The organism is Microbacterium sp. (assembly GCF_036823965.1).
Taxonomy (GTDB): Bacteria; Actinomycetota; Actinomycetes; order Actinomycetales; family Microbacteriaceae; genus Microbacterium.
The window spans coordinates 675,430-789,005 of sequence record NZ_DAITBE010000001.1 but is presented as its reverse complement, the minus strand read 5'-3'; the positions used below and the strand labels follow the sequence as shown (position 1 = coordinate 789,005).

The 113,576-nt window shown below is 68.5% G+C and carries 107 protein-coding genes and 2 tRNA genes (2 of these 109 only partly in view); 70 read left to right on the top strand and 39 right to left on the bottom strand.

Features of this window, described 5'->3' with window-relative positions; translation table 11 throughout:
* The 44 genes from V7Z82_RS03835 to V7Z82_RS03620 all read left to right on the top strand — a co-directional run.
* A protein-coding gene (locus V7Z82_RS03835; protein WP_334148139.1) for a CAP domain-containing protein crosses the window boundary here: on the top strand, positions 1-348 show its final stretch. The gene continues 513 nt to the left of window position 1, outside the view; only the last 348 of its 861 coding nucleotides appear in the window; the start codon falls outside the window, past its left edge; it ends in the stop codon at positions 346-348.
* A gap of 85 nt (positions 349-433) precedes the next feature.
* Entirely contained in the window at positions 434-1,774 is a 1,341-nt protein-coding gene (locus V7Z82_RS03830; protein ID WP_442927582.1) for a replication-associated recombination protein A, read from the top strand.
* 167 nt (positions 1,775-1,941) lie between these two features.
* On the top strand, positions 1,942-2,571 hold the full coding sequence (gene rpsD, locus V7Z82_RS03825; protein WP_282217100.1) for a 30S ribosomal protein S4: 630 nt from the start codon (positions 1,942-1,944) through the stop codon (positions 2,569-2,571).
* A 116-nt stretch (positions 2,572-2,687) separates the two neighbouring features.
* Positions 2,688-2,876, top strand: coding sequence for a hypothetical protein (locus V7Z82_RS03820; RefSeq protein ID WP_334148132.1), 189 nt, complete (start codon positions 2,688-2,690; stop codon positions 2,874-2,876).
* Positions 2,877-2,928: 52 nt separating this feature from the next.
* A complete protein-coding gene (gene alaS, locus V7Z82_RS03815; protein WP_334148130.1) occupies positions 2,929-5,589 on the top strand; it encodes an alanine--tRNA ligase in 2,661 nt (886 codons plus the stop codon).
* Complete coding sequence (gene ruvX / locus V7Z82_RS03810) at positions 5,586-6,059, top strand: Holliday junction resolvase RuvX (protein ID WP_334148129.1); 474 nt, start codon at positions 5,586-5,588, stop codon at positions 6,057-6,059. The genes alaS and ruvX overlap by 4 nt, the downstream gene beginning before the upstream one ends.
* A 2-nt stretch (positions 6,060-6,061) precedes the next feature.
* Positions 6,062-7,546, top strand: a complete 1,485-nt coding sequence (gene mltG / locus V7Z82_RS03805) for an endolytic transglycosylase MltG (protein ID WP_334148127.1) — start codon at positions 6,062-6,064, stop codon at positions 7,544-7,546.
* Positions 7,547-7,550: 4 nt separating this feature from the next.
* Positions 7,551-8,363, top strand: coding sequence for a shikimate dehydrogenase (locus tag V7Z82_RS03800; protein ID WP_334148125.1), 813 nt, complete (start codon positions 7,551-7,553; stop codon positions 8,361-8,363).
* A gap of 65 nt (positions 8,364-8,428) precedes the next feature.
* The gene (aroC, locus tag V7Z82_RS03795) at positions 8,429-9,658 is read left to right on the top strand and encodes a chorismate synthase (RefSeq protein WP_334148123.1); all 1,230 of its coding nucleotides are present in this window, start codon (positions 8,429-8,431) and stop codon (positions 9,656-9,658) included.
* The gene (locus V7Z82_RS03790) at positions 9,642-10,163 is read left to right on the top strand and encodes a shikimate kinase (protein WP_334148121.1); all 522 of its coding nucleotides are present in this window, start codon (positions 9,642-9,644) and stop codon (positions 10,161-10,163) included. Before aroC ends, V7Z82_RS03790 begins: the two co-directional genes overlap by 17 nt.
* On the top strand, positions 10,160-11,248 hold the full coding sequence (gene aroB / locus V7Z82_RS03785; RefSeq protein WP_334148119.1) for a 3-dehydroquinate synthase: 1,089 nt from the start codon (positions 10,160-10,162) through the stop codon (positions 11,246-11,248). Before V7Z82_RS03790 ends, aroB begins: the two co-directional genes overlap by 4 nt.
* Positions 11,245-11,682 carry a type II 3-dehydroquinate dehydratase gene (gene aroQ / locus V7Z82_RS03780; RefSeq protein WP_334148117.1) on the top strand — a complete coding sequence of 146 codons (438 nt, stop codon included), beginning with the start codon at positions 11,245-11,247 and terminating at the stop codon, positions 11,680-11,682. The genes aroB and aroQ overlap by 4 nt, the downstream gene beginning before the upstream one ends.
* Positions 11,683-11,757: 75 nt before the next feature.
* Entirely contained in the window at positions 11,758-12,318 is a 561-nt protein-coding gene (gene efp, locus V7Z82_RS03775) for an elongation factor P (protein WP_334148115.1), read from the top strand.
* Between the two features lie 3 nt (positions 12,319-12,321).
* Complete coding sequence (gene nusB, locus V7Z82_RS03770) at positions 12,322-12,732, top strand: transcription antitermination factor NusB (RefSeq protein WP_334148113.1); 411 nt, start codon at positions 12,322-12,324, stop codon at positions 12,730-12,732.
* A 55-nt stretch (positions 12,733-12,787) separates the two neighbouring features.
* The gene (locus tag V7Z82_RS03765; protein WP_334148111.1) at positions 12,788-16,078 is read left to right on the top strand and encodes a DEAD/DEAH box helicase; all 3,291 of its coding nucleotides are present in this window, start codon (positions 12,788-12,790) and stop codon (positions 16,076-16,078) included.
* Between the two features lie 110 nt (positions 16,079-16,188).
* Positions 16,189-17,772, top strand: coding sequence for a Rieske 2Fe-2S domain-containing protein (locus V7Z82_RS03760; RefSeq protein ID WP_334148109.1), 1,584 nt, complete (start codon positions 16,189-16,191; stop codon positions 17,770-17,772).
* Positions 17,773-17,861: 89 nt separating this feature from the next.
* Positions 17,862-18,392, top strand: a complete 531-nt coding sequence (gene pyrR / locus V7Z82_RS03755) for a bifunctional pyr operon transcriptional regulator/uracil phosphoribosyltransferase PyrR (protein WP_045280257.1) — start codon at positions 17,862-17,864, stop codon at positions 18,390-18,392.
* Complete coding sequence (locus tag V7Z82_RS03750) at positions 18,389-19,354, top strand: aspartate carbamoyltransferase catalytic subunit (RefSeq protein WP_334148106.1); 966 nt, start codon at positions 18,389-18,391, stop codon at positions 19,352-19,354. Before pyrR ends, V7Z82_RS03750 begins: the two co-directional genes overlap by 4 nt.
* Positions 19,351-20,655 carry a dihydroorotase gene (locus tag V7Z82_RS03745; protein WP_334148104.1) on the top strand — a complete coding sequence of 435 codons (1,305 nt, stop codon included), beginning with the start codon at positions 19,351-19,353 and terminating at the stop codon, positions 20,653-20,655. Before V7Z82_RS03750 ends, V7Z82_RS03745 begins: the two co-directional genes overlap by 4 nt.
* Positions 20,652-21,179 carry a PH-like domain-containing protein gene (locus V7Z82_RS03740; RefSeq protein ID WP_334148100.1) on the top strand — a complete coding sequence of 176 codons (528 nt, stop codon included), beginning with the start codon at positions 20,652-20,654 and terminating at the stop codon, positions 21,177-21,179. The genes V7Z82_RS03745 and V7Z82_RS03740 overlap by 4 nt, the downstream gene beginning before the upstream one ends.
* Positions 21,176-22,321 (top strand): glutamine-hydrolyzing carbamoyl-phosphate synthase small subunit, encoded by a 1,146-nt coding sequence (gene carA / locus V7Z82_RS03735; protein ID WP_334148098.1) that lies wholly within the window; start codon positions 21,176-21,178, stop codon positions 22,319-22,321. The genes V7Z82_RS03740 and carA overlap by 4 nt, the downstream gene beginning before the upstream one ends.
* Positions 22,321-25,608: a carbamoyl-phosphate synthase large subunit gene (gene carB, locus V7Z82_RS03730; protein WP_334148096.1), complete on the top strand. Its 3,288-nt coding sequence runs from the start codon at positions 22,321-22,323 to the stop codon at positions 25,606-25,608. Before carA ends, carB begins: the two co-directional genes overlap by 1 nt.
* Positions 25,605-26,447: an orotidine-5'-phosphate decarboxylase gene (gene pyrF / locus V7Z82_RS03725; protein WP_334148094.1), complete on the top strand. Its 843-nt coding sequence runs from the start codon at positions 25,605-25,607 to the stop codon at positions 26,445-26,447. The genes carB and pyrF overlap by 4 nt, the downstream gene beginning before the upstream one ends.
* Entirely contained in the window at positions 26,440-27,348 is a 909-nt protein-coding gene (gene gmk / locus V7Z82_RS03720) for a guanylate kinase (RefSeq protein WP_334148092.1), read from the top strand. The genes pyrF and gmk overlap by 8 nt, the downstream gene beginning before the upstream one ends.
* A 120-nt stretch (positions 27,349-27,468) precedes the next feature.
* Positions 27,469-27,726: a DNA-directed RNA polymerase subunit omega gene (gene rpoZ / locus V7Z82_RS03715; protein ID WP_045280265.1), complete on the top strand. Its 258-nt coding sequence runs from the start codon at positions 27,469-27,471 to the stop codon at positions 27,724-27,726.
* Positions 27,727-27,817: 91 nt separating this feature from the next.
* Positions 27,818-29,011 carry a methionine adenosyltransferase gene (metK, locus tag V7Z82_RS03710; protein ID WP_334148088.1) on the top strand — a complete coding sequence of 398 codons (1,194 nt, stop codon included), beginning with the start codon at positions 27,818-27,820 and terminating at the stop codon, positions 29,009-29,011.
* A gap of 16 nt (positions 29,012-29,027) precedes the next feature.
* On the top strand, positions 29,028-30,986 hold the full coding sequence (locus tag V7Z82_RS03705) for a primosomal protein N' (protein ID WP_334148086.1): 1,959 nt from the start codon (positions 29,028-29,030) through the stop codon (positions 30,984-30,986).
* Between the two features lie 15 nt (positions 30,987-31,001).
* A complete protein-coding gene (gene fmt / locus V7Z82_RS03700; protein WP_334148084.1) occupies positions 31,002-31,922 on the top strand; it encodes a methionyl-tRNA formyltransferase in 921 nt (306 codons plus the stop codon).
* On the top strand, positions 31,919-33,409 hold the full coding sequence (locus V7Z82_RS03695; RefSeq protein WP_334148082.1) for an RsmB/NOP family class I SAM-dependent RNA methyltransferase: 1,491 nt from the start codon (positions 31,919-31,921) through the stop codon (positions 33,407-33,409). Before fmt ends, V7Z82_RS03695 begins: the two co-directional genes overlap by 4 nt.
* Before the next feature lie 4 nt (positions 33,410-33,413).
* Positions 33,414-34,094 carry a ribulose-phosphate 3-epimerase gene (gene rpe, locus V7Z82_RS03690; RefSeq protein WP_334148080.1) on the top strand — a complete coding sequence of 227 codons (681 nt, stop codon included), beginning with the start codon at positions 33,414-33,416 and terminating at the stop codon, positions 34,092-34,094.
* Complete coding sequence (locus tag V7Z82_RS03685; protein ID WP_045280269.1) at positions 34,091-34,354, top strand: phosphoribosyl-ATP diphosphatase; 264 nt, start codon at positions 34,091-34,093, stop codon at positions 34,352-34,354. Before rpe ends, V7Z82_RS03685 begins: the two co-directional genes overlap by 4 nt.
* Positions 34,355-34,392: 38 nt before the next feature.
* Complete coding sequence (gene hisG, locus V7Z82_RS03680) at positions 34,393-35,235, top strand: ATP phosphoribosyltransferase (protein ID WP_334148078.1); 843 nt, start codon at positions 34,393-34,395, stop codon at positions 35,233-35,235.
* Positions 35,235-35,996, top strand: coding sequence for an imidazole glycerol phosphate synthase subunit HisF (gene hisF / locus V7Z82_RS03675; protein WP_334148076.1), 762 nt, complete (start codon positions 35,235-35,237; stop codon positions 35,994-35,996). Before hisG ends, hisF begins: the two co-directional genes overlap by 1 nt.
* Entirely contained in the window at positions 35,993-36,352 is a 360-nt protein-coding gene (hisI, locus tag V7Z82_RS03670; RefSeq protein WP_334148073.1) for a phosphoribosyl-AMP cyclohydrolase, read from the top strand. Before hisF ends, hisI begins: the two co-directional genes overlap by 4 nt.
* Positions 36,349-36,939 (top strand): Trp biosynthesis-associated membrane protein, encoded by a 591-nt coding sequence (locus V7Z82_RS03665; protein ID WP_334148071.1) that lies wholly within the window; start codon positions 36,349-36,351, stop codon positions 36,937-36,939. The genes hisI and V7Z82_RS03665 overlap by 4 nt, the downstream gene beginning before the upstream one ends.
* 48 nt (positions 36,940-36,987) lie before the next feature.
* Positions 36,988-37,233 carry a DUF6704 family protein gene (locus tag V7Z82_RS03660; protein WP_334148069.1) on the top strand — a complete coding sequence of 82 codons (246 nt, stop codon included), beginning with the start codon at positions 36,988-36,990 and terminating at the stop codon, positions 37,231-37,233.
* 2 nt (positions 37,234-37,235) lie between these two features.
* The gene (gene trpC / locus V7Z82_RS03655; protein ID WP_334148340.1) at positions 37,236-38,006 is read left to right on the top strand and encodes an indole-3-glycerol phosphate synthase TrpC; all 771 of its coding nucleotides are present in this window, start codon (positions 37,236-37,238) and stop codon (positions 38,004-38,006) included.
* A gap of 23 nt (positions 38,007-38,029) precedes the next feature.
* Complete coding sequence (gene trpB / locus V7Z82_RS03650) at positions 38,030-39,298, top strand: tryptophan synthase subunit beta (protein ID WP_442927581.1); 1,269 nt, start codon at positions 38,030-38,032, stop codon at positions 39,296-39,298.
* Positions 39,295-40,098: a tryptophan synthase subunit alpha gene (gene trpA / locus V7Z82_RS03645; RefSeq protein ID WP_334148064.1), complete on the top strand. Its 804-nt coding sequence runs from the start codon at positions 39,295-39,297 to the stop codon at positions 40,096-40,098. The genes trpB and trpA overlap by 4 nt, the downstream gene beginning before the upstream one ends.
* 10 nt (positions 40,099-40,108) lie before the next feature.
* A complete protein-coding gene (gene lgt / locus V7Z82_RS03640; RefSeq protein WP_334148062.1) occupies positions 40,109-41,149 on the top strand; it encodes a prolipoprotein diacylglyceryl transferase in 1,041 nt (346 codons plus the stop codon).
* 140 nt (positions 41,150-41,289) lie between these two features.
* Positions 41,290-45,813 (top strand): glutamate synthase large subunit, encoded by a 4,524-nt coding sequence (gltB, locus tag V7Z82_RS03635; RefSeq protein WP_334148338.1) that lies wholly within the window; start codon positions 41,290-41,292, stop codon positions 45,811-45,813.
* Positions 45,806-47,272, top strand: coding sequence for a glutamate synthase subunit beta (locus V7Z82_RS03630; RefSeq protein ID WP_334148060.1), 1,467 nt, complete (start codon positions 45,806-45,808; stop codon positions 47,270-47,272). The genes gltB and V7Z82_RS03630 overlap by 8 nt, the downstream gene beginning before the upstream one ends.
* A gap of 59 nt (positions 47,273-47,331) precedes the next feature.
* Positions 47,332-48,783: a pyruvate kinase gene (gene pyk / locus V7Z82_RS03625; protein ID WP_334148057.1), complete on the top strand. Its 1,452-nt coding sequence runs from the start codon at positions 47,332-47,334 to the stop codon at positions 48,781-48,783.
* Between the two features lie 77 nt (positions 48,784-48,860).
* Positions 48,861-49,526, top strand: coding sequence for an esterase/lipase family protein (locus V7Z82_RS03620; RefSeq protein WP_334148055.1), 666 nt, complete (start codon positions 48,861-48,863; stop codon positions 49,524-49,526).
* Here the strand turns inward: V7Z82_RS03620 and V7Z82_RS03615 are convergent.
* Both V7Z82_RS03615 and V7Z82_RS03610 read right to left on the bottom strand, forming a co-directional pair.
* A complete protein-coding gene (locus tag V7Z82_RS03615) occupies positions 49,523-50,776 on the bottom strand; it encodes an alpha/beta fold hydrolase (protein ID WP_334148053.1) in 1,254 nt (417 codons plus the stop codon). The genes V7Z82_RS03620 and V7Z82_RS03615 overlap by 4 nt on opposite strands.
* Before the next feature lie 171 nt (positions 50,777-50,947).
* Positions 50,948-51,030 (bottom strand) — tRNA-Leu (locus V7Z82_RS03610).
* A gap of 101 nt (positions 51,031-51,131) precedes the next feature.
* Here V7Z82_RS03610 and V7Z82_RS03605 point away from each other — a divergent pair.
* Positions 51,132-51,752 (top strand): ANTAR domain-containing response regulator, encoded by a 621-nt coding sequence (locus V7Z82_RS03605; RefSeq protein ID WP_042536652.1) that lies wholly within the window; start codon positions 51,132-51,134, stop codon positions 51,750-51,752.
* A gap of 3 nt (positions 51,753-51,755) precedes the next feature.
* Complete coding sequence (locus V7Z82_RS03600) at positions 51,756-52,319, top strand: GNAT family N-acetyltransferase (protein ID WP_334148044.1); 564 nt, start codon at positions 51,756-51,758, stop codon at positions 52,317-52,319.
* On the opposite strand, the gene V7Z82_RS03595 is transcribed toward V7Z82_RS03600, so the two are convergent.
* Complete coding sequence (locus tag V7Z82_RS03595; protein ID WP_334148042.1) at positions 52,294-52,722, bottom strand: hotdog fold thioesterase; 429 nt, start codon at positions 52,720-52,722, stop codon at positions 52,294-52,296. The two genes, V7Z82_RS03600 and V7Z82_RS03595, sit on opposite strands and share 26 nt — an antisense overlap.
* Before the next feature lie 45 nt (positions 52,723-52,767).
* Between V7Z82_RS03595 and polA the strand changes: the two genes are divergently transcribed.
* The 7 genes from polA (at position 52,768) to V7Z82_RS03560 (ending at position 62,089) form a co-directional block, all read left to right on the top strand.
* Complete coding sequence (gene polA / locus V7Z82_RS03590; RefSeq protein ID WP_334148040.1) at positions 52,768-55,401, top strand: DNA polymerase I; 2,634 nt, start codon at positions 52,768-52,770, stop codon at positions 55,399-55,401.
* A 93-nt stretch (positions 55,402-55,494) separates the two neighbouring features.
* On the top strand, positions 55,495-57,171 hold the full coding sequence (locus V7Z82_RS03585) for a DUF885 domain-containing protein (protein WP_334148037.1): 1,677 nt from the start codon (positions 55,495-55,497) through the stop codon (positions 57,169-57,171).
* A 53-nt stretch (positions 57,172-57,224) separates the two neighbouring features.
* Positions 57,225-58,259, top strand: coding sequence for an LLM class flavin-dependent oxidoreductase (locus V7Z82_RS03580; protein WP_334148035.1), 1,035 nt, complete (start codon positions 57,225-57,227; stop codon positions 58,257-58,259).
* Between the two features lie 49 nt (positions 58,260-58,308).
* On the top strand, positions 58,309-59,661 hold the full coding sequence (locus V7Z82_RS03575) for an MFS transporter (protein ID WP_334148033.1): 1,353 nt from the start codon (positions 58,309-58,311) through the stop codon (positions 59,659-59,661).
* 37 nt (positions 59,662-59,698) lie between these two features.
* Positions 59,699-60,454 (top strand): SGNH/GDSL hydrolase family protein, encoded by a 756-nt coding sequence (locus V7Z82_RS03570; RefSeq protein WP_334148031.1) that lies wholly within the window; start codon positions 59,699-59,701, stop codon positions 60,452-60,454.
* 22 nt (positions 60,455-60,476) lie between these two features.
* The gene (locus V7Z82_RS03565) at positions 60,477-61,223 is read left to right on the top strand and encodes a formylglycine-generating enzyme family protein (protein WP_334148029.1); all 747 of its coding nucleotides are present in this window, start codon (positions 60,477-60,479) and stop codon (positions 61,221-61,223) included.
* Between the two features lie 53 nt (positions 61,224-61,276).
* Positions 61,277-62,089 (top strand): arginase family protein, encoded by an 813-nt coding sequence (locus V7Z82_RS03560; protein ID WP_334148026.1) that lies wholly within the window; start codon positions 61,277-61,279, stop codon positions 62,087-62,089.
* Here the strand turns inward: V7Z82_RS03560 and V7Z82_RS03555 are convergent, their stop codons facing one another.
* The 3 genes from V7Z82_RS03555 to V7Z82_RS03545 form a co-directional block, all read right to left on the bottom strand.
* Positions 62,090-63,421, bottom strand: a complete 1,332-nt coding sequence (locus V7Z82_RS03555) for an MFS transporter (RefSeq protein WP_334148024.1) — start codon at positions 63,419-63,421, stop codon at positions 62,090-62,092.
* Positions 63,422-63,539: 118 nt separating this feature from the next.
* Entirely contained in the window at positions 63,540-64,016 is a 477-nt protein-coding gene (locus tag V7Z82_RS03550) for a hypothetical protein (protein WP_334148022.1), read from the bottom strand.
* 99 nt (positions 64,017-64,115) lie between these two features.
* Positions 64,116-65,447: an MFS transporter gene (locus tag V7Z82_RS03545; RefSeq protein ID WP_334148020.1), complete on the bottom strand. Its 1,332-nt coding sequence runs from the start codon at positions 65,445-65,447 to the stop codon at positions 64,116-64,118.
* Between the two features lie 87 nt (positions 65,448-65,534).
* Here V7Z82_RS03545 and V7Z82_RS03540 point away from each other — a divergent pair, with 87 nt between their 5' ends.
* The gene (locus tag V7Z82_RS03540) at positions 65,535-66,029 is read left to right on the top strand and encodes a winged helix-turn-helix transcriptional regulator (protein WP_334148018.1); all 495 of its coding nucleotides are present in this window, start codon (positions 65,535-65,537) and stop codon (positions 66,027-66,029) included.
* Positions 66,030-66,248: 219 nt separating this feature from the next.
* Complete coding sequence (locus tag V7Z82_RS03535; protein WP_334148016.1) at positions 66,249-67,094, top strand: class I SAM-dependent methyltransferase; 846 nt, start codon at positions 66,249-66,251, stop codon at positions 67,092-67,094.
* Between the two features lie 4 nt (positions 67,095-67,098).
* On the opposite strand, the gene V7Z82_RS03530 is transcribed toward V7Z82_RS03535, so the two are convergent.
* The 5 genes from V7Z82_RS03530 to V7Z82_RS03510 all read right to left on the bottom strand — a co-directional run bounded on the left by V7Z82_RS03530 (position 67,099) and on the right by V7Z82_RS03510 (position 71,351).
* A complete protein-coding gene (locus V7Z82_RS03530; RefSeq protein WP_334148014.1) occupies positions 67,099-67,386 on the bottom strand; it encodes a hypothetical protein in 288 nt (95 codons plus the stop codon).
* 92 nt (positions 67,387-67,478) lie between these two features.
* On the bottom strand, positions 67,479-68,048 hold the full coding sequence (locus V7Z82_RS03525) for a hypothetical protein (RefSeq protein ID WP_334148010.1): 570 nt from the start codon (positions 68,046-68,048) through the stop codon (positions 67,479-67,481).
* Positions 68,049-68,142: 94 nt separating this feature from the next.
* Entirely contained in the window at positions 68,143-70,503 is a 2,361-nt protein-coding gene (locus tag V7Z82_RS03520) for an excinuclease ABC subunit UvrA (RefSeq protein ID WP_334148008.1), read from the bottom strand.
* A gap of 30 nt (positions 70,504-70,533) precedes the next feature.
* The gene (locus tag V7Z82_RS03515) at positions 70,534-70,944 is read right to left on the bottom strand and encodes a VOC family protein (RefSeq protein WP_334148006.1); all 411 of its coding nucleotides are present in this window, start codon (positions 70,942-70,944) and stop codon (positions 70,534-70,536) included.
* Between the two features lie 5 nt (positions 70,945-70,949).
* Positions 70,950-71,351: a helix-turn-helix transcriptional regulator gene (locus tag V7Z82_RS03510; protein WP_334148336.1), complete on the bottom strand. Its 402-nt coding sequence runs from the start codon at positions 71,349-71,351 to the stop codon at positions 70,950-70,952.
* Positions 71,352-71,526: 175 nt separating this feature from the next.
* Between V7Z82_RS03510 and V7Z82_RS03505 the strand changes: the two genes are divergently transcribed.
* Positions 71,527-72,123, top strand: a complete 597-nt coding sequence (locus V7Z82_RS03505) for an HdeD family acid-resistance protein (protein WP_334148004.1) — start codon at positions 71,527-71,529, stop codon at positions 72,121-72,123.
* A 75-nt stretch (positions 72,124-72,198) separates the two neighbouring features.
* On the opposite strand, the gene V7Z82_RS03500 is transcribed toward V7Z82_RS03505, so the two are convergent.
* A complete protein-coding gene (locus tag V7Z82_RS03500; RefSeq protein ID WP_334148001.1) occupies positions 72,199-72,963 on the bottom strand; it encodes an SDR family oxidoreductase in 765 nt (254 codons plus the stop codon).
* Positions 72,964-73,084: 121 nt separating this feature from the next.
* Between V7Z82_RS03500 and V7Z82_RS03495 the strand changes: the two genes are divergently transcribed.
* From V7Z82_RS03495 to V7Z82_RS03480, 4 genes are all read left to right on the top strand, one after another.
* The gene (locus V7Z82_RS03495; RefSeq protein WP_334147998.1) at positions 73,085-73,558 is read left to right on the top strand and encodes an NfeD family protein; all 474 of its coding nucleotides are present in this window, start codon (positions 73,085-73,087) and stop codon (positions 73,556-73,558) included.
* Positions 73,559-73,567: 9 nt separating this feature from the next.
* On the top strand, positions 73,568-74,497 hold the full coding sequence (locus V7Z82_RS03490) for an SPFH domain-containing protein (RefSeq protein ID WP_045280301.1): 930 nt from the start codon (positions 73,568-73,570) through the stop codon (positions 74,495-74,497).
* The gene (locus V7Z82_RS03485; protein WP_334147996.1) at positions 74,494-75,288 is read left to right on the top strand and encodes a glycerophosphodiester phosphodiesterase family protein; all 795 of its coding nucleotides are present in this window, start codon (positions 74,494-74,496) and stop codon (positions 75,286-75,288) included. Before V7Z82_RS03490 ends, V7Z82_RS03485 begins: the two co-directional genes overlap by 4 nt.
* A 105-nt stretch (positions 75,289-75,393) precedes the next feature.
* Positions 75,394-75,777 (top strand): RNA polymerase-binding protein RbpA, encoded by a 384-nt coding sequence (locus tag V7Z82_RS03480; RefSeq protein ID WP_045280303.1) that lies wholly within the window; start codon positions 75,394-75,396, stop codon positions 75,775-75,777.
* Positions 75,778-75,856: 79 nt separating this feature from the next.
* Here V7Z82_RS03480 and V7Z82_RS03475 read toward each other — a convergent pair whose 3' ends face one another.
* From V7Z82_RS03475 to V7Z82_RS03425, 11 genes are all read right to left on the bottom strand, one after another.
* A complete protein-coding gene (locus V7Z82_RS03475) occupies positions 75,857-76,657 on the bottom strand; it encodes an NAD(P)H-dependent oxidoreductase (protein WP_334147992.1) in 801 nt (266 codons plus the stop codon).
* Positions 76,654-77,271: a TetR/AcrR family transcriptional regulator gene (locus V7Z82_RS03470; protein ID WP_334147990.1), complete on the bottom strand. Its 618-nt coding sequence runs from the start codon at positions 77,269-77,271 to the stop codon at positions 76,654-76,656. The genes V7Z82_RS03475 and V7Z82_RS03470 overlap by 4 nt, the downstream gene beginning before the upstream one ends.
* An 86-nt stretch (positions 77,272-77,357) precedes the next feature.
* A complete protein-coding gene (lnt, locus tag V7Z82_RS03465) occupies positions 77,358-78,881 on the bottom strand; it encodes an apolipoprotein N-acyltransferase (protein ID WP_334147988.1) in 1,524 nt (507 codons plus the stop codon).
* Between the two features lie 11 nt (positions 78,882-78,892).
* Positions 78,893-81,367 carry a DEAD/DEAH box helicase gene (locus V7Z82_RS03460; RefSeq protein ID WP_334147986.1) on the bottom strand — a complete coding sequence of 825 codons (2,475 nt, stop codon included), beginning with the start codon at positions 81,365-81,367 and terminating at the stop codon, positions 78,893-78,895.
* Positions 81,364-82,122, bottom strand: a complete 759-nt coding sequence (tatC, locus tag V7Z82_RS03455; RefSeq protein ID WP_334148334.1) for a twin-arginine translocase subunit TatC — start codon at positions 82,120-82,122, stop codon at positions 81,364-81,366. The genes V7Z82_RS03460 and tatC overlap by 4 nt, the downstream gene beginning before the upstream one ends.
* Before the next feature lie 57 nt (positions 82,123-82,179).
* Positions 82,180-82,416, bottom strand: coding sequence for a twin-arginine translocase TatA/TatE family subunit (gene tatA / locus V7Z82_RS03450; RefSeq protein WP_045280307.1), 237 nt, complete (start codon positions 82,414-82,416; stop codon positions 82,180-82,182).
* A gap of 44 nt (positions 82,417-82,460) precedes the next feature.
* Positions 82,461-83,444: a helix-turn-helix transcriptional regulator gene (locus tag V7Z82_RS03445; RefSeq protein WP_334147983.1), complete on the bottom strand. Its 984-nt coding sequence runs from the start codon at positions 83,442-83,444 to the stop codon at positions 82,461-82,463.
* Positions 83,441-84,433: a helix-turn-helix transcriptional regulator gene (locus V7Z82_RS03440; RefSeq protein ID WP_334147981.1), complete on the bottom strand. Its 993-nt coding sequence runs from the start codon at positions 84,431-84,433 to the stop codon at positions 83,441-83,443. Before V7Z82_RS03440 ends, V7Z82_RS03445 begins: the two co-directional genes overlap by 4 nt.
* On the bottom strand, positions 84,433-85,347 hold the full coding sequence (locus tag V7Z82_RS03435) for a hypothetical protein (protein ID WP_334147979.1): 915 nt from the start codon (positions 85,345-85,347) through the stop codon (positions 84,433-84,435). The genes V7Z82_RS03440 and V7Z82_RS03435 overlap by 1 nt, the downstream gene beginning before the upstream one ends.
* Positions 85,348-85,357: 10 nt before the next feature.
* The gene (locus V7Z82_RS03430) at positions 85,358-86,413 is read right to left on the bottom strand and encodes a tRNA (adenine-N1)-methyltransferase (protein WP_334147977.1); all 1,056 of its coding nucleotides are present in this window, start codon (positions 86,411-86,413) and stop codon (positions 85,358-85,360) included.
* Positions 86,410-87,102, bottom strand: a complete 693-nt coding sequence (locus V7Z82_RS03425; protein ID WP_334147975.1) for an HAD family hydrolase — start codon at positions 87,100-87,102, stop codon at positions 86,410-86,412. Before V7Z82_RS03425 ends, V7Z82_RS03430 begins: the two co-directional genes overlap by 4 nt.
* 81 nt (positions 87,103-87,183) lie before the next feature.
* Here V7Z82_RS03425 and V7Z82_RS03420 point away from each other — a divergent pair, with 81 nt between their 5' ends.
* Positions 87,184-88,038 (top strand): PAC2 family protein, encoded by an 855-nt coding sequence (locus V7Z82_RS03420; protein WP_334147973.1) that lies wholly within the window; start codon positions 87,184-87,186, stop codon positions 88,036-88,038.
* A gap of 34 nt (positions 88,039-88,072) precedes the next feature.
* Here the strand turns inward: V7Z82_RS03420 and V7Z82_RS03415 are convergent, their stop codons facing one another.
* Both V7Z82_RS03415 and V7Z82_RS03410 read right to left on the bottom strand, forming a co-directional pair.
* Positions 88,073-88,897, bottom strand: coding sequence for an undecaprenyl-diphosphate phosphatase (locus tag V7Z82_RS03415; protein WP_334147971.1), 825 nt, complete (start codon positions 88,895-88,897; stop codon positions 88,073-88,075).
* 51 nt (positions 88,898-88,948) lie between these two features.
* Positions 88,949-90,244 (bottom strand): M20/M25/M40 family metallo-hydrolase, encoded by a 1,296-nt coding sequence (locus V7Z82_RS03410; RefSeq protein ID WP_334147968.1) that lies wholly within the window; start codon positions 90,242-90,244, stop codon positions 88,949-88,951.
* Positions 90,245-90,355: 111 nt separating this feature from the next.
* Here V7Z82_RS03410 and V7Z82_RS03405 point away from each other — a divergent pair.
* Positions 90,356-90,438, top strand: a tRNA-Leu gene (locus tag V7Z82_RS03405).
* Here V7Z82_RS03405 and V7Z82_RS03400 read toward each other — a convergent pair.
* Positions 90,420-91,490 carry a bifunctional glycosyltransferase family 2/GtrA family protein gene (locus tag V7Z82_RS03400; protein WP_334147967.1) on the bottom strand — a complete coding sequence of 357 codons (1,071 nt, stop codon included), beginning with the start codon at positions 91,488-91,490 and terminating at the stop codon, positions 90,420-90,422. The two genes, V7Z82_RS03405 and V7Z82_RS03400, sit on opposite strands and share 19 nt — an antisense overlap.
* A complete protein-coding gene (locus V7Z82_RS03395) occupies positions 91,487-92,458 on the bottom strand; it encodes a phosphodiester glycosidase family protein (protein ID WP_334147965.1) in 972 nt (323 codons plus the stop codon). The genes V7Z82_RS03400 and V7Z82_RS03395 overlap by 4 nt, the downstream gene beginning before the upstream one ends.
* A gap of 184 nt (positions 92,459-92,642) precedes the next feature.
* On the opposite strand from V7Z82_RS03395, the gene V7Z82_RS03390 reads away from it, so the two are divergent.
* From V7Z82_RS03390 to V7Z82_RS03380, 3 genes are read left to right on the top strand one after another with little or no spacing between them, the layout of a single operon-like run.
* On the top strand, positions 92,643-93,227 hold the full coding sequence (locus V7Z82_RS03390) for a DUF4956 domain-containing protein (RefSeq protein ID WP_334147963.1): 585 nt from the start codon (positions 92,643-92,645) through the stop codon (positions 93,225-93,227).
* On the top strand, positions 93,224-93,985 hold the full coding sequence (locus tag V7Z82_RS03385) for a polyphosphate polymerase domain-containing protein (RefSeq protein WP_334147962.1): 762 nt from the start codon (positions 93,224-93,226) through the stop codon (positions 93,983-93,985). Before V7Z82_RS03390 ends, V7Z82_RS03385 begins: the two co-directional genes overlap by 4 nt.
* An 18-nt stretch (positions 93,986-94,003) precedes the next feature.
* Complete coding sequence (locus tag V7Z82_RS03380; RefSeq protein ID WP_334147961.1) at positions 94,004-95,758, top strand: carbohydrate-binding domain-containing protein; 1,755 nt, start codon at positions 94,004-94,006, stop codon at positions 95,756-95,758.
* A gap of 42 nt (positions 95,759-95,800) precedes the next feature.
* Here V7Z82_RS03380 and V7Z82_RS03375 read toward each other — a convergent pair whose 3' ends face one another.
* Entirely contained in the window at positions 95,801-96,898 is a 1,098-nt protein-coding gene (locus V7Z82_RS03375) for a VIT1/CCC1 transporter family protein (protein ID WP_334147960.1), read from the bottom strand.
* Between the two features lie 255 nt (positions 96,899-97,153).
* On the bottom strand, positions 97,154-98,896 hold the full coding sequence (locus V7Z82_RS03370; RefSeq protein ID WP_334147958.1) for a DEAD/DEAH box helicase: 1,743 nt from the start codon (positions 98,894-98,896) through the stop codon (positions 97,154-97,156).
* A gap of 147 nt (positions 98,897-99,043) precedes the next feature.
* On the opposite strand from V7Z82_RS03370, the gene V7Z82_RS03365 reads away from it, so the two are divergent.
* A complete protein-coding gene (locus V7Z82_RS03365; RefSeq protein WP_334147956.1) occupies positions 99,044-99,871 on the top strand; it encodes an SGNH/GDSL hydrolase family protein in 828 nt (275 codons plus the stop codon).
* Positions 99,872-99,903: 32 nt separating this feature from the next.
* On the opposite strand, the gene V7Z82_RS03360 is transcribed toward V7Z82_RS03365, so the two are convergent.
* Complete coding sequence (locus tag V7Z82_RS03360; protein ID WP_334147954.1) at positions 99,904-100,713, bottom strand: TrmH family RNA methyltransferase; 810 nt, start codon at positions 100,711-100,713, stop codon at positions 99,904-99,906.
* A 94-nt stretch (positions 100,714-100,807) separates the two neighbouring features.
* Between V7Z82_RS03360 and V7Z82_RS03355 the strand changes: the two genes are divergently transcribed.
* On the top strand, positions 100,808-101,647 hold the full coding sequence (locus tag V7Z82_RS03355; RefSeq protein WP_334147953.1) for a Sir2 family NAD-dependent protein deacetylase: 840 nt from the start codon (positions 100,808-100,810) through the stop codon (positions 101,645-101,647).
* Positions 101,644-102,231 carry a histidine phosphatase family protein gene (locus V7Z82_RS03350; RefSeq protein WP_334147952.1) on the top strand — a complete coding sequence of 196 codons (588 nt, stop codon included), beginning with the start codon at positions 101,644-101,646 and terminating at the stop codon, positions 102,229-102,231. The genes V7Z82_RS03355 and V7Z82_RS03350 overlap by 4 nt, the downstream gene beginning before the upstream one ends.
* Before the next feature lie 29 nt (positions 102,232-102,260).
* Here V7Z82_RS03350 and V7Z82_RS03345 read toward each other — a convergent pair whose 3' ends face one another.
* From V7Z82_RS03345 to V7Z82_RS03325, 5 genes are read right to left on the bottom strand one after another with little or no spacing between them, the layout of a single operon-like run.
* Positions 102,261-103,067 (bottom strand): HpcH/HpaI aldolase/citrate lyase family protein, encoded by an 807-nt coding sequence (locus V7Z82_RS03345; protein ID WP_334147951.1) that lies wholly within the window; start codon positions 103,065-103,067, stop codon positions 102,261-102,263.
* A complete protein-coding gene (locus V7Z82_RS03340) occupies positions 103,064-103,555 on the bottom strand; it encodes a MaoC family dehydratase (RefSeq protein ID WP_334147950.1) in 492 nt (163 codons plus the stop codon). The genes V7Z82_RS03345 and V7Z82_RS03340 overlap by 4 nt, the downstream gene beginning before the upstream one ends.
* 9 nt (positions 103,556-103,564) lie before the next feature.
* Positions 103,565-104,716, bottom strand: coding sequence for an acyl-CoA dehydrogenase family protein (locus V7Z82_RS03335; protein WP_334147949.1), 1,152 nt, complete (start codon positions 104,714-104,716; stop codon positions 103,565-103,567).
* Positions 104,713-106,668, bottom strand: coding sequence for an acetyl/propionyl/methylcrotonyl-CoA carboxylase subunit alpha (locus V7Z82_RS03330; protein WP_334147948.1), 1,956 nt, complete (start codon positions 106,666-106,668; stop codon positions 104,713-104,715). The genes V7Z82_RS03335 and V7Z82_RS03330 overlap by 4 nt, the downstream gene beginning before the upstream one ends.
* Positions 106,669-106,674: 6 nt before the next feature.
* On the bottom strand, positions 106,675-108,228 hold the full coding sequence (locus V7Z82_RS03325; protein WP_334147947.1) for a carboxyl transferase domain-containing protein: 1,554 nt from the start codon (positions 108,226-108,228) through the stop codon (positions 106,675-106,677).
* 113 nt (positions 108,229-108,341) lie between these two features.
* Here V7Z82_RS03325 and V7Z82_RS03320 point away from each other — a divergent pair, with 113 nt between their 5' ends.
* Complete coding sequence (locus V7Z82_RS03320; protein WP_334147945.1) at positions 108,342-108,932, top strand: TetR/AcrR family transcriptional regulator; 591 nt, start codon at positions 108,342-108,344, stop codon at positions 108,930-108,932.
* Between the two features lie 23 nt (positions 108,933-108,955).
* Here the strand turns inward: V7Z82_RS03320 and V7Z82_RS03315 are convergent, their stop codons facing one another.
* From V7Z82_RS03315 to pdhA, 3 genes are read right to left on the bottom strand one after another with little or no spacing between them, the layout of a single operon-like run.
* Entirely contained in the window at positions 108,956-110,332 is a 1,377-nt protein-coding gene (locus V7Z82_RS03315; protein WP_334147944.1) for a dihydrolipoamide acetyltransferase family protein, read from the bottom strand.
* Positions 110,329-111,339 carry an alpha-ketoacid dehydrogenase subunit beta gene (locus tag V7Z82_RS03310; RefSeq protein ID WP_334147943.1) on the bottom strand — a complete coding sequence of 337 codons (1,011 nt, stop codon included), beginning with the start codon at positions 111,337-111,339 and terminating at the stop codon, positions 110,329-110,331. Before V7Z82_RS03310 ends, V7Z82_RS03315 begins: the two co-directional genes overlap by 4 nt.
* Positions 111,340-111,341: 2 nt before the next feature.
* On the bottom strand, positions 111,342-112,457 hold the full coding sequence (gene pdhA / locus V7Z82_RS03305; RefSeq protein ID WP_334148331.1) for a pyruvate dehydrogenase (acetyl-transferring) E1 component subunit alpha: 1,116 nt from the start codon (positions 112,455-112,457) through the stop codon (positions 111,342-111,344).
* A gap of 170 nt (positions 112,458-112,627) precedes the next feature.
* Between pdhA and V7Z82_RS03300 the strand changes: the two genes are divergently transcribed.
* The gene (locus V7Z82_RS03300) at positions 112,628-113,101 is read left to right on the top strand and encodes an Lrp/AsnC family transcriptional regulator (protein ID WP_045280329.1); all 474 of its coding nucleotides are present in this window, start codon (positions 112,628-112,630) and stop codon (positions 113,099-113,101) included.
* On the opposite strand, the gene V7Z82_RS03295 is transcribed toward V7Z82_RS03300, so the two are convergent.
* Positions 113,073-113,576, bottom strand: the 3' portion of a protein-coding gene (locus tag V7Z82_RS03295; RefSeq protein ID WP_334147941.1) for an alpha/beta fold hydrolase. 396 nt of this gene lie beyond the right edge of the window; the window shows 504 of its 900 coding nt (coding positions 397-900); the start codon falls outside the window, past its right edge; the stop codon is at positions 113,073-113,075. The two genes, V7Z82_RS03300 and V7Z82_RS03295, sit on opposite strands and share 29 nt — an antisense overlap.

The window sequence follows — 113,576 nt, the reverse complement described above, 5'->3', positions numbered from 1 at the left end:
ATCACCGGCGGCGGCACCACAGGGCAGGGCCTTCGACTGGAGGCCCTGGCGGTGCAGCAGCGGGCGGGGAAGACCATCTGCCTGCAGGCGCACGTGCAGAACCTCGGATGGATGACGCCGGTCTGCACGCAGGGCGCAGGTACCGAGGCAGTGGTCGGAACGACCGGTCGCGGGCTCCGGATGGAGGCGCTGCGGGTGTGGAGTCCGGACAACACGGTGTCCGGACGCGGGCATGTGTCGAACATCGGCTGGCAGGCACGCATGGTGTCGGCCACGCCGAGTGCCCAGATCTCCATCGGCACCACCGGCCAGTCCAGACAGCTCGAGTTCGCCGACCTCTTCCAGTGACGGCCATGTCGCCCGCCCCGAGTAGCCTTGACGGGTGACCCCTTCCGCGCCGCTGCTCTCCGGGCAGACGCCCCTCGCCGTGCGCATGCGCCCGGTGTCGCTCGACGAGGTCGCCGGGCAGCGGCACCTGCTGCGGGCCGGGTCGCCGATCGTGGCCCTCGCCGATCCCGACGCCAAGTCCCCTGGGGCGGTCTCGATCATCCTGTGGGGTCCTCCGGGCACGGGGAAGACCACGCTCGCACAGGCGATCGCCCGCTCGTCCGGGCGGCGTTTCGTCGAGCTCTCCGCGATCACGGCCGGCGTGAAGGACGTTCGCGAGGTCATGCAGGAGGCCATCACGCAGCGCGACCTCTACGGTCAGACGACGATCCTGTTCCTCGACGAGATCCACCGGTTCACGAAGGCGCAGCAGGACGCACTGCTGCCCGGCGTCGAGAACGGCTGGGTGATCCTGATCGCGGCGACCACCGAGAACCCGTCGTTCTCGGTGATCTCGCCGCTGCTGTCCCGGTCGCTGCTGCTCACGCTGCAGGCGCTGACCGATGACGACATCGGCCTGCTCGTCGATCGCGCGGTGGACGACCCTCGCGGGCTCAACGGCGTCGTGACCCTGAGCGTCGAGGCCCGGTCCTCGCTCATCAGACTCGCCTCGGGAGATGCACGACGCGCACTGACCGGTCTCGAGGCCGGTGCGGCGGTCGCGCTCTCGCATGCGACGGAGAGCGCAGACGACGCGACGAGCGAGAAGAAGAGCGAGAAGAAGAGCGGCTCCAAGAAGGCTTCTGGTGTGCCGGAGGTCTCCGCCGACGACATCGCGCAGGCCGTCGACCGCGCGCTGCTGCGGTACGACCGTCAGGGCGATGAGCACTACGACGTGATCAGCGCGTTCATCAAGTCGATCAGAGGCTCCGATCCGGATGCCGCGTTGCACTACCTCGCGCGCATGATCGAGGCGGGGGAGGACCCCCGGTTCATCGCGCGTCGTCTCGTCATCTCCGCCTCCGAGGATGTCGGTCTCGCCGACCCGCAGGGACTCGTGATCGCCGTCGCTGCTGCCGACGCCGTCGCCTTCATCGGCATGCCGGAGGGACGCATCCCGCTCGCCGAGGCGACCGTGTACCTCGCGACCACGGCGAAGTCGAATGCCGCGTACGCGGGGATCGACGCCGCGATCGCCGACATCCGCAAGGGCGGATTCGGTCGAGTGCCGCTGCACCTGCGCGATGCCCACTACCCGGGAGCGAAGCGACTCGGGCACGGCCGCGGCTACGTGTACCCGCACGATGCGGAGTTCGGGATCGTGCCGCAGCAGTACCTGCCAGACGAGCTCGAGGGGCGCCAGTACTACGTGCCGAAGACGCTCGGCGCGGAGCGCGACGTCTCGGCGCGGCTCGAGAAGATCCGCCGGATCCTCGGCGATCGATGAGCCGCGACCCGATCTGTTAGACTTGACCGGCTCGAAACCGAGTTTTCGGGCATCTCCTCGTTCACACCACACCTTGCTGGCGCCCCGGCGTGCGCTCCAAGGCAGAACGCGGACGATACGTCCGTGAGTCGTGAAAGACGCGACCACGTCATCGGAAGGACAGCTTCGTGACCACGAAGTCCCAGGACCGCCGCAAGGTCCGGCTCAGCCGTGCCCTCGGCATCCCGCTCACCCCGAAGGCCGCCCGCTACCTCGAGAAGCGTCCCTACGCTCCGGGTGAGCACGGCCGCACCAAGCGCAAGGCAGACAGCGACTACGCCGTCCGTCTGCGTGAGAAGCAGCGTCTTCGCGAACAGTACGGCATCCGCGAGAAGCAGATGCGCAACACCTTCAACGAGGCACGTCGTCACGACGGCCTGACCGGTGAGAACCTGGTCGAGCTCCTCGAGATGCGTCTCGACGCGCTCGTCGTGCGTTCGGGCTTCGCCCGCACCACGGCTCAGGCTCGCCAGCTCGTCGTGCACCGTCACATCCTCGTCGACGGCCAGCTCGTCGACCGCCCGTCGTTCCGCGTGAAGCCGGGTCAGCTCATCCACGTCAAGGCCAAGAGCGAGGGCACCGAGCCCTTCCAGGTCGCAGCAGCCGGCGGTCACGCCGAGGTCCTGCCTCCCGTTCCCGGCTACCTCGAGGTCGAGCTCGACAAGCTCCAGGCTCGTCTGCTCCGTCGTCCGAAGCGCGCCGAGGTCCCCGTGACCTGTGAAGTGCAGCTCGTCGTCGAGTACTACGCGGCTCGCTGAGTCTCGCGCATCACGCGCAATCACGCAGAAGGCGTCGGGGGTTCCCGACGCCTTCTGTCGTTTCCGCCTACGATGGAGGCACCGCGCCTTCGCGGGTCAAGGGCAAGGATGAGGTCATGAAGAACATGCAGTGGTTCCTGATCGGTGTGATCGGCGGCTTCGTCGCGGCTCATTTCATGAACAAGGACCCGCGTGGCCACGACATCCTCGCCGAGGTCGACGCCCGGATCAACGGGTTCACCGCGATCATCGGCGACGCCTACCGCGAGCAGGAGGCACGGCTCACGGAGCCGGGCAACAACTGAACCATCGCCGCGCCTCGGTGCGGCTTCTTCACGCAAGGACACCCGGACCTCTATGAAAACTGCGGACATCGCGCAGCGGTATCTCGACTACTTCGAGAAGAACGATCACGTCATCGTTCCCTCCTCCTCGCTCGTCAGCGAGGACCCCACACTGCTGTTCACGGTCGCCGGCATGGTGCCGATGATCCCGTACCTGACCGGCGTCGTGCCTGCTCCGCATCCGCGCATCGCGGATCTGCAGAAGTGCATCCGCACCAACGACATCGAAGAGGTCGGCCGGACCGCCCGCCACGGCACGTTCTTCCAGATGCTGGGCAACTGGTCGTTCGGCGACTACTTCAAAGAGGGCGCGATCCGGTACGCCTGGGAGCTTCTCACCTCAGCGGAGTCCGACGGCGGCCTCGGCTTCGATGAGAAGGACCTCTGGGTCACGGTCTACGAGACCGACGACGAGGCCGAATCGATCTGGCGCGACATCATCGGCCTGAAGCCGGAGCGCATCCAGCGACTCGGCCGTGCCGACAACTACTGGAACACAGGTCAGCCCGGGCCCGGCGGGCCCGACTCGGAGATCTTCTTCGATCGCGGTCCCGCGTACGGCAAGGACGGCGGCCCCGCGGCCGACGACTCCCGTTTCCTCGAGATCTGGAATCTCGTGTTCATGCAGGACTTCATCGAGAACATCCGTGGCAAGACCGAGTTCGACATCGTCGGCGAGCTCCCGATGAAGAACATCGACACCGGCATGGGCCTCGAGCGCGTCGCCTTCCTCAAGCAGGGCGTCGAGAACATGTACGAGACCGATCAGGTGCGTCCGGTCCTCGACCGTGCGGTCGAGCTCTCCGGGCGTCGATACGGCGCCGACCACCAGGACGACGTGCGCTTCCGCGTGATCGCGGATCACGTCCGCTCCTCGCTCATGCTGCTCTCCGACGGCGTCCGCCCGTCGAACGAGGGGCGCGGCTACATCCTGCGCCGCCTGATGCGCCGCGCGGTTCGCTCCATGCGGCTCCTCGGCGTCGACGAGCCGGTCTTCCCCGAGTTGTTCTCCGCGTCCCGCGACGCCATGAAGTCGTCGTACCCGGAGCTCGAGAAGGACTGGTCGGTCCTGTCGGCATCCGCGTTCGCCGAGGAGGAGACCTTCCGTCGCACGCTGGCTGCCGGCTCCACGATCCTCGACCTCGCACTCGACGAGACCAAGAAGGGCGGCGGCTCCACGCTCAGCGGCCCCGAGGCCTTCCTGCTGCACGACACCTACGGCTTCCCCATCGACCTCACGCTGGAGGTCGCCGAAGAAGCCGGGCTCGACGTCGACCGCACCGCGTTCGACTCGCTCATGCAGGAGCAGCGCTCGCGCGCCAAGGCCGATGCCCTCGGGCGCAAGCGCCAGCTCGCCGACGTGTCGATCTACCGCGATCTGCGCGCGCTGGGCGAGACCGGGTTCGACGGGTACACGGCCCTCGAAGTGGAGTCGCGAATCCTCGGCATCCTCGTCGACGGCCTGCCCGTCCGCAGCGCAGCCGAAGGACAGATCGCCGAGGTCGTGCTCGCCGAGACCACGCTCTACGCCGAGTCCGGCGGCCAGGTCGCCGACAAGGGCACGATCGTCGGACCGGGCTTCGAGCTCGAGGTGCTCGACGTGCAGCGTCCGGTCCCAGGACTGATCAGTCACACGGTCGAGGTCACCCGCGGCAGCGTCGCTGTCGACGACGCGGCCACGACGGTGGTCGACGCGGCCAACCGTCGCGCCGCACGTCAGGCCCACTCCGCGACGCACCTGGTGCACGCGGCGCTCCGCGACACGCTCGGCCCGACCGCCACGCAGGCCGGGTCGTTGAACCGCGCCGGCTACATGCGCTTCGACTTCAACTGGTCGCAGGCGCTCTCCGGCGACACCCGCTCCGAGATCGAGGAGATCACGAACCGCGCCGTGCAGGACGCGCTCGAGGTCACCACGCGCGTCATGTCGCTCGATGAGGCCAAGGCCGCAGGCGCGATGGCGCTGTTCGGCGAGAAGTACGGCTCCGTGGTCCGCATGGTCGACATCGGTGGACCGTGGTCTCGCGAGCTCTGCGCCGGAACGCACGTGAACTCGAGCGCGGAGATCGGGCTCGTCAGCGTCGTCGGCGAGTCGTCGGTCGGCGCATCGAACCGGCGCATCGAGGCCCTCGTCGGTGTCGACGCCTTCCGCGAGCTCGCCGCCGAGCGTGCGCTCGTGTCGCAGCTCACGAGCTCGCTCAAGACGCCGCGCGAACAGCTCCCAGAGCGCATCGCCGACCTCGCTGCCAGCCTCAAGGCCGCAGAGAAGCGCATCGCGCAGTTCGAGGCGAAGGAGCGCGCAGGTCAGGTGCCTGCGATCGCGGATGCCGCGGTCAGCGTCGGTGCCTTCCATCTCGCGGCGCGGTCGCTGGGAGATGTCGCATCGGCCGACGATGTGCGCGAACTCGTGCTCGGTGTGCGCGAGCGCCTCGGCTCGCACGCCGCGGTCGTCGCACTCGGTGCCGTCGTGAACGGCCGCCCGGTGGTGGTCATCGCCACGAACGAGGCGGCTCGCGCGGCCGGCGCGAAGGCCGGTGCGCTCGCGAAGCGCGCTGCCGGCGTGCTCGGCGGCGGCGGCGGCGGACGCGACGACGTCGCCCAGGGTGGCGGGGCGGATGCCGCAGCACTGCCAGCGGCGCTCGACGCCATCGCACAGGAGCTGCACACAGCGTGAGCGGGTTCCGCCGCGGCGTGCGGCTCGGGATCGACGTCGGCCGTGCCAGAGTCGGAGTCGCGCGCTGCGACCCCGACGGGATGCTGGCGGTGCCGGTCGAGACCGTGCCGCGCTCCGAGACGTCGATCGACCGCCTGGCGGAACTCGTCGCGGAGTACGAGCCGCTCGAGTTCGTGGTCGGGCTGCCCGTGAATCTGCAGGGCACCGACACCGCATCCACGGTCGACGCGCGCGAGTTCGCCGCGGCGCTGCAGAGCCGCACGGGCGTACCGGTACGACTGGTCGACGAGCGTCTGAGCACGGTGACCGCGCACGCGGCACTGCGCTCTTCCGGGAGATCTCAGAAGAACTCTCGTAGCATTGTGGATCAGATCGCCGCTGTCGTCCTTCTGCAGCAGGCGATCGACATGGAGAAGAGCACCGGGAACCCGGCCGGTGCGACCATTCCCCACGACGAGGAGTCCGCCTGAACATGTCCGAACGTGAGAGTGCTTCCCCCCAGCACGATCCGGACGCCCGCCTGGGCGACCTGTTCGAGAACCTTCCAGACCCGACGCAGCAGAGTCCCACGGTGGACAACAGTGCGCCGACACCCGGCTCGCGCCGTGCGGCGCGTGAGGCGGCCACCGGCCGCGCGACGACGCCTCCCGACGGAACCCCTGTCGCGCAGTCCGCGCCGGAGCCCGCCCCCGTTCGCGCCTCTGCCGATGCCGGTGTCGATGACTCCGGCGCATCGGTGCGCGACGCTGCGGACGCGGGGGACACCCCGACGAGGGCCGTTCCGAAGGTCGCGCCGGCGGTCGTCGATCCTCAGCCGGTGCTCGGCGGCGGACTCGACGACCTGTTCGCACCGCATGATGACGAGCGCGCGGCATCCCACAAGCCCAAGAAGAAGCGCAGGACCGGCTGCCTCGTGGCGCTGGTGATCGTGCTCGCGATCCTCGGCGGCATCGCCGCCGGCGGCGCCTGGGTGTGGAACACGTACGGCGAACGGATCAGCGAAGCTCTGGGATGGGGCGAGCCTAAGGACTGGGAGCCGGGGCTCGCGACCGGCGAGGCGCTCGTCACCATCAAGTCCGGCGACACCGGCGGCCCCGTGTCGGTCGCGCTCTTCGAAGCCGGCGTCACGAAGACCGAGGACGTCTTCTACGACTATCTCGTCAAGGAGGCGCCAGGGGTGACGTTCTACCCCGGCGTGTACAAGCTGCAGGAGAAGATGACGGCCGAGGCCGCACTGGCAGCGCTCCAGGACGAGAACAACAAGATGGACAACACCGTGTCGGTCGCCGAGGGCGGCACGATCGTGTCGTCCCTGCCCGGCATGGCGGAGACACTCGGACTCCCGCTCGCCGACTTCGAGGCCGCCGTCGCCGACCCCTCGGTGTACGGGGTCGACGCGCAGAACCTCGAGGGCTGGCTGTTCCCTGCGGTCTACACCTTCGACCCCGGCGTCACGGCGACACAGGTGATCCAGCGCATGGTGGACCGCACCCGCGAGGCGCTCGCAGGCGCAGGGGTGCCTGACGCCGACGCCGAGCGCATCCTGACCATCGCGTCGATCGTCCAGCGCGAGGGCCGGACCGACGACTTCTCCAAGGTCGCCAGGGTCATCCAGAACCGTCTCGACATCGACATGAAGCTGCAGATGGACTCGACCGCGCAGTACGGCTACGGCTCGCTGCACGAGGGAGTGGTGTCGAGCTCGGCTGAGGCGCTCGAGGATCCCAACCCCTGGAACACGTACGTGAACACCGGACTCCCGGTCACCCCGATCGCGAGCCCGAGTGACGCCGCGATCAAGGCTGCGATGAGCCCCGCAGAGGGACCGTGGATCTACTTCGTCACGATCAACCTCTCGACGGGCGAGACGCAGTTCTCCGAGACGTACGAAGAGCACCAGGAAGGCATCAAGAAGTGGCAGTCCTGGTGCCGGGAGAACCCGGACGCCGGATGCTGACGCGGTGAGCGGGTCCCGGCTGGCGGTCTGGGGCGACCCGATCGCGCACTCGAAGTCACCGGCACTGCACGCGGCGGCGTATTCGGTGCTCGGTCTGGACTGGGAGTACGAGCGGCGCCAGGTGTCCGCAGCGGACTTCCCTGGCGTGCTCGACTCGCTCGACCGTTCCTGGCGCGGCCTCTCGCTCACGATGCCGCTGAAGGAGGCGGCGTTTCGCGCCACCGCGAGCCGCGACCGCCACGCCGATCTGACGGGCGCGGTCAACACCCTGCTGCTCGGGTCGGAGCTCTCCGGATTCAACACGGACGTGGGCGGCATCATCGACGCCCTGGGCGAGGCCGGCGTCACCGACGTCCGATCGGTGCGGATCCTCGGGGCCGGTGCGACCGCGGCATCCGCGCTGGTGGCTGTCGCCGAGCTCGGTGCGACCGACGTGGACGTCCGTGCCCGCCGTCCGGAACGCGCTGCGGGCCTGGTCGAGCTGGGAGGGCGCCTGCAGGTCTCGGTCACCCGCGATGCGCTGAGCGCACCGAGCACCCCGGTGGACCTCACGATCGCGACGCTGCCGAGCGGCACCGCACTGGACACCGACCTGGCCGAGCGCCTCGCGAGCGACGGGGGAGTGCTGTTCGACGCCGCGTACGCGCCGTGGCCGTCCGCCCTGGCATCGGTGTGGGGAAACGGTCCGGTCGTCTCCGGGCTCGGGATGCTGCTGCACCAGGCGGTGCGACAGATCCGCATCTTCCGACATGGCGACCCGGCCGTGGAACTGCCGGATGAGCCGCACGTGCTCGCGGCGATGCGCGCAGCGCTCTGAGCTGACGAGCGCCGGGCGACGACATGCGGCGCGGCACAGGGTCAAACGCATGGGAGACTGGAGCAATGCTCCGCGTGCTCACAGCCGGCGAATCGCACGGCCCAGAACTCATCGCCGTGATGGAGGGTCTGCCCTCCGGCGTCCCGGTGTCGTCCGAGGCCATCCAGGCCGACCTCGCCCGTCGCAAGCTCGGCTATGGCCGCGGTTCGCGCATGAAGTTCGAGCAGGACGAGCTCACGATCTCCGGTGGCGTGCGCCACGGCAAGAGCCTCGGCAGCCCCGTCGCGCTCCGCATCGGGAACACCGAGTGGCCGAAGTGGATCGAGGTCATGAACCCGGAGCCCGTCGAGCTCACCGACAAGTCGCGTGGTCGCAGCGCTCCGCTGACCCGCCCGCGTCCCGGTCATGCCGACCTGGTCGGCATGCAGAAGTACGACTTCGACGAGGCTCGTCCGATCCTCGAGCGCGCGAGCGCCCGTGAGACCGCTGCGCGCGTCGCTCTCGGCGCGATCGCCCGCTCCTTCCTCGGCGAGCTCGGCATCCGCCTGGTCAGCCACACCCTGTCCATCGGCCCTGTCCGGGTGCCGGAGGGATCCGCGCTGCCCACCCCGGACGACGTCGACGCCCTCGACGCGGATCCGCTGCGCTGCTTCGATGCGGCGACCTCCGCTCGCATGGTGGCCGAGGTCGATGACGCCAAGAAGGACGGCGACACGCTCGGCGGCATCGTCGAGGTGCTCGCCTACGGCCTGCCGCCCGGACTCGGCTCCCACGTGCACTGGGACCGGCGTCTCGACGCACGGCTCGCGCAGGCGCTCATGAGCATCCAGGCGATCAAGGGCGTCGAGGTCGGCGACGGCTTCGAGACCACGCGTCGTCGCGGCTCCGCGGCACACGACGAGCTGTTCGCGACCGACGACGGCATCACCCGCGGGTCGGACCGCGCGGGCGGCACCGAGGGCGGCATGTCCACCGGCACCGTGCTCCGCGTCCGTGCGGGCATGAAGCCGATCGCGACGGTCCCGCACTCGCTGCGCACCATTGACATCGCCACCGGCGAAGACGCGACGGCGCACCACCAGCGCTCAGACGTCTGCGCAGTGCCGGCGGCCGGCGTCGTCGCCGAAGCCATGGTCGCCGTCGAACTCGCGAACGCAGTGCTCGAGAAGTTCGGCGGCGACAGCATCCGCGAGACCCGGCGGAACCTCGAGGGCTACCTCGCGGGCATCCCCGAGGAGCTGCGGACGACCCCGGCGTCCGAGGCGGCGCTCATCGCGCATGACGAGCGAGGCTGAGCCGCTCACGCTGGTGCTCGTCGGCCCGATGGCCGCGGGCAAGACCAGCGTCGGACGCCGTGTCGCCCGGCGACTCCGCGTCGCGTTCATCGACACCGACAAGCGGATCGTCGCCGAGCACGGAGCGATCCCGGCGATCTTCGCCGAGCACGGCGAGGAGCACTTCCGCGCTCTCGAGCGAGCCGCCGTCGCGGCCGCCCTCGAGGAGGGCGGCGTGATCTCGCTCGGCGGCGGGGCGGTGACCGACGCCGGCACTCGGGACCTGCTGCGCGCCCACCCTGTGGTCTTCCTCACGGTCTCGCCCGAGTCGGTCGCCGGTCGCATCCGCGGAAGCGGGCGCCCGCTGCTCGCCGGCGACGTGGACCCGCTCGAGCGCTGGAAGGCGATCTTCGCCGAACGGCGTGACTGGTACGACGAGGTCGCATCCACCACTTTCGACACCTCTCGGCTGCCGATGCAGCGCATCGCCGAGGACATCGTGACATGGAGAAGAGAACACCGATGAGCACGACCACCATCAGCGTGACCGGCAACGACGCGTACGACATCACGATCGGCCGCGGCATCCTGGACCGCGTCTCCGCGGCGCTCTCGCCATCGGTGCGGAAGATCCTGGTCGTGCACCCGCCGACTCTTGCTGCGCGCGCCGGCGAACTGCGCGACCGGTTGCTCGCGGACACCGAGCACGGCCCCCGCGAGGTGCTCCTCGCAGAGATCCCGGATGCCGAGCAGGGCAAGCGCATCGAAGTCGCCGCATTCTGCTGGCAGGTGCTCGGTCAGGCCGACTTCACCCGCACGGATGCGGTCATCGGCTACGGCGGTGGCGCGGTCACCGACCTCGCCGGGTTCGTCGCCGCCACGTGGCTGCGCGGCATCGAGGTCGTGCAGGTCCCGACCACCGTGCTCGGACTCGTCGACGCCTCCGTCGGCGGCAAGACCGGCGTGAACACCGCCGAGGGCAAGAACCTCGTCGGTGCCTTCTGGGCGCCGCGCGCCGTGATCGGCGACCTCGACGAGCTGGCGAGCCTGAGCCCGAACGAGGCGACGGCCGGGTACGCCGAGGTCGTCAAGGCCGGCTTCATCTGGGCGCCCGAGATCCTCGACATCATCGAAGCGGATCCGGCGCGTGCGATCGACACCACCACCGAGGAGTTCCGCCGCACGGTCGAGCTCGCGATCGACATGAAGGCGAAGGTCGTCTCCGACGACTTCCGCGAGGCCGGTCAGCGCGAGATCCTCAACTACGGGCACACGCTCGGTCACGCGATCGAGCACTCCGAGCGCTACAAGTGGCGTCACGGCGCCGCGATCTCGATCGGCATGCTCTTCGCCGCCGAGCTCTCGCGCCTCGCCGGCCGGCTCCCGGATGAGGCGGCGCTGCGGCACCGCACGATCCTCGAGTCGCTCGGACTGCCCACGTCGTACCGTGCCGGAGCATGGCCGGCGCTGCTCGCGACGATGCAGCGCGACAAGAAGAGCCGTGGCGGCATGCTGCGCTTCATCCTGCTCGACGACATCGCCAAGCCGACCGTGCTGCAGGCGCCGGACGAGTCGCTGCTGTTCGCCGCATACCAGGAGGTCGCGGGATGACCCGTCGCATCCTGCTCGTCAACGGCCCGAACCTGAACCTGCTCGGCACCAGGGAGCCCGATGTCTACGGCACCGCCACCCTGGCCGATGTCGAGGAGCTCACCGCGGCGACGGCAGCCGAGGCCGGCGTCGAGGTTCGGACCCTGCAGAGCAACCACGAGGGCGTGCTGATCGACGCGATCCACGCCGCCCGAGCGGACTGCATCGGGATCGTCATCAACCCCGGCGGGCTCACGCACACCTCGGTGGCGCTGCGCGATGCGCTCACCGGGGTGGCCCTGCCCTTCGCCGAGGTGCACATCTCGGATGTGTACGCCCGCGAGGAGTTCCGTCACCACTCGTACCTGCATGACGTCGCCGCGGTGCGTGTGATCGGCGAGGGCGTGGCCGGTTACGCGAGTGCGGTGCGGCAGCTTCTCGCGCTGATCCCGTAGAATCGACTGTCGGCCCTCACTGAGCGCGTCTCAGCGCGGCCGAGACAATCACACACGAAACGGAACCCGCAGCGCATGGCATCTACCGCAGACATCAAGAACGGCGTCGTTCTCAGCATCGACGGACAGCTTTGGAACGTCATCGAGTTCCAGCACGTCAAGCCCGGCAAGGGTGGCGCGTTCGTGCGGACCAAGCTGAAGAACGTGCTCTCGGGCAAGGTCGTCGACCGCACGTACAACGCGGGCGCGAAGATCGAGATCGAGAACGTCGACCGCCGCGACTTCACGTACCTGTACGCCGATGGCGACGGCTTCGTGTTCATGGACACCTCGGACTACGACCAGATCACCGTCGGCGCCGCCACGGTCGGCGACTCGAAGAACTTCCTGCTCGAGAACCAGCAGGTCACGATCGCGCTGAACAACGGCAACCCGCTCTACATCGACCTTCCGGCATCCGTCATCCTCGAGGTGACCTACACCGAGCCCGGTCTGCAGGGCGATCGCTCCTCGGCCGGCACGAAGCCCGCGACCGTCGAGACCGGCTACGAGATGCAGGTTCCGCTGTTCGTCGAGACCGGCACGAAGATCAAGGTCGACACCCGCACGGGTGAGTACCTCGGTCGCGAGAAGTAAGGCGTGAGCGCTCGGACGAAGGCGCGCAAGCGCGCTCTCGACATCCTGTTCTCCGCCGATGTGCGCGGAGATGAGCTCTCGGTGACGCTTGCCGCCGAGGCGAAGCGTGCGGCGAACGAGCCGGCCCGCGAGGCCTCGTGGCTGTACGCCCGCGAGATCGTGGACGGCATCGTGGACCACCGCGACGAGATCGACGAGCAGATCACGACGCACAGTCGCGACTGGAAGCTCGAGCGCATGCCGGCGGTCGACCGCGCGCTGCTCCGCATCGGCGTCTGGGAGCTGCTCTACAACGACGAGGTGCCGACCGCCGTCGCGATCGACGAGGCAGTCGAGCTCGCCAAGGAATTCTCCACCGACGACTCCGGTGCCTTCGTGCACGGCGTCCTCGCCAGGGTGGACCGCGCCGCCTGACCCGTCTCGCACGAGTCGCTGTACCCATGTCGGATGCCGCGGGAAGGATGCTGGCATGCCCGCACCTCACGTCGACCTCCGCGATCTCATGCAGATCACGGATGCCGGTGGCTACGCGCGTGGTCTCGCGTACTTCCGTGAGGGGAACGTGCTCGACCTGGTCTGGGACGAGGATCGGCAGGAACTCGAAGCCCATGTGAAGGGCAGCCGGGACGCGACGTACATCGTCGAAGTCGGTTTCGTGTCGTCGAACGGCAAGAGCCACGCCCGGTCGACACGCTGCTCGTGCCCGGTTCGTTCCCGCTGCAAGCACGTCGTCGCAGCGCTGCTCGCCTCGAATGTGCACGAGTACGCGCAGCAGAACGGCGCGCGCACTGTCGAGCCGGTGGCAGCGCCCGCCGCCGCCCCGCAGCCGGTTGCTCCCTCCTGGCGCGCGCTGGTCGATCCGGCGAGCACGGCGCAGACGCAGGCGCTCGCGCTCGGGGTCGAGCTCCGGCATCGAGAGCCGCGAGGCGACAACCACTGGGCGCCCAGGGCGGTGCGTCCTGCCACTCCGCGAGACCTCGCCAGATCGACCGGGGAGCTGCTCCTGGCGATCCGTCCGCTGATGCGCAGTCACCAGACCGGTGCGTGGATCCAGGGCCACGCGACCTGGGACATCGTGCGACGCGACGCAGCGCAGTTCGGACGTGCGCAGAACCGGTGGTTCGGCGACCTGCTCAGCATCTCGCGCGACTCGCTGCTCTCCGGCAACGCCGGCGACTGGCTGGTCGTGGACCAGGTCGAGTCAGGGCTGCTGTGGGGGCATCTCCGCGCGGGCGCTGCGCTCGGCATCCCGCTGGTCGCCAGTCAGAAGCACTCCACCGTGCACCTCGCCGACACCGCTGAGATCTCGGCCACGATCGCGCGAGACGAGGGTGGTGCCCTGACGGTCGCAGCCGCCGCGACGATCGACGGCACCGAGGTCGCAGCAGCCGACGTGCATCCGATCGGTCGCTCCGGCGTGTATTCGGCTGTGCTGCTCGGCAGCCGGATGCAGATCACGCTCGCCGAGGTGCCGCTCAGCCAGCAGGTGCGCGCGCTGTTGGAAGCGCAGGGCCCCATCGCCGTGCCGGCAGAGGAAGAGGAGGCCTTCGTCACGGAGGCGTACCCGCTGCTCGCACGCCGCGCCGTCGTGCAGACGGTGGGCGACGTGGCGCTGCCCGAGATACCGGCACCCCAGCCCGTCCTGAACGTGGCGTTCGAGCGGGGCGACGTCGTCAGCTACTCGTTCGCGTGGTCGTATCGCGGCTTCGGGACCGTCTCGTATGCGCCCGGCCCGGCGGCTGTCCGCGATACCGATGCCGAAGCGGCGCGACGCGCAGAGCTGGAGACCGTCTGGCAGGAGCACATGGCCACCAGGTTCAGGCCGTCCGGCTCGTTCCACGACATCGATGCAGCGGCGTTCGTCGCCCAGACGGTACCGGCCTTCGAGGCTGCGGGCGTCAGCATCGTCACGACCGGCGCCCGCAAGGAGTACCGCGAACTCACCGGCGTTCCCGAGGTCACCGTGTCGACCGTGGAGACGACGGATTCGGACTGGTTCGATCTCGGCATCATCGTGACGATCGACGGGCGCAGCATCCCGTTCGGCCCGCTGTTCACGGCGCTCAGCAAGGGGAAGAAGAAGCTGCTCCTCTCCGACGGCGGCTACTTCACGCTGAACCACCCCGCGCTCGACCGGCTCCGCGAACTCATCGACGAAGCCGGCGAGCTCGACGAGTGGGAGACCGGGCCGCGCATCAGCCGGTACCAGACGGACCTCTGGGAGGAGTTCGAGGATCTCGCCGACGAGGCGCTGCCGGCAGTGAGCTGGCGGTCGACCGCCGAGGGTCTGCGACAGTCGACCGGCGTCCCGTCCACCCCGGTGCCGGCATCCCTGCGCGCGGAGCTTCGCCCCTACCAGAAGTCCGGCTACGACTGGCTCGCCTTCCTCTGGCGGCACCGGCTCGGCGGCATCCTCGCCGACGACATGGGACTCGGCAAGACGCTGCAGCTGCTGACCTTCGTGCAGCACACGCGGGACATGGGGGAGCGGCGGCCGTTCCTCGTCCTCGCCCCGACCTCGGTGCTCAGCACCTGGAAGACCGAGGCCGCGCGTTTCACCCCCGACCTCCGGGTGGCGCTCGTGGAGAGCACCAGCGGAACGCGTCGTGGAACGGTGGCGGATGCAGCGACCGGCGTCGACATCATCGTGAGCTCCTACACCGTGGCGCGTCTCGACGAGAAGGAGTTCGGCGCGGTCGAATGGGCCGGACTCATCCTCGACGAGGCACAGTTCGTCAAGAACCCGAAGACGAAGCTGCATCGGGCGATCTCGACGTTCGACGCCGATGTCACGTATGCCGTGACCGGCACGCCGATGGAGAACAGCCTGTCCGACCTGTGGTCGCTTTTGAAGCTCGCAGCTCCCGGTCTGTTCCCGTCAGCACGGAAGTTCCGGGATCGGTACATCCAGCCGATCGAGAAGGGCAAGGTCCCCGAGAACGAGGAGGGCGGCGAGTACCGTCAGCGTCGGCTCGCCCAGCTGCGCCGCCGCATCCGTCCGCTCATGCTGCGGCGCACGAAGGAGCTCGTGGCTCCGGATCTGCCGCCGAAGCAGGAGCAGGTGCTCGAAGTCGAGCTGAGTGCGGCCCATCGGGCGCTGTATGACGTGGTGCTGCAGCGCGAGCGGCAGAAGGTGCTGGGACTCATCGATGATCTCGATCGCAACCGCTTCATCGTCTTCCGCTCGCTGACCCTGCTGCGCATGCTGAGCCTCGCACCGGAACTCGTCGACGAGAACGACGCCGACATCGGCTCAGGCAAGCTCGACACGCTGCTCGAACGGGTGGCGGAGCTGCAGGCAGAGGGGCACCGGGCGTTGGTGTTCAGCCAGTTCACGTCGTTCCTCGACCTCGCGGCCGCGCGGCTCGAGGCGGCCGGCATCCCCTACGCGCACCTGGACGGCTCGACCCGGCGTCGGCAGGACGTCGTGGAGGGCTTCAGGTCGGGGGAGCAGCCGGTGTTCCTGATCAGCCTGAAGGCCGGCGGGTTCGGTCTCACGCTGACCGAGGCGGACTACGTGTTCCTGCTCGATCCATGGTGGAACCCGGCCGCCGAGGCGCAGGCCATCGACCGCACGCATCGCATCGGTCAGACCAGCCAGGTCTTCGTCTACCGCATGATCTCCGCAGGCACCATCGAGGAGAAGGTCCGCGAACTGCAGCAGCGCAAGGCGCGCCTGTTCACCGCCGTCATGGACGATGAAGCGCTGTTCGCGCAGTCGCTCACCGCCGACGACATCCGAGGGCTGTTCGAGGACTGACCGGGTTCCTTCCGGCCCGTCCGGCCTGGCGTACAGAGAGCCTTCGGTAGAATCGAGGCCGTCCACAGCGAGCGTCGAACAGGCGCCGAGGATGCACCAGGAGGAGCGCAATGCGGATCACGGGACTCGGCCATGCCGGGATGTTCATCGAGACGGTCGGCGGAAACATCATCTGCGACCCCGTGCTCGGACCGTCCTTCTTCGGCTCGTGGTTCCCGTTCCCCGACAACCGCGCACTCGATTGGGAGCGGTTCGGCCGTGAGGCCGACTTCCTCTACATCTCGCACCGCCATCGCGACCACTTCGACCCGAAGCTGCTCGAGCGTTACATCCGCAAGGACATCGAGGTGCTGCTGCCCGAGTACCCGATCGACGATCTCGAGCGCGACATCAGAGCGCTCGGCTACACGAACATCACCTACGCGCCGGCCGGCGAGGTCATCCAGCGCGGCGAGCTGAAGCTCATGATCACGCCGCTGCGCGCGCCCAGCGACGGACCCATCGGCGACAGCTCGCTCAGCGTCGACGACGGCACCGGTTCGGTGCTGAACCAGAACGACTCGCACCCCCTCGACCTCGAGAAGCTGCTCGACTTCGGCACGCCCGACGCCTACTTCACGCAGGTCTCCGGTGCGATCTGGTGGCCGATGGTCTACGATCTCCCGCTCGACGCCAAGCAGAACTTCGCACGTCTGAAGCGCGAGGCGCAGAACAAGCGCGCCATGTACTACATCGAGAAGGTCGACGCTCCGCACGTCTTCCCGATGGCCGGTCCGCCGATGTTCCTGCGCGACGAGCTGTTCGACTTCAACGGCCTCGGCAAGAACGGCGAGTCGATCTTCACGGATCAGAAGCAGTTCCTCGCGCACATGCAGGAGCTCGCGCCGCAGTACGACGGTCAGCTGTTCGTCCCTGGCACGGTGGTCACGGTCGACGGCGGTCAGGTCACGAGCGAGCAGACGCTGTACTCCGAGGCGGAGCTCACCCACATCTTCGATGAGAAGTGGGAGTACCTCGAGTCGCAGCGGGCGAGCCGCCAGCAGGAGATCCGCGACGAGGAGGCCTCTCGTGCAGAACCGCTGCCGCCCGCGGAGATCCTCGCGGCGATCAAGGAGTGGTGGGAGCCGCTGCTGAAGAAGTCGCGCACGATCCGTCTCGGTGTCGGCGGCTGCGTGCGCTTCCACATCGGCGACCTCGACATGGTCGTCGACTTCCCCAGGGCCAAGGTGCGCGAGTACGCGGGGGAGGACTGCGTGTACTGGTACACGATCCCCGCCGACCTCATCTCGACGAACATCCGCGACCATGAGATCGACTGGTCCAACTCGATCTTCCTGTCCATGCAGTTCTCGGTCGGCCGGAGCGGCAAGTTCAACGAGTTCCTGACCACGTTCCTCAAGTGCCTCTCGGTGGACCGCATCGAGTACGTCGAGAACTGGTACCAGGAGCAGACCGATCAGACCGAGGATGCCGAGATCGGCGACTGGCTCGTGCAGCGCCGCTGCCCGCACCTGCGCGCCGACCTCACGAAGACCGGCAAGGTGGACGAGGACGGCGTGCTCACCTGCAGCATGCACGACTGGAAGTGGGACCTGAAGACCGGCCGCTGCCTGTCGACCAGCGGTCACCCGATCCGCTCCTCGAGGATCGTGGAGACGGGCGTCGCCGGAGAGTCGCTGCCGCAGGCGAGCTGACCTGTCGACCCGCCGTCTGAGCACTCCGGTAGAGTGGGAGCGCAAGCAACCTTTAACACCGTCCTGTGAGGCGGAGAAGGGAGCGGCCGATGAGCACACGAACCGTGCTGCATGAAGCCGATATCTCGCGGGCATTGACCCGTATCGCACATGAGATCCTCGAATCCAACCGAGGCGCTGAGAACATCGTCCTGCTGGGCATTCCGACCCGCGGCGTCACACTCGCTCGTCGTCTCGCCACGCTGATCAGCGATATCGCGCAGGTCCCCGTGGCGGTGGGCGCCCTCGACGTGACCCTGTTCCGAGACGATCTCGCCAAGCACCCGACGCGTTCCCCGCGTCCGACCGAGATCCCCGCCGGCGGCATCGACGGCAAGGTGGTGGTCCTGGTCGACGATGTGCTGTTCTCCGGACGGAGCATCCGCGCCGCACTCGACGCGATCCAGTCGATCGGTCGGCCCTCTGCGGTGCGGCTGGCGATCCTGGTGGACCGCGGTCACCGCGAGCTGCCGATCCGCCCCGACTTCGTCGGCAAGAACATCCCCTCTGCCCGTACCGAGCGCGTGAACGTCCGGCTCACCGAGGACGACGGCACCGAGGAGGTGACGATCGGCGCATGAGACATCTGCTCGACACCCATACGCTCGACCGCGCCAGTGCGCTCCGCATCCTCGATGTCGCGGAGGACATGGCCGACACGCAGTCCCGCGAGGTCAAGAAGCTCCCGACCCTGCGTGGCAAGACGGTCGTGAACCTCTTCTTCGAGGACTCCACGCGCACCCGCATCTCGTTCGAGGCCGCAGCCAAGCGCCTCTCCGCCGATGTCATCAACTTCGCCGCCAAGGGATCCAGCGTCTCCAAGGGCGAGAGCCTGAAGGACACCGCTCAGACGCTCGAGGCCATCGGCGCGGATGCCGTGGTGGTGCGCCACCCGGCATCCGGTGCTCCCCAGACGCTCGCGACGAGCGGCTGGATCTCGGCCGGCGTCGTCAACGCCGGCGACGGCACGCACGAGCATCCGACCCAGGCGCTGCTCGACGCCTTCACGATCCGCAAGCGGCGCTTCGGCGCCGAGAGCCGCGGCCGCGATCTGGCCGGCGTGCGCGTCGTCATCGTCGGTGACGTGCTGCACTCCAGGGTCGCCAGGTCGAACGTCTGGCTGCTCGCGACGCTCGGCGCCGAGGTGACGCTGGTCGCTCCGCCGACGCTCGTGCCGCAGAACGTGTCGCTCTGGCCGGCACGGGTCGTGTACGACCTGGACGCTGCACTGGCCGAGGGGCCCGACGCGGTCATGATGCTGCGGATCCAGCTGGAACGCATGAACGCCGCGTATTTCCCGACTGAGCGGGAGTATTCGCGCCGATGGGGCCTTGACGCACTGCGAGTGGCGGGTCTTCCGGACGGTAGCATTGTCATGCACCCCGGTCCCATGAACCGCGGCCTGGAGATCTCCTCCGAAGCTGCCGACTCCGCCCGCTCCACGGTGCTGGAACAGGTCGCGAACGGGGTGTCCGTGCGCATGGCGGTGCTGTACCTGCTGCTTGCAGGAGAACGAGACGACGAACGAGGGGGAGACCTGTGAGCGAGACCCTCGTCATCACCGGTGCACAGCTGGTTGGCGCGGAGAGCGCCGACATCATCGTCGAAGGCGGTGTCATCACCGAGATCGGCACCGGGCTCAGCCGCGCGGGCGCTCGTGTGATCGACGCGGACGGACTCGTGGCACTGCCCGGTCTGGTCGACCTGCACACACATCTGCGTGAGCCCGGCTACGAGGCGTCCGAGACGATCCTCACCGGCACCAGGGCTGCCGCTGCCGGTGGCTTCACGGCGGTGTTCGCGATGCCGAACACCTCGCCGGTGGCCGACACTGCCGGTGTCGTCGAGCAGGAGCTCGCGCTCGGCGAAGCGGCCGGCTACGCCACCGTGCAGCCGATCGGCGCCGTCACGGTCGGGCAGAAGGGCGAGCGCCTCGCCGAGCTCGGCGCGATGGCGACCTCGCGCGCCAAGGTCCGCGTGTTCAGCGACGACGGCTTCTGCGTCTTCGACCCGCTGATCATGCGCCGTGCCCTCGAATACGTGAAGTCCTTCGATGGCGTCATCGCGCAGCACGCACAGGACCCCCGCCTCACCGAGGGCGCCCAGATGAACGAGGGCGTCGTCTCCGCCGAGCTCGGCCTGGCAGGCTGGCCCGCCGTCGCGGAGGAGTCGATCATCGCCCGTGACGTGCTGCTCGCCGAGCACGTGGGCTCGCGCCTGCACGTCTGCCACCTCTCGACGGCCGGCTCGGTCGACATCATCCGCTGGGCCAAGAAGCGCGGGATCGCGGTGACCGCCGAGGTCACCCCGCACCACCTGCTGCTGACGGACGACCTGGTGCGCGGCTATGACGCCCGGTTCAAGGTCAACCCGCCGCTGCGTCGAGAAGAGGACGTGCTCGCGGTGCGCGAGGGTCTCGCCGACGGGACGATCGACATCGTTGCGACCGACCACGCCCCGCACCCGAGCGAGAACAAGGCGTGCGAGTGGCAGGCTGCCGCCAACGGCATGGTCGGGCTCGAGAGCGCGCTGCGCGTCGTGCACCAGTCGATGGTGCAGACGGGACTGATCGGCTGGGCGGATGTCGCGCGCGTCATGAGCGCGACGCCGGCGCAGATCGGTCGGCTGTCGGGTCACGGCACGCCGCTCGAGGTGGGCCGGCCGGCGCAGATCACGCTCTACGACGCCTCGGTCGACGGCGTCTTCACCGAGGCCGACCTGCACGGCCGCAGCGTGAACTCGCCCTACCTCGGTCGCGCGCTGCCCGGCCGAGTCGAGTTCACGGTGCACGGCGGTCGGCTCACGGTCGACGGCGGTTCCCTGGTCGAGGGAGTGAACGCATGAGCACTCGCGACATCGCCATCGCGATCACGATCGTGGTCGCCCTCCTCATCCTGCTCACGATGCTGCTGGCCTGGCGACGACGACTCCGACGCGACGCTGGCCTGTCCGCACCGCTCGGTGTGCCGGAGCACGCGGAGGTCCTGCGCCGCGACGAGGTGCTGTACGTCTCGACCACGCGTCACGACCAGCCGCTCGAGCGTCTCGCAGTCTCACCGCTGGCGTACCGCGCCCGCGGCGAGCTCGCGGTGACCGACCGCGGCATCGCGCTGTGCCTCGACGGCACCCCGACCGTGTTCCTCGCCTCGTCGCGCCTGGTCGGCGTCGACAGGGCGACCGTCACCATCGACCGGGTCGTCGAGCCGGGCGGACTGATCCGCATCGCCTGGAACGCCGATGACGAGACCGTCGTCGACTCGTACCTGCGCCTCGCAACCGGCGACCCGAAGAACCTCATCACTGCACTGCAGCACCTCGTCACCGTGCCCGATGACGCCGCTGCCCCCGACACTGGAGCCACACGATGACCTCCCTGCCAGAAACCGCCGTCCTCGTCCTGGAAGACGGCACCCGTCACGTCGGCCGCGCCTACGGAGCGCGCGGCACCACGCTCGGCGAGGTCGTCTTCTCGACCGGCATGTCCGGGTACCAGGAGACGATCACCGACCCGTCCTACGCCGGTCAGATCGTGCTGCAGACCGCACCGCACATCGGCAACACCGGCATGAACGAGGAGGACCCGGAGTCCCGCCGCATCTGGGTCGCCGGCTATATCGTGCGCGACCCCTCGCGGGTGGTGTCCAACTGGCGCGCGACCACCTCGCTCGACGAGACGCTCGTGCAGGACGGCATCGTCGGCATCAGCGGGATCGACACCCGCTCGATCACCCGGCACATCCGCTCCGCCGGTTCCATGCGCGGCGGCATCTTCTCGGGCGCCGATGCGGCCCTGGACGCCGAGGAGCAGGTGCGCATCGTCCGGGAGGCGCCGGAGATGGCCGGCCGCAATCTGTCGGCCGAGGTCTCGGTCGACGTCGCCACCGTGACGACCGCGGTCGGGGACAAGGTCGGAAACCTCGCGGTCCTCGACCTCGGCGTCAAGCAGGCCACGATCGACAACCTCGCCGCTCGCGGGTTCGAGGTGTTCGTCCTGCCGCAGGACGTCACGATCGACGAGATCCGAGCGATCGACCCGGTCGCGGTGTTCTACTCGAACGGTCCCGGTGACCCCGCGGCATCCGATCGTCACGTCGATCTGCTCCGCTCGGTGCTCGACGACGGCCTGCCGTTCTTCGGCATCTGCTTCGGCAACCAGCTGCTCGGCCGCGCGCTGGGCCTCGGCACCTACAAGCTGCCCTTCGGCCACCGCGGCATCAACCAGCCGGTGCTCGACAAGTCCACCGGTCGCGTCGAGATCACGGCGCACAACCACGGCTTCGCGGTCGATGCGCCGCTCGACGGCACCTTCCAGAGCCCGAACGGCTACGGCGAGGTCGAGGTCAGCCACGTCGGACTGAACGACAACGTGGTCGAGGGCCTCCGCGCGCTCGACATCCCCGCATTCTCCGTGCAGTACCACCCAGAGGCCGCAGCCGGCCCGCACGACGCCAACTACCTCTTCGACCGGTTCCGCGATCTGGTCGTCGCCAGCAAGAAGGACTCCAAGTAATGCCAAAGCGTGACGACATCAAGTCCGTCCTCGTCATCGGCTCCGGCCCGATCGTCATCGGTCAGGCCTGCGAGTTCGACTACTCCGGCACCCAGGCATGCCGCGTCCTCCGCGAGGAGGGCGTCCGGGTCATCCTGGTGAACTCCAACCCCGCCACGATCATGACCGACCCGGACTTCGCCGACGCCACCTACGTCGAGCCGATCACGTGGCAGGTCATCGAGTCGATCATCGCGAAGGAGCGTCCTGACGCGATCCTGCCGACGCTCGGCGGCCAGACGGCCCTGAACGCCGCGATCGAGCTGCACAACCACGGCATCCTCGAGAAGTACGACGTCGAGCTGATCGGCGCGAGCTTCGAGGCGATCAACAAGGGCGAGGACCGGCAGATCTTCAAGCAGCTGGTGCTCGACGCCGGCGCAGACGTCGCCGACTCCCGCATCGCCCACACGATGGACGAGGTGCTGGCAGCCGCCGGCGAGCTCGGCTACCCGCTCGTGGTCCGCCCGAGCTTCACGATGGGCGGCCTCGGCTCCGGCTTCGCCTACGACGAGAACGATCTCCGCCGCATCGCCGGCGCCGGGCTGCGCGACTCGCCGACCACCGAGGTGCTCCTGGAGGAGTCCATCCTCGGCTGGAAGGAGTACGAGCTCGAGCTCATGCGCGACACCGCAGACAACACGGTCGTCGTCTGCTCGATCGAGAACGTCGACCCGGTCGGCGTGCACACCGGCGATTCGATCACGGTCGCCCCTGCGCTGACGCTCACCGACCGCGAGTACCAGAAGATGCGCGACATCGGTATCGACATCATCCGCGCAGTCGGCGTCGACACCGGTGGCTGCAACATCCAGTTCGCGGTCGACCCGTCGAACGGTCGCATCATCGTGATCGAGATGAACCCCCGCGTCTCGCGGTCGAGCGCGCTCGCCTCGAAGGCGACGGGCTTCCCGATCGCGAAGCTCGCGGCCAAGCTGGCGCTCGGCTACCGCCTCGACGAGATCCCGAACGACATCACGGGCGTGACGCCGGCGAGCTTCGAGCCGACGCTCGACTACGTCGTGGTCAAGGTGCCGCGGTTCGCGTTCGAGAAGTTCCCGGCAGCGGATGCCACGCTCACCACGACCATGAAGTCGGTCGGCGAGGCCATGGCGATCGGCCGCAACTACGCCACCGCGCTGCAGAAGGCGCTCCGTTCGCTCGAGAAGCGCGGCTCCAGCTTCCACTGGGGTCGTGAGGACCGCTCCGTCGAGGAGCTCCTCGAGATCTCGAAGACCCCGACCGACGGCCGCATCGTCGTGCTGCAGCAGGCGCTGCGCAAGGGCGCGACCATCGAGCAGGCGTTCGACGCGACCGCGATCGACCCGTGGTTCCTCGACCAGATCGTGCTCATCAACGAGGTCGCCGAGATCGTGCGCACCGCGCCGGAGCTCGACGCCGCAACGCTGCGCTACGCCAAAGAGCACGGCTTCTCCGACGCCCAGCTCGCCGAGATCCGCGGCGACGGCGAGGCGGAGATCCGCGGTCTTCGTCAGGGTCTGGGCATCCGCCCGGTCTACAAGACGGTCGACACCTGCGCTGGCGAGTTCCCCGCGCTGACGCCGTACCACTACTCGAGCTACGACTTCGAGTCCGAGGTCACGCCGTCCGAGCGCACCAAGGTCGTCATCATCGGGTCCGGCCCGAACCGCATCGGTCAGGGCGTCGAGTTCGACTACTCCTGCGTGCACGCGTCGTTCGCGCTGTCGGACGCCGGGTTCGAGACCATCATGGTCAACTGCAACCCGGAGACGGTCTCGACCGACTACGACACCTCCGACCGCCTGTACTTCGAGCCGCTCACGCTCGAGGACGTGCTCGAGGTGCTCGACGCCGAGGCCGCCAGCGGCACCATCCTCGGTGTCGTCTGCCAGCTCGGCGGCCAGACGCCGCTCGGCCTCGCGAAGGGCATCCAGGACGCCGGCTACACGGTGCTCGGGACCAGCCCCGAGGCCATCGACCTGGCCGAGGAGCGCGAGCTCTTCAGCGGCATCCTCGACGCAGCCGGACTCCTGGCCCCGCGTCACGGCACCGCGATCGACGTCGACGGCGCCATCCGCATCGCCGAGGACATCGGGTACCCCGTGCTCGTGCGCCCGAGCTTCGTGCTCGGCGGCCGCGGCATGGAGATCGTCTACGACTCCGCGAGCCTGCGCGACTACTTCGTGCGCACCGCGGGTGAGGTCGTCATCGAGCAGGGCAAGCCGCTGCTGGTCGACCGCTTCCTCGACGACGCGATCGAGCTCGACGTGGATGCGCTCTACGACGGCACCGACCTCTACATCGGCGGCGTCATGGAGCACCTCGAAGAGGCCGGCATCCACTCCGGCGACTCGAGCTGCACGCTGCCCCCGATCTCGCTCGGGCGCTCGGACATCGACCGCGTCCGCATCGCGACCCTCGCGATCGCGAAGGGCGTCGGCGTGCGCGGCCTGCTGAACGTGCAGTTCGCGATCAGCGCCGGCGTGCTCTACGTGATCGAGGCGAACCCGCGCGCGAGCCGCACGGTGCCCTTCGTCTCGAAGGCGCTCGGCATCCCGCTCGCGAAGGCCGCCAGCCGCATCATGACCGGCTCCACGGTCGCCGAGCTGAAGGCCGAGGGGATGCTGCCGCAGAACGACGGCTCCCGCGTGCCGCTCGGCGCACCCGTCGCCGTCAAGGAGGCTGTGCTGCCGTTCAAGCGCTTCCGCACGGCAGAGGGCAAGACCGTCGACTCGATCCTCGGACCGGAGATGCGCTCGACCGGTGAGGTCATGGGCATCGACCGCGACTTCCCGACCGCGTTCGCGAAGAGCCAGGCAGCGGCCTACGGCGGCATGCCGACCTCCGGCACGGTGTTCATCTCGGTGGCCGACTCCGACAAGCGCGCGGTGATCCTCCCGGCGCACCGTCTGCAGCAGCTCGGCTTCACGATCGTCGCGACCGAGGGCACCGCCGAGATCCTCTCGCGCAACGGCATCGCGGTCACGGTCGTCGAGAAGTACAGCGAGACGCAGGAGAGCGGTGCGCGCAACATCGTCGACCTGATCAACGACGGCGAGATCGACATCGTCGTGAACACCCCGTCCGGCGGCACCGCCCGTGCCGACGGCTACGAGATCCGCGCCGCGGCGGTCGCCGCCGACAAGGCGCTGTTCACGACCATGGCCGTTCTCGGTGCGGCGGTCAGCGGCATGGATGCAGCGCACGACGGATTCGAGGTCAAGAGCCTGCAGGAGTACGCGCTCGACCGGAAGGCAGCGGTGTGAGCCACAGCTTCGGTGAGCGGGTCAGGGCGGCGCTCGCGTCGTCCGGCCCGCTCTGCGTCGGGATCGATCCGCATGCGGCGCTCCTCGACGCCTGGGGGCTGAGCCAGGATGCCGCGGGCGTTCGTGAGTTCGGACTGCGGACCGTGGATGCCTCGGCCGGTCGGATCGGCATCGTGAAGCCGCAGGTGTCGTTCTTCGAGCGCTTCGGCTCGGCCGGCTTCGCCGCGCTCGAGGATGTGCTCGCAGCTGCGCGTGCGGCCGAGCTGATCGTGATCGCCGACGCCAAGCGCGGCGACATCGGCACGACCATGGACGCGTACGCGGCCGCCTGGCTCACGCCGGGCTCGCCGCTGGAGGCGGATGCCCTCACCGTGAGCCCGTATCTGGGCGTCGGGGCGCTGGACGGAGTCTTCGACCTCGCTCGGGCGAACGGCAAGGGCGCGTTCGTGCTCGCCGCCACGAGCAATCAGGAGGCGGAGCGCCTGCAGCGCTCCAGCGACGACGGCCACACGGTCTCGGCCCGCGTGATCGCCGAGGTCTCGGCACGCAACGCCGCCGTGACGCCTGAAGGCGAATGGGGGAGCATCGGCTTCGTGATCGGTGCGACCGTCGACTGGACGGATGCCGGCATCGCGCCGTTCGCTCCTGCGGCCCCCATCCTGGCGCCCGGCTTCGGAGCGCAGGGTGCCGAACCCGCCGATCTCACGGCTCGCTTCGGTGCGATGTCCGCCCATGTCATCGCCAGCGAGAGCCGCAGCATCCTCAGTGCGGGTCCCGATGAGATCGCCAGCGCGATCGACGCCCGCGTCGCGCACTATCAGGAGGCCGTACGTGGCTGAGACACGAGTCGTTCCCGAGGTCGATCGAGCCGCAGCGGCGCGCAAGGCCGTCGAGCGCAGGCGCGCCCGCGCATCGCTCAAACGCGATCTGACGACCCGCGTCGTCGCGCCGCAGACCGTCCTGCGCCGCGCGATCGCCGACCAGGACTCGGTCGAGGGGTCGATGCGCATCACCGACTTCCTGCTCGCGCTGCCCGCCATCGGTGCGGGCAAGCGCGACCGCGTGCTCGAGGACCTGCACATCTCGCCCGTCAAGCGTCTCGGCGGGCTGGGGGCGCGTCAGCGTGGCGTGCTGGAGGAGTGGCTCGACGGGCGGTTCCCGGTGCTGCGGCCGCGCGGCGCACGCAGCCGGCTCCTCGTGCTCGCCGGTCCGACCGCCGTCGGCAAGGGCACGGTGGCCGCGCACATCCGTGAGCACAACCCTGAGATCCATCTGTCGGTCTCGGCGACGACGCGTCCGCCGCGCCCGGGCGAGATCGACGGCGTGCACTACTACTTCGTCGACGACACCGAGTTCGATCGGCTGATCGAGCAGAATGAACTGCTCGAGTACGCGGTCGTGCACAACCGCTCCCGCTACGGCACCCCGAGGGCGCCGATCGACGCTGCGCTGGATGCCGGAAAGACCGTGCTGCTCGAGATCGATCTGCAGGGCGCACGCCAGGTCCGCGCCGCCGAGCCTGCCGCGACGCTCATCTTCCTGCTGCCGCCGAGCTGGGACGAACTGGTCCAGCGACTGGTCGGACGAGGCACCGAAGAGGCCGAGGAACGGACCAGGAGATTGCGCACCGCCAAGGTCGAACTGGCGGCCCAGAACGAGTTCGATCACCTCATCGTGAACGAGAACGTCGCCGACGCCGCCGCCGAGGTCGTAGAATTGTCTTCAAGCTCTGCACACTGACCCGCTGAGCTGGGTCCCTGCGCCTGTCGAAGGCCACCTGGGTCCCTGAGCTCGTCAGAGGGTCGCGTGCCCGCAGCACCGTCTTCGCGACGATCCCGTCGCCTGATCAGGAGGTCCACCATGGCCGGACACCACAACAAGGGCATCATCGATCCCCCCATCGACAACCTGCTCGACCGGGTCGACTCGAAGTACGAGCTCGTGATCTACGCGTCGAAGCGCGCTCGTCAGATCAACGACTACTACTCCGACCTGCACGAAGGCAACCTCTTCGACAACGTGGGCCCGCTCGTCGACTCCTCGGTCGAGGACAAGCCGCTCACCATCGCACTGCACGAGATCAACGAGGACAAGCTCCGCCTGCGTCACGCAGAGTGATATTCGGGACCGCGCCGCCCGCTCTGTCGGCGGCGCGGTCCAGAATGGGTGTACCAGCCCTGTCCCTGTCTCACCCCGTTCTGGAGCATCGATGAGCGCCCTGCGTCTGTTCACGTCCGAGTCCGTCACCGAAGGGCACCCGGACAAGATCTGCGACCAGATCTCGGACAGCATCCTCGACGGGCTGATCGCGAAGGACCGGGACTCCCGCGTCGCGGTCGAGACCCTCGTCACCACCGGCCTCGTGCACGTCGCCGGTGAGATCCGCACCGAGGCGTACGTCGACATCCCCACGATCGTCCGCCAGGTCGTGAACGGCATCGGCTACACGTCGAGCGACACGGGCTTCGACGGCGACTCGTGCGGCGTCAGCATCTCGGTGGGGGAGCAGTCCACCGACATCGCCCACGGCGTCGACAACGCCCAGGAGCACCGAGACGGATCATCCGTCGATCCCCTCGACGGGCTCGGCGCCGGCGACCAGGGCATCATGTTCGGGTTCGCGACGACCGAGACGCCGCAGCTCATGCCGATGGCCGCCTTCACGGCGCACCGCATCGCCGAGCGCCTCACCGAGGTGCGCCGCAGCGGTGAGCTGCCGTTCCTGCGCCCGGACGGAAAGACCCAGGTCACGCTCGGGTACGACGGCTTCACGCCGAAGACGGTCGACGCCGTCGTGGTCTCGACGCAGCACCACCCGGACATCTCGCAGGACGAGCTCAAGCAGCTCGTCCGAGCGCACGTGATCGATCCGGTGCTGGCGAACACCGGCCTCGACCTCGACGACGTGACCTACTACATCAACCCTGCCGGCCCCTTCGTCACGGGTGGCCCGAAGGGTGACGCCGGTCTCACCGGCCGCAAGATCATCATCGACACCTACGGCGGCGCATCGCGGCACGGCGGTGGCGCCTTCAGCGGCAAGGACCCGTCGAAGGTCGACCGCTCCGGCGCATACGCGACCCGCTGGGTCGCGAAGAACGCCGTCGCCGCAGGGCTCGCCGACCGGCTCGAGGTGCAGGTCGCCTATGCGATCGGCGTCGCACGACCCGTCGGTCTCTATGTCGAGACGTTCGGCACCGGCAAGGTCTCCGACGACGTCATCATCCGCGCGATCAACGACGTCTTCGACCTCCGCCCGCAGGCGATCATCGAGCAGCTCGACCTGCTGCGGCCGATCTACGCCAAGACCGCGGCCTACGGCCACTTCGGTCGCGAGCTGCCCGAGTTCACGTGGGAGCGGACCGACCGCGTCGAAGAGCTGCGCCGCGCTGCCGGGCTCTGAGGGGGCTCCGATTCCCGTGAGCGTCGAAGGTCGGCGCATCGCGCGAGTGCTCCTGGACTCACCGCTGCCCCAGCTGGATCGCCTGTTCGACTACGCGCTGCCCGCTGAACTCGGCGACGTGACGATCGGTGTGCGCGTCAAGGTGCCGCTGCGCACCGCTGGGCGCGTCATCGAGGGCTACGTCGTCGAGATCGACACCGAGGACGACGCGGATCGTCCGCTGTCCGAGGTCGACAGCATCGTGTCGCCGGTGCCCGTCCTCCCGGAGCGTCTGCACCGGCTGGCGCGGCGCGTCGCGGACCGTGCCGCCGGCTCGGCATCCGATGTCCTGCGGCTCGTCATCCCGAAGCGGCAGGTGCGCGTCGAGAAGTCCTGGACCGCCGACACCCCGGCGGTCGTGCCCGACGAGGAGCTGTTGGCCGACGCCGACGACGTGATCGCGCACTATGCCGGTCTCGCGGAGGTGCTGGCCGGTGCTGAGCGCGCTGCGGTCGAGGCGATTCCAGGGTTTCGCGACGGTGTCCCTGCCTGGGCGGCGGTGCTGGCCGCGAGTGCGACGCGGATGCTCGCCGACGGCCGCTCGTCGATCCTCGTCGTCCCCGACCATCGCGATCTCGATCGTCTGCTCGAAGCGCTCGCGCTCCTGACGCCGGCCGATGCCGTGGTGCGCTTCGACTCGCGGCAGACCAACCCCGATCGCTACCGCTCGTTCCTCCGCACCCTCGAAGATGCGCCCTGCATCGTGGTCGGCAACCGCTCGGCGGTCTATGCGCCGGTGACTGCAGGGCTCGTGGCCGTGTGGGACGACGGGGATCCGCTGCTGAGCGAGCCGCTCGCGCCGTACGTGCACGCCCGTGACTCCGCGCTGCTCAGACAGGAGCAGGACGAGTGCGCGCTGCTGTTCGTCGGGCACACCCGCACGACCGACGTCGAGCGCCTCGTCGTGCTCGGCTGGCTGCAGGACGTCCGGGCTGCGCGCCGCGTGCTCCCACGGGTGGTGCTCAGCACCCCGAACGAGATGGAGCAGCCGACGGCGCAGCGGATGCCGTCCTCGGCGTTCCTCGCGGCGCGCAACGCGACCGCCGATGGCCCGGTGCTCGTGCAGGTGTCCCGTCCAGGATTCTCGCCGTCGCTGGTGTGCGCTGAATGCCGGGCTCCTGCCCGCTGCGCGCACTGCGGCGGTCCGCTCGGCGCGCGCCATCGAGGCGCTGTCCCGGTCTGCGGGTGGTGCGGGCGCGCAGCGAGGGCATGGGCGTGCCCTGCGTGCTCGTCGACCAAGCTGCGTCTCGCCTCCTCCGGCAGCGAGCGCACCGCAGACGAGCTCGGACGCGCATTCCCTGGCGTGCGTGTCATCGTGGCTGACAGCGGGCACCCGGTCGAACGCGTCGGCGCCAAGCCCGCCCTCGTGGTGGCCACGCGCGGCGCTGAACCGGTGGCAGAGGGCGGCTATCGCGCGATCGTGCTGCTCGACGGTCCGCGGATGCTGCAGGCCCCCGATCTGCGGATCGGCGAGTCGTGCCTCCGATGGTGGTCGAATGCCGCTGCCCTGGCGGCTCCGAACGCGCCGATCCATCTCGTCGGCGTCGACGGTGAGACCGCTCGTGCCCTCGCGACCTGGAACCAGGCCGGCTACGCACGTTCCGAGCTCGAGAGCAGGGCGCCGCTGCACATGCCGCCGACCGCGCGAGTCGCCGTGGTCGAGGGAACGGCGGCGTCGGTGTCGCGCGCACTCATCGCGCTCGGCGAGCTCGCCCTGCCGTCCGACGCGGTCCTCGGTCCTGTACCGGTCGAATCCGACGACATCCCGCCGCGCGTGCGCGCTCTCGTGCGCTTCGACTACGGCGCCGGATCGCGGGTCGCAACCACCCTGCGCGCCTCGGTCGTCGCCGAAGCGGTCGCGAGCCGCCGCGGTCGCGGCCGCAATCCTCGCAGCACTCTCGCGGTGCGCCTCGATATCCTCGATCCTGAACTCTGATCCGGAGAACCTTTCATGCGCCTCGTCTTCGCCGGCACACCCGATGCTGCCGTCCCCACCCTGCACCGCCTCGCGTCCGACCACGACGTCGCTGCGGTCATCACCCGACCCGATGCGCCGCTCGGCCGAAAGCGCGTGCTGACGCCCTCGCCGGTGGCGCGCGCCGCCGATGAGCTCGGCATCCCGGTGTTCAAGGCTGCTCGTCTCGACGACGAGGTCACGCAGCGCATCGCAGCGCTCCGCGTCGAGCTCGGCGTCATCGTCGCCTACGGCGGTCTGGTGCGCGAGCCGCTGCTGTCGACGCCGACGGCAGGCTGGATCAACCTGCATTTCTCTCTCCTTCCGGAGTGGCGTGGCGCCGCTCCAGTGCAGCGGGCGCTGATCGCAGGCGATGCGCGTCTCGGCGCCAGCGTGTTCCAGCTCGTCCCTGCACTCGACGCCGGTGACGTCTTCGCGAGCCGTGCATTCGACCTCCCGGAGGGTGCGACCGCTGATGTCGCACTGCGAACCCTCGCCGAGGCCGGTGCCGAGCTCACCGCCGAGGTGGTGTCAGGCATCGCCGACGGCACCGCCATCGCCGAGCCGCAGCAGGGGGAGCCCAGCTACGCGGCGAAGCTCACGCTCGAGGACGGCGTGCTCGACTGGTCGCAGCCGCTCGAGGCGGTGTTCGCGCGGTTCCGCGGCGTGACCCCGGAACCGGGAGCCCACACCACGATCGACGGTCAGCGACTCAAGATCCTCGAGGCGGTGCCAGCGCTCGACGCCGAGCCGCTGCCGTCGGGGCACATCACCGGCACGAAGTCCGCAGTGCTCATCGGCACGGCGACCTCGCCGCTCGCCGTCACCCGCGTGCAGCCGGCCGGCAAGGGCGCCATGCACGCGGCGGATTGGTGGCGCGGTCAGCGCGCCGCAGAAGGGCTGCGTGCCGGATCATGAGCGACGGACAGCAGAGACGACAGCAGCGGGGTCAGCATGCCGCCGGACGATCCGGCGACCGTGACAGCCGCGGACGCGCGCGGCAGTCGCAGGGCGGGCCGCGCGGTCCGGTGCGCACCGTGCAGCCGGCACGACGCGTCGCCTTCGACGTGCTGCGGGCCGTGTCGGAGGTCGACGCCTACGCGAACCTCGCGCTGCCGGGCGCGATCGCCGAGGCCGGCCTGAACCCGCAGGACGCCGCGCTGGCCACGGAGCTGACCTACGGCACGCTGCGCCGCCGCGGTACCTACGACGCGATCATCGCCGCAGCGGCCGACCGCGACGTCGAGACCATCGACCCGATCGTGCTCGACGCGCTGCGGCTCGCGGTGCACCAGCTGCTCGCGACGCGCGTGGCCTCGCATGCCGCGGTCAACGAATCGGTGAACCTGGTCGCGACCGCGGTGGGACGCGGAGCATCGAGCTTCACGAACGCGGTGCTGCGGCGCATCTCCCGCGACACGCCAGGACAGTGGGAGGAGCGCATCGAGCAGGACGCGCGTTCCGATGACGAACGGCTCGCGCTGCGCACAGCGCACCCGGTCTGGGTGATCAGGGCGCTGCGTCGCGCCCTCGCCTCCGAGGGACGAGCCGACGAGTTGGACGACCTGCTGGACGCCGACAACGCCTCGCCCGAGGTCACGCTCGTCGCGCTTCCGGGACTCGCCGAACCGGGTGAACCGCACCGCCCCTACGCCGAGACGGCGTTCGCCTCGCCCGGCGGCGATCCGCATCACATCGTGGCCGCGTCCGGCGGCACGGTCCGCGTGCAGGATGAGGGATCCCAGCTCGTCGCGCTCGCCCTCGCCGCGGCAGCACCCATTCGCGCGGGGGAGCGGTGGATGGACCTGTGTGCGGGTCCCGGCGGCAAGACCGCCCTGCTCGCGGCGATCGCCCGTCGGCACGATGCCGTGGTCGAGGCCAACGAGGTCGTCGCGGCTCGCGCCGGGCTGGTGCGCAACGCACTTCGCGCCGTTCCCGGCGAGGTCGTCGTGCATCAGGGTGACGGCCGTGCACTCGGCACGAGTCGGCCAGCCGCATTCGACCGCATCCTGGTCGACGCGCCGTGCACGGGACTCGGCGCGCTGCGTCGGCGCCCGGAGGCGCGGTGGCGGAAGACTCCGGCCGACGTCGCCGAGCTCGTGCCGCTGCAGGTCGAGCTGTTGAACTCGGCGCTCGACGCGCTGGCACCCGGTGGCATCGTGGCGTACGTCACATGCTCGCCGCACCTGGCCGAGACCACCGGTGTGGTGCAGGACGTGCTGCGCGGACGCAGCGACATCACCGAGCTCGACGCCAGAGCGGTCGTGTCCGGGCTGAGCAGGTCGCCGATCGATCTCGCCGACGACGGCCGCACCGAGACCGGCTCCGTTCAGCTCTGGCCGCACCGGCACGGCACCGACGCCATGTTCCTCGCGCTGCTCCAGCGCGCACCGAAGGGAAGCTGACCTCATGGATCTGCCCAGCGCACCGCGCATCAATCCGAGCATCCTCGCCGCCGATTTCGTGAACATGCAGGCGGATCTCGCCCGCATCGCGACCGCCGATTTCGCGCACGTCGATGTGATGGACAACCACTTCGTGCCGAACCTGACCTTCGGGCCGCAGATGGTCGAGCGCATCCAGGCGACGAGCCCGATCCCGCTCGATGTGCACCTGATGATCACCGACCCGGATCGCTGGGCGCCCCAGTACGCCGAGATCGGTGCCGCGAGCGTCACCTTCCACCTGGAGGCGGCAGCGGACCCGATCTCGCTCGCCCGTCGGATCCGCGACATCGGCGCCCGTGCGGGTGTCGCGATCAAGCCAGGCACGCCGGCGGACGGCCTGTACTCGGTACTCGACGAATTCGACCAGATCCTCGTGATGACGGTGGAGCCCGGCTTCGGCGGCCAGGGCTTCATGCCCGAGACCATGCCGAAGCTGCGCACGCTCGCAGACGAGGCGAAGCGGCGGGGCTCGACGGTCTGGCTGCAGGTCGACGGCGGCATCTCGGACAGCACGATCGAGATGGCGGCCGCTGCAGGAGCCGACACCTTCGTCGCCGGGTCCGCGGTGTACGGCGCGGATGACATCGAGGCGGCCGTCACCCGGCTCAAGGACCGTGCGCGAGCCGCTAGCCTTGAATCGTGAAGACTTTCGACGAGCTGTTCGCTGAACTCACCCTCAAGGCGCAGACCCGCCCCGAGGGTTCCGGGACGGTCGCGGAGCTCGACGGCGGCATCCACACGATCGGCAAGAAGATCGTGGAAGAGGCCGCCGAGGTCTGGATGGCGTCCGAGTACGAGACCGACGAGGCCGCTGCCGAGGAGATCTCGCAGTTGCTCTACCACCTGCAGGTGATGATGATCGCGAAGGGTCTCAGCCTGCAGGATGTCTACCGACATCTGTGATGCGCTCCGTTCCCACTCCTTCGAACTGAAAGCAATTCATGCTGCGCATCGCTGTTCCCAACAAGGGCTCGCTCTCCGAGACCGCTGCCGAGATGCTCGCGGAGGCCGGATACGCCGGTCGTCGTGATCCCAAGACCCTGCACGTGATCGACGCCGACAACGACGTCGAGTTCTTCTTCCTCCGTCCGAAGGACATCGCGACCTACGTCGGCTCCGGCGCGATCGACGTCGGCATCACCGGTCGCGACCTCCTGCTCGACGCACGGATGCCGGGCGCGCGCGAGATCGAGGCGCTCGGCTTCGCCGGCTCCACGTTCCGTTTCGCCGCGCCGTCCGGCCGGTACACGGACGTGTCCCAGCTCGATGGGCTGCGCATCGCGACGTCCTACCCCGGACTGGTCGACGCGTTCCTCGACGAGCGCGGCATCGCTGTCGACCTGGTGCCGCTCGACGGCGCCGTCGAATCCGCGGTCCGGCTCGGCGTGGCGGATGCCGTCGCCGATGTCGTCGAGACCGGCACCACGCTTCGTCAGGCGGGCCTCGACGTGTTCGGCCCGGTCATCCTCGAGTCCGAGGCCGTGCTGATCGCCGGTCCCGTCGACGCCGAGGGCTCGGAGACGCTGCTGCGCCGACTGCGCGGTGTGATGGTCGCCCGCCGGTTCGTGATGATCGACTACGACCTGCCGGTGGCGCTGCTCGACGATGCGGTGAAGATCGCGGGTGGCGTCGAATCGCCGACGGTCTCGCCGCTGCGCGACCCGGAGTGGGTCGCGGTTCGCGTCATGGTCGCCCGCTCCAGGGTCAATCCCGTGATGGACGCGCTGTACGCGCTCGGCGCACGGGCCATCCTGGTCACCGCCATCCACAACGCGAGGCTCTGATGACGCTCGCCAGCCGAGTCATCCCGTGCCTCGACGTCGCGGCAGGACGCGTCGTTAAGGGCGTGAACTTCGAGAACCTCCGCGACATGGGCGACCCGGTCGAACTCGCACGGCACTATGCCGCGCAGGGCGCCGACGAGATCACGTTCCTCGACGTCACCGCGACCGTCGATGAGCGCGCCACCACCTACGACGTCGTGCAGCGCACGGCCGAGCAGGTCTTCGTGCCGCTGACCGTCGGCGGGGGAGTGCGCAGCGTCGACGACGTGGCGCGTCTGCTCGCGGTCGGTGCGGACAAGGTGGGCGTGAACTCGGCGGCGATCGCCCGGCCCGCATTGGTGGGCGAGATCGCCGACCGCTTCGGCGCGCAGGTGCTGGTGCTGTCGCTCGATGTGAAGCGCGCGGACACCACGCCTTCCGGCTTCGTCGTCACCACGCACGGCGGACGCACGCAGACCACGCTCGATGCGCTCGAGTGGGCTCGTGAGGCCGCCGAACGCGGCGCAGGTGAGCTGCTCGTGAACTCGATCGACGCCGACGGCACCCGCGACGGCTTCGACCTCGAGCTCGTCCGCCTCATGCGCGAGGTCGCGACCGTGCCGGTGATCGCCTCAGGTGGCGCTGGCGCCGTCGAGCACTTCGCCCCGGCCATCAAGGCGGGAGCGGATGCCGTGCTCGCCGCGAGCGTGTTCCACACCGGAGCGCTCACCGTGGGAGATGTGAAGGAAGCGCTGCGCGCTGAGGGAGTGATCGTCCGATGAGTGACCTCGAGACCCGTATCGCACAGGTCGCCTGGAACGCCGACGGTCTCGCCCCGGTCATCGTGCAGCAGTGGGACTCGAGCGAGGTCCTGATGCTCGCCTGGGTCGACGCCGAGGCACTCCGCCGCACCCTGTCGTCCGGTCGCGCCACCTACTGGTCGCGGTCCCGCCAGGAATACTGGCGCAAGGGCGACACGTCGGGCAACATCCAGGTCGTGCACGAGGCGCGGCTGGACTGCGACGGCGACGCGATCCTGTTGAAGGTGGATCAGACCGGCCCCGCCTGTCACACCGGCACGCGGACCTGCTTCGACACGACCGACCTCGAAGCCGCTCAGGGGAGCGACGCATCGTGAACCTCGCGCGGCGTGGCCGCTCCCTCTCGGTCATGGGATTCCTGCTCGCCGGGGCCATCGGCATCATCTCCTCGACCCAGACCTGGGTCACCGTCGAACGAGCGGATGCCGGTGAGGCCATCCTGGTTCCCGGCGCCTCCGCGCTGGTGCTGCTGGCGCCGCTCAGCCTCGCCGTGCTCGCCCTCGGTGCCGCCCTCGCGATCTCCGGGCGGGTGTTCCGACTGATCTTCGGCGTGCTCGCCGGCGCGTGTGCCGTGTTCCTCGGCTGGAGCACGCTGCAGCTGCTGATCGCGGTGCCCGAGTCGGCGATCGCCCCCACCGTCACCGAGGTCACCGGCCTTGCAGGCACCGCAGCACTCGCGGATGTCGTGCAGTCCGTGACACCCACGGCCTGGCCAGTGATCGCACTCGTCGGCTGGGTGATCCTGCTCGCGGCCTCGCTGCTCGTGCTGACCACCTGGCGCCGGTGGAAGGCCGGAGGTCGCCGCTACCGCACGACGACCGAGGCTCCCGTCGAGCACGACGGCCCCGTCGACGCCGTCGATTCCTGGGACGACCTGTCCCGTGGAACCGACCCCACACGCTGACCCCGATAGACTGACAACCGATCCAGCACGCCGTCCCCGGAGGAGAACATGACCAACCCGATCGCCGACCCCGGCCACGGACACTCGCCGGCAGCATGGACCGCCGTGATCATCATGCTGTTCGGATTCCTGCTCGGCACGCTGGCGTTCTGCTTCGCCGAGTTCAGCCCGATCTGGGTGGCGCTCATCTGGGTGGGAGCGGCGATCGTTCCGATCGGCGCGCTCGTCGGCGTGATCCTCGCCAAGGCCGGTTACGGTGTGAGAGGCCCCAAGTACGCCCCGAAGGCGCACTAATGGTGCTCGCCGACCTGACGGCCGGCGCTGTCGCCGACGCAGAGCGTCGTTCGCTCACGAAGCCCCTTGCCGTCGTCGAGCGGGAGGCGCTGGCGCGTCCGGCCGCCAAAGACGCCCGCGCGGCGCTCGCACCTGCCGACCGGGTCAAGATCATCGCCGAGGTCAAGCGCGCGAGCCCCTCACGCGGCGCGCTCGCGTCGATCCCGGACCCCGCCCTGCAGGCCTCGCTGTACGAGACCGGGGGAGCATCCGCGATCAGCGTGCTCACCGAGGAGCGTCGCTTCGGCGGCAGCCTCGCCGACCTCGAAGCCGTCACGGCCAGGGTCACGGTGCCGGTACTGCGCAAGGACTTCATCGCCACGCGCTACCAGGTGCTCGAGGCTCGTGCTGCAGGTGCAGACCTCGTGCTGCTCATCGTCGCCGGCCTCGACCGCGCGGTGCTGCACGAACTCTTCGCGTTCATCACCGAGCTGGGGATGACCCCCCTCGTCGAGACGCACTCGGCCGAGGAGCTCGAGGTCGCGATCGACCTGGGCGCCCCGCTGATCGGCGTCAACGCCCGCGACCTGACCACGCTCGAGCTCGACCGCGACCTGTTCGGACGCCTGTCCGACCGCATCCCCGCGACCGCGGTGAAGATCGCCGAGTCTGCGGTGCTCACCCCGGACGACGTCGCCCACTACCGCTCGGCCGGTGCCGATGTGGTGCTGATCGGCGAGGCGCTCGTCACCGGCGACCCGGTCGCCACACTCGCACGTTTCCTGGAGGTCTGATGCATCGCACTGAGCGAGACGGAGTGAGCCTGCGCGACCAGCACGGTCCGTACTTCGGTGAATTCGGCGGCCGGTTCATGCCGGAATCGCTGATCGCCGCGATCGATGAGCTGTCGGAGGCGTACGCCTCGGCGATGGCCGATCCCGAGTTCACGGCCGAGCTGGCGTCGCTGCTCAGCTCGTACGCCGGTCGCCCCTCGGCGATCACCGAGGTGGCCCGGTTCGCCGAACACGCAGGTGGCGCGCGGGTGTTCCTCAAGCGCGAGGACCTGAACCACACCGGCTCGCACAAGATCAACAACGTGCTCGGTCAGGCGCTGCTCACGAAGCGCCTCGGCAAGACTCGCGTGATCGCCGAGACCGGCGCCGGACAGCACGGTGTCGCGACCGCGACCGCCGCTGCGCTCTTCGGCCTGGACTGCACGATCTACATGGGCGAGGTCGACACCGAGCGCCAGGCGCTCAACGTGGCCCGGATGCGGCTGCTCGGCGCAGAGGTCGTCGCGGTGACGTCGGGCTCGCGCACCCTGAAGGACGCGATCAACGACGCGTACCGCGACTGGGTGGCCTCGGTCGAGACCACCAACTACATCTTCGGCACCGCTGCCGGCCCCCATCCGTTCCCCGCCATGGTCCGCGACTTCCAGAAGATCATCGGCGAGGAGGCGCGCGAGCAGCTGCTGGCCGAGGTCGGTCGTCTGCCGGACGTCGTCGTGGCCTGCGTCGGCGGCGGATCGAACGCGATCGGCATGTTCGACGCCTTCCTCGACGATGAGGGCGTGAAGCTCTACGGCGTCGAGGCGGCGGGCGACGGTGTCGACACGCCTCGCCATGCCGCCTCGATCGAGCGCGGACGCCCAGGCGTGCTGCACGGCGCTCGCACCTACGTGCTGCAGGATGGCGACGGCCAGACCGTCGAGTCGCACTCGATCTCTGCGGGACTCGACTATCCAGGTGTCGGCCCTGAGCACTCCTGGCTCTCCGACATCGGCCGCGCGGAGTACATCCCGGCGACCGACGACGAGGCGATGCAGGCGCTGCGTCTGCTCAGCCGCACCGAGGGCATCATCCCGGCGATCGAGTCGGCGCACGCCCTCGCCGGCGCGCTGCGGATCGGTCGCGAGCTCGGACCGGACGCCGTGATCGCCGTGTGCCTCTCCGGACGCGGTGACAAGGACATGGACACCGCTGCACGGTACTTCGAGCTGTATGACAAAGCCGCGCTCGAGCACGATGTGACCGAGGAGAGCGCCGAGCAGGACGCCGCTTCGAAGGGGGAGCCTGAGCTATGAGTCGCGTGGAACAGGCGATCGCCGCCGCTCACGATGCCGGTCGCAGCGCATTCGTCGGCTACCTCCCCGTCGGCTTCCCCGATCTGCAGACGAGCATTGACGCCGCGATCGCGCTCGCGCAGAACGGCGTCGACATCATCGAGCTCGGCCCGCCCTACAGCGACCCGGTGATGGACGGTGCGGTCATCCAGGAGGCGACCACCCTCGCACTGGCCGCGGGGTTCAAGACCGCCGATCTGTTCACCGCCCTGCGGGCGATCACCGCGGCGACGGATGTCCCCGTCCTCGTGATGACCTACTGGAACCCGGTGCTGCAGTACGGCGTCGACCGCTACGCCGACGACCTGCTCGCCGCAGGCGGTGCGGGTCTCATCACCCCGGACATCACGCCGGAGGTCGCGGGGGACTGGATCGCCGCGAGCGAGCGCACCGGTCTCGACCGCGTGTTCCTCGCCGCGCCCACGTCATCCGATGAGCGCCTCGAGCTCGTGGTGAAGTCGTCGACGGGCTTCGTCTACACCGTCTCGACCATGGGCATCACTGGGGAGCGCACCGAGCTCGACCGCGCCGCCAGGACCCTCGTCGAGCGCCTCAGGGCGCACGGCGCCGTGCGCGCCTGCGTCGGCATCGGCATCTCCACCGCCGAGCAGATCGCCGGCGTCTCGGAGTACGCAGACGGCGCGATCGTCGGCACCGCACTCGTCCGGGCGCTCCGTGACGGCGGCATCCCCGCCCTCGCCGAAGTCACCCGCTCCCTGGCCTCCGGCACGTCGTCGGCGCGCTCCATTCCCTCGAACTAGAATCGCACTCATGTCCCTCGCGCTTCACAGCACCTTCACCGGTGTGCTCGCCAGCATCCCGAGCCCGCCCGTGTCCTACATCGACCTGGGTCCGCTCCGGATCCACTTCTACGCGCTCTGCATCATCGCCGGCATCATCGCCGCCGTGATCCTGACGAACCATCGTCTGACCAAGCGGGGCGCGGAGCCGTGGGTCGTGATCGACATCTCGATCCTGGCCGTGCCGATCGCGATCATCGGCGCGCGCATCTTCCACGTGCTCACGCACCCGAACTTCTACTTCGGCGAGGGCAAGAACACCTGGAACCCCTTCGAGCCAGGCTCCGTGTGGGCGATCTGGGAGGGCGGCATCGCCATCTTCGGCGCCCTGATCGGCGGCGCGATCGGCGCGTACCTCGGATGCCGCTGGACCGGCATCCGGTTCTGGACGTTCGCCGACGCCCTCGCACCCGGGCTCCTGCTCGCGCAGGCCATGGGCCGCTTCGGCAACTGGTTCAACCACGAGCTCTTCGGTCTGCCGACCGACCTGCCGTGGGGCCTCGAGATCGAGTCCACGAACTCCGCGTTCCCTCCGGGGCTGCCCGAGGGCACGCTGTTCCACCCGACGTTCCTGTACGAGGTGCTCTGGAACGGCCTCGGCGTGCTCGTGCTGCTGTGGCTCGGCCGCAAGCTCTTCTTCCAGTGGGGTCGCCTGTTCGCGATCTACCTGATCTGGTACAGCGCCGGTCGCGTGGTCTGGGAGTCGATCCGCATCGACCCGAGCGAGATCATCCTCGGCCTGCGCAGCAACGTGTGGGCCGCGATCATCGGCATCGTCGTCGGTATCGCCATCCTCATCGTGCAGTCGCGTCGTCACCTCGGCCTCGAGCCCTCGCCGTACAAGCCGGGGCGCGCGCGGAAGGATCTGGACGCTGATGTACAATCGCAGGACAATCCCCACGATTTCGTTGACGTGAGCGAGCCTCCGTCCGAGGAAGTCTCAGCAGGAGCCACTGCCACAAGCACTGCTCCCACACGCACCGCTCCCACGAGCGAGGCAGGCACTCGATAAGCCGCCCTCGTGGTGGGAGAACATGTACTGAACGAGCGGGCCGACGTCGTCCCCGGTGTCACTTGAGTATCTGAGGACGGTAACTGGTGTACTTCCAGCCACCCTACGGCGCATCCGGCGCTTACCCCCCGAAGCAGGGCATGTACAACCCGGCGTTCGAGAAGGACGCCTGCGGCCTCGCCATGGTCGCGACCCTGCGCGGCACTGCCGGGCACGACATCATCTCGCTCGCCCTCGAGGCGCTGCGAAACCTCGAGCACCGCGGTGCCATCGGCTCCGACGCCGGAACGGGTGACGGTGCCGGCATCCTGACCCAGATGCCAGACGAGTTCCTCCGCGCCGTCGTGGGGTTCGAGCTCCCGCCGGTCGGCGAGTACGCCGCCGGTCTCGCCTTCCTGCCGCGCGACTCGAGCCAGCGCCGCCAGCAGAAGGCCGGCATCGAGCAGATCGCGCGCTCCGAGGGCCTGCGAGTGCTCGGCTGGCGCGAGGTCCCGACGGTCAACGAGAACCTCGGCAAGCTCGCGGACGAGGCTCGTCCCGCCTTCGAGCAGCTCTTCGTGAGCGCCGGGGGAGCGACCCACGCGGACGCACCGCTCACCGACATCGCGCTCGACCGCGTCGCCTACCGTCTGCGCAAGCGCGCCGGTCATGAGCTCGGCGCGTACTTCGTGTCGCTGTCCAGTCGCACGCTCGGCTACAAGGGCATGGTCACGACCCTGCAGCTGGAGCCGTTCTACCCCGACCTGCAGGATGAGCGCTTCGCCTCAGAGCTCGCGGTCGTGCACTCCCGCTACTCCACCAACACCTTCCCGTCGTGGCCGCTCGCGCAGCCGCTGCGCATGCTCGCGCACAACGGCGAGATCAACACGGTCGGCGGCAACCGGAACTGGATGCGCGCCCGCCAGTCGCAGCTCGAGTCCGAGCTGCTCGGCGATGTCTCGCCGCTGCTGCCGATCTGCACCGACGGCGCCAGCGACTCCGCATCCTTCGACGAGGTGCTCGAGCTGCTGACGCTCACCGGCCGCAGCCTGCCGCACGCGATCATGATGATGGTGCCGGAGGCCTACGAGAAGCAGTCCGACATCACACCGGAGCTGCGTTCGTTCTACGAGTACCACTCGAACCAGATGGAGCCGTGGGACGGTCCCGCCGCGCTCATCTTCACCGACGGCACCGTCGTCGGCGCCACGCTCGACCGCAACGGTCTGCGCCCCGGCCGCTGGACCGAGACCACCGACGGCCTCGTCGTGATCGGCTCGGAGACCGGTGTGCTGCAGTTCGAGCCGGAGCGCATCAAGCGCCGTGGTCGCCTGCAGCCGGGCAAGATGTTCCTCGTCGACACCGCCCAGCAGCGGATCGTCAGCGACCAGGAGATCAAGCAGCAGCTCGCCACGCAGGAGCCGTGGCAGGAGTGGCTCGACGCCGGCGCCGTCCGGCTCGCCGATCTGCCGGAGCGCGAGCACATCGTGCACCCGCCGGCATCCATCACGCGTCGTCAGCGCACCTTCGGCTACACCGAGGAAGAAGTGCGCATCCTGCTGACCCCGATGGGGCAGACCGGTGTCGAGCCGCTCGGCGCCATGGGATCGGACACGCCGATCGCCGTGCTCAGCAAGCGCCCGCGCCTGCTGTTCGACTACTTCACGCAGCAGTTCGCGCAGGTGACCAACCCGCCGCTGGACTCCATCCGCGAAGAGGTCGTCACGAGCCTCAAGCTCGGCCTCGGCCCCGAGCGCAACCTGCTCTCGTGGGGTCCTGAGCACACTCGCACGGTGTCGCTCGACTTCCCGGTGATCGACAACGACGAGCTCGCGAAGATCCGCCACATCGACAAGGCGCTGCCGGACCGCTCGAGCGTGACGATCCGCGGCCTGTACCACTTCGACGCAGGCCCCCAGACGTTGGAGGATCGGCTCACCGAGATGTGCGCCGAGGTCGACGCGGCGATCGAGAGCGGCGCGGAGTTCATCATCCTGTCCGATCGCGACTCGAACAAGGACCTCGTCCCGATCCCGTCGCTGCTCATGGTGTCGGCGATCCATCACCACCTGATCCGGCGCGAGAACCGGATGAAGGTCGGCCTGATCGTGGAGGCGGGTGACGTCCGTGAGGTGCACCACGTGGCCACGCTGATCGGCTACGGCGCTTCGGCGATCAACCCGTACCTCGCGATGGAGACGGTCGAGCACCTCGTGCGCACCGGCTACATCACCGGCATCTCGCCGGAGAAGGCCGTCAAGAACCTCATCTACGCGCTCGGCAAGGGCGTGCTGAAGATCATGTCAAAGATGGGCATCTCGACCGTCTCGTCCTACGCGGGAGCGCAGGTCTTCGAAGCCGTCGGCCTCGGCCAGGAGTTCATCGACGCGTACTTCACCCGCACGGAGTCCAAGCTCGGCGGCATCGGGATCGCCGAGGTGTTCGCAGAGAACCAGGCGCGGCACGACTACGCGTACCCCGAGGATGCCGCTGCTCGCGCCCACGAGCGGCTCTGGACCGGGGGCGAGTACCAGTGGCGCCGCGACGGCTCGCCGCACTTGTTCAGCCCGGAGACGGTGTTCAAGCTGCAGCACGCCACGCGCACGCGCCGCTACGACATCTTCCGGGAGTACACGAAGCTCGTCGATGACCAGGCGGCCGAACTGAAGACCCTTCGCGGGCTCTTCCAGCTGCGCACGGGCACTCGCAAGCCGGTGCCGCTCGACGAGGTCGAGTCGGTCTCCGACATCGTGAAGCGCTTCTCCACCGGTGCGATGAGCTACGGCTCGATCTCCCGCGAGGCGCACGAGACGCTGGCGATCGCGATGAACCGCATCGGCGGCAAGTCGAACACGGGTGAGGGCGGCGAAGACACCGACCGCCTGGTCGACCCGGAGCGCCGCAGCGCGATCAAGCAGGTCGCGTCGGGACGCTTCGGCGTCACGAGCCTCTACCTGACCGAGGCCGACGACATCCAGATCAAGCTCGCGCAGGGGGCCAAGCCCGGCGAGGGCGGTCAGCTGCCGCCGACCAAGGTGTACCCGTGGGTGGCGCGGACGCGTCACGCGACCGCGGGTGTGGGGCTCATCTCGCCGCCGCCGCACCACGACATCTACTCGATCGAGGACCTCAAGCAGCTCATCTTCGACCTGAAGCGGGCGAACCCCGAGGCGCGCATCCACACCAAGCTGGTCAGCCAGTCCGGTATCGGTGCGGTGTCCGCTGGTGTCGCGAAGGCGCTCAGCGACGTGATCCTGGTCTCCGGGCATGACGGCGGTACCGGCGCCAGCCCGATGAACTCGCTCAAGCACGCCGGCACGCCGTGGGAGCTCGGCCTCGCCGAGACCCAGCAGACGCTGATGCTCAACGGCATGCGCGACCGTGTGGTCGTGCAGGTCGACGGACAGCTCAAGACCGGCCGCGACGTCATCATCGGCGCGCTGCTCGGTGCGGAGGAGTTCGGCTTCGCGACCGCTCCGCTCGTGGTGAGCGGTTGCATCATGATGCGCGTCTGCCACCTCGACACCTGCCCGGTGGGCGTCGCGACGCAGAACCCTGCGCTGCGCGACCGCTTCACCGGCAAGCCCGAGTTCGTCGTGAACTTCATGGAGTTCATCGCCGAGGAAGTGCGCGAGCTGCTCTCCGAGCTCGGCTACCGCTCGATCGACGAGATCGTCGGCCGCGCCGACCTGCTGCAGATGAACGCGGCCGTCGACCACTGGAAGACCCAGGGCCTCGACCTCGCTCCGATCCTCGACGGTCCGGCGTTCCCGGCCGGAGAGCCGCTTCGCAACGCGCGCACGCAGGACCACGAGCTCGAGAAGCACTTCGACGTGCAGCTGATCGACATCGCCGCAGGAGCGCTGCTGAACGGCGAGCCCGTCGTCGTCGAGCTGCCCATCGCCAATACCGAGCGCGCCGTGGGCACGATGCTCGGCCACCAGGTGACCTCGCGCCACGGCGCCGACGGACTCCCGCGAGGGACCATCGACGTGACGCTGCACGGCACCGCAGGGCAGTCGCTCGGGGCGTTCATGCCGCCGGGCATCATCCTGCGCCTCGAGGGCGATGCGAACGACTACGTCGGCAAGGGCCTCTCGGGAGGTGACATCACCATCCGTCCGCCGCGCTCGTCCGAGATCGCCCCGGAGGAGAACGTGATCGCGGGCAACGTGATCGGCTACGGCGCGACCTCGGGCACGATGTTCATCTCTGGTGTCGTGGGCGAGCGGTTCCTGGTGCGCAACTCCGGTGCGACCGCGGTCGTGGAGGGTGTGGGCGACCACGCACTCGAGTACATGACCGGCGGCCTCGCGGTGATCCTCGGCACCACCGGGCGCAACTTCGGCGCCGGCATGTCCGGGGGAGTGGCGTATGTCCACGCCCTCCAGACCGCCAAGGTCAACGCCCAGTCGCTCGGCAGCGGTGAGCTGCTGCTCGAGCCGCTCGACCGTGCCGACCTCGAAGTGCTCCGCAGCCTGCTCGTCGAGCACGTGGAGCGCACGGCATCCCCGCTCGCGTCGAAGCTGCTCGCAGACTTCGAGACGACGGCATCCGAGTTCGTGAAGGTGCTTCCGCGTGACTTCGCCGCTGTGCGGAGCATGCGCGAGGAAGCAGTGGCCGAGGGGATCGACCCCGACGGCGACATCGTGTGGAACCGCATCCTGGAGGTGACCGGTGGCTGATCCCAAAGGCTTTCTGAAGGTGACCGAGCGGGAACTCCCCGCACGACGTCCGGTGCCGGTGCGCATCATGGACTGGAAAGAGGTCTACGAGCCTGGAGACCAGGCGGTGCTGCGCCGTCAGGCCGGTCGCTGCATGGACTGCGGTGTGCCGTTCTGCCACTCGGGCTGCCCGCTCGGCAACCTGATCCCCGAGTGGAACGACCTCACCTGGCGCGGCGAGGGCCGCGCGGCGATCGACCGTCTGCACGCGACCAACAACTTCCCGGAGTTCACCGGTCGTCTGTGCCCTGCGCCCTGCGAGAGCTCGTGCGTCCTCGGCATCAACCAGCCGGCCGTCACGATCAAGCAGATCGAGGTCTCGATCATCGACGAGGCCTTCGCGAAGGGCTGGGTCGAACCGCAGCCGCCCGAGCGCCTGACCGGCAAGACGGTCGCAGTCGTCGGCTCCGGCCCCGCAGGCCTCGCTGCGGCGCAGCAGCTGACCCGCGCCGGCCACACGGTCGCCGTGTTCGAGCGTGACGACCGCATCGGCGGCCTGCTGCGCTACGGCATCCCCGACTTCAAGATGGAGAAGGGGCAGCTGGAGTCGCGTCTGCGCCAGATGCAGGAGGAGGGCACCCGCTTCCGCGCCGGTGTCGAGATCGGCAAGGACATCTCCTGGCCCGATCTTCGTGCCCGCTACGACGCCGTGGTGATCGCCACCGGGTCGACCGTCCCGCGCGACCTCTCGATCCCCGGTCGTGACCTCGACGGCGTGCACTTCGCCATGGAGTACCTCGTCGAGTCGAACCACGCGGTCGCCGGTGACAAGGTCTCCGAGCAGATCACCGCAGAGGGCAAGCACGTCATCGTGATCGGCGGCGGCGACACCGGTGCGGACTGCATCGGCACCGCGCACCGTCAGGGTGCGCTCAGCGTGACCAACCTCGCGATCGGCAAGCAGCCGGGCACCGAGCGCCCCGACCACCAGCCGTGGCCGATGATGCCGACCGTGTTCGAGATCGCGTCGGCACACGAGGAGGGCGGTGAGCGGATGTTCCTCGCCTCCACCGTCGAGTTCCTGTCGAACGACGTCGGAGAGGTTCGCGCGCTGCGCGTCGCCGAGACCGAGTACATCGACGGACGTCGCGTGCCCAAGAGCGGCACCGAGCGCGAGATCCCGGCCGACCTCGTGCTGATCGCCATGGGCTTCACCGGACCGGAGCAGGACGGCTACACGGAGGACACCCTCCCGCAGCTGACCGACCGCGGTGCGTTCCGCCGCGACTCCTCATACGAGTCCACCGTTCCCGGTGTGTTCGTCGCCGGTGACGCCGGTCGTGGGCAGTCGCTCATCGTCTGGGCCATCGCCGAGGGCCGCGCCGCCGCTGCGAACGTGGACCGCTTCCTGATGGGCACCACCGTGCTGCCGGAGCCCGTGCGCCCGAGCGATGTCGCGTTGGGCCTCCAGCCCGCGTAGGCTGAGCCGCGGCGCTTGCGCCTGTAGTACCTTCCCCCACAACTACCCTGGAGAATCTGTTGAGACGCGCGAAAATCGTCGCCACCCTGGGCCCCGCAACATCCACCTATGAGACCGTACGTGCACTGATCGATGCAGGTGTGGATGTCGCACGTCTGAACCTCAGCCACGGAGACTACTCCGTGCACGAGAACAACTACGCCAACGTCCGTCGCGCCGCTGACGACGCCGGTCGGGCGGTCGCGATCCTCGTCGACCTCCAGGGACCGAAGATCCGCCTCGGCAAGTTCGAGAACGGCCCGTACGAGCTCGCTGTCGGTGACATCTTCAAGATCACCACCGAGGACATCATCGGCAACAAGGACATCTGCGGCACGACCTTCAAGGGTCTCCCGCAGGACGTCAAGCCCGGCGACTTCCTCCTCATCGACGACGGCAAGGTCCGCGTCGAGGTCGTCGAGACCGACGGCGTCACGGTCACCACCAAGGTGATCGTCGCCGGAGCCGTCTCGAACAACAAGGGCATCAACCTGCCCGGTGTCGCCGTCAACGTCCCCGCGCTGAGCGAGAAGGACGAGGAAGACCTCCGCTGGGGTCTGCGCATCGGCGCCGACCTGATCGCCCTGTCGTTCGTGCGCAACGCATCCGACGTCACCCGCGTGCACGAGATCATGGCGGAGGAGGGCATCAAGCTCCCCGTCATCGCCAAGGTCGAGAAGCCGCAGGCCGTCGACGCGCTCGAGGAGATCGTCGACGCGTTCGACTCGATCATGGTCGCCCGCGGTGACCTGGGCGTCGAGCTGCCGCTCGAAGCGGTGCCGATCGTGCAGAAGCGCGCGGTCGAGCTCGCCCGCCGCATGGCCAAGCCGGTCATCGTCGCGACGCAGATGCTCGAGTCGATGATCAACAGCCCGGTGCCGACGCGCGCCGAGACCTCCGACGTCGCGAACGCCGTCCTCGACGGTGCTGACGCCGTGATGCTCTCGGGCGAGACCAGCGTCGGCGACTACCCGGTCGTGGTCGTCGAGACCATGGCTCGCATCATCGAGTCGACCGAGGAGCACGGCCTCGAGCGCATCGCGCCCCTGACCACGAAGCCCCGCACGCAGGGTGGCGCGATCACCCTCGCCGCACTCGAGGTCGCTGAGTTCGTCGAGGCGAAGTTCCTCTGCGTGTTCACGCAGTCCGGTGACTCGGCTCGTCGTCTCTCGCGGCTGCGCTCGCGCATCCCGATGCTGGCCTTCACGCCGGAGCCCGACATCCGTCGCCGCATGGCGCTGACGTGGGGCATCCAGTCGACGCTCGTCGACATGGTGCAGCACACCGATCTGATGTATCTGCAGGTGGATGACTACCTGCTCAGCAACGGTCTGGCCAAGGAAGGGGACAAGGTCGTCGTGATCTCCGGTTCCCCTCCCGGAATCGTCGGCTCGACCAACGACATCCGCGTCCACAAGGTCGGAGACGCCGTGAACGGCGCCGCCCCGATCTACAAGGAAGCGACCGTCTGATCTGACGGCATGGCGAAGGGGCGGAACTCCGGTTCCGCCCCTTCGTCGCACTCACGGGGGAGGAGCACGTCATCCGGATGCTGAAGAGGGCCGCCTGGTGGATGGCGGACTACGCCTACGCCGCCTACTGGCAGCTGCGGGCCTCGTTCGGGCGACGCGCTGCCGGCTCCTTCACCTCCGGCGAGGGCGCACCGATCGTCATCCTCCCCGGCGTGTACGAGACGTGGCGGTTCATGCAGCCGCTGGTCACGGCGCTCCATGACCGTGGGCATCCGGTGCATGTGCTCGATGTGCTCGCGCGGAACCGCGTGCCCGTCGTCGATGCCGCGCGGCTGGTCACGGACTTCCTGGAGCGGGCCGACCTCGCCGGCGTGATCCTCGTGGCGCACAGCAAGGGCGGGCTCGCCGGGAAGCTCGTGATGACGGGACCCGCGGCCGCACGGGTGCGGGCGATGCTCGCGATCGCCACACCGTTCGGGGGATCGCGATACGCACGACGGATGCCTGGGCGCACGCTGCGTGCGTTCTCGCCCGATGATCCCTCGATCCTGAGTCTCGCTGAACTGCGTGAAGTGAACGCCAGGATCGTCTCGATCTATGCCGCGTTCGACCCGCACATCCCCGAGGGCAGCGAGCTCATCGGCGCGAAGAACGTTCGGTTGGAGACCGGGGGACACTTCCGGGTGCTCGCGCATCCGCGCGTGCTCGGCGAGGTCGCTGCCCTCGCTGAGGCTGGTGCTTAGGGGCAGGTGCTCTTCGGAGTCCTGCCCGAGGTGACGGCGGTCAGCCAGACCAGCATGTCCGGCAGCGCCGCGTACGCCGCGAAGCCGTGATCGACGCCCTGATATCGGTGGAAGCTCACCTCCGTCCGCTGCGAGCACAGGAGCGTCACGTAGTCCGCCGTCGCCGTCGGCTTCACGAGCTCGTCGGCGAGTCCCTGTCCGACGAAGACGGGGACGGTGATCGGCTGCGAGCCGGCGCTGTTCTCGGCGAGCATGGTCGTCCACGGCTCGGTGGTGGAGGGGTCGCTCGTCACGTACCCGCCGATGAGCGGGTCGGCGATCGCATGGATCTCCGAGTTCTGCGAGAGCAGGCACATGGCAGCCATCTGCGGTGTCGCGGTCGTTCCGGCCGGCGTCAGGATCGCCGCGATCCGACCGTCGGGGAACCTGTCCTGATACGCGGCCTCGTAGGCGGGGATCGCGTAGGACGCGATCGTGACGCCTGAGACGTTCGCGATGTCATCGCTCATCAGCTCGCCGAGGTCGGCGGCCGGTGCTGCCACTGCGACGCCGAGGACGTCGAGCTCCGGTGCGTAGTCGGCAGCACGCTCGGCAGCGAACAGCACCGCCTGGCCGCCCTGGGAGTGGCCCCACAAGACGACGCGGTCACCGGCATCCGCTCCGTCGATGTGCTGCGCGGCGCGGACCGCATCGAGCACGCTGTTCGATTCCGGCACGCCGAGGAGATACGACGACGGCGCCTCGACCCCGAGCCCCGGGTAGTCGGTCGCGACGATCGCGTACCCCTCGGCGAGCAGCTCATGGAGACCCTCGATGTACTGGAACGGATCGAGTCCGAGTGATGGTGCGCACTTCGCGGCGGCGCCCGTCGTCGGATGACCCCATGCGACCACCGTGCGACCTTCCGGCGGCGCCGGGAGGTCCGGCACGATGACGACGCCGGAGACGGGCACGTCATCGCCCTGCAGATCGCGCGAGTGGTAGATCACCCGCCACGCCGTCGAACCGAGCGGAGCGCTCGCGATCTCCTCGATCCTGATGATGTCACCGGGGTCGCCGGTCGGCACGGGTGAGGAGAGCCGGTAGAACGCCGGGTCCGTCTGCAGGTCGCCCTCGCCGTCGACGTATCGCCGGATGGCATCTGCGGCGAGCACGCCGGCGATCAGCGCGATCACGATGACGACACCGAGGAACACGCGACGGACCAGCCTGGTGCGGCTCCAGATGTCCGCTGACGGGCGGGAACGCATGGAGAATGTCTACCGCATCGGATGCTCCAACGGCACTCCCTTTCCGAACCGTTGCAGAGCTACCTGCAGGACGTCGCGGATCATCTCAGCCGCGTCCGCCTGCACCATCCACCGGGGTGACGAGACCGATCCAGCGATCGCGAGGGAACGCTTCGGGGTCTCATTCAGGTGTGCCGGCGGTGGGACTCGAACCCACACGCCCTTTCGGACAAAGCATTTTGAGTGCTCCGCGTCTGCCATTCCGCCACGCCGGCTCGTGTGTTGCGACTTCGACTTTAGCGGATGGGCGCTGGCATCCACGCCGCTGTGGGCGCTTCGTGGCCGATGCGGAGAGGCACTCGACTAGGATGGATCCGTGACCGAGCAAGAACAGGCAGCCGAGCAGCCCACGTCATCCGCACCCCGACGCGTCGTCGTCGCCGAGGACGAATCGCTGATCCGTCTCGACATCGTCGAGATCCTCCGCGACAACGGCTTCGATGTCGTCGGTGAGGCCGGTGACGGCGAGACCGCTGTGGCCCTCGCGACCGAGCTGCGTCCCGACCTCGTCATCATGGATGTCAAGATGCCGCAGCTCGATGGCATCAGCGCCGCCGAGAAGCTGCACAAGGGGAACATCGCGCCGGTCGTGCTCCTCACGGCGTTCAGCCAGAAGGAACTCGTCGAGCGCGCGAGCGAAGCAGGCGCCCTCGCCTATGTCGTGAAGCCCTTCACGCCGAACGACCTGCTGCCAGCGATCGAGATCGCGCTGGCGCGTCACGAGCAGATCATCACGCTCGAGGCCGAGGTCGCCGACATGGTCGAGCGCTTCGAGACGCGGAAGCTCGTCGACCGCGCCAAGGGTCTTCTCAACGAGAAGATGGGCCTGAGCGAGCCCGAGGCGTTCCGCTGGATCCAGAAGGCGTCCATGGACCGCCGACTGACGATGCAGGACGTCGCCAAGGCGATCATCGAGCAGCTCGCGCCCAAGAAGTAGTCCGTGTTCCGGCTCGACGCCGAACATGTGCTCCGACCCGTCCGTGTCGGCGACGGCGCGGCCATGGCTCGGGCCTATCTCGCCAATCGCGAGCACCTCGAGCCGTGGGAGCCGGTTCGCGACGCCGCCTTCTTCACGTCTGCGTGGCAGGAGGACGACCTCGTCCGGTCGGTGGCGGATGCCGCAGCCGGTCGCAACGTCCGCTTCGTGATCGAGTCGGACGACGGTGAGATCCGCGGTCGGATGAACCTGAACAACGTCGTCCGTGGCGCGTTCCGCAACGCAGACCTGGGCTACTGGATCGATGCGACGCGGCTGCGCCGAGGACTCGCATCTCGAGCGGTCTCAGCGACGTTGACCTTCGCCAGGGACGAGCTGATGCTGCACCGGGTGCAGGCCGCGACACTGCTGCACAACGAGGCGTCGCAGCATGTGCTCGCTGCCAACGGCTTCGAGCGGATCGGCCTCGCGCCCCGCTACCTCCGCATCGCCGGCAGCTGGCAGGACCACCTGCTGTTCCAGCGGCTGATCGACGAGCCGATCACTGCGCCTGCGGGGCGTCCTTGATCATGTTCGTGATGCGGATGGTGGAGCAGCGACGACCCTGATCATCGGTCACCACGATCTCGTGCACCGTGATGCTGCGTCCGAGGTGCACCGGCGTGCAGACGCCCGTCACCACGCCGGACACCGCCGATCGGGTGTGGGTCGCGTTGATGTCGACGCCGACTGCGAGTCGTCCTGGACCCGCGTGCAGGTTGGCCGCCATCGATCCGAGCGACTCGCCGAGCACCACGTACGCGCCGCCGTGCATGAGACCGACCGGCTGCGTGTTGCCCTCCACCGGCATGGTCGCGACCGATCGCTCGATGCTGAACTCGGTGAACTCCATGCCCATCTTCTGGGCCAGTGCGCCCATCCCGCGGGCCGTTGCCCAGTCGAGTCCCTCGGTCGTCGAGACGTCGCTCATGAATCCTCCTCAGCGGGTGTCTGTCGTCCTCGTTAGGCTGACAGGGTGACGGACTCCGCAAAGCCTACCCTCATGGTCATCGACGGCCATTCGCTCGCCTATCGTGCCTTCTTCGCCCTGCCGGTCGAGAACTTCACGACGAAGGACAACCAGCACACGAACGCCATCTACGGCTTCCTGTCGATGCTGGTGAACCTCATCAAGGCCGAGCAGCCCACTCACATGGCGATCGCCTTCGACACGTCGCGGCACTCCTTCCGCACCGACGAGTATCCGGAGTACAAGGCCACGCGCTCCGAGACGCCGCAGGAGTTCCGCGGACAGATCCCGCTGCTGCAGGACTGCCTCGCAGCGATGTCGATCCAGGTGCTCACCAAGGAGGGCATCGAGGCCGATGACATCCTCGCGACACTGTCGTCGCAGGGCGCCGAGCAGGGCTTCGACGTCCTCGTCGTGTCGGGCGACCGAGACTCGATCCAGCTCGTCAACGACGACGTCACGCTGCTCTACCCGTCGGTGCAGGGCGTCTCGCAGCTGAAGCGCTACGACCCGACGACCGTGCAGGAGCGCTACGGCGTCCGCCCGGAGCAGTATCCGGACATCGCTGCACTGGTCGGCGAGACCAGCGACAACCTCCCCGGTGTGCCGAAGGTCGGGGAGAAGACCGCGGTGAAGTGGCTGACCCAGTTCGGGTCGCTCGATGAGCTGCTCGATCGCGCCGACGAGATCAAGGGCGTGGTCGGCGGCAACCTGCGCGACCACATCGACGATGTGCGCCGCAACCGCAAGCTGAACCGGCTGCTGACCGACGTCGAGCTGCCGCTCGCGCCGAACGACCTCGCGGTCGCGCCGATCGACGCCCAGGCAGTGCGCGACATCTTCGCCCGGCTGGAGTTCCGTACGCTGCTGCCTCGGGTGTTCGAGGCCGTCGGTGCCGGTGAGGTCGCCGACGACCCGGCATCCGTCGTCGTCCTTCCCGAACCGGTGCAGGTCTCCGCTGCCGACTTCGTGTCCTGGGCATCCGCCGTCGAGGGCGATGTCGCGGTGCGCATCGTGACTCAGGGCGGTGCGCCGGTGCGGATCGGCGCCGCGACCGAGACGGAGCTGCGGGAGGCCGACTGGACCGCAGGCGACGCCGAAGCGCTCAGCGGCTGGCTCGAGTCCGATGCGCCCAAGGTGCTGCACGATGCGAAGCTGCAGGTGAAGGCGCTGCTGCGCCAGGGCACCCGCCTCGGCGGACTCGCGTACGACACGAGCCTCGCCGGCTGGATGCTGCGCCCGAGCTTCCCTGACAAGACGCTCGGCGACCTCGTCGAACGCTATCTCGGTGAGAAGCTGCCGGAGGCCGATCCTTCGCAGCTCGTGCCGGAGACCGAGGGGGCGACGCCCTCGCAGGAAGCCTGGTTCGTCCTGCGCGTCGCGAACGCGCTGCGTGAAGACATCCCTGACTCCGTCGCCAAGGTGCTGGTCGATATCGAGCTGCCGACGCTGCTGACCCTCGCCGACATGGAGGTCGCGGGCGTCGCGGTCTCGCACGAGGTGCTCTCGACGTTCTCCGGCGAGCTCGCCACGCGCGCCGAGGGACTCGCTGCAGAGGCGTTCTCGGTCGTCGGCCGCGAGTTCAACCTCGGTTCGCCGAAGCAGCTGCAGGAGGTGCTGTTCGAGGATCTGCAGCTCCCCAAGACCCGCAAGACCAAGACCGGCTACTCGACGGATGCCGCAGTGCTCGCGGATCTGCAGGAGACGAACCCGCACCCGTTCCTGAGTCTGCTGCTGCAGCACCGCGAGGCGACCAAGCTGCGGCAGATCATCGAGTCCCTCGACTCGGCGATCGGCGACGACCACCGGGTCCACACGACGTATGTGCAGACCGGCAGCCAGACCGGGCGGCTCTCGAGCACAGACCCGAACCTGCAGAACATCCCGGTGCGCACCGAGGAGTCCCGTCGGATCCGCAGTGCGTTCCAGGTCGGCGAGGGCTACGAGTCGCTGCTGACGGCTGACTACTCGCAGATCGAGATGCGCATCATGGCGCACCTCTCCGGCGACGAGGGCCTGATCGAGGCGTTCAACAGCGGCGAGGATCTGCACCGGTTCGTCGGCGCCCGCGTGTTCGGGGTCGACCCGAGCGAGGTCACCGCCGCGATGCGTACGAAGGTGAAGGCGATGTCGTACGGGCTCGTCTACGGCCTCTCCGCATTCGGTCTGTCCAAGCAGCTGCGCATCGAGCAGTCCGAGGCCAAGCAGCTGATGGTCGAGTACTTCGCACGCTTCGGCGCGGTGCGCGACTACCTGCGGGCATCGGTCATGAAGGCCAAGGAGGTCGGGTACACCGAGACGATCTTCGGCCGCCGTCGCCCGTTCCCCGACCTCGCGAGCCCGAACCGGGTGCTCCGTGAGAACGCTGAGCGCGCAGCGCTGAACGCACCGATCCAGGGCAGTGCGGCCGACATCATGAAGATCGCCCTGCTGCACATCCACGCCGACCTCCAGGCCGAGGGACTGAGCTCGCGTGCGCTGCTCCAGATCCACGATGAGCTCGTGGTCGAGGTGGCACCGGGGGAGTGGGATGCGGCTGAGCGGATCGTCCGTGCGCGCATGGGTGATGCCGCAGACCTGACGGTACCGCTCGACGTCCAGGTCGGCCGTGGAAAGGACTGGAACGAAGCCGCGCACTGACGCGACACCGTTCCGACGCAACGCAGCGCGAGTCCGACACGAGCGATATATCAACCCCTGCGGCGGCGGAGGGGCGGGATTAGGGTGGAGTCCATGACTTCATCCCCTCGCACTCCCTCCGCCATCGACAAGGTCGCCGATGAGTGGGTCGACACGATCGCCGTGCTCGCCCCGACGCTCGGCACCTACATCGGGCGCGACGAGGTCAATGACCGTTTCGGCGACCTGAGTCCGGCCGGCCACGAGGCGATCGCTGCAGCGACCCGGAAGACGCTCGACGCGCTCAATGCTCTCGAGCCGGTCGACGCGATCGACGAGGTCACGAAGACCGACCTGGGCTCCGAGCTCCGCCTGGACCTCGAGTTCCACGAGTCGCGGTGGCACCTGCGCGACCTGAACGTGATCGCCTCGGCGGCGCAGGACGTCCGTTCCGCGTTCGACCTCATGCCGACCTCCACGGCCGACGACTGGTCCGTCATCGCGACGCGACTCGCCGCCGTGCCCGGCGCTCTGCGCGGCTACGTCGAGACCCTCCGCGCCGGTATCGCCGAAGGCGTGACGCCTGCCCGACGTCAGGTCGTCGAGGTCGCGACGCAGATCGATCGCTACACCGCGGACGACGGCTTCTTCGCGGCGTTCGTGGCCGAAGCGGCTCCGGAGCAGGGACAGCTTCCGGCCTCCCTCGCACGTACGCTCGCCGACAACTCGGCGGCCGCCCGAGTCGCCTACGGCGAGCTGCGTCGCTTCCTCGCCGAGGAGCTCGCCCCCGCAGCCACCGAGACCGACGCGGTCGGACGCGAGCTCTACGCGCTGCACTCCCGCCGCTTCCTCGGCGCCTCGATCGATCTCGACGAGACCTACGAGTGGGGCCGCGAGGAACTCGCGCGTATGGTCGCAGAGCAGACGGCGATCGCGAACGAGATCCTTCCGGGCGCCTCGGTCGAAGAGGCCGTCGCGCACCTCGAAGCGGATCCTGCGCGCAAGCTCGTCGGCACCGATGCGCTGCAGCGGTGGATGCAGGAGACCAGCGACCGTGCCGTCGCCGAGCTCGGTGCATCGCACTTCGACATCCCCGAGGCGATTCGCACGCTCGAGTGCATGATCGCGCCGACGCAGGAAGGCGGGATCTACTACACCGGTCCCACCGACGACTTCTCACGTCCTGGCCGCATGTGGTGGTCGGTGCCCGAGGGCGTCACCGAGTTCGACACCTGGCGCGAGCTGACGACGGTCTACCACGAGGGCGTTCCAGGACACCACCTGCAGATCGCGCAGGCCGTGCACAATCGCGCCGAGCTCAACTCCTGGCGCCGACTGCTCGCCGGCACCTCCGGCCACGCCGAGGGCTGGGCGCTGTACGCCGAGCGGCTGATGCAGCAACTGGGCTACCTCGACGACCCGGCGGACCGGCTCGGCATGCTCGACGGGCAGCGTATGCGTGCGGCCCGCGTGGTGCTCGACATCGGCGTGCACCTGGGCAAGCCGAGGCTGGAGGGCGATGGCGTCTGGGATGCTCCGTACGCGCTCGACTTCATGCGCAGGAACGTGAACATGTCGGACCAGTTCGTGCAGTTCGAGGTCAACCGCTACCTCGGCTGGCCAGGGCAGGCGCCGTCGTACAAGGTCGGGCAGCGCATCTGGGAGCAGGTCCGCGACGCGGTGCGGGCCGCCGAGGGCGACGACTTCTCGTTCAAGGCGTTCCACAAGCGTGCGCTCGACATGGGCGGCGTCGGGCTCGACACGCTCCGCACCGCACTGCTTCCGCGGTGAGGGAATGCCCCAGCCCCGACCGGTGTTCATTCACGTGAATGGAAAGGGTTGACATGGCTATCGAATTCGGACTGGACACCTTCGGCGACATCACCCGCGATGCGGACGGCGAACTCCTCAGCGGAGCGCAGACGATCCGCAACGTCGTCGCGCAGGCTGAGATGGCCGACTCCGTCGGCGTCGACTTCTTCGGCGTGGGGGAGCACCACCGCAAGGAGTTCGCGGTCTCGTCTCCCGAGATGGTGCTCGCCGCGATCGCCGCACGCACGGAACACATCCGTCTGGGCACGGCAGTGACGGTACTGTCGTCGGACGACCCGGTCCGCGTGTTCGAGCGCTTCTCGACGCTCGACGCGATCTCGAACGGTCGTGCAGAGGTGGTCCTCGGACGCGGCTCGTTCATCGAGTCGTTCCCGCTGTTCGGCTACGACCTCCGCGACTATGACGCCCTCTTCGAGCAGAAGCTCGAGTTGTTCGTCGAGCTTCTGAAGGAGGAACCCGTCACCTGGTCCGGCACGATGCGGGCATCGCTCGAGAACGCGAACGTGTTCCCGAAGACCGAGAACGGCCTGCGCACCTGGGTCGGCGTCGGCGGCAGTCCCGAATCGGTGGTCCGTGTGGCGCGACACGGCCTCGGTCTCATGCTCGCGATCATCGGCGGTTCGGCTGCCCGGTTCCGGCCGTTCGTCGACCTGTACCACCGGTCTGTGGCTTCGTTCGGCACGACCTCGCACCCGATCTCGGTGCACTCGCCCGGTCACATCGCCGACACGGATGCTGAGGCGTGGGAAGCCGCGTACTCGGGCTTCGAGGCGATGAACAACACGATCGGCGCCGAGCGCGGATGGCCGCCGTACAGCCGGGCACGCTTCCAGAACGACATCGGCCCTGAGGGCGCGATCTACGCCGGCTCGCCCGATCGCGTGGCAGCGAAGATCGCCGACACCATCACGACGCTCGGCCTCGGACGCTTCGACCTCAAGTACGCGACCGGCACCCTGTCGCACGAGGCGATGATGCGCAGCATCGAGCTCTACGGCAGCGAAGTGATCCCGCGCGTGCGCGCGCTGCTCGACGCACGCTCCTGATCCGTCATCGGAGAGTCGCCCGCATGCGGGCGGCTCTACGATGAGGAGCATGGCCAACACCGCCCTGCCGAGCCGCGCGTCGCTCGCTGCCAGACTCGACGATCTGCCGTTCACGAGGCGCCACTTCCGGCTCCTCGGCGGCTCGGGCCTCGGGTGGGCGCTCGACGCGATGGACGTGGGGCTGATCTCCTTCATCCTCGCCGCGCTCACGCAGCAGTGGGACCTGACGAAGGGCGAGGCCGGCTGGATCGCCTCGGTGGGCTTCATCGGCATGGCGCTGGGCGCCACGCTCGGTGGGCTCCTGGCCGACCGCTTCGGACGCCGCCAGGTCTTCGCGCTGACGCTCCTGATCTACGGCATCGCGACGGGTGCCAGCGCGCTCGTCGGCGGAATCGCCGCGCTGCTCGTCCTTCGCTTCCTGGTCGGCCTCGGGCTCGGTGCCGAGCTTCCCGTCGCGTCGACCTACGTGAGCGAGTTCGCTCCCGCTCGCATCCGCGGTCGCCTGATCGTCATCCTCGAGGCATTCTGGGCGCTCGGCTGGACGGCGGCAGCATTGGTCGCGTTCTTCGTCATCCCGGCATCCGAGAACGGCTGGCGCTGGGCGTTCGCGCTCGGTGCGATCCCCGCTGCCTATGCGCTGATCGTCCGCTGGGGCCTTCCGGAGTCACCGCGCTGGCTCGCGTCGAAAGGCCGCATCGCCGAGGCCGACCGCATCGTCGCCACATTCGAAGCGGATGCCGGCATCGTCCAGAGCCCGGCGATCCGCAAAGAGCCGGAATCACGGCCGATCGCCGTCACCGCACGCGCCAGGGTCACGACGCTGTGGAACCGGGAGTTCCGCGTGCGAACGCTCAGCCTGTGGGTCGTGTGGCTGTGCGTGAATTTCTCCTACTACGGAGCGTTCATCTGGATCCCGAGCATCCTCGTGGACGCGGGGTTCGATCTCGTCCGCTCCTTCGGCTTCACGCTCATCATCACGCTCGCCCAGCTGCCCGGCTACGCTGTGGCCGCCTGGCTGATCGAGGTGTGGGGGCGCCGCACCACGCTCTCCGTCTTCCTGGTCGGCTCGGCGGTCTCGGCCGTGTTCTTCGGCACGGCATCCACCGAGGGCGCGATCATCGCCTCCGGTATGGCGCTGTCGTTCTTCAACCTCGGTGCCTGGGGTGCGCTGTACGCGGTGACCCCCGAGATCTATCCGACGTCGTTGCGGGGGACCGGTGCCGGCTGGGCTGCCGGCGTGGGGCGCATCGCCTCGATCATCGCCCCGCTCCTCGTCCCCGTGCTGCTCATCGCCGGCGGCGCGCCGCTGCTCTTCGTCGTCTTCGGTGCGTGCTTCGTCGTGGCGGCGGCCGCCGCGTGGGGCCTGCAGGATCGCGGCGGCATCGCGCTCGACGATCGATGACGGCGGGGACCGCCTCCAGCAGGAATAGGGTGGAGGCGTGACAGACGTACGCTACGTGGCCATCGGCGATTCCTTCACGGAAGGAGTCGGCGACGTGCTGCCCGATGGCCGCGAACGCGGCTGGGCCGATCTGGTCGCACAGGGCTGGGCGGATGCCGCCGGACATTCGATCCAGTACGCGAATCTCGCGATCCGCGGGAAGCTCGCGTGGCCGATCGTCGACCAGCAGCTCGAGTTCGCGCTTGCCCTGCATCCGACGCACCTCTCGTTCAACGGTGGCGGCAACGACATGCTCCGTCCTCGTGCCGACCTCGAGCACGTCGCGGATGCCTTCAGTCGCGTGTTGCGCCGTTGCGACGAGGAGGGCGTGACGGTGATCCTGCTGTCGGGCGCGAACCCGAGCGGGCAGCTGCCGATGGGCGATCTCGTCCAACGACGCGGAGATCTGCTCTCCGAGGCGGTGCTGCGCCGAATCGAGGATCGGCCGGACGTCGTCCGTGCGCTCAACTGGCCCGACACCGAGCTCTCGCGCAGCATGTACTGGTCAGAGGACCGCCTGCACATGAATGCGGCTGGACACCACCGCGTCGCCGCCAGGGTGCTGCACGCGCTCGGCTTCGAGCCACCGGAGACCTGGTGGTCGCCGCAGAACCCGGCCGCTGCAGGTCCTGCCGGCTTCGCCTACTACCGGGAGTTCGTCGGACCGTGGGTCAAGCGTCGGGTGACGCGCACCTCTTCTGGTGACGGCCGCACCGCGAAGTACCCTGTCTGGGTCGAGCGGTCGCCCGCGTGAGGCAGCCGAACGTCTCAGCCGCATGAGCGATATCCAGATGCAGCGCATCGCCGCCGGTGCCGTGACCCTGCACGATGCTCGACGAAAGGTCGAGCGCACGGTCGCGCTCGATGCCTTCGAGATCGGCGTGTACCCCGTCACCGAGGAGCAGCTGGCCGAGGTGCTCGGGATCGCCTCGCAGCATCCGGATCGTCCCGCGGCCGATGTGAGCTGGTTGCGTGCCATCCACTTCTGCAACGCCGCGTCTGAGTGGGAAGGGCTCGATCAGGTCTACTTCTTCGACGGCGAGCAGGTCAGCTGGGATGTCGGCGCCGACGGCTATCGCCTGCCCACCGAAGCCGAGTGGGAGTTCGCCTGCCGTGCCGGATCGATCGGTCCGCACTACGCCCCGCTCGCGGATGCCGCCTGGACCAGCGCGGACGGCGTGCGCGCCCCGCAGAACGTCGGGGGCAAGATCCCGAATCTGAACGGGCTCTTCGACACGCTCGGCAACGTGTGGGAGTGGTGCTGGGACCTGCTCGATCCGGCGCGCTACGACGACTATCGCGTGTTCCGCGGGGGTGGCTTCTCCGACGACGCCTGGAGCGTGCGCGCCTCGGTGCGGCGCGGGGGAGGACCCCGCATGCATCACGAGGACGTCGGGCTCCGCCTGGCTCGGGGAGCATTCGACACTCCCGGTGCAGCGCAGGGCTGGTCGGCTGCCGCGGATCGCGAACGCGCTGCCTTCGACGGACCGGTGCCGATGGGGTGGACGCCGCTCAGGCGGTGACGGCGCACGGCCTGCGTTTGCCTCGGAAGCGGGGGAGCTGGAAAGCTGGAGGGATGCCGGCACCGTTCTCGCTCATCGTCTCCCAGGGCCGCGTGGCCGATCGGACGGACGGTGCCCTCATCGGCGCCCGACGAACCGCATCCGCGCTCTCCGAGTTGCTCGGTCTGACGCCGACCGTCGTCGGTGCACCCGCCCCCGCAGTGACGGATGACTGGACCGTCGCCCTGCCGCAGGCGGCTGCGACGCTCACGGGGCTTCGCGACGCCGTCCGCGAGTCGATCGATGCCGGCAGCATCCCGCTGCTCGCGACCAACACGTGCGCCGCGAGCCTCGGCACGCTCCCGACGGTCGCCGAGCGGCATCCGGATGCGGTGGTGCTGTGGATCGATGCGCACGGCGACTTCAACACGCCGGACACGACCGACTCCGGCTACCTCGGCGGGATGGTGCTCGCTGCGGCGTGCGGCCTCTGGGACAGCGGCCACGGCGCTGGGCTCGACCCGACCCAGGTCATCGTGGTGGGCGGGCGAGACATCGATCCTGCCGAGGGTGAGCTGCTCGCGGGCGCCGCGGTCACCGTGCTGCCGCCTGCCGAGAGCACGCCTGCCCGCCTGCTCGAGCTCATCGACGGGCGCCCGGTGTGGATCCACGTCGACTGGGACGTGCTCGAGCCCGGGTACATCCCCGCTGCCTACAGGGTGGATGCCGGGCTGCGTCCCCACGAGGTGGCGGCGTTGTTCGCAGCGATCCCGGCCGAGTCGGTCCGAGGCGTCGAGCTGGCCGAGTTCGAAGCCGGCGATGTCGACGTCCCGGAGCACGTGAGCATCGAGCTCATCATCCAGACCTTCCAGCAGCTCCTTCGCTGACTAGCGGCGTCGAGGGCGCTCGGGGTCGAGCCCGACCCGGATGCGCGTGCGCTTGCGCTCGATCACGATGAACACGACACCGATGATCCACAGCGGCACCGGCATCAGGAACGCGATGCGGAACGCGTCGAGCGTGTAGGTCTCTGGGGTGCCTGCGCCCTGGATGTCGAGCGCGAGACCGATCAGGAAGATCGCGATGAGCGCCGCGATGAAGCCGCCCGCATTCGTCAGACCGGTCGCCGTGCTGAGACGATGTGAGGGGTTGTGCGTGCGGGCGTGGTCGAACGCGATCATGGACGCAGGGCCGCCTGTCGCGATCGCGACGGCCAGCACGTAGAGCATCCAGATCGGAGCCGGACCGGGCATCGCGATCACGATCAGCCATGCGGCCATCTGCACGCCGACGGCCGGGAGGACCAGGGCGAGCGAGCGGTGATTGGGCAGGCGCCGCGAGAGGTCGCCGATGATGGGGCCCATCGCCATGCCAGCGACCACGTAGACCGAGATGATGCCGGCCGCGTGCGCGGAGTCGAGTCCCTGTGCGGCGGTGAGGAACGGCATTCCCCAGAGCAGCACGAAGGCGGTGCCTGCGAACGGTGTGGTGAAGTGCGACCAGAACGCCAGACGGGTGCCGGGGTGCGCCCACGCGGCGCGGATGCCGACGCCGGTGTCGATCGCCGAGGTCACGACGCGGATCACGCCGGTGTCGGTGTTCACGGTCACGTCGGCGCCGCGCTCGGCCGGGTGATTGCGGATCACCAGCGCCACCAGGATCGTGAACAGCACCCCGAGTCCTGCGATGCTGCCGAAGGTGACCGACCAGCTCGTGGCGTGCAGGAGCGCGGCGACCGGGACGAGCGCGATCAGCTGTCCGCCCTGACCGAGGATGCCGGTGAACTGCACCATGAGCGGTCCCCGCTGCGCCGGGAACCAGGTTGCGACGAGGCGGAGGACCGCCGGGAAGATCGCCGCATCGCCTGCGCCGAGCAGGACGCGTGCGATGATCGCGACGCCGATGCTGGGTGAGAGGGCCATGGTGAGCTGACCGGCCGCCATCAGCAGCATCCCGATGGTCATGATCGGCCGTGAGCCGAAACGGTCGAGGAGCACGCCGATCGGGATCTGCATGCCGCCGTACACCGCGAGCTGCACCACGGCGAAGAGAGCGAGCGTGGAGGCATCCGCCTGGAATCGGTCAGCCGCCTCGACGCCGACGGCACCGAGCGAGGTTCGGTTCGTGATCGCCAGCACGTAGGCCGCGACACCCACCGACCAGATCACCCAGGCTCGCCAGCCCGGCGTCGAGACGGGGGAGAGGGGGACGCGCTGCACCATTCAACGCTACTCCTCGTCGACGTGCTCTGATTTCGCCGATGACAGCGGACGGACAGCAGAGAGCCCCGCCGACCATGCGGTCGACGGGGCTCTCTGCCGCTGCGTTCGGCTCAGCTCAACCGGCGCAGAGCGTGCCGATGGCGGTTGCCGACTCCTGCACGTCAGCGGAGACCTGGGTCATCTCAGCCGCTGCGTCCATGTCCTGGTCGATGAGGACCTTCGAGAGCACGTCGCGCATGGCGCCGAAGTCCTCGTAGACGTCGGTGACGGCGGCCTTGACCTCGGGGTTCGAGATCGACTCAGCGGCGGCGCCGATGGCGTCGACGGATTGCGTGAAGGTGTCGATCGTGCCCTGGGGGTCGGCTGCTGCGGTGGTCATGTCGATCGAGGTGAGGTCCTTGGTGGCGTCCTGCACCTGGGCGGATGCGCTGGCGCAGGCGTCGGCGACGCTCTGGTCGGAGCTCTCCGCGGTCGGGGCAGCGGTCTCGTTCGAGGACGAGGTCTCCTCAGAGGCACTGGGCGATCCGGAACATGCGGTGAGACCGAGCACGGCGACGGCTGCGATCGTCAGGGCTGCGAGACGACGGTTCATGAAAATTCCCCCTTCAAGGGCGCTGTCATCCGACAGCACCGGTTTGCAAACGGCAGTCAGTCAACCACATCGGGGTGACTTCGTGCACGCGCCACTCGCTCAGCCGCTCCGTTCCGCCACCGCCGCAGGGGCTCGGCGCACGACGAGCGAGAGCAGTGCGGCGATCGCGCAGAGCGCCGCGCCACCCCACCAGGCGTAGGTGTACGTGCCGAAGGTGTCGCGAATCACGCCGGCGCCGAGTGCGGCCACGGCAGCCCCGATCTGGTGCGCTGCGAAGACCCAGCCGAACACGATGGTGCCGCGGTCGCCGAAGATCTCCCGGCACAGCACCGCGGTCGGCGGCACGGTCGCCACCCAGTCCAGTCCGTAGATCACGACGAACAGCACCATGCTCGGATGCACCACGTCGGAGAGGAGCCAGGGGAGGAGCACCAGTCCGACGCCTCGGAACGCGTAGTACGTGACGAGCAGGATGCGTGGGTCGAACCGATCCGTGAGCCAGCCGGAGGCGATGGTGCCGGCGATGTCGAAGATGCCCACGACGGCGAGCAGCCCTGCGGCTGTCGTCGTCGCCATCCCATGGTCATGTGCTGAGGGGATGAAGTGGATACCGATCAAGCCGTTCGTGGTCGCGCCGCAGATCGCGAACGCGAACACGAGCGCCCAGAACGAGGGCTTCCTGGATGCGAAGCGCAATCCCTCGAGCGCGCGGACGGCAGCGTTCCCTGTGGCTCGGGCCGGGGGAGAGTAGGTCGCGGGATCGGCGCCGAGGGGCAGGACGCCGCGGTCCTGCGGGTGATCGCGCAGGACCAGCCAGACGACCGGCACGGCTGCGAGAGCGACAGCCGCGACGAGCAGGGAGGCGGTCCGCCAGCCGGCGCTCTCGGCGAGCGCGGCCACCGGCGGAAGGAAGATGAGCTGCCCGGTGGCCGATCCGGCGGTCAGGATCCCCATCACGAGCCCGCGACGCTGCACGAACCACCGGTTCGCGATGGTCGCGGCGAAGACGAGGGCCATCGACCCGGTGCCGAGACCGATGAGCAGCCCCCAGAAGAGCAGCAGCTGCCACGACGCGGTCATCAGAACGCTGCCGCCGGCGCCGAGTGCGACGAGGGTGAGCGCGGAAGCGACGACCTGCCGGACGCCGAAGCGGTCCATCAGTGCGGCCGCGAATGGCGCGGTGAGGCCGTAGAGGAGGAGGTTGATGCTGACTGCGAGCGACATGATCGTGGTCGACCAGCCGAACTCCTCATGCAGCGGCACCATCAGCGCGCCGGGCGCGGCGCGGAACCCGGCGGCAGCCAGCAGCGCGAGGAACGCGACCGCTGCGACCCACCATGCGGGGTGAACACGGCGGCGTGGTCGCACGGGATCGAGCGGCGGATCAGCGGGAGTGCGTGGCGGATCAGCGGGAGTGCGTGGGGCGGTCATCGCGGCCTGTTCTCATCGGAGGAGCTAAGCTTTCGTGAAGAAAGCTACACGAGACCGGATGCTCGACACCACCGAAAGGGGAGTGCCATGCCACTGCGTTCCGACTGGTCTGCTGAAGTCTGCCCGATCCGGCGTTCGCTCGATGTGCTGGGGGACCCGTGGGTGCTGCTGATCATCCGCGACGTCTTGCACGGACGTGGCCGGTTCGATTGGCTGCGCGACAATCTGGGCATCTCCGAACCGGTGCTGAGTCGACGATTGGCGGCGATGGTCGATGCCGATCTGCTGAGCCGAGTCGAGTATCAGGACGGTGCGAGGATGCGCAGGGGCTACGCAGCGACGCAGGCCGCCGCAGAATTGCTGCCGATTCTCCAGGAGCTCGCGCTGTGGGGAGAGCGGCACACCGAGATGCCGGAGGGTGGTGGCCACATGGCGCTGATCCACGAGGCATGCGGCGCGGAGACGGTGCACGGAGCGGTCTGCAGCGAGTGCGGCGTCGAGCTGGTGGCCGAGCAGATGACCTGGGTCAAGCCGTGGAAGAGCGCCCGAGATCGTCTGCAGCCGGCCGGCACGCTGCACTGAGGGTCAGTGTCCGACGTCTCGGCCGGAAGGTCCGGGTTCGTGACGGACGGTGGGATCACTCCGCTCGCTCGGCTCGATGCGTCAGAGTGACTTCCGACACCTGGGTCCACTGCGCCCGCGGGAAAGCGACGGGGAGTGCCCCGATTGCGTTGAACTGACATAATGTGCATTATCGGTGATACCTGGTGTGCTGGGAGGGGGCGTGGATAGGCTCGTCCGGTGACCGGACAGAATGTGCAGATCGGCTGGGATGCAGCGCGACAGGCCAATCAGGAGAACTGGGAAGATCGGGTACCGCTGCATGAGACGGCATACGGGCTCGATGCCTTCGACGATCCGGATCACCTGAGCGATGTCGTCCGTCATGACGTGGTCGTTCTGGAACCGTTCCTGCCGTCGAGCAGCCTGTCCGGACTCGACCTGTGCCACTTGCAATGTCACATCGGCACTGACACGGTGTCGCTGGCGCGTGCCGGCGCTCGAGTGACCGGTGTCGATTTCTCGCCGTCCGCCCTCGGTGTCGCATCGGCGCTCGCGAACCGTGTCGGAGTCGCCGCTCGGTGGGTCGAGACAGACGTCCTGGATGCCCGCGGCGCGGTGGATGGTGACTTCGACGTCGTGTACACCAGCATCGGCACGATCACCTGGCTGCGGGATCTCGATCGCTGGGCCGCACAGATCAGTGGTCTGCTTCGTGCCGGCGGAACATTCTTCATCCGAGACGGCCACCCGGCGCTGTACGCGCTCGACGAGAACGCGCCCGATCTCACCACACGGTATCCGTACTTCGGCGACGGACGTGCGCAGCAGTGGGACGAGGAATCGACGTACGTCGGCGACGGAAAGGTCGCTCATCCTCGCACCTACGAGTGGCCGCACCCGCTGTCCGAGATCCTGGGAGCACTGCTCGGCGCGGGACTGCGGCTGCTGCATTTCGACGAGGGCCGGATGCTGCCATGGCAGTTCAGCGACCGCATGGTCGAGGTGCCCGGTGGATACGCCTGGCCGGATGCCGAGCGCAACCTGCTCCCCTGCACGTACACGATCATCGCGCGCAAGGACTGACTCGTCAGCGGTAGGTGCGTCCCTTGCAGTCCACCGCATCGTCGAACGCGCCGCCCGCGAGTTCGCTGCGCACCGTCGGCGAGAGACTCGCCTTCGGGATCACGGCGACTTCGACGGACGTCGCTGCACTCAGATACTGGTTGTCGGCGCAGATCGCGACGACGATCCACTGCTCCTGCGCAGCGGTCGTCGTGTAGGACGCAGGTTCGCCGACGCGGGGCGATGCATCCTGGATGAGCAGCAGTGATGTCTCCGGAACGGCATCCGACACCGTCTCGAGCGGCTTCCTCACGGCCTCGTCGGTCTGCAACCCCGTGGGCGCACAGCCGGGCAGCGCTGCGCAGCACACCATCAGTGCTGCGCAGGCTGCCAGGCCGGCCGGGGTCAGAGTCCGCACGAGATGGCGGACGGTGAAGGGTTGAATGCCGTCAGCTTGCCGCTCGTCTCGACCGTCTTCCAGTAGGTCGGCCCGACTCGCGGCTTGTACGCCTCCTGCTTCTGCAGGTTGTACCGGTACTGCGTGCCGACCGCGTGCGCGCGCCAGGTCTGACCGCTCTTCAGCGCAGGAGACGTGCATCCCACCGTCGTGGTGACGCTCGAGGTCGCACTGATCTTCAAGCCTGCCGACACATCGGCGCGGCTCGCTCCGACGCTCAGCTCGATGTTCCTGGTCGCGGTCTTCCCCTTCGTGATCACACACGTGCCGCCTCCGGTCGTGATCGTGCAACTCGCGATCACTCCCCCGATGAAGTTCGAGCTCGACGTCACGTTCAGCACGTTGTACCGATACACCGCGGCCTCTGCAGCCTGTGTCGCACCCAGGGTGAAGGCGCCGATGCAGAGCGCGCCGACGACGGCGAGGAGGCCGCTTCGAACGCCACTGCGTTTCGGTCGGTCGGACGTGGTCGATGAATCCTGAGTGCGGTCGAAGAATCGCGGCGTTCGAATGGTCATCAGTGCTCCCTTGCTGAATGGATCAGTCAAGAAGAAGCTAACTGCTGTCACATGACGACGAAACCCCCGCAAATGGGGAATGTCGCAAAGAAGTTCACCCGCTGACGTACGCCGCCAGGTGCTCCCCTGTCAGCGTGGATTTCTGGGACACCAGATCCGCCGGGGTCCCTTCGAACACCACGCGTCCGCCGTCGTGTCCGGCTCCTGGGCCGATGTCGATGATCCAGTCGGCATGCGCCATCACCGCCTGGTGGTGTTCGATCACGATCACCGTCTTCCCCGACTCGACCAGACGGTCGAGCAGTCCGAGGATCTTGTCGACATCAGCGAGGTGCAGACCCGTCGTCGGTTCGTCGAGCACGTAGATGTCGCCCTTCTCCCCCATCTGGATGGCCAGCTTGATGCGCTGCCGCTCACCGCCGGAGAGCGTCGACAGCGGCTGCCCCAGCGAGAGGTACCCGAGGCCGACGTCGTCCAGGCGCCCCAGGATCGCGGTGGCGGCGGGCAGCTTGGCCTCCCCCTCGGAGAAGAACACCCGCGCCTCCGAGACAGGCAGGTCGAGCACCTCGGTGATGTCCTTGCCCGCGAGCTTGTACTCCAGCACGGCCGCTTGGAAGCGCTTGCCTCCGCAGTCCTCGCATGGTGTCTCGATCGAGTCCATGAACCCGAGCTCGGTGATGATCACGCCCGCGCCCTTACACGTCGGGCAGGCACCCTCGGAGTTGGCGCTGAACAGAGCCGGCTTCACACCGTTCGCCTTCGCGAATGCCTTGCGGATCGGCTCCAGCAGACCCGTGTAGGTCGCAGGATTGCTCCGCCGAGAGCCCTTGATCGCGGCCTGGTCGATCGCGACGACGCCCTCTCGCTTCGCCACGGATCCGTGGATGAGGGAGCTCTTGCCCGAACCGGCGACGCCGGTGATCACGCTGAGCACACCCATCGGGATGTCGACGTCGACGTTCTGCAGATTGTTCGCCGTCGCGCCGCGTACCTCGATCGCGCCATCACCGCTACGGACTGCATCCTTCAGCGTTGCGCGGTCATCGAGGTGCTCTCCCGTGCGCGTCCCGCTGGTCTTGAGTCCATCGACCGATCCCTCGAAGCAGATCTCCCCGCCACCGCTGCCGGCGCCGGGTCCGAGATCGACGACGTGATCCGCGATCAGGATCGTCTCCGGCTTGTGCTCGACGACGAGCACGGTGTTGCCCTTGTCGCGCAATCGAAGCAGCAGACCGTTCATGCGCTGGATGTCGTGCGGGTGCAGACCGATCGTCGGCTCGTCGAACACGTACGTGATGTCGGTCAGCGAGGAGCCGAGGTGTCGCAGCATCTTGATGCGCTGCGCCTCTCCACCGGACAGCGTGCCGGACGGGCGCTCCAGGCTGAGATATCCGAGGCCGAGCATGACGAAGGCATCGAGGTTGGCGCTCAGTGCTTCGAGCAGCGGTCCAGCGCCGGGAAGATCGAGACCGCGTACCCATGCTGCGAGATCCGTGACCTGCATCCGGCAGGCGTCGGCGATGCTGACGCCGTCGATCGTCGATGAGCGCGCCCCCTCGGTGAGCCGGGTGCCATCGCATTCGGGGCAGACCGCGAAGGTCGCGACGCGCTCGACGAAGGCGCGGACGTGCGGCTGCAGTGCATCGAGGTCCTTCGACAGCATCGACTTCGTGATCTTCGGGATCAGTCCCTCGTACGTCATGTTGATGCCCGAGATCTTCACCTTGGTGACCTCGCCGTACAGGAACAGGTGCCGCTGCTTCTCGGTGAACTGCTCGATCGGCTTGTCGCCCGGGTAGAACCCGGACTGGGAGAAGCCCTTCACCATCCAGCCGTCAGCCGTGTACCCGGGGACCATGATCGCGCCCTCGTCCAACGACTTCGACTCATCGACGATCTGCGCGAGGTCGAGGTCGGACACCGCTCCCCTGCCCTCGCAGCGGGGGCACATGCCGCCGAGGTAGATCGCATCCTTGACGATCTTCTTCTCGCCGCCCGGCCCCGTCATCACACCGCTCGCCCGCTGCGTCGGGATGTTGAAGGAGAACGCGGTCGGTCCGCCGATGTACGGGGTGCCGAGCTTGCTGAACAGGATGCGCAGCATCGCGTTCGCATCGGTCACCGTCCCGACGGTCGAGCGCGGGTTCGCGCCGAGCCGCTCCTGATTCACGATGATCGCCGTGGTGAGGCCCTCGAGCACATCGACATCCGGACGCGGCACCGAGGGCATGAAACCCTGCACGAACGCACTGTACGTCTCGTCGATCATGCGGCGGGACTCAGCCGCGATCGTGTCGAAGACGAGCGAGCTCTTGCCGGATCCGGACACTCCGGTGAAGACCGTCAGCCGGCGCTTCGGGATGACGACGCTGACCTCTTTGAGATTGTTCTCGCGTGCGCCCTGCACGCGGATGAGGTCGTGGCTGTCAGCGGCGTGTGTGGCGGGAGAGGACATCGGCATCCTTGGAGTTCGAGGCTGAGGTGCTCAGCCGGCCTGATTGATACGGAGCAGATTGCCCGCAGGGTCGCGGAAGGCGCAGTCACGCACGCCGTAGGGCTGATCCATGGGCTCCTGGACGACATCGGCGCCATGTTCGACGAGCCGTTCGAAGAGCGCATCGAGGTCGTCGCTCGCCAGCGTCAGGGCGCCGTAGCTGCCCTTCGCGATCAGCTCGAGGATGGTCTGACGCTCGGCATCCGTGATTCCGGGGTCCGTTGCCGGCGGATGCAGCACGATCGATGTCTCCGGCTGCCCGGCCGGGCCGACGGTGAGCCAGCGGAGGCCGTCGTAGCCGACATCGTTGCGCACCTCGAACTCGAGGGCGTCGCGATAGAAGCCGAGCGCCGCGTCGGCGTCGGTGTGCGGAAGGAAGGCGTAGTGGATGCTGATCTTCATGCTGCTCACGCTAGATGTGCGTCCGTGCGGGGCGCTTCTCGATTCCTGATCGGTCTGGTCACGTGCTTGGCCTGGAAGACGGGGATGCCCTCCACGGTGGCGGCGCGTTCACGGTACACGCTGGGTGGGACACCGACGAGTTCCGCGAACCGGGTGCTGAACGTGCCGAGCGAGGAGCATCCGACCTCGAAGCAGACCTCCGTCACGCTGCGGTCGCCGCGGCGCAGCAGGGCCATGGCCCGTTCGATGCGACGCGTCATGAGATACGAGTACGGAGACTCCCCATACGTCTCGCGGAACTGCCGGCTGAGGTGCCCTGCAGACATGTGCACGCCGCGCGCGAGCGCCTCCACATCGAGCGGCTTCGCGTACTCCCTGTCGATGCGATCCCGCACTCTCCGCATCATCGCGAGATCGCGAAGGCGGGAATCGTCTGCTGGAGCCACGAGATGATCCTGCCATGACGGCGCATCACGCGGAATGACGGTGTGCGGCGTACTCCTGCGGTCCTCCGCCACGATGTGCATCGTGAGCGCTACCCTGAAGACGTCCTCACAGGATTCTCCCAGAAAGGCATCTCCCATGTCTGAAGCACTCTCCGGAGCGAAATCGCTCTTCAAGTCGATCCGCATCACGCTCGCCGTCTCCGGCGTCATCGCCCTCATCGCCGGCATCGTCCTGCTCGTCTGGCCCGTGAAGTCCGCCGTCATCGTGACCGCGATCTTCGCGTCCTACCTCGTCGTCGCCGGTCTCGTCTACATCGGCCTCGGCATCTTCTCGCACGCCCGAGGCGGTTGGGCTCGCGTCGGCCACATCGTCCTCGGCCTCTTCTACATCGCGGCCGGTGTGATCGCGTTCGCCAACCTCGGCGTCGCCGCTGCGACGCTCGCGCTCGTGGTCGTGATCTTCATCGGCATCAGCTGGATCATCGACGGCGTCGTGTCACTGTCGCTGCTCGGCCAGGACGGCTCGCGTGTCTGGACTCTGCTCTACGCGCTGCTCAGCATCATCGCCGGCATCGTGGTGCTGTTCTCGCCGCTCATCGCCGGACTCGCCTTCTGGCTGTTCCTCGGCATCTCGCTGGTCGCCCTCGGCATCGTGCAGATCGTTCGCGCGATCACCCTCGGCCGTGACGGCAAGGAGTTCGTCGCAGCCGTGCGGTCGGAGACCACGGTCTGACCTGCGCTTCGCACGAGATGAGAACGGCCCCGCCCTGCAGGTGCAGGACGGGGCCGTTCTCTTGCATCACCCGGGTTACTCGGTGGCGAAGGCGCTGACGTCGCCGACGAGACGCGTGTTGTCAGCGGGCACCGGGTCGACGGCTGCCTGAGCGACCTCCGCAGCGAACTCCGAGACGTTGTAGAGCTTGCCGGCGGACTCGCGGCGCTCGGCGATCGCGCCGGGGTTGGCCCGCTCGAGCAGCGTCGCCGTGATGGTGCCCTCGATCATGTCGCCGGACACGACGGTGAAGCCGATGCCCTGCTCGGCGAGACCGGGGATCAGCTCGCGCAGTGCATCCTCGCCTGCGCGCTTCGACAGCGCGACGGGCTCGTACTCCGGCATGGTGGGCGTGGTGCGGATGAAGTGCGCCTGGTGGCTGGTCACGAAGACGACCCGTGCGCCGTCGCCGAGCAGCGGCGTCGCAGCCTCGAGCACGTTGACCTGCGCGTCGCGGTTCAGCGTCAGCGCGTAGTCCGCGGCCATGCCGGACTCCATGCCGCCGGAGGCGTTCAGCACCAGCACGTCGAGGCGCCCGTACTCGGCGCGCACCGCGTCGAACATGGCCGCGATCGACTCCGGATCGGTGAGGTCTGCGCCGACGACGAGCGCGCGACGCCCGAGCTCGCGGAGCTCGGCGGCGAGCTTCTCCGCTCGGGGTGCCTTGTTGCGGAAGTTGATGACGACATCGGCACCGGCCTGCGCCAGATAGCGCACCGTGTCGGCTCCGATCCCCCGCGATGAGCCGGTGACAAGAGCGACCTTGCCGTCGAGAGATCCTGCGGGAAGAACGTCGGTCACGGTGACTCCTCTTGATGCGTGAAACGCCGCGATCACGCGGCGTTCCCAGACTAGCAAGAGCCCCTCCCACCACCCCTGCGGCGTCACACCCGCATGATAGGTTGACGCCAAAGGAGGCCGCATGGACAACTTCGCGACATTCGTACAGTTCATCGACCAATGGGCATGGATCGGGTGGCTGATCCTGATCGCCCTCTTTCTCGTGATCGAGATGCTGACGCTCGACTTCACCTTCCTGATGCTGAGCTTCGGGAGCCTCATCGGGCTCGTGACCGACTTCGTCGGCATCCCCGTCTGGGTCCAGGTGCTCATCGCAGCCGCAGCCGCCGCGCTCTTCATCCTCTTCCTGCGACCGCCCCTGCTCAAGCGGTTGCGTCGCGGTGAAGACCCGACGAAGTCGAATGTCGACGCGCTCATCGATCTCCGGGGCACCGCGCTGCACGACATCACGCAGATCTCCGGCCAGGTCAAGCTCAGCAACGGCGACACCTGGACCGCCCGCACATCCACTTCCGTGCCGATCCCCCAGGGCTCACCGGTCGCCGTGACGGCGATCAACGGGGCGACCGCCACCGTCCGCCCCGTCAACGACTAGGAGAACCTCATGGACGACGCCTCGTTCATCCCCGCGGCCATCGGCTGGATACTCGTGATCGCGGTGATCATCTTCGTGGTGGTCACCCTCGCCCGCTCGATCCGGATCATCCCCCAGGCGACAGCCGGCGTCGTGGAGCGGCTCGGCCGCTATCACAAGACCCTCATGCCGGGTCTGAACATCCTCGTGCCGTTCATCGACCGACTTCGGCCCCTGATCGACATGCGCGAGCAGGTCGTCTCCTTCCCGCCGCAGCCGGTGATCACCGAGGACAACCTCGTCGTCTCGATCGACACGGTCGTCTACTTCCAGGTCACGGATGCTCGTGCGGCGACCTACGAGATCGCGAACTATCTCGGAGCGGTGGAGCAGCTCACGACCACGACGCTCCGTAACGTCGTCGGTGGCCTGAACCTCGAGGAAGCGCTCACGAGCCGCGACAACATCAACGGCCAGCTGCGGGTCGTGCTCGACGAGGCGACCGGCAAGTGGGGCATCCGCGTCGGCCGTGTCGAGCTCAAGGCGATCGACCCGCCCATCTCCATCCAGGACTCGATGGAGAAGCAGATGCGTGCAGAGCGTGACCGCCGAGCGGCGATCCTGACCGCAGAGGGAACCAAGCAGTCGGCGATCCTCGAGGCTGAGGGTTCGCGGCAGGCGGAGATCCTCCGAGCGGAGGGTGACAAGCAGGCCGCAGTGCTCCGTGCGCAGGGTGAGGCCGAGGCGATCCAGAACGTCTTCACCGCAATCCACCAGGGCGCGCCCGACGACAAGCTGCTCGCGTATCAGTACCTGCAGATGCTGCCGAAGATCAGCGAGGGCCAGTCGAACAAGCTGTGGATCATCCCGAGTGAGCTCACCGAGGCGCTGAAGGGCATCGGCAGCGCATTCACGCCCAAGCCCGGTCAGGCGCCGACGAACACCCCGCCCGGCGTGTGACGCACCCGTACTTCGAGAAGGCAACACACCCCAGAGTCCTCGCGCACCGCGGTCTCGTGACCTCGGTCGGCGAGGATTCAGGTGTGTGGGAGAACTCCGCAGCTGCGTTCGCCGCAGCGCACGCAGCCGGGGCCGAGTTCATCGAGACCGACTGCCAGGTGACCGCCGATGGCGACGTCGTGCTGTTCCACGACACCACCATCCAGCGGCTCACCGGAGACCCTCGATCCGTCCGCGAGGTGCGAACGCGCGAGCTGGCACTGCTGTTCGCAGATCACGGTGGACTGCTCACCGTCGCCGAGGCGCTCGACTCCTTCCCGAACACGCGTTTCAACATCGATGTGAAGACGGATGCCGCAACCGCTGCGCTCGGCCCGATCCTGGCCGAGCACACGCACCGAGTGCTGGTCACGAGCTTCTCCGACGCGAACCGTCGAGCCGCGGTCGCAGCCACGCTGCGAGCCGGGGCATCGATCCGCCCAGCCACGTCCGGAGGCAGCCGCACGATCGCCGCAGTGCGCGCGCTCTCCGCGCTCCGAGTCTCCCCTGCACGGGCCTTCAGGGGGATCGATGCGCTTCAGATCCCGGAGCGTCACGGCCGACTGCAGGTGCTGACGCCTGCGCTGCTGCGGGCGGCCCATCGTCAGGGCGTCGAGGTGCACGTATGGACCGTGAACGACCCCGAGACCATGCGCAGACTGGTGCGCGCCGGGGTCGACGGGATCGTGAGCGACCGCGCCGACGTCGCCGTCGACGTCCTGCGCCAGATGGATCCGCCACGCCGCCCATAACCTCCTGCGCTGGGATTCCGCTGTGAATCCCGCCGAGAAGTCGCTCGCATGGATGAAGCCCACAGGCTGGAGCGTTATACCTGACAGCGACGAGAGGACCACACAATGGCAGATCGCAGCCTGCGCGGCATCCGACTCGGCGCCCAGAGCCTACAGAGCGAAGAGGGCGTCGTTTTCATGGAGCGCCGTGAAACCACCTATACCTGTGACACGTGCGGCCACGTTACGAACCTCATGTTCGCGGCCGACGCCGAGCCGCCCCAGACCTGGGAATGCCGCTCCTGCGGCGCGGAGGCACGACTGAACGTCGACGGCCAGGCCGTCACGCTCGAGGTCACCGACGAGAAGGCAGCTCGCACCCACTGGGACATGCTCCTGGAGCGCCGTACCCGCGCCGAACTGGAAGAGCTTCTCGAGGAGCGCCTGGCCTTCATCCGCGCCCGCCGTGGCGCCGGCGAGGACCCGACTCGGGAGAAGATCGGGGCCTGACCCTCAGCACCACGAACGCGACGACGGATCTGCTGATCCGCCGTCGCGTTCTGTTGTGCCGGGCATGCTCTCCTGCGCGCTACTCGCCCGAATCGAGGTGGATGCGGAGGTCGGTGCGACCGGGCAGAAGCTCTGGTCGGAGCGCCCGCGTCCCCGCATAGTCGCCGTCACGCAGACGGCGGAACGGTTGCACGGCCTCCTCGTCGATCGCCCGCAGTCGTTCGCGGAGGCGCGTGATCTCCCGTTCGACCGCCTCCGTGTCGAGCGCATCAGCGTCATGGATCACGTGCACGTCGAGCACATCGATACCGACGTACCAGAGCACCCCGTGAGTGAGCGGGAACAGCAGCGCATCGAGATCTCCGCTGATCCCGCGGGGACCGATCGAGCGCTCGTCCTCGCCCGCCGTCACCACGATCAGCGCCCTCCGGCCGGTGAGGCCACCGTCACCGTATCGCCTCGGCACCCCGAGTTCCGGGTCGACGTCGCCGTAGGCGAATCCGCTCGTGAGCACGCGATCGAACCAGCCCTTCAGGATCGCAGGCATCCCGTACCACCACAGTGGGAACTGGATCACGAGCAGCTCGGCGTCGGCGAGCTTCGCCTGCTCCTCCAGCACGTCGGCGGCAGCCTGGCCGCGGAGGTAGGCGTCTCCTGCCTGCTCGGCGAGATTTCCCGGTGTCGCAGCAAGGTCGCCGAGATCACGGAGGCCGAGCACGGGGTCGAAGCCCTGCGCGTGGAGGTCGGAGGTGGCGACCGAGTACCGCTCCCCCAGAGCCGTGGCGCCCTCCTGGAAGAGCCGGTGGTTGAATGACCCGTGCCGCGGGTGTGCGTACAGCCACAGTGCGCTGCCCGGTGTCGGCGGGTGGGTGATGGTCATCGTGCGTCCTCTCGGTGCTGGGAGCGGTGTTCGGTGGCGATGGCGAGCACCACGGTCGTGAGCGCATCGCGTGCGCGGTCTGTGCGGATGGACCCTGCGAGTGCGGCTCGGGCGAGCGCATCACCCGCGCCGATGAGCGCCCGCAGGCCGGCAGGATCCAGGGAGCCGGAGAAGGGCTCGAGTGCGGCCCGGCACATGTCGAGGTAGGCCAGCTCGGCCTCCTCCCTGAGCTGACGGAGCGTCGATGACCCCGCGAGGGCCGCGACCACGTCGGCGAGCTCGCTGCCCTCGGCGAGGCAGCAGTCGATGTACGCTCCGGCGACAAGTGCCGCCGTGACATCGAGGTCTGGCTGCGCGCCGTCGAGCGCGTCGCGCAGCGTCTGACGCTGGCGGTGCTCGAACTCCCGGTACAGTTCGGCGAGCACGCCCGCGCGGTCGCCGAAGTGGTCGTACACCAGCGGCTTGGTCACCCCGGCTCGCTCGGCCAGCCGGCCCAGAGAGAACTGATCCGTGCCCTCCTCTCGGATGAGCGTGCGCGCTGCGTCGAGCAGCTGCGTGTGGCGGTCCGTCTTGGACAGCCGTCTGCGGGGTGAGGTCTCCGGTGCGGCGTGCATATCTGCCTCTCCGATCGATGCGGAAGAACGTCCTGCAGATAAGTTACCATCAGTAAGTTACCGGCGGGACGTTCAGCGCATCGGCCTCAGCGGCGCCTGCTCCGCCACCACCCCACGAGGAGCGCGACCAAGCCGCCCCACAGCAGCAGCTGCTGCACCCAGGGGCCGAGCACGACGCCGGCAGTCAGCCCGGCGCGCAGGTCGACGTCTTCCAGCATCGCGCCCGCCTCGTCGGCGTCGAGACTCGTCACGGTCTCGCCGTTCGGCTGGATGATCTGACTCGTCCCGACGGTGGACACGTTGACCACGCTGCGTCCGGTCTCGATCGCCCGCATCCGAGCGAAGGCGAGTTGCTGGAGGTTCTCGTCAGTCCCGCGGAAATCCGCGTTGTTCGTCTGGAAGACGAGCACCTGCGCGCCGCCGTTCATCGCTTCGAGGATCACATCGTCGTAGATGACGTCGAAGCAGATCGCGAGACCGACCGCGACGCCGTCGATGTCGACGATCGGTGGGTTCTCGCCGGGGGTGTATTCGCGCTGGATGAGTCCGATGAGGTCGGGGGCCAACGCGTTGAAGAACGCACGGTCGGGCACGTACTCGCCGAAGGGCACCGGATGACGCTTGTCGTGCAGCTGCGTCGCTCCCCCGGCGTCCGTCCACAGCAGCGAGGTGTTGAAGTACCGGTCGGCGCGGCCGGTCGCCGCGTTCGCGAGCAGCGGTGCGCCGATGCGCGTGGTGATCAGCGTCATGCGTCGGGCGAGCGTCTCGTTCTGGAACGGGTCGGTGTCGAGCGATCCTTCCGGCCACACCAGGAGGTCGACGTCCTCCCCGTAGAGCGGCTCGGTCGCTTCGGTCTGCGCATCGATCACGGAGTACGGTTCACGCTGGTCGAAGTACCCGGTCGGCCCATTCCCCTGCACCGCGGCGATCCGCATGGAGCCGGCAGCCGTGGTGGGGAAGATCGGCGTGAAGGCGAGCAGCAGCACAAGCGCCGCCGGGACGATGAGCGGCAGCGGGCGTCGCCAGGCGCGGAGGCGGGCGACCTCGACGAGCATCGCGACCAGCAGCACCATGAGGAACCCGAGTCCGCTCACGCCGACCCACGAGGAGAGCGGCGCGAGTGGGCTCTGCGCCTGGCTCATGCCGATCCGCGCCCACGGGAATCCGCCATACGGCCAGGTGCCGATGAACAGCTCGCGCCCCACCCAGAGCGCCGCCACGACCGCAGGCAGCAGGAGCAGTCGAGCTGCGGTCGATGGGAACGCACGCGGCAACCAGCGGTATGCCAGAGCGATCGGGATCAGCGCGAAGGCGGTCAGCGCGCCTTCCAGCACACTGAGCGCGGCCCACGGCACCGGCCCGAGATATCGCGAGGTCCAGGACACCAGCAGGGCGAAGAACAGGATGCCGTAGACGAGCCCCACCAGGAGTGCGCCGCCGAATCGCCGACCGATCAGTGAGAGCAGCAGCAGAGCGGTTGCGGGGAAGGCGAGCAGCCACACGGCCGCGCCGGGATACGCGAAGAACATCAGGGCGGCTGCGACCGCGGCGGCGATCACGGCGGCCCACAGCGGCAGCAGAGGGCGCGAGAGCGCGCGGGATTCGGACATCCCTCTCATTCTCACATCGAGGAGTATGCGACGATGCCACGACGCACACCATCGAGTGCTGCACGAGCAGTGCGGGCGGTGTCGGCATCCTCCGCGACGATCGACAGCTGGTCGAGCAGATCGATCGTCTGCTTCGCCCAGCGGACGAAGTCGCCAGCCGCCATGTCGGCGTCGACGAGCACACGATCGAGTGCGCCGCCGCGTGCCCAGGCGTGCATCGCGCCGGCGAGGCCTGCCGCCAATGGCTCACTGCCCGGCAGGTGGTGGTCCTTCTCCAGGTCGTCGAGCTCGGCCCAGAGGGTCGTCGTCTTCTCGTAGGCAGCGCGGAAGGCGCCGCGCGGAAGACCACGTTCACCGGAGTTCGCCTCATCACGGCGGGGTTCGTAGACCAGGCAGCACGCCATCGCGGCGAGCGACGGGGCATCGAGGCCCCGCCACAATCCCTGGCGTAGCGACTCCGCGACGAGCAGGTCGCGTTCGCCGTAGATACGACGCATGGTGCGCCCCGCTTCGGTCAGCGCGGTCTCCCCCGACTCCTCGGAGAGGTAGTCGAGCGTCTCGAGCACCTCGACCACACGGTCGAACACACGGGCGACGGTGCCCGTGCGCGTCTCGATCTGACGACGGATGCGGTCGGTCTGGCGCTTGAGCTTCCAGTAGCGTTCAGCCCACCGTGCGTGCGCCTCGCGATCGGGACAGCGGTGGCACGGATGCCGCTGCATGCTGGTGCGCAGCGACTGGATGCGCTTCATCCGCTTGTCGCGAGAGGCGCGAGGTGCGTGCGAGTCCTGCCGGTTCTTCTTCTCGAGATCGCTGAGCTCGCGACGGATGGCCGCGTACTCCGTGTAGTCGCCGTGCTCGCACGCCATGGACTTCTGGTAGCCCGCGAGCGACTCCTCGGCCTCTCGGACCTGCCGTGCAAGACCGACGACCGAGCGGTCGGCCTGGAACTGCGCGAACGACGACTCGAGGATCTGTCGAGCCCGCGGCTTGCCGAACAGGTCGATCAGGTTGACCGCCATGTTGTACGTCGGCCGGAAGCTCGAGTTCAGCGGGTAGGTGCGACGCGATGCGAGGGCGGCGACCGCCTGCGGATCCATGCCCTCTGTCCACTGGACGACGGCATGACCCTCGACGTCGATGCCACGGCGTCCGGCACGACCCGTCAGCTGCGTGTACTCCCCCGAGGTGATCGCCACGCGTGCTTCGCCGTTGAACTTCTCCATCTTCTCGAGCACGACGGTGCGTGCCGGCATGTTGATGCCCAGCGCCAGGGTCTCGGTCGCGAAGACGGCCTTGACGAGCTTCAGTCGGAACAGCTCCTCGACGACCTCCTTGAACGCCGGGAGCATGCCGGCGTGGTGCGAGGCGACACCCCGCTCGAGGTTGTCGAGCCAGTCCCAGTACCCCAGGACGCCGAGATCCTCTTCCTGCAGCGTGCGCGTGCGATCCTCCACGATCGCTCTGATCTCTGCTCGCTCCTCAGCAGAGGTGAGACGGATGCCGGAGCGGCGCACCTGCTGCACGGCCGCATCGCAGCCCACTCGGCTGAAGATGAAGAAGATCGCAGGGAGCAGGTTCGCGCGCTCGAGCAGCTTGACCACATCGGGGCGGTCCATCCGCTCGATGCGGCGCACGTTCGATGGTCGCACCGGTCGTTGCCCGCCGCGCGGCGGTCGCTTCGCCTGCCGCCCCGCATGCCGATTGCTCACGTACGACTGCGCCTGGCGACTGTTCTCGTAGTGCGATCCGGTGAACGACCGGATGCGCATGAGCTCCTGATTCACCTGGGCGGTTGCGATACCGGCCCGGTCGTCGAAGAGGGGCAGCAGGTCGTCACGCACGAGCACGTGCTGCTCGAGCGGCACCGGGCGGATCTCGGAGACGATGACCTCGGTGTCGCCTCGGACGGTGTCGAGCCAGTCTCCGAACTCCTCCGCGTTCGACACCGTGGCACTCAGGGAGACCAGGCGCACGTGCTGCGGAAGATGGATGATGACCTCTTCCCACACGGCTCCGCGGAATCGGTCGGCGAGATAGTGCACCTCGTCCATCACGACGTATCGGAGGTCGCGGAGCGCGGTCGAATCCGCGTAGATCATGTTGCGCAGCACCTCGGTCGTCATGACCACGATGCGCGCGTTGCCGTTGATGTTCGTGTCGCCGGTCAGCAGTCCGACCTGGTCGGCGCCGTACACCTCGACGAGCTCGCGGAACTTCTGATTCGACAGTGCCTTCATGGGCGTCGTGTAGAACGCCTTGTCGCTCGGGGTCTGCATCGCGAGGTGGATGGCGAACTCGCCGACGATGGTCTTGCCTGCACCGGTGGGCGCGGCGACCAGCACGCTCCGACCGCGCTCGAGGGCATGACAGCCGGCGATCTGGAAGGGGTCGAGATCGAACTTCTGTCGAGCAGCGAACGCCAGCGTCGATGGATGCTCCGACGCCTCCCGAGCTGCTGCGTACCGCTCCGAGGGCGAACTCATGCGGGATCCGGCAGCAGGCCGGACTCAGCGTTGCGCTTGCGCTTCCGTCGATCGAACAGCATGGACAGTCCTGCCGCTGCGAAGAACAGCACGATCAGGATGCCGGCGAGCATCAGCATGCTGATCACGTCGGCTGCCGGAGTCGCCAGGGCGGCGAAGACGGTCGCGATGATGATCGCCCATCGCCATCCCTTGAGGATCGCCTTGCCGGACATGACGCCAGCGACGTTCAGCGCGACGAGGAAAACCGGCAGGACGAAGGCGATGCCGAGCACGATCATGAGCTTGAAGATGAAGTCGTAGTACTCCTGCGCCTGGAAGAGGTTCTTGGCCCCTTCAGGCGTGAAGCCGGCCATCAGTTCGATGATGTGCGGCTGGATCATCACGCCGACATAGCAACCGGCGAAGAACAGCGGCACGGCCGCGGCGACGAACGAGACCGTGTAGCGGATCTCCTTGCGCGTCAGCCCGGGCATGATGAACGCCCAGACCTGCCACAGCCAGACGGGCGCGGAGATGAACAGTCCGAGCGAGAAGGCGATACGCATGCGCATATCGAACGGTCCGGTGATCGTCGAGTACACCAACGCCGCGACATCCTCGCCGCGCTGCGCTGCGATGTCATTGATCGGCTTCGTGATGAAGCTGATGACCGGGTCGGTGATGAGGAACGCGATGACCATGCCGACGACGAGCGCGAGCGCTGCGTACATCAGTCGCTTGCGGAGCTCCACCAGGTGGGCGCCGAGCGACATCCGCCGATCCCGTTCCGCCTTCTTCTTCGCGGACGGTTCGATGACTGCCACGAGCGGTCAGGCGCGAGGCGGGGTCTCAGGGTCGGTGCCGGAGTCCTTCACCGTGGTGGGCTCGACAACGACGGATTCGGCGCGGTCCGCGTCCTCTTCCTTCATGGCCTTCATCTCACCCTTGAACACGCGAGCCGACTGGCCCATGCTCTTCGCGAGTGCCGGGAGCTTCGCTGCTCCGAACAGGAGGAGGATCACGGCGAGCACGATCAGCAGGTGCCAGCCTTGCATTCCAGCGAACATGTCAGAATCCCGTCGTCGGTGGGCGATTCATCCCAGTCTACAGATCAATCCTCGGTATCGGGCGTGCGGTACAACGCGAGTCCGGATGCCGCCCATTCGCGCGTCGCCGATCGCGCCACGTTCGGGCCGATGACCTCCATGCCGCCGCCGAAGCGGGCGGCGAGGCGCTTGATCCCCCGGGGATCCGCGAGGTGCAGGTTCGCGGTGACGATGCCGTTCACCGTCTCGAGGGCTGCTGCGGGCAGGAATCGCTCGAGCAGCGGAGCGAGCCGTTCCGGAAGACGGACCGTCACCTCGCGCTCATCGTCGAGACCGGCGAAGGCCTCGGGGACGACGTCACCGGCGTGCGTGATCGGGATGTCCGTGAGCTTCGGGTCGCTGACGCGGTCGAGGTGGAATGTGCGCATCGCCTGGCGGAGATGGCACCACCCCTGCAGATACCACTGTGCGTTGGTGATGAGGATCTGCACCGGGTCGACGGTGCGAGTCGTCGGCTCGGCATCCGGTGCCTGGTACGTGAAGGAGATCGCCCTCCCCTCCTGCACACCGCGGGCGACGACCTCGCGCACCGCATCGACCGCGCTCGGTGCGACGACGACATCCGCCGGCGCGTCGGCGGCGCCGCGGGACAGCTTCGAGATGAGTCCGGCGACCAGGCCCGAGTCGGAGACCGCCGGAACCGCGGCCACCATCTGGAGACCGGCGAGCAGCGCTGCGGCTTCGCGCGCGGTGAATCGAGGGACGCGACGCAGCGCGACGTCGTTGGTGATCTCGATCACGTCCTGCTCGTCGAGCAGATCCCAATTGATGTCGAACATCTCCTGCGGCTGCTGCCAGTAGCCGGATTCACCTGGCAGACCGATGACCGTGAGCTTCTCGACCATGCCGCGCATCTCACGAGGAGTCACGCCGAACTCCTCCGCCGCTTCGGCGAGGGAGACCTCGCCGTGCTCGAGGAGATACGGGACGAGAGTCAGATACAGTCGCACGCGGTCAGCGGCGAGCAGCGGTTTCGGCTGCGCCATCATCGCTCCCCTTCTTGCGTCCGGTGCGCGTCGACGACGGCTCGCAGTCGGGCGATCACGGCGTCGCGGAGTGGTGCAGGCTCCACCACGCGGACCTCTGGCCCGTAGGACGCGATCTCGTCCGCGAGGATGTGGAGGTCGACGAACGGGACGGTGATGCCCTGCGCGGCCGGCGTCGCTCGGCGACCGAGCCGGAGCGCGGCTTCCGTCCCGGGGGTGACCTCGAGCAGCGCCGCGTTCTTCGCGGCCACCAGGGCCAGACCCTGCAGGGCGCGTTCGCCGGCACCGTCTCGGAGGGCAGCATCGAATGCCACGCTCGAGATCTTCACGTCGTCGACGATCCGACTCAGGAGGAACATCCGCTCCTCCTCGATGTCGACGTCGATCCCGAACACGTGCCAGCGCGCTTCGTAGTCGACGAGTGCGAGCGGGCGGACGGTCCGTCGACGCGGGGCGTCCTCCCCCGGCTTGAGGTAGTCGAAGCCGACGACACGGCTCTTCTCGATCGCTTCCTGCAGCGGGGCGAATGCGGCATCGCGGGCAGTGATGCGCGGGGCGAAGCCGATGATCGGCTCATCCCCGTCGATGCCGAGCGCACGAATCTTGCGGACCCCGGACTGGGCATCGCCGGATGCCGACTCGGCGCTCCACACGCTGCCTGCCAGTCGCAGCACCGCGAGTTCGGCAGCGGTGAACTCGATGTCGCTCGGCAGGTCGTATTCCGCCTGCGGAATGCGATAGCGAGCCTCACGGAGATCGTTGGGGTCAGCAGCATCGCCGATCGTCTCGATCGGGACGCCGAGTGCGCGCAGCTCCTCCTTGTCGCGCTCGAACATCTTCTCGAGCGCATCCGATCGCGTGCCGGCATCCGCTCGCTGGCGATAGCCGGAGACGTTGTCGAGGATCTGCTGCTTCGTCAGCCCGATCTCCGTGGCCATCAGCGCCACGACGAGATTCGTCAGACGCTCCTCCGCGGGGATCCGGGCTGCCATCACTGCGTTGCAGCCGGGACGATGCCGAGGATGTCGACGACGACGGCAGTCGCTGCTGAGCCTTCGGCTGCGGGGATCACGACGAGCAGCTGGGAGCCGACGGTGGCGCCGACGAGCTCCTTCGCGGCGGCACCGAGGCTCGCGGTCGAACCCCAGGTGTTGCTCGTGACGGTCTTGTCGTCCCAGTTGACGGCCATGATGTTGTTCACGATCAGATCGCCCTGCTTGACCTTCGGCCCATCACCCTTGATCAGGGTCTGCGTCACCGGCTTCTTCGGCGCTGCGCTGTCGGGAATGATGATGCCCGGCGTGCCGTCGACCGCACGGACCACGGTGGGCACACCACGGGCGTCGTTGAACTGCAGTGCACCGGAGGCGCGCGTCGGGTAGACGTCGAGCACATCGATCACGGCGACCACGTTCTCACCGTCTGCGAGGCCGAATCCCTCGGCATTCTGCTGACCGAAGTCCTCGGGCGTGAGCACGGCGAGCACCCGGCTGCCCGCAGTGGCGCACTCGAGCACACCACCGAGTCCTGGCGACTTCTGCGTCCAGAAGTCGAGGTTGTTCACGCGGCTGAGGTCGCCGTCGAACTCGGAGTTGTACAGCTTCTCGCCGCTCGTGCCGCCGTAGAAGGCGATGTCGAGCACCAGCGGCTGGAAGTCGGAGGTCAGCGCGCGTCCGTCGCCCACCGTGATGTCGGCGTACGAGGTCTTGTCGACCTTCACCGGACCGAACACATCCACGTCGGGAAGGGACCCGAGGTCGCCGGTGACGTCGGCGACACTCAGCACGCTGTCTCCGGTCGCGGCGCGGTCGCATGCGACCCCGTCGAAGGCCGGGGCGGCGGTGCACCCCGTCAGGGCGAGGACGGCGAGGCTGAGAGTGGCCAGAACGGCGGACGTTTTACGCACGCCCTCCAGTCTATTCCGTCGTCTGCTCCGATTCGCGCGAAGCGGCGGCAAGGCGCGCCCCTTCGGCCGCTTTCGAGGCGTCCCTGGCTCGCTTGCGCAGATTCTTGTCGTTGATCACGCGGTCGCCGACAGCGCCGGGCGTCCACTGCTCGACATCGTCATCGCCGTAGCTGCTCTTGGACGCCCGCCGCTTGACGGACGGTGCGATCGCGCCGGGTGCGAGTCGACGCGCAGTCAACAGGAACCCTGTGTGCGCAACCATGCGGTGGTCGGGACGGACTGCCAGTCCCTCGACGTGCCATCCACGGACCATCGTCTCGGATGCCTCGGGGTCGGTGAACAGCCCGGTGCCCCGGATGTACTCCGCCACCCGCGAGAGCTGGGTCGCCGTGGCGACGTAGCAGAGCACCACGCCGCCTGGAGTGAGTGCGTCGGCCACGACGTCCATGCACTCCCACGGCGCGAGCATGTCCAGCACGACGCGGTCGACGGACCCGCTCGGCTGCTCCACCGGAAGCGCCTCGACGAGGTCGCCGACGACGACGCGCCAGGTCGACGGCGTGCCGCCGAAGAACGTCTCGACGTTGCCACGCGCGACCTCGGCGAACTCCTCGCGCCGCTCGAACGAGACGAGCGAGCCGGTCGTGCCGACCGCGCGCAGCAGGGCGAGCGACAGGGCGCCGGAGCCGACGCCGGCTTCGACCACGACCGCACCGGGGAAGATGTCGGCCTGCATCACGATCTGCGCCGCGTCCTTCGGGTACACGATCGCCGCGCCGCGGGGCATCGACATCGCGAAGTCGCGGAGCAGGGGACGCAGCGCGAGGTACTCGTGACCGGAGCTGTTCGCGACCACCGAGCCGTCAGGCAGCCCGATCAGGTCGCGGTGGTGGAGCACGCCCTGATGGGTGTGGAGCCCGCCGTCCGCGCTGAGGGTGACGGTGTGCAGGCGGCCCTTCGGCCCGGTGAGCTGGACGCGATCGCCCTCACGGAACGGTCCGCTCGGGCGCTGCGTCGCGAGCTCCGACGGCACTGCCTGCTCGGGCTGGGCGATCTGTTCGGTCATCGGTTGGCTCCCGCCGTGGTCGTCTGACGGTCGAAGAGCTCGACGATGTCGGAGGCGGTGCGGCCCTCGAGCGTCGGCCAGAGCTCATGAGCGCCGACGTCGTCGAGCGAGACGATGTGCGGCACGCCGAGCGCCACGGCTCCCGAAGCGATGCCCGCGCGCAGGCCGGTCGGCGAATCCTCGATCACGACGGCGTCGGCGATGTCGATGTCGAGCAGCGCAGCCGCCTGCAGGTACGGCTCGGGGTGGGGCTTCGGGTTGTCGACGTCGTCGCCGGCGACCACGAGCTCGAAGGCGTCGAAGTCGATGAGTTCGACCACGCCGAGTGCCATCCGCCGCAGCGACATGGTCACGAGTGCGGTCGGGATGCCGGCTTCCCTGAGGTCGGCGAGCAGCTCGCGTGCGCCGGGCCGGAAGGGCACGCCCTGCGTGCGCAGGGCATCCTGCACCGAGTCGGTGAGCGAGGAGATGATGTCATCCGCCGCCATGTCGACTCCGGCGTTCTGCAGGATGATCGCGCTGTCGATGAGACCGTTGCCGACGAGCTGCAGTGCATCCTCGTGGGTCCAGGTGCCTCCGAACGACTGCACCAGCGCCGTCTCGGCCGCCATCCAGTAGGGCTCGGTGTCGACGAGTGTTCCGTCCATGTCCCAAAGGACCGCGCTGGGCTGTCTGCTCACTGAACCCATGCTAGCCGGGGCGGCCGCCCACTTCCTGTCCACGCGGACTAGCCTGGAGGGATACGTCCTCGACCTCGAAGGGAGCCTCGGATGGATGTTCTCGGTTCGCGCATCGTCATCGTCGCCTTCGACGGCTGGAACGACGCCGGTGAGGGTGCGAGCGGTGCCGTGGAGGCGCTGCGCGCAGCGACCGACTACGACCTGGTCCACTCCGTCGACCCCGAACTGTATTTCGACTACCAGTACACGCGGCCGTCGACGCGGATGGATGCCGAGGGGCATCGTCAGCTGAAGTGGCCGGAGGCAGGGCTCTGGCGTCCGCGCGAGTCCGGCGACGGCACGACCCCGGAGTTCTGGCTGCTCACAGGCGTCGAGCCCGCTCGCACCTGGCAGGCCTTCGCCTCCGAGTTCATCGACATCGCGCTCCGCGACGACATCACCGGTGTCGTGACGCTCGGCGCCATGCTCTCGGACGTGCCGCACACGCGGCCGATCTCGATCTTCGCGTCGAGCCCGAACGAGCAGGTGCGTGAGACGCACGGGCTCGAGCGCTCGCTGTACGAGGGACCGGTCGGCATCCTCAGCGTCATCGAGCACTTCGCCGAGAGCGCCGGCATCCCCACTGCGAGCCTGTGGGCCAGCGTGCCGCACTACGTGGCGACCGCGACGCCCTCACCGAAGGTGACGCTCGCGCTGCTGGATCGGCTCGAGGAGCTCACGGGCGTCGACGTCGCTCGCGATCATCTGCGCACCGAGGCAGCAGCCTGGGAGGCCTCGATCGACGCGGCAGCGGCGGACGATGAGGACATGGCCGAATACATCCGTCAGCTGGAGCGCACCCGCGATACGTGGGACTCCCCCGAGGCATCAGGCGACGCGATCGCCCAGGCCTTCGAGCGCTACCTGCGTCGCCGCGACGACGGACCGGGCGACCGCAAGCGCTGAGCGACCGACTCCTCGTCGATCACGACCGAGCAGATCAGGCCGCGATGACACCGGTACCGAGGAGCACCAGCAGCACCGTGCCGAGCAGGATGCGGTAGATGACGAACGGCAGGAAGCTGCGCTTCGAGATCCAGCTCATGAAGAACGCGATGACGCCGAGTGCCACGACGAAGGCGATGCCGGTCGCTGCGAGCGTGTCGCCGAACGAGAAGAACGACGGCTCGTCCCAGCTCTTGTACACCTGGTAGAAGCCGCTGCCGAAGACTGCGGGGATCGCGAGGAGGAACGCGTAGCGCGCTGCCGCGGCGCGCTCGTAGCCGAGGAAGAGACCGATCGTGATCGTGCCACCGGAGCGCGACACACCGGGAACGAGTGCGAGCGCCTGGGCGAATCCGAATGCGATGCCGTGCGGGTAGGTCAGGTCGTTCAGCTTGCGACGCTTCGCGCCCACGTGGTCGGCGATGCCGAGCAGGATGCCGAACACGATCAGCATGATCGCGACGATCCACATCGACCGCAGCACGCTCTCGATCTGGTCCTGGAACAGCAGCCCGAGGACGACGATCGGAATGCTGCCGATGATGATCAGCCAGCCCATCCGGGCGTCGGGGTCGTTGCGCGGCACCTTGCCGGCGAGCGAGCGGAACCACTGCGAGACGATCCGCACGATGTCCCGCCAGAAGAAGACCACGACCGCCGCTTCCGTGCCGATCTGCGTGATCGCCGTGAACGCGGCGCCGGGATCCTCGCCCGACGGCAGGAACGTTCCGACGATGCGCAGGTGGGCGCTCGAGGAGATGGGAAGGAACTCGGTCAATCCCTGGACGATCCCCAGGATGAGCGCTTCGAGCAGGTGCATGGAGGGTGGCCTTCTGATTCGAGGAGGTCGCGCGAGCGGACGAGCGAGCGCTCAGTACGTGCGCAGCAGATCGGTCAGCACCCGCTGGCCGAAGACAAGCGATTCTACGGGTACCCGCTCGTCGACTCCGTGGAACATCCCTGTGAAGTCCAGGTCGGCAGGGAGTTTCAGCGGCGCGAATCCGTAGCCTGTGATGCCGAGCGACGACAGCGCCTTGTTGTCGGTACCGGCGCCGAGGAGATACGGGATCACGGGGACGCCTGGGTCGTGGCGGCCGATGCTCGCGACCATGGCTTCGACGAGATCGCCCTCGAAGGGCACCTCCATGCCGATGTCGCGGACGACCGTCTGGATCTCGATGTCGTCGCCGACGATCTGCTGGAGCTCGGCGAGCACGTCGTCCTCGGTGCCGGGGATCACCCGCACGTCGATGAGTGCCTCCGCGCGCTCAGGGATGACGTTGTGCTTGTAGCCGGCCGTGAGCACGGTCGGATTGGTCGTGGTGCGGAACGTGGAGCGGAGGAAGGCCTCTGCGGGTCCGGCGGCTGCGGCGAGGGCGTCCGGGTCCTCGGTGCTCCGGCCGCTGATCGCACTCAACCCGTCCAGCAGTGCCGACGTGGTCGCGGTGAGGCGGATCGGCCAACGGGTCCGTCCGATCGCCGCCACCGCCTCGGCGAGCCGCGTCACGGCGTTGTCCTCGTGCAGCCTGCTGCCGTGCCCGGCGCGTCCCTTCGCCACCAGGCGGATCCAGATCAGTGCCTTCTCGCCGACCTGCAGCAGGTACGCGCGCCGATCGTCGACCGTGATCGAGTAGCCGCCGACCTCGCTGATCGCCTCGCCCGCGCCGGTGAACCACTCCGGGCGGTCCTTGACGACGAGCGCCGACCCCTCGACGCCGCCGTTCTCCTCGTCGGCGAAGAATGCGAGCACCAGGTCGCGCTCAGGTTGCTCCCCCGCACGCAGGATGTCGGCGACCGATGTCAGGATCATCGCGTTCATGTTCTTCATGTCGACCGCGCCGCGACCCCAGAGCATCCCGTCGCGGACGAGCCCAGCGAAGGGGTCGACCGTCCAGTCCTCCGCCATGGCGGGAACCACGTCGAGGTGGCCGTGCGCGACCAGAGCCGGCTTCGACCGATCCCGACCGACGACCCGCGCCATCACGTTGGTGCGCCGGTCGATCGGCTCGTAGTACTCGACCTCGAGGCCGAGGGCTTCGAGGTAGGCGCCGACGTACTCGGCTGCCTCTCGCTCCCCCTTGGCGTTGCCGCCGCCGAAGTTCGAGGTGTCGAAGCGGATCAGGTCACTCGCGACGCGCACGACCTCGGGAAGCGACTGATCGATCATGTGATCAGGCTACCGAATGAACGTGCCACGCCCGGGCGTACGGCTCGGTTCGAGAGCGTCCGGAGTTCGTGATAGTGTCATTCTTCGGTCGGCAACGATCATCCAACACCTGCGCGGGTGGCGGAATGGTAGACGCGCTACGTTGAGGTCGTAGTGCCCGTAAGGGCGTGGGGGTTCAAGTCCCCCTCCGCGCACAGAACGAGAAAGGCTCCCGAGAGGGGGCCTTTTTCGCGTCTCGGGCACGGTGTGCGAAGACATATCCCTGCTGGAGCATGAAGCCGCAGATGTACGCGGCGCAGTCGGAGATGATCTTCGCTGCGAGCAGCGGCACGCCCCAGACGATCAACAGCGACATGCCGAGGTAGCTGCCGGCGAGCAGGCCGCACGCGAGCAGCAGATACCGCACCAGATGCCTGCGGAGTCCGGTGGTTCCGTGCGCGCGGAAGACGACCGTGCGGTTCAGCGCGAAGTTCACGGCGCCGCTGACCACCCTCGCGCCGATCGCGGACAGCAGCAGCTCGCCGGTCGCCGCGTAGAGCGCCTGGAGGGCAGCGACGTCGAGCACGAACGACCCGAGGGACACCAGCACGTATCGGAGGAGAGGGCGCAGGACCGCGAGGGAATCACGCACCGGTCGGAAGTGCGACGCCGCGTTCTGATCGAGGTACACGGTCTCGATCGGCACCTCACGGATCGGGACTCGACGCCTCGTGAAGTCGAGCAGCACGTTCATCTCCCACGCGAAGCGTTCTCCTGCAACGGCGAGCACTTCGGGGATGCGGGAAGCCGGGATGCCCCGGAGCCCGGTCTGGGTGTCGTGCAGCGCTCCCCCGCTCATCCGGAACAGCGCACGCGAGACGGCATTGCCGAACCTGCTCCGCAGCGGCACGGCACCAGAGAACGCGCGCCCGCCAAGGACCAGTGCCTCACCGCCGCTCGTGGCCTCGGCGACCGCGGCGATGTCGGCGGGACGATGCTGCCCGTCGCTGTCGGCGGTGACAACGTCCTCCCCCGGCCAGCGCGCTGCGATGTGAGCCAGCCCGCGTCGCAGTGCCGCAGCCTTGCCGTCGTTCTGCGCCTGGTGCAGCACCACGACACCGCGTCGCTCGATGTTCGCGAACAGGGCCGCGGAGCTCGCGCCGCTGCCATCGTCCACGACGAGCATGCGGCAGCCGTCCGCCTCGAGCGCGTCGACCAGCTCCAGCATCCGCTCATCCGGCTCGTACGCCGGAATCAGGACGATCACTGCGTGCTCCCCGCGATGTACAGGATGTCGCTGGTGCCGCGCTCCTCGCCCGCGCCGAGCGGGTCGTTCACGAGGGATCCGTCGAAGACCATGGTCGATGAGCCGCCGCCGTCGATGTTGTAGGCCGTCTCGGCACCGAGCGAGACCATGATGTCGGCGAGCTCGGTCATCGTGACGCCTCGGCTGTACCCGGGGCTCCTGCCGTCGACCACGACGAACACGAGGTGGTTGTCGTCGATCACGCCGATCGCCGTCCTCGGCTGCTCGCCCTGGATCGAATGGTTGCCGAAGTTCGTGTCGACCTCGACCTCGTCGATGCCGTCGACGGCTGCGCCCCGTTCCACGAGCGCAGGGCCGAACGAGAGGGTGTTCCAGACGCCGTCGGCGACCAGCGCCTCCGCGGTGGTCGCCGTCTCGTCGTAGACCTCGACGTGCCCGTCGGTGTAGAACGCCAGCCCGTCGCGTGCGCCCTCATCTCGATACACGACGCCGTTGCGGATCACGATGCCCGTGTCGCGGAAGCCGTAGTAGTCGCCGTTGATCGCGAAGATCGCGTCGTTGGCATCCGCGATCGCGCTCGTCGTCTCGGTGATGTTCGTCCCGTAGGCGTCACCGGCGAATGCCGAACGCAGCACAGTGGCGTCGCTGAGCGTGACGTCTGCGACGGAGTAGGTCACGGTGTCGTCGCCCGATCCGGTCGTCACGGTCGAGATCGAGATGTCCGCTTCAGCGGAGTCGTACCCGGTGTCGGTCACCGTCGCGTCGGTGGTCGTCGACACTGCACCACCGGTGCTGGAGTTCTCGGCTTCGTAGGCCGAGACGTCGGAGATCGAGACGTGCTCGATCACGAAGCGGTCCAGCGCCCACGCGGTACCGCCGCCGATGGCGAGCAGCAGCGCGAGGCCGGAGGCGAGCAGGATTCGACGGCGTCGACGCGGCGCCGTTCTGGGGTGGGGTGTGGTGTCCATCCTCAACGGATAGAGCCCATGCCTATCGACGCACTCTCCGATTCGTCTGCGGCGTCACGGTGCCGCCTCTGGACTTCCTATGGCTGCCGGAATCCATTCGCTCGGCATAGGAGTCGCATAGCAAGGGCATAGTCGAACCTGGCGGAATGAACTGCATCACCCCATCGACTGAAGGACACCGCCCGTGTACACGCTCCTCATGATCGTCGCCGACGTCATCGCCATCACGATCCTCGCCCTCGGCATCTACTACACCAGGCATCGTCGCCGCGATCTCGTGGTCGCCTTCGTCGGCGTGAACGTGGGGGTGCTCGCAGTCGCTGTCGTGCTCGCCGGCTCGACGGTGGCGCTCGGCCTCGGCCTCGGCCTGTTCGGGGTGCTCTCGATCATCCGGCTGCGCTCCTCCGAGATCTCGCAGCGCGAGGTCGCCTACTACTTCGCGTCGCTCGCACTCGGACTCATCGCCGGGCTCACGAGCACCCTCTCCCCTGTCGCGCTCGCCCTGATGGCGCTGATCATCATCGCGATGTTCGTTGCGGACCACCCTCGGCTGCTCTCCCGGTCCCGGCACCTGATCATGACCCTCGACCGCGCTGAGGGCGACGAGACGACGCTCACGGGTCACCTGGAGCGGCTGCTGGGCGGCACGGTGACCCAGGTGTCGATCCTGCAGCTCGATTTCGTCAACGACACCACGCAGGTCGACGTGCGCTACCGCGTGAACGCACCCGCAGAGATCAGCAGCGCGCTGAGCGGAGCGCGTCGATGAACCCCCGGTTCGTTCCGATCTCGCTCGAGGAGCTGGTCGCGGAAGCCGAGCTGCTGACGCGCGTCGATCGCAAGTACGTCATGACCGAGGCGCAGGCCGACGCCGCGCTGGCGGCGCTTCCTGAGTGGACCAGAGTGCTCACGATCGGCGGACGCCGTGCCTTCGCCTACGAGTCCTGCTACTTCGACACGGCCGACCTGCTGAGCTTCCGGATGGCGGCTCACGGACGCCGCCGTCGATTCAAGCTCCGCACCCGGAGCTACATCGACACGGAAGACGCCTACCTGGAGCTGAAGACGCGCGGCGCACGCAGCACGACGGTCAAGGAACGGATCGTCTACGACTTCGACACCCGCGATGAGCTCACCGACGAGGGACGGGACTATGCCGCGACAGGTCTCGACGCCCTCGGCATCCCGCGCCTCCGCGACGACGAGCTGCGACCGACCCTGGCGACCCGCTACGAGCGCTCGACCCTGCTCGCACCGGACGGAGGAGGCCGAGCCACGATCGATCGGGACCTCTCCTGGGAACTCGCGAACGGGGACGAGCTGCGTGTTCCCGGCCTCGTGATCGTCGAGACCAAGTCGGGGCTGCGCACCGGAGACGTCGATCGACTCCTGTGGAGACACGGCATCCGCCCGTCGACCATCAGCAAATACGGCACCGGCCTCGCCGCACTGCGTCCTGAGCTGCCGTCCAACAAATGGGCGCGCGTGCTGCGCCAGAACTTCCGCCCTGCCCTGCTCACCGCCTGATCCGAAAGAGAGACCAGCATGCGCACCAAGAACCGAATCCTCCTCGCCGCCGTGCCCTTCGCCCTCACCGGCGTCATCCTGGCCGGATGCACGGCCGTCGCCGCCGACCTCGAGTCCGGCACCGCGACCACGCAGACCGCTTCGGTGCAGGACGTGGACGCGTCGCTGACGGCCGAGCAGGTCCTGGACGAGAACGCCGATGCCACCACGGTCACGGCAGACGAGGCGGAGACCGGCAGCGAGACGACGATCTCGCTCGCTGGCGAGTCCGCGACCGTCGACGGCGACGGCGCAACGGTCGACGGGAACACCGTCACGATCGCCGCGGCGGGGACCTATCGCGTCTCCGGAGCACTCGCCGGCTCGATCGTGGTCGCGGCTCCCGACGACGCCGTGGTCGCGCTGATCCTCGACGGCGTCGACATCGCGAACACGGATGGTGCGGCGATCGCGATCACCGGCGCGGACGACGTCGCGATCGTCCTCGCAGACGGCAGTGAGAACGGGCTCTCGGACGCCGACTCGTACGCCGACGACGCCGAGGTGAACGCGGCACTGTACAGCGACGCAGACCTGACGATCAGCGGCTCCGGTGCGCTGACCGTCACCGGCAATGGCAACGACGGCATCACCAGCAAGGACGACCTCACGATCCTGGCCGGCACGATCGTCGTGACCGCTGCCGACGACGGACTGCGCGGCAAGGACTCGCTGACGCTCGCGGGCGGCACGGTCACCGTGGACGCCGGCGGCGACGGCCTGAGCAGCGATCAGGATGCTGACGAGACCCAGGGGTACATCTGGATCTCCGGAGGCGACCTCGACGTGACCAGCGCCGGCGACGGGCTCGCGGCGGCGACCGATGTCGTGCTCACCGGTGGCGACGTGACGATCGAGAGCGGCGGAGGGTCGACCGCGAACCGTGGCGCAGACGTCTCCGCCAAGGGCGTCAAGGGCGGGGTGTACGTCGTGCTCGAGGGTGCGACGGTCTCGGTGGATGCGGCCGACGACGCCGTGCACTCGAACGGCGCGGTGCACATCAATGACGGCGCCATCATGCTCGCTTCCGGCGACGACGGCGTCCATGCAGACACCGCACTGGCGATCGACGGGGGTTCGCTCACGGTCGCGAAGTCGTACGAGGGCCTCGAGAGCACCGACATCTCGATCGCGGGCGGCACGATCGACGTGACAGCCTCGGACGACGGACTGAACGCCTCATCCGGCAGCGGAGAGAGCATGCAGGACAGCGGCGAGATGATCACGATCTCGGGCGGCGACACGACGGTGCATGCCGGCGGCGACGGCTTCGATTCCAACGGGTCGGCGGAGATGACCGGCGGCTCGCTGACGATCTGGGGCCCGACGAACGATGGGAACGGAGCGATCGATGTGAACGGCTCATTCGACGTGTCAGGAGGAACGCTGCTCGCTGCAGGCAGCGCAGGCATGGCGGTTGCACCTTCGACGGACTCGGCGCAGGGGTGGGTGTTCGCGACCACGGACGGCGATGCCGGGTCGACGGTCGAGATCCTCGCGGACGGCCAGGTCGTGGGCGAGTACGTGGCCGACACGAGCTTCGCGACGGTGGTCTACTCCGGGGCGGGCATCGTCGCCGGATCGACGTACGAGGTGACCGTCGACGGCGTCTCCACGACCGTCACCGCCGGTGAGGGTGGCGCATCCGGCATGGGGCCCGGTCAGGGCGGTCAGCAGGGCGGTGGGATGCCTGGCGGCACCCGCCCCGGCCAGTCAGAGGACGACGGGTCCTGACGGGTCGGGGCCCAGGGCCCGGCCGCGTCAGACGACCGGGTCTCAGACCGCGCCGACGCCGAAGAGCAGCCCGAGCAGGTACGTGATCGCCGCGGCGCCGAATCCGATCGCCAGCTGGCGGAGGGCTCGACGCAGCGGCGGTCCGCCCGAGAGGATGCCGACCATGGCGCCGGTGCTGAGCAGGGCGATGCCGACCAGGACGAGGGCGACGATCACCGCCGTGGCACCCTGCAGTCCGAAGATCCACGGCAGCACGGGGATGATCGCCCCGGAGGAGAAGAGCAGGAAACTCGAGATGGCCGCCGTCCAGTCGCTGCCGACGATGTCGTTCTCGTCGACGCCGTGCGTGCGCACCGGGCCCGTCGCAGTGCGACGAGCACCCTCTTGGGCAGCCGTCACGATGCGGCGGGCGCGAGCGAGCGCCTCCTGCTGGTCCATGCCCCGTGCCCGGTAGACGAGCGCGAGCTCGTTCTCATCGATGTCGAGATCACCGGCTGAGTCCGCGGCGTCGTCGTTCGCCTCGGTCGCCGCGAGGAGCTCGCGCTGCGAGCGGACCGAGACGAACTCCCCCGCTCCCATCGACAGGGCGCCGGCGAGCAGCCCGGCGACGCCGCTGAACAGCACGAAGCTGGAGCTGACGCCCGTCGCGCCGATGCCGAGCACGAGCGCGAGGTTGCTGACGAGCCCGTCGTTCGCACCGAACACCGCGGCGCGGAAGGAGCCGGACAAGCGTCGTCGACCGCGTGCCGCCAGCCCGCGCACGACCTCATAGTGGATCTTCTCGTCGGCGCGCATCGCCGGCGTCGCGTACTGCTCCTCGTCGTAGGGCGATCTCGCCTCAGCGCTCTGGGCGAGGGCGAGGACGAAGATCGAGCCGAAGCGCCCGGCCATCCAGCCGAGCAGCTGCGACTGCAAGCCGGGGCGCGGCAGTCGAGTCGGCTCATCGCCGAGCAGGTCGAGCCAGTGCTGCTCGTGGCGGCGCTCCGCCTCAGCGAGGCTCAGCAGGATCTCGCGCTCCTCCCCTGTCCGGCGGGCGGCGAGTCGTCGGTACACGCGCCCCTCGGCGCGCTCCTCCACGAGATAGCGTGCCCAGCGGCGGCGGTCGGCGGCGGTTGGTTCCGCGGCAGCGGGGGCTGTCATGGGTTCTCCTGAGGTCAATGGGCGCCCGGCGTGGGGCAACCGTTCCACGCTAGCCGCGGGCGCTTCGCGGGACCCCACTCAGGGCACGATTGCCAGCATTTCGGGGATCCGAACCCGACGTGCGCCGGGGCCCTTCGACAGGCTCAGGGACCCATTGGAGGCGTCAAGGACCCTTCGACAGGCTCAGGGGCCCACTTCGGTGAGCGCCGTGACCCCGTGGGTCGCTGAGCCTGTCGAGGCGTTCGGATGCCGTGTTCAGGATCGGACGCGCTTGCGCAGCACGTCGATGCGTGACTGCAGCTGCGTCACGGTCGCCTGCGCGACAGCAGGGCCGCCGCAGATGCGGCGGAGCTCGGCGTGCACAGCGCCATGCGGTTCGCCCTTCTGCCTCGCGTACAGGCCGACGAGGCTGTTCAGCAGCTGACGCTGCTCCTTGAGCGTGCGGTGCAGCGGCGCCGGCAGCGTCGTCGTCTCCGTCGGTCCGGCGGTGGCCTCGCGTGCTTCACGGAGCCGCGACTGACGGGTCTGGCGCTGCATGAGCAGCTCGTGCACGTGCTCCGGCTCGAGGAGACCGGGGAATCCGATGAACTCCTCCTCCTCCGGCGTGCCGGGTTCGGCGAGCTGTCCGAACTCCTGCCCTTCGAACACGACCCTGTCGAAGTGCGCGACCGAGGAGAGCGCCTGGTAGCTGAACTCCTGGGTCAGCGCATCCGAGGTCTCCTCCTCGCGATTCGCGCTCTCGAGCAGCGAGTCGTCGAGTCCATCCTCGTCACTCGACTGCCGATCCAGCGCATGATCGCGCTGCTTGTCCATCTCGTTGGCCAGCCCCATGAGCACCGGCACCTGCGGCAGGAACACGCTGGCGGCCTCACCACGGCGCCGCGCCCGCACGAAGCGTCCGATGGCCTGTGCGAAGAACAGTGGCGTCGAGGATGACGTTGCGTACACGCCGACGGCGAGACGCGGCACGTCGACGCCCTCGGACACCATGCGCACCGCGACCATCCAGCGATCCTCGCTCGCGCTGAACTTCTCGATCCGCTCGGATGCGGTCGCATCGTCCGAGAGCACGATGGTCGGCTGCTGCCGCGTGATGCTGTGCAGGATCTTCGCGTACGCGCGGGCGACGGTCTGATCGGTGGCGAGGACGAGGCCGCCGGCATCCGGCACATGGTTGCGGATCTCGGTGAGGCGGCGATCCGCGGCCGACAGCACGGCCGGCATCCACTCGCCCTCGGGGTCGAGCGCCGTGCGCCAGGCCTGCGACGTCACGTCCTTCGTGTTGTCCTGACCGAGGTGCGTCTCGAGCTCATCCCCGGTGCTCGTTCGCCAGCGCATCTTGCCGGCGTACATGTGGAACAGCACGGGTCGCACCACGCCATCAGCCAATGCGCGGCCGTACCCGTAGTTGTAGTCGGTGCGCGAGATACGGGCACCGGACTCGTCTGGGTGGTACTCGACGAACGGGATCGGCGCCGTGTCGCTCCGGAACGGGGTGCCGGACAGCAGCAGGCGACGCTTCGCCGGGCCGTAGGCGTCGCGGATCGCGTCGCCCCAGCTCAGGGCGTCGCCGCCGTGATGCACCTCGTCGAGGATCACCAGCGTCTTCGCGTCCTCAGTCAGGTGCCGGTGCACCGAGGACTTCGCTGCGACCTGCGCATAGGTCACCACGGCACCGTGATAGTGCCGCGCCGGTGCCCAGTCGCTGTTGCGGAAACGGGGGTCGAGGCGGATGCTCACCCTGGCAGCCGCATCCGCCCACTGGGTCTTGAGATGCTCGGTCGGGGCCACCACGATGATGCGGTTCACCTCGCCCATGCGCATGAGCTCGACCGCGAGCGTCAGCGCGAACGTGGTCTTGCCTGCACCCGGAGTCGCGGCGACGAGGAAGTCGCGCTGGTCTGCCTGGAAGTACTTGTCGAGTGCCTCCTGCTGCCAGGCGCGCAGCTTGTTCGCGGTTCCCCACGGGGCGCGCTGAGGGAAGGACGGAGAGAGCATCGAGTCAACGATAATCGCTGCCGGGGACACTGCAGCCCGACCGGCCGCGACACGCCTCCGCCCCGGGCCGGCGACCATCGGGCGGAGTAGGATCGGTCACTGCGCCATGGCCACCGCCGTCGCCGATCGTTCGCGAAGGAGAGCTGGATGACAGACCAGGATTCGACCCGGACCACCTACGTCGACAACGAGACGCCCCACCCCTGGCGACGGTTCGTCGCGGTCGGTGACTCGTTCACCGAGGGCATCGGCGATCCCGACCCCGATGTGCCCGGCGGTTACCTCGGCTGGGCGGACCGCGTCGCGCAGGTGCTCGCACAGGACGTCGACGACTTCGCGTACGCGAACCTCGCCGTCCGCGGCAAGCTGATCGCCCAGATCGTCGCCGACCAGATCGAGCCGGCGGTCGCCCTCCACCCCGATCTCGTGTCGATCTGCGCCGGAGGCAACGACGTCATCCGCCCTGGCACCGATCCCGACGCGATCTCGGCCCAGCTCGAGGACGCGGTGTCGCGCCTCGCGTCGACCGGCGCGTCGATCATCCTCTTCACCGGCATCGACACCGGGTTCACGCCGGTGTTCCGCGCCTTCCGTGGCAAGGTCGCGATCTACAACGAGAACGTCCGTGCGATCGCCGAGCGTCACGACTGCATCGTCGCCGATCAGTGGGCGCTCAAGGTCGTGCAGGATCCGCGCTTCTTCGACCCCGATCGCCTGCACTACAACGCGCTCGGCCACCATGAAGTGGCCAGGATGGTGCTCCGCGCGCTCAACGTGCCGAACGCACTGGAATCGATGCAGCCGGAGACGATCCCGCTGCGCACGTGGCGCGAGGCTCGCTCCGAGGACCTCGGCTGGGCGCGCGAGCATCTGGTGCCGTGGGTGCTGCGCCGGTTGCGGCACCAGTCGTCCGGTGACAACCTCGCGGCCAAGCGTCCTGAGCCCGGCCCGATCGTCTTCCCCGAGAAGCGCTGATCAGATCGATTCGGCTGATCGGTTCGACTCGGTCAGCTCGATCTGCTCGTGATCGCCCAGAGTGCGACGGCAGCCGCTGAGGCGACGTTGAGCGAGTCGACACCACCGGACATCGGGATCGTGACGACGGTGTCGGCTCCCTCGAGCGCCGCGCGGGAGAGACCGTCGCCCTCTGATCCCATGACCAGGGCGACGCGCGCCGGTCGGTCGCTGACGTAGGCATCGAGCGTCACCGCGTCATCGCGCAGCGCCAGCGCCGCGATGTCGAAATCCGCGGCATGCAGGTCTGCGATGGCGGATTCCCAGTCCGTGATGCGGGTCCACGGCACCTGGAAGACGGTCCCCATGCTCACCCGCACACTGCGTCGGTAGAGCGGGTCCGCGCCGCCGGGCGACACCAGCACGGCGTCTGCTCCGAGGCCGGCAGCCGCGCGGAAGGCAGCGCCGACGTTGGTGTGATCGCCGATGTTCTCGAGGATCAGGACCACGGAGGCGCCGTCGAGGACCTCTCGGACGGATGGCAGCTCAGGGCGGTGCATCGATGCGATCGTCCCGCGGTGCACAGCGAAACCGGTCACAATCTCCGCGACATCGTCGGGGACGACGTACACCGGCACATCGAGATCGCCGACGATCTCCCGGATGTCGTCGATACGACGCTCCTGCACGAGGACGGAGCGCGGACGGTGACCGGATGCGACCGCGCGGGCGATGACCTTGGTCGACTCGGCGATGTACAGCCCGCCCGCCGGTTCACGCAGCGTTCGGAGCGCCGTGTCGGTGAGTCCGCGATAGTCGTCGAGGCGTCGATCGTCGGCATCCGTCACAGGCAGCAGTTCCACGGTCCCCAGTCTGCCATCGTCGGCACGGTCGGCTTCCCGGCTCCGGCGCAGCCCCGGTCACCTGATGCCCCGTAGACTCCCTCGAGGAGGTTTTGTGAGCGTGTCGAACACCGCCGAGCTGTCGGCCACCATCGCCCACGCCGCTGAACTGCTGCGCGGCAAGCGCATCGCGCTGCTCACCGGCGCAGGGATCTCGACCGATTCAGGCATCCCCGCCTACCGCGGCGAGGGTGCCCGCACCGGCAGCGATCCGATGACCATCCAGACCTACCTCGGCGACGAGCGTGCACGACGTCGATACTGGATCGGCGGCCACCTCGGCTGGCGTGCGTTCGCGCATGCAGAGCCGAACCCCGGGCACACCGCGCTCGCCGAGATGGAGACCGACGGCGTCGTCTCCGGGGTCATCACCCAGAACGTCGACGGGCTGCATCTGCGCGCCGGCAGCTCGCGAGTGATCGAGGTGCACGGCACCATGCGCCGGGTGCTCTGCCTGCACTGCGGTCAGGTGTTCGATCGCCGCGACATCGCGGTGCAGATCGAGGAGCTCAACCCGTGGATCACGGTGCCGGAGAACGTGGCCCTCGCACCGGACGGCGATGTGCTCCCGGAGACCACCGACGGCTTCGTCGTGCCGGTCTGCACCGTGTGCGAGGGGATGCTGAAGCCCGACGTGGTCTTCTTCGGCGAATACGTGCCGCAGGACCGCTTCCGTGCCGCTGAATCGCTGCTGCGATCGAGTTCGGCGCTGATCGTCGCCGGCTCATCGCTCGTGGTCAACTCGGGCGTCCGCCTCGTCGAGCGCGCGCGGCGCCGCAGCATCCCGCTCATCATCGTCAATCGCGAGCCGACTCGTGCGGATCCCTGGGCGAGCCTCACGATCGCCGCCGGGACCAGCGATGTGCTCCCAGCCCTGCAGGAGCTCCTCCGATGACACTGCTCACCCTCGTGCGACACGGCCAGACCGACTGGAACCTCAGCCGGCGCATCCAGGGATCCACCGACATCCCGTTGAACGACACCGGCCGCGCCGATGCCCATGCGGCCGCCGAGCGCCTCGCCGCCGGCACGCATCACGCCGTCTACTCGAGTCCGCTGCTGCGTGCCCGTGAGACCGCGCAGATCATCGCCGACCGCCTCGGCCTGCCGCTGGGCGAGGCCGTGCCCGACGTGCGCGAACGCGAGTTCGGCGAGGGCGAGGGCATGCTCGTCGAGGAGTACATCGCGGCGTACGGCGACTGGCACGCCGAGGTCCCTGGCGCAGAGTCCCTCGATGCCGTCGGCGACCGGGCGATCGCCGCGATGCATCGCATCGCCCGTGCATCCCGTCGGCGCACGGCACCCATCGCCGAGTCGGTGATCGTGGTCGCGCACGGCGGCGTCATCCGTGCAGTGATCGACCACGTCTCGGGTGGAACGCTCCCCCGCACCGGCGAGGTGCTCGCGAACGGATCCGCGCATCGTTTCGAGGTCTCACCCCGGTCGGTCCGTCTGCTGGACCAGTTCGCACTGATCTGAGTTCGGCTGATCTGACGCCGCGCGCGGGCTCAGTTCACCCGAGAGACGACGGAGCGCGCATGCCGCAGCACCGGCTCGTCGATCATGCGCCCGTCGAAGCGGAACACGCCGCGTTCGTCGGCTGCAGCATCCAGGACCGCGCGCGCCCATGAGAGGGTCTCCGCGTCCGGCCGATAGGCCGCACGGATCGCGGCCACCTGACTCGGATGGATGCACGCGGTCGCCGCGAACCCTGAGGCTGCCGCATCCTTCGCCTCGGTGTCGAGTCCTGCCGTGTCGGCGATGTCGACATGCACTGCATCGATCGCGCTCTTGCCGTGGGCGCCGGCCTCGAGCAGCACCCTGGAGCGGGCGTAGCGAGCCACATCACGATAGCCGCCGTCCGACCGTCGGCTCGAGGTGCCGCCGAGCGAGGCGACGAGATCCTCCGCGCCCCACATCATGGCGACGACCTGCGGATGCGCGGCGATCCGGTCGGCCGCGTGCACACCGCGAGCCGTCTCGCACAGGGCGATCAGCGAGTAACGTTCGCGGAAGGCATCGAGCCCCTCTGCGTGCTCGGTCTTGGCCACCATCACGGTGCGGAAATCGGTGTGCTCGAGAGCAGCGAGATCTGCGGCGAACGCCTCGGACCCCGGTGCGTTGACGCGAACGATGACCCGGTCAGGATCGACCTGGGCCGCGATCAGGTTCTCGCGCGCCTGTGACTTCGCGGCAGGGAGCACCGCGTCCTCAAGGTCGATGATCACCGCGTCTGCGCGCTCGAGCGCCGTGGCGAATCGCTCTGGCCGGTCGCCAGGACAGAACAGCAGCGCGGGGCCGAGTGCGAAGGTCATGCGGGCGGAGTCCCTTCGGGAACTGTGCGGACGAGCACAGTGCGGCTGGCGGTGGCGACCACGATGTCGTCCTGCGATCGTCCGGTGTGGGCGATCTCGACGACCCCCTGGCCAGGGCGAGACGCGGACAGGCGCTTCGAGACGATCACGCTCTCGGTGTACAGGGTGTCGCCGGCGAAGAGCGGATGCGGGAAGGCGATGTCCCCGAGCCCGAGCTGCGCGACCAGCGTGCCCTGTGTCAACTGCGCGACAGAGGCGCCGACCATGGTCGACAGCGTCCACATGGAGTTCATCAGCCGCTGGTGGAACGGCTCCTGCGTCTCGGCGAACGCCGCGTCGAGGTGCAGCGCCTGCGTGTTCATCGTGAGCGTCGTGAACAGCACGTTGTCGGCCTCGGTCGCCGTGCGCCCTGGTCGGTGCAGGTAGCGGGCACCCACCACGAACTCCTCGAAGTACAGCCCCCGCTGGATGATGTCCTGAGTACTCACCCTGCCACGCTACCCGGCCAGTCCGAGCGCCCGCGCGATCACGAGCAGCTGCACCTCGGTCGTGCCCTCGCCGATCTCGAGGATCTTGGAGTCGCGGTAGTGCCTGGCGGCAGGGAACTCGTTCATGAAGCCGTTGCCGCCGAAGATCTGGGTCGCATCGCGTGCGTTGTCCATGGCCGCTTCGCCCGCGACGAGCTTCGCGATCGCGGCCTGCTCGGCGAACGGACGACCGCTGTCGCGCAGTCGGGCCGCGTGATGCCAGGCCAGGCGCGCCGTGTGCACGCGTGCGCGCATGCGGGCGAGCGTGAACTGCGCGTTCTGGCGCGTGCTGAGGGCACTGCCGAAGATCGTGCGGCTCTTGGCGTAGTCGACCGCAGCTTCGAGGCAGCCCTCGGCGGCGCCGGTCGACAGTGCGGCGATCGCGATCCGCCCCTCGTCGAGGATGCTGAGGAAGTTGCGGAAGCCGCTCCCCCGCTGTCCGAGCAGATTGGCCGCCGGCACGCGTGCCCCGATGAAGGTGAGCGGATGCGTGTCGGAGGCGTTCCAGCCGACCTTGTCGTACGGCGGCTCGACCGTGAACCCAGGCGTGCCGTTCGGCACGATGATGGTCGAGATCTCCTTGCGGCCGCCCTCATTCCCGGTGACGGCCGTGACGGTCACGAAGCGCGTGATCGGCGTGCCGGAGTTCGTGATGAACTGCTTGGAGCCGTCGATCACCCACTCCTCGCCCTCCAGCCGTGCCGTCGTGCGCGTCGCTCCGGCATCGCTGCCGGCCTCCGGCTCGGTGAGGCCGAAGCCGGCGAGAGCGCGTGCGGCGAGCAGGTCGGGCAGCAGCTCGCGCTTCTGCTCCTCGGTGCCGAACCGGAACACCGGCATGGCCCCGAGGCTGACGCCGGCCTCGAGCGTGATGGCGATGGACTGATCGACGCGGCCGAGCGCCTCGATCGCGATGCCGAGCGCCATGTAGTCGCCGCCCTGCCCGCCGTACTCCTCGGGGAACGGCAGGCCGAACAGCCCGAGATCGCCCATCTGCGCCACGACGTCCATCGAGAGCGTGTGCGTCCGATCGGCCTCGTACGACTGCGGTGCGACGACGGTGTCGGCGAACTCCCGCACCATCCCGGCGAGCTCGCGCTCCTCCTCGGTCAGATCCTCGATCATCGGTTCTCCTCCATCGTCGTCACGCGGGCGACCAGCTGGTCGCGTCGCACCTGATCTCCCACAGCCACCAGCAGGTGCACGGTGCCGTCGAGCGGCGCGAGCACAGGGTGCTCCATCTTCATCGCTTCGATCGACAGCAGTGGCGTGCCCGCCCTCACGATCGCACCGTCGGCCACGTGCACCGCCACGACCGCACCGGGCATCGGCGCGCGTCCCTCTGGGGTCGCTGCCGCGGTTCCCGCATCCTTCGCGAGCAGTCGGCGTCGCATCCGCTCTCTGCGGTCCACCGGGCGGAGGCGCGCGCTGGTGCCGTCTTCGGAGACCCAGACGGCCCCGTCGCCATCGACCGCGGTGCACACCGCCCCCGCATCGGGCAGGTCATCGGGCGACGCGGTCACGACCGCATCGGTGTCGGTGAGGAACGCTCTGGCTGCGCCGGACACCCCTGCGGCTCCGAGCCGCCACCCTGGCAGCTCGCGCCACAGCGCATCCGAGCGCAGCGGTGCGCTCCGCGGAGCGTGTGTCCGAGCCGCCTCCGCGACCATGGCGTCGGTCAGCGTCGTCGCGTCGAGCGGAAGCAGCGTCTCGATCAGTCCGGTGTCGAGGTCTCCTGCGACCACGCGCTCATCCCGGCAGAGGCGACGCAGAAAGGCGATGTTGGTGTCGACGCCCAGCACGACGGTGCGTGACAGCGCGAGATCGAGACGGGCGATGGCGGTCGCGCGATCGTCGGCGACGGCGATGACCTTCGCGATCATCGGGTCATAGAAGCCGGTGACCGTGCTGCCGGTCTCGATCGCGGCATCCACGCGCACACCCACACCCGTCGGCGGCTCGAACAGCAGCACCACGCCCGTCGAGGGCAGGAAGCCGCGCTCCGGCGACTCCGCATAGATCCGCGCCTCGACCGCGTGGCCGCGCACCGTGGGCGTGACGCCGAGAGGAAGATCTGCGGCGACCCGAAGCTGCAGCGCCACCAGATCGAGGCCGGTCACCTCTTCGGTGACGGGGTGCTCCACCTGGAGCCGGGTGTTCATCTCGATGAAGAAGACCTCGTCCGGCTCGTCTGCGTCGATCAGGAACTCGACCGTGCCTGCGCCGACGTAGGCCACGCTCTCGGCGGCGCGGACGGCGGCCTCCAGCAGCTGCGTCCTGGTGTGGTCGGGGATGCCGGCGGAGGGTGCCTCTTCGATGACCTTCTGGTGGCGACGCTGCAGCGTGCACTCGCGCTCGCCGAGGGCGATGACCGTGCCATGCGCATCGCCGAAGACCTGCACCTCGATGTGACGCGGCCGACGGATCAGGCGTTCCAGGATCAACGAGTCGTCGCCGAAGGCGGATGCCGCGACGCGGCGTGCGGATGCGAGCGCTGTCGCCAGCGCTGAGGCGTCTGTGACGACCTCCATGCCCTTGCCACCGCCACCGGCACTGGGCTTCACGAGGAGCGGGAAGCCGATGTCGGTCGCGGCCGCTGCGATCTGTGCGTCGGACAGCCCTGAGGCATCGAACCCCGGGACCACCGGCACACCGTGCGCGACGACGTGCTCCCTCGCCCGTGCCTTGTCTCCCATGATCTGCAGCGCCTCGGCGCCGGGGCCGATGAAGACGATCCCCCGCTCGACGCAGGCCTGCGCCAGGCCGACGCTCTCCGAGAGGAACCCGTATCCAGGGTGGATGGCCTGCGCGCCGGTGCGCAGCGCGGCGGAGATGACGGCCTCGATGTCGAGATACGACTGGGCAGCGGGAGCCGGGCCGATGCGCACGGCGACATCGGCCTCGCGCACATGCGGTGCCTCGGCGTCTGCGTCGCTGTAGACGGCGACGCTGCGGATGCCGCGCGTGCGCAACGTGCGGATGATGCGTCGGGCGATCTCGCCGCGGTTCGCGACGAGCACGGTCTCGAACTCGGGGCCTGCGTCGATCGCCGGGGCTGTCGGTGTCTGGTCAGTCATCGCAGCTCACATCCGGAAGAGGCCGAAGCGGGGCTCCGGCAGCGGGGTACGGGAGACGACGTCGAGCGCGAGCCCGAGCAGGTCACGGGTCTGCGCAGGGTCGACGATCCCGTCGTCCCAGAGTCGGGCCGTCGCGTAGTACGGCTCGCCCTGCTGCTCGTACTGTGCGCGGATCGGCTGCTCGAACTGGGACCGCTCCTCGGGCGACCACGTCTCGCCTCGCGCGTCGAGCTGGTCCTCGCGGACGGTCGCGAGGACGGAGGCCGCCTGCGGCCCGCCCATGACCGAGATCCGGCTGGCCGGCCACGTCCAGAGGAATCGCGGCGAGTAGGCGCGCCCGCACATCGAGTAGTTGCCCGCGCCGAACGATCCGCCGATGATCACGGTGAGCTTCGGCACCCTGGTGCTGGCGACGGCGGTGACCATCTTGGCGCCGTCCTTCGCGATGCCGCCTGCCTCGGCATCCGATCCGACCATGAAGCCCGTGATGTTCTGCAGGAAGAGCAGCGGGATGCCGCGTTGATCGCACAGCTCGATGAAGTGCGCACCCTTCAACGCCGATTCGCTGAACAGCACGCCGTTGTTCGAGACGATCCCGACCGGATGGCCGTGGAGTCGCGCGAAGCCCGTGACGAGCGTGGTGCCGTACTCGGCCTTGAACTCGCGAAAGCTGTCGCCGTCGACCAGGCGCGAGATGACCTCGCGCACATCGTAGGCGGCGTTCACATCGACCGGCACGACGTCATAGAGGGAGGACGTCTCCGTCGGGGCGACAGTCGCTCCGACCTCCCACGCCGGTGCGAGCGGGGGCGGCAGCGTGGCGACGATGTCACGCAGGATCTCGAGGGCGTGCTCATCGTCCTCGGCGAGATGGTCGACCACGCCGCTGCGGCGGGCGTGCAGCTCACCGCCGCCCAGCTCCTCGGCCGTCACGACCTCGCCGATCGCAGCCTTCACGAGCGGCGGGCCGCCGAGGAAGATCGTGCCCTGGCCGCGCACGATCACGGTCTCGTCGCTCATCGCCGGCACGTAGGCGCCGCCGGCCGTGCACGACCCGAGCACGGCCGCGAGCTGCGGGATGCCCTCGGCCGACATCGTCGCCTGGTTGAAGAAGATGCGGCCGAAGTGGTCGCGGTCGGGGAACACCTCGTCCTGCTTCGGGAGGAAGGCGCCGCCGGAGTCCACGAGGTACAGGCACGGAAGCCGGTTCTCGCGCGCGATCTCCTGCGCTCGCAGGTGCTTCTTGACCGTGAGCGGCAGATACGTGCCACCCTTGACGGTCGCATCGTTGCAGATCACCATCACGTGCCGGCTGTGCACGAGTCCGATCCCGGCGATGACGCCGGCGGCGGGCGCCTCTCCCCCATACAGGCCGTCCGCCGCGAGCGGAGCGACCTCGAGGAAGGGACTGCCCTCATCGAGGAGACGGTCCACGCGATCGCGAGGGAGCAGCTTCCCTCGGGCGAGGTGACGCGCTCTGGATGCGTCGGATCCGCCGCGTGACGCGACGGCCAGGCGGTCGCGGAGCTCGTCAGCCAGGGACTGCTGGGTGGCAGGCATCGTGAAGTCCTCCTCGACTCCCCGTGCGCGGTACGTCACATGGTGGCGCGGCGCATGCGGCTTCGGTTAGTGTTCACTAACCCGTTGATTCAGGTTAGCGAGGATTAACTGAGATGACAACCCCGGTCACCGCCCGAGACCGCGCCAAGGCGGAGCGCTCCGATGCGATCCTGCACGAGGCGGCGCGCCTCTTCGCCGAGCGCGGATACACCGGCGTCAGCCTCGAGGACATCGGCGCCGCGGTCGGCGTATCCGGGCCGGCAGTCTACCGGCACTTCGCCGGCAAGCAGGCGCTGCTCGGCTCCGTGCTGGTCAAGGTCAGCGACGATCTTGTCAGCGGTGGGACCAGCGTCGCCGAGTCCGCGAGCAGCGATGACGCACGGATGCGAGCGCTCATCGGCTTCCACGTCGAGTTCGCGCTCGGGAACGCCGACGTGATCCAGGTGCAGGATCGTGACGTCGCACACCTGTCGGAAGCCGATCGCGCCGCCGTTCGACGGCTGCAGCGTGCGTACATCGAGCTGTGGATCGACGCGCTGTCACCGCTGATCGATGCCAGCCAGGATGAGCTGCGATTGCGCGTGCAGGCCTGCTTCGGGCTCATCAACTCGACCCCGCACAGCACCCGCTCCGCAGCCAGACGGCATTCCGCCACCGCGACGGTCCTCGTCGCGATGGCGGATGCGGCGCTGCGCGCCGGCTGACCTCCGTCGATGGACCAGCGCCCCTAGCCGAACAGCATCGCCCGCCCAGGCTGCTCGAGCACGTCGGCGACATCCTTCAGGAAGCGCGCGCCCTCCGCGCCGTCGACGAGCCGGTGGTCGAACGAGAGGCTGAGCGTCATCATCTCTCGGAGTGCGATCTCGCCGCGATACTCCCAGGGCTGTCGGCGGACGGCACCGACCGCGAGGATGCCGGACTGCCCCGGCGGGAGGATCGGCGTCCCTGCATCGACGCCGAAGACGCCGATGTTCGAGATCGAGAACGTCCCGCCGGCCAGCTCGGCAGGTGAGGTCTTCCCGGCGCGTGCGGTCTCGGCGAGCTCTTTGAGCGCGCTGCCGAGCTGGGTCAGCGAGAGCGCCTCGGCGTTGCGAATGTTCGGCACGATGAGCCCGCGGTCGGTCGCGGCGGCGATGCCGAGATCGACGTACTCGAAGTGCACGATCTCGCCGGCCTGCTCATCCCAGTGGGCGTTCAGCCCCGGGGTGCGCGACAGTGCGAGACAGACGACCTTCGCGATCACGGCGAGCGGACCGATCTTCTGGCCGGAGAGGGCGCGATCGTCCCGGAGGCTCGCGAGCAGGTCCATCGTCGCGGTCACGTCGACCGTCTGGAACACCGTGACGTGCGGCGCGGTGAAGGCGCTCTGCACCATCGCGGCGGCGGTGTGCTTGCGAACGCCGCGGATCGGGATCCGCGTCTCCCGCCGGCCGGTGCCATCAGTCGTCGGAGCGAACATCGGGAGGGTGTCCGCCGTCGCCGGTGCGCCGCCGCCCGCGGGATCAGCATGGCCGGTCGCTCCGACGCGCTCGGCATATGCGTCGACATCCTGCCGAGTGATGACCCTGTCCTCGATCTCTGCGGCGACCAGCACGAGGTCGATCCCGAGGCGCTTGGCATGCGCGCGCACCGGTGGCGTCGAGCGCGGGCGCTCGACGACGCGCTCCACCGTCGCAGAGGGCGCGGCATCGTGGGGTGCTGCCTCGAGCACGGCGGTGTCCGCGGCGGTTCGAGCCACGCCGGCCCGGCGGGCCCGGCGAGCGGGGCGACCGCTGCTCGCCGGAGCGGCGCCGTACCCCACCAGGTTCGGCTGCGCCTTCTCCGCCTGCGCCCCGGCATCCTGCTCTGGAGCAGTCTCCTCGTCGCCCTCCACGTCGAACGCGATGAGCGGAGCGCCGACTGCCACCGTCTCCCCCGCCTCCGCGTGCAGGATCGTGACCGTGCCTGCATAGGGCGACGGCAGTTCGACGACCGCCTTGGCGGTCTCGACCTCGGCGAGCGTCTGGTTCAGCGCCACGGTGTCGCCTGGTGCGACCAGCCATTGGACGACCTCTGCCTCGGCGAGTCCTTCGCCGAGGTCCGGCAGTCGGAACTCCGCGATCATGCGCCTGCCCCCGTCAAGCTGTTGGGGCGGTCGAGGACCCGATCGACCGCATCGAGCAGGCGGTCGAGATCTGGTAGATGATACTTCTCGAGCTTCGCCGGCGGATAGGGGATGTCGTGCCCTGTCACGCGCAGCGGCGCGGACTCCAGATACTCGAAGCACCGCTCGGTGATGCTGGCGATCACCTCGGCTGCGACGCCCGCCTCTCGCGAGGCTTCGTGGGCCACGACGACACGGCCGGTCTTGCGGACGGATGCCGCGACGGAGTCGTAGTCCACCGGCGACAACGATCGCAGATCGATCACCTCGATCGAGACGCCGTCATCCTCTGCTGCCTCTGCCGCCTGCAGCGCGGTGTCGACCATCGCACCGTACGTGATCAGCGTGACATCCGCGCCGGTGCGGACCACCTCGGCGAGCCCCATCGGCTGCGCGTCCGCGAGCGGTGCCTCCAGATCGACCTCGCCCTTGTGGTGGTACAGCCGCTTCGGCTCGAAGAACACGACAGGGTCGTCGGAGGCGATCGCCTGACGGAGGCTGCGGTACGCGTCCGCCGGGTTCGACACCGCGATGACCCGGAGTCCAGCGGTGTGCACGAAGTAGGCCTCCGGCGACTCGGAGTGGTGCTCTGCTGCACCGATACCGCCGGCCCAGGGGATGCGGATCGTGATCGGCATCTTCACCCGCCCCTGCGTGCGGTAGTGCAGCTTCGCGACCTGCGCGACGATCTGATCGAACGCCGGATAGACGAAGCCGTCGAACTGGATCTCGACGACCGGACGGTAGCCGCGGAAGGCGAGGCCGACCGCCATGCCGACGATGCCCGACTCTGCGAGCGGCGTGTCGATCACGCGCTGCGCGCCGAACTCGTCGAGCAGCCCGTCGGTGATGCGGAACACTCCGCCGAGCTTGCCGATGTCCTCGCCGAGGAGCACGACCCTGTCATCGTCCAGCATCGCCTGGCGCAGGCCGGCGCCGAGCGCCTTGCCGAGGGGCATCTCCGTCATCGTCAGACCTCGCTCTCGAACGATGCGAGGTACGCGGCGTACTCGTCACGCTGACGCTCGAGGCCGGTGTGCGGCTCGGCGTAGACGCCGTCGAACACCGCGAGCGGCGGACGCGTCACCATGCCGAGGCAGGCAGCGCGCATCTCCTTCGCGACCTGGTCGGCAGCGGCCTGCGTCTCGGCGAGGTGCTGCGCATCGAGCTCGCCGGCCGCTCGCAGGTGCGCCTCGAGCCGCAGGATCGGGTCGCGCCGCCGCCAGGACTCGAGCTCGTCCTCATCGCGGTACCGCGTGGGGTCGTCGGCGGTCGTGTGCGGTCCCATGCGGTACGTCACGGCCTCGATGTAGGCGGGGCCCCTGCCGGAGCGCGCGTGCTCGAGCGCCCACCGCATCCCAGCAAGGCACGCGAGCACGTCGTTGCCGTCGACGCGAAGACTCGGGATGCCGAAGCCGGGAGCGCGTCCGGCGATCGGGTACTGCGACTGCACCGCGACCGGCTCGGAGATCGCCCAGTGGTTGTTCTGGCACACGAAGACGACCGGCGCTCCATAGGAGGCCGCGAAGATCATCGCCTCGTTGACGTCGCCCTGGCTGGTCGCGCCGTCGCCGAAGTAGGTGACAGCGACTTCGTCGGCCGCGTCGTGCTGGATGCCGAGCGCGTAGCCGACGGCGTGCAGCGTCTGGGCTCCGATGATGATCTGGAGCGGTGCAACCCGCAGGGCGGCCGGATCGTAGGCGGCGCCCTCCTCGCCGCGCCACATGCGCACGTAGTCGCCGGGCCGCGCGCCGCGGGCGTAGATCACGCCGGTCTCCCGGTAGCTGGGGAAGACGTAGTCGCGCGTCTCGAGCGCGCGGGCGGTGCCGATCTGCGTCGCCTCCTGGCCCTGGCACGGCGCCCACAGGCCGAGCTGGCCCTGACGCTGCAGAGCGACGCCTTCCGCGTCGATGCGACGGAGGATCACCATGTCGCGGTGGAGCGCACGCAGCTGCGCGGCGTCGACATCGGCGACGAAGGGGTCGAGTCGGGGGTTCGCGATCCGGGTGCCGTCTGGTGTCAGAAGCCGTTCGGACAGCTCCAGATCCTGCTCGGTGTCAGCGATGGGCGTGATCTGCGGTGACATCATCGTCCTCCAAGTCCCGGCGGCCCTCGTGGGGCTGTGCGTGACGCACGCGGCGTCATCGCCGGCCTGGTCCGAGCGTACGTCCGCTGAACACGACGCTCAAGCAATGGATGAGGGCTTGAGCATGTTGCTCACTTTTGGGCCATCCGACCCTGCTATGGTTTGGCACTATGTCTGGATTGGACCGTATCGATCTCGAGCTCCTCGCGGCGTTGGCCGACGATCCTCGCACCACCATCGTGTCGCTCGCCGAGAACCTCGGGCTGTCGCGCAACACGATCCAGGCGCGGATGGCACGCCTGGAGCAGACCGGCATCTTCCTGTCGTACGAACGCTCGTTCGCGCCGGAGGTGCTCGGGTTCCCTCTGCAGGCCTTCGTGAGCATCGGCGTCCGGCAGACCGAGCTGCCGCGGATCATCAATGAACTCGCCCGGATCCCCGAGGTGGTGCAGGCGCACGGCCTCAGCGGTTCGATCGATCTGCTCGCCAGGGTCGCCTGCCGCGACGCGCGTCACCTGTTCGACACGGACGCGCGCATCCTCTCGATCGAGGGCGTGGAACGGACCGAGACGTCGCTCGCGATGGGCGAGGTCATCCCGTTCCGCGTGGCCGGGCTCATCGGCCTCGCTCGACGGGAATCCTGAGGAAGCGCCTGATCGCCCCTGCGGCCTCCGCCGGGGTCTCGTAGTGGATGAGGTGCCCGACGTGGGCGATCTCCACGAGCGTCGCGTCGTCGAACCGGGTCGCGAGCGTGCGCTCGGCCTCGATCGGTGTGATGTCGTCGCGTTCGGCCGCGATCAGGAGCGTCGGCACGTGGATGTCGTCCGCGAACTCCCTGACGTCGTGGGAGACGCTGGCGACGAAGGCGTCACGGAGCACATCCCGGTCCGAGAACAGCGAGAAGTAGGTGTCGTGCTGGTCGTGGATGAAGCGGCGGAGCGGAGCATCCCTCGTCTTCGCCATCGTGATGCTCATCACGCGCACGATCACCCGGTTGCGCAGCAGCGCGGTGCCCAGGCGTTCGGGGAGGCGCGCGCCGAGCGCGTAGTACAGCACCGCGAGCCGCGTCATCACGCCCTTCGGACCCTCGAGCGCGGGGGCACCGATCGGGTTCACGAG

What these genes read in the sequence shown, in the direction of transcription:
- tatC (WP_334148334.1), bottom strand. Translation starts at nt 82,122, where the DNA reads ATGTCGCTCGGCGCCCACCTGGTGGAGCTCCGCAAGCGACTGATGTAC.
- V7Z82_RS03830 (WP_442927582.1), top strand. Translation starts at nt 434, where the DNA reads ATGCGCCCGGTGTCGCTCGACGAGGTCGCCGGGCAGCGGCACCTGCTG.
- lnt (WP_334147988.1), bottom strand. Translation starts at nt 78,881, where the DNA reads ATGTCCGAATCCCGCGCGCTCTCGCGCCCTCTGCTGCCGCTGTGGGCC.
- V7Z82_RS03545 (WP_334148020.1), bottom strand. Translation starts at nt 65,447, where the DNA reads ATGACCGCCCCACGCACTCCCGCTGATCCGCCACGCACTCCCGCTGAT.
- V7Z82_RS03695 (WP_334148082.1), top strand. Translation starts at nt 31,919, where the DNA reads ATGAGCGACGGACAGCAGAGACGACAGCAGCGGGGTCAGCATGCCGCC.
- trpA (WP_334148064.1), top strand. Translation starts at nt 39,295, where the DNA reads ATGAGTCGCGTGGAACAGGCGATCGCCGCCGCTCACGATGCCGGTCGC.
- V7Z82_RS03740 (WP_334148100.1), top strand. Translation starts at nt 20,652, where the DNA reads ATGAGCACTCGCGACATCGCCATCGCGATCACGATCGTGGTCGCCCTC.
- V7Z82_RS03620 (WP_334148055.1), top strand. Translation starts at nt 48,861, where the DNA reads ATGCTGAAGAGGGCCGCCTGGTGGATGGCGGACTACGCCTACGCCGCC.
- V7Z82_RS03595 (WP_334148042.1), bottom strand. Translation starts at nt 52,722, where the DNA reads ATGAGCGACGTCTCGACGACCGAGGGACTCGACTGGGCAACGGCCCGC.
- pdhA (WP_334148331.1), bottom strand. Translation starts at nt 112,457, where the DNA reads ATGTCACCGCAGATCACGCCCATCGCTGACACCGAGCAGGATCTGGAG.
- V7Z82_RS03515 (WP_334148006.1), bottom strand. Translation starts at nt 70,944, where the DNA reads ATGAAGATCAGCATCCACTACGCCTTCCTTCCGCACACCGACGCCGAC.
- pyrR (WP_045280257.1), top strand. Translation starts at nt 17,862, where the DNA reads ATGAGCACACGAACCGTGCTGCATGAAGCCGATATCTCGCGGGCATTG.
- V7Z82_RS03335 (WP_334147949.1), bottom strand. Translation starts at nt 104,716, where the DNA reads ATGATCGAGGATCTGACCGAGGAGGAGCGCGAGCTCGCCGGGATGGTG.
- V7Z82_RS03445 (WP_334147983.1), bottom strand. Translation starts at nt 83,444, where the DNA reads ATGATGGCGCAGCCGAAACCGCTGCTCGCCGCTGACCGCGTGCGACTG.
- V7Z82_RS03300 (WP_045280329.1), top strand. Translation starts at nt 112,628, where the DNA reads ATGTCTGGATTGGACCGTATCGATCTCGAGCTCCTCGCGGCGTTGGCC.
- V7Z82_RS03750 (WP_334148106.1), top strand. Translation starts at nt 18,389, where the DNA reads ATGAGACATCTGCTCGACACCCATACGCTCGACCGCGCCAGTGCGCTC.
- gltB (WP_334148338.1), top strand. Translation starts at nt 41,290, where the DNA reads ATGTACAACCCGGCGTTCGAGAAGGACGCCTGCGGCCTCGCCATGGTC.
- hisF (WP_334148076.1), top strand. Translation starts at nt 35,235, where the DNA reads ATGACGCTCGCCAGCCGAGTCATCCCGTGCCTCGACGTCGCGGCAGGA.
- efp (WP_334148115.1), top strand. Translation starts at nt 11,758, where the DNA reads ATGGCATCTACCGCAGACATCAAGAACGGCGTCGTTCTCAGCATCGAC.
- V7Z82_RS03350 (WP_334147952.1), top strand. Translation starts at nt 101,644, where the DNA reads ATGACACTGCTCACCCTCGTGCGACACGGCCAGACCGACTGGAACCTC.
- V7Z82_RS03565 (WP_334148029.1), top strand. Translation starts at nt 60,477, where the DNA reads ATGAGCGATATCCAGATGCAGCGCATCGCCGCCGGTGCCGTGACCCTG.
- V7Z82_RS03420 (WP_334147973.1), top strand. Translation starts at nt 87,184, where the DNA reads ATGGATGTTCTCGGTTCGCGCATCGTCATCGTCGCCTTCGACGGCTGG.
- V7Z82_RS03475 (WP_334147992.1), bottom strand. Translation starts at nt 76,657, where the DNA reads ATGACCATCACCCACCCGCCGACACCGGGCAGCGCACTGTGGCTGTAC.
- V7Z82_RS03575 (WP_334148033.1), top strand. Translation starts at nt 58,309, where the DNA reads ATGGCCAACACCGCCCTGCCGAGCCGCGCGTCGCTCGCTGCCAGACTC.
- fmt (WP_334148084.1), top strand. Translation starts at nt 31,002, where the DNA reads ATGCGCCTCGTCTTCGCCGGCACACCCGATGCTGCCGTCCCCACCCTG.
- aroC (WP_334148123.1), top strand. Translation starts at nt 8,429, where the DNA reads ATGCTCCGCGTGCTCACAGCCGGCGAATCGCACGGCCCAGAACTCATC.
- V7Z82_RS03440 (WP_334147981.1), bottom strand. Translation starts at nt 84,433, where the DNA reads ATGGCAGCCCGGATCCCCGCGGAGGAGCGTCTGACGAATCTCGTCGTG.
- V7Z82_RS03760 (WP_334148109.1), top strand. Translation starts at nt 16,189, where the DNA reads ATGCGGATCACGGGACTCGGCCATGCCGGGATGTTCATCGAGACGGTC.
- V7Z82_RS03820 (WP_334148132.1), top strand. Translation starts at nt 2,688, where the DNA reads ATGAAGAACATGCAGTGGTTCCTGATCGGTGTGATCGGCGGCTTCGTC.
- lgt (WP_334148062.1), top strand. Translation starts at nt 40,109, where the DNA reads ATGTCCCTCGCGCTTCACAGCACCTTCACCGGTGTGCTCGCCAGCATC.
- V7Z82_RS03345 (WP_334147951.1), bottom strand. Translation starts at nt 103,067, where the DNA reads ATGACCTTCGCACTCGGCCCCGCGCTGCTGTTCTGTCCTGGCGACCGG.
- V7Z82_RS03585 (WP_334148037.1), top strand. Translation starts at nt 55,495, where the DNA reads ATGACTTCATCCCCTCGCACTCCCTCCGCCATCGACAAGGTCGCCGAT.
- V7Z82_RS03380 (WP_334147961.1), top strand. Translation starts at nt 94,004, where the DNA reads ATGCGCACCAAGAACCGAATCCTCCTCGCCGCCGTGCCCTTCGCCCTC.
- V7Z82_RS03615 (WP_334148053.1), bottom strand. Translation starts at nt 50,776, where the DNA reads ATGCGTTCCCGCCCGTCAGCGGACATCTGGAGCCGCACCAGGCTGGTC.
- rpe (WP_334148080.1), top strand. Translation starts at nt 33,414, where the DNA reads ATGGATCTGCCCAGCGCACCGCGCATCAATCCGAGCATCCTCGCCGCC.
- V7Z82_RS03510 (WP_334148336.1), bottom strand. Translation starts at nt 71,351, where the DNA reads ATGATGCGGAGAGTGCGGGATCGCATCGACAGGGAGTACGCGAAGCCG.
- V7Z82_RS03660 (WP_334148069.1), top strand. Translation starts at nt 36,988, where the DNA reads ATGACCAACCCGATCGCCGACCCCGGCCACGGACACTCGCCGGCAGCA.
- hisG (WP_334148078.1), top strand. Translation starts at nt 34,393, where the DNA reads ATGCTGCGCATCGCTGTTCCCAACAAGGGCTCGCTCTCCGAGACCGCT.
- V7Z82_RS03315 (WP_334147944.1), bottom strand. Translation starts at nt 110,332, where the DNA reads ATGATCGCGGAGTTCCGACTGCCGGACCTCGGCGAAGGACTCGCCGAG.
- V7Z82_RS03330 (WP_334147948.1), bottom strand. Translation starts at nt 106,668, where the DNA reads ATGACTGACCAGACACCGACAGCCCCGGCGATCGACGCAGGCCCCGAG.
- V7Z82_RS03425 (WP_334147975.1), bottom strand. Translation starts at nt 87,102, where the DNA reads ATGGGTTCAGTGAGCAGACAGCCCAGCGCGGTCCTTTGGGACATGGAC.
- V7Z82_RS03370 (WP_334147958.1), bottom strand. Translation starts at nt 98,896, where the DNA reads ATGCTCTCTCCGTCCTTCCCTCAGCGCGCCCCGTGGGGAACCGCGAAC.
- V7Z82_RS03495 (WP_334147998.1), top strand. Translation starts at nt 73,085, where the DNA reads ATGGACAACTTCGCGACATTCGTACAGTTCATCGACCAATGGGCATGG.
- aroQ (WP_334148117.1), top strand. Translation starts at nt 11,245, where the DNA reads ATGACCCGTCGCATCCTGCTCGTCAACGGCCCGAACCTGAACCTGCTC.
- V7Z82_RS03385 (WP_334147962.1), top strand. Translation starts at nt 93,224, where the DNA reads ATGAACCCCCGGTTCGTTCCGATCTCGCTCGAGGAGCTGGTCGCGGAA.
- V7Z82_RS03580 (WP_334148035.1), top strand. Translation starts at nt 57,225, where the DNA reads ATGGCTATCGAATTCGGACTGGACACCTTCGGCGACATCACCCGCGAT.
- alaS (WP_334148130.1), top strand. Translation starts at nt 2,929, where the DNA reads ATGAAAACTGCGGACATCGCGCAGCGGTATCTCGACTACTTCGAGAAG.
- carA (WP_334148098.1), top strand. Translation starts at nt 21,176, where the DNA reads ATGACCTCCCTGCCAGAAACCGCCGTCCTCGTCCTGGAAGACGGCACC.
- V7Z82_RS03310 (WP_334147943.1), bottom strand. Translation starts at nt 111,339, where the DNA reads ATGACGGAGATGCCCCTCGGCAAGGCGCTCGGCGCCGGCCTGCGCCAG.
- V7Z82_RS03325 (WP_334147947.1), bottom strand. Translation starts at nt 108,228, where the DNA reads ATGCCTGCCACCCAGCAGTCCCTGGCTGACGAGCTCCGCGACCGCCTG.
- mltG (WP_334148127.1), top strand. Translation starts at nt 6,062, where the DNA reads ATGTCCGAACGTGAGAGTGCTTCCCCCCAGCACGATCCGGACGCCCGC.
- V7Z82_RS03410 (WP_334147968.1), bottom strand. Translation starts at nt 90,244, where the DNA reads ATGATCGATCAGTCGCTTCCCGAGGTCGTGCGCGTCGCGAGTGACCTG.
- V7Z82_RS03505 (WP_334148004.1), top strand. Translation starts at nt 71,527, where the DNA reads ATGTCTGAAGCACTCTCCGGAGCGAAATCGCTCTTCAAGTCGATCCGC.
- V7Z82_RS03765 (WP_334148111.1), top strand. Translation starts at nt 12,788, where the DNA reads ATGCCCGCACCTCACGTCGACCTCCGCGATCTCATGCAGATCACGGAT.
- V7Z82_RS03560 (WP_334148026.1), top strand. Translation starts at nt 61,277, where the DNA reads ATGCCGGCACCGTTCTCGCTCATCGTCTCCCAGGGCCGCGTGGCCGAT.
- aroB (WP_334148119.1), top strand. Translation starts at nt 10,160, where the DNA reads ATGAGCACGACCACCATCAGCGTGACCGGCAACGACGCGTACGACATC.
- metK (WP_334148088.1), top strand. Translation starts at nt 27,818, where the DNA reads ATGAGCGCCCTGCGTCTGTTCACGTCCGAGTCCGTCACCGAAGGGCAC.
- V7Z82_RS03430 (WP_334147977.1), bottom strand. Translation starts at nt 86,413, where the DNA reads ATGACCGAACAGATCGCCCAGCCCGAGCAGGCAGTGCCGTCGGAGCTC.
- V7Z82_RS03470 (WP_334147990.1), bottom strand. Translation starts at nt 77,271, where the DNA reads ATGCACGCCGCACCGGAGACCTCACCCCGCAGACGGCTGTCCAAGACG.
- V7Z82_RS03375 (WP_334147960.1), bottom strand. Translation starts at nt 96,898, where the DNA reads ATGACAGCCCCCGCTGCCGCGGAACCAACCGCCGCCGACCGCCGCCGC.
- V7Z82_RS03320 (WP_334147945.1), top strand. Translation starts at nt 108,342, where the DNA reads ATGACAACCCCGGTCACCGCCCGAGACCGCGCCAAGGCGGAGCGCTCC.
- V7Z82_RS03520 (WP_334148008.1), bottom strand. Translation starts at nt 70,503, where the DNA reads ATGTCCTCTCCCGCCACACACGCCGCTGACAGCCACGACCTCATCCGC.
- rpoZ (WP_045280265.1), top strand. Translation starts at nt 27,469, where the DNA reads ATGGCCGGACACCACAACAAGGGCATCATCGATCCCCCCATCGACAAC.
- V7Z82_RS03460 (WP_334147986.1), bottom strand. Translation starts at nt 81,367, where the DNA reads ATGAGTTCGCCCTCGGAGCGGTACGCAGCAGCTCGGGAGGCGTCGGAG.
- V7Z82_RS03525 (WP_334148010.1), bottom strand. Translation starts at nt 68,048, where the DNA reads ATGACCATTCGAACGCCGCGATTCTTCGACCGCACTCAGGATTCATCG.
- V7Z82_RS03365 (WP_334147956.1), top strand. Translation starts at nt 99,044, where the DNA reads ATGACAGACCAGGATTCGACCCGGACCACCTACGTCGACAACGAGACG.
- V7Z82_RS03490 (WP_045280301.1), top strand. Translation starts at nt 73,568, where the DNA reads ATGGACGACGCCTCGTTCATCCCCGCGGCCATCGGCTGGATACTCGTG.
- carB (WP_334148096.1), top strand. Translation starts at nt 22,321, where the DNA reads ATGCCAAAGCGTGACGACATCAAGTCCGTCCTCGTCATCGGCTCCGGC.
- V7Z82_RS03550 (WP_334148022.1), bottom strand. Translation starts at nt 64,016, where the DNA reads ATGAACCGTCGTCTCGCAGCCCTGACGATCGCAGCCGTCGCCGTGCTC.
- V7Z82_RS03540 (WP_334148018.1), top strand. Translation starts at nt 65,535, where the DNA reads ATGCCACTGCGTTCCGACTGGTCTGCTGAAGTCTGCCCGATCCGGCGT.
- V7Z82_RS03480 (WP_045280303.1), top strand. Translation starts at nt 75,394, where the DNA reads ATGGCAGATCGCAGCCTGCGCGGCATCCGACTCGGCGCCCAGAGCCTA.
- V7Z82_RS03790 (WP_334148121.1), top strand. Translation starts at nt 9,642, where the DNA reads ATGACGAGCGAGGCTGAGCCGCTCACGCTGGTGCTCGTCGGCCCGATG.
- V7Z82_RS03395 (WP_334147965.1), bottom strand. Translation starts at nt 92,458, where the DNA reads ATGGACACCACACCCCACCCCAGAACGGCGCCGCGTCGACGCCGTCGA.
- hisI (WP_334148073.1), top strand. Translation starts at nt 35,993, where the DNA reads ATGAGTGACCTCGAGACCCGTATCGCACAGGTCGCCTGGAACGCCGAC.
- V7Z82_RS03415 (WP_334147971.1), bottom strand. Translation starts at nt 88,897, where the DNA reads ATGCACCTGCTCGAAGCGCTCATCCTGGGGATCGTCCAGGGATTGACC.
- tatA (WP_045280307.1), bottom strand. Translation starts at nt 82,416, where the DNA reads ATGTTCGCTGGAATGCAAGGCTGGCACCTGCTGATCGTGCTCGCCGTG.